Source organism: Actinomadura sp. SCN-SB (genome assembly GCF_043906805.1).
Classification (GTDB): Bacteria; Actinomycetota; Actinomycetes; order Streptosporangiales; family Streptosporangiaceae; genus Spirillospora.
On sequence record NZ_JBIMPP010000003.1, the window covers coordinates 56,232 to 168,001 of the forward strand.

General features: G+C 71.1%; 107 protein-coding genes (2 of these 107 cut by a window edge). 62 read left to right on the plus strand and 45 right to left on the minus strand.

Going from position 1 to position 111,770, the window contains the following annotated elements:
- Both ACGWYJ_RS02780 and ACGWYJ_RS02785 read right to left on the minus strand, forming a co-directional pair.
- Positions 1–641 carry the beginning of an amidohydrolase family protein gene (locus tag ACGWYJ_RS02780; RefSeq protein WP_395103900.1) on the minus strand. The gene continues 787 nt to the left of window position 1, outside the view, so 641 of the gene's 1,428 nt are visible here — the first part of the coding sequence; it begins with the start codon at positions 639–641; the stop codon falls past the left edge of the window.
- Positions 638–1,882, minus strand: coding sequence for a CoA transferase (locus tag ACGWYJ_RS02785; RefSeq protein WP_395103902.1), 1,245 nt, complete (start codon positions 1,880–1,882; stop codon positions 638–640). The genes ACGWYJ_RS02780 and ACGWYJ_RS02785 overlap by 4 nt, the downstream gene beginning before the upstream one ends.
- Positions 1,883–1,939: 57 nt before the next feature.
- Between ACGWYJ_RS02785 and ACGWYJ_RS02790 the strand changes: the two genes are divergently transcribed.
- Entirely contained in the window at positions 1,940–2,980 is a 1,041-nt protein-coding gene (locus ACGWYJ_RS02790; protein ID WP_395103903.1) for an enoyl-CoA hydratase/isomerase family protein, read from the plus strand.
- A 90-nt stretch (positions 2,981–3,070) separates the two neighbouring features.
- On the opposite strand, the gene ACGWYJ_RS02795 is transcribed toward ACGWYJ_RS02790, so the two are convergent.
- Positions 3,071–3,274 carry a cold-shock protein gene (locus ACGWYJ_RS02795; protein ID WP_009715709.1) on the minus strand — a complete coding sequence of 68 codons (204 nt, stop codon included), beginning with the start codon at positions 3,272–3,274 and terminating at the stop codon, positions 3,071–3,073.
- A gap of 276 nt (positions 3,275–3,550) precedes the next feature.
- Between ACGWYJ_RS02795 and ACGWYJ_RS02800 the strand changes: the two genes are divergently transcribed.
- The gene (locus tag ACGWYJ_RS02800; protein ID WP_395103904.1) at positions 3,551–3,778 is read left to right on the plus strand and encodes a hypothetical protein; all 228 of its coding nucleotides are present in this window, start codon (positions 3,551–3,553) and stop codon (positions 3,776–3,778) included.
- 54 nt (positions 3,779–3,832) lie between these two features.
- Here the strand turns inward: ACGWYJ_RS02800 and ACGWYJ_RS02805 are convergent, their stop codons facing one another.
- From ACGWYJ_RS02805 to ACGWYJ_RS02840, 8 genes are all read right to left on the minus strand, one after another.
- The gene (locus tag ACGWYJ_RS02805) at positions 3,833–4,444 is read right to left on the minus strand and encodes a GAF domain-containing protein (protein ID WP_395103905.1); all 612 of its coding nucleotides are present in this window, start codon (positions 4,442–4,444) and stop codon (positions 3,833–3,835) included.
- A 299-nt stretch (positions 4,445–4,743) separates the two neighbouring features.
- Entirely contained in the window at positions 4,744–5,373 is a 630-nt protein-coding gene (locus ACGWYJ_RS02810) for a GyrI-like domain-containing protein (protein ID WP_395103906.1), read from the minus strand.
- A complete protein-coding gene (locus ACGWYJ_RS02815) occupies positions 5,360–5,941 on the minus strand; it encodes a PadR family transcriptional regulator (protein WP_395103907.1) in 582 nt (193 codons plus the stop codon). The genes ACGWYJ_RS02810 and ACGWYJ_RS02815 overlap by 14 nt, the downstream gene beginning before the upstream one ends.
- A 62-nt stretch (positions 5,942–6,003) precedes the next feature.
- A complete protein-coding gene (locus ACGWYJ_RS02820) occupies positions 6,004–7,482 on the minus strand; it encodes an alpha-N-arabinofuranosidase (RefSeq protein WP_395103908.1) in 1,479 nt (492 codons plus the stop codon).
- Between the two features lie 98 nt (positions 7,483–7,580).
- Positions 7,581–9,113 (minus strand): sugar ABC transporter ATP-binding protein, encoded by a 1,533-nt coding sequence (locus ACGWYJ_RS02825; RefSeq protein WP_395103909.1) that lies wholly within the window; start codon positions 9,111–9,113, stop codon positions 7,581–7,583.
- The gene (locus ACGWYJ_RS02830) at positions 9,110–10,159 is read right to left on the minus strand and encodes an ABC transporter permease (protein ID WP_395103910.1); all 1,050 of its coding nucleotides are present in this window, start codon (positions 10,157–10,159) and stop codon (positions 9,110–9,112) included. Before ACGWYJ_RS02830 ends, ACGWYJ_RS02825 begins: the two co-directional genes overlap by 4 nt.
- Positions 10,160–10,230: 71 nt before the next feature.
- Positions 10,231–11,388, minus strand: a complete 1,158-nt coding sequence (locus ACGWYJ_RS02835; RefSeq protein WP_395103911.1) for a sugar ABC transporter substrate-binding protein — start codon at positions 11,386–11,388, stop codon at positions 10,231–10,233.
- A gap of 317 nt (positions 11,389–11,705) precedes the next feature.
- Positions 11,706–12,944 carry a cytochrome P450 gene (locus ACGWYJ_RS02840; protein ID WP_395103912.1) on the minus strand — a complete coding sequence of 413 codons (1,239 nt, stop codon included), beginning with the start codon at positions 12,942–12,944 and terminating at the stop codon, positions 11,706–11,708.
- A gap of 105 nt (positions 12,945–13,049) precedes the next feature.
- On the opposite strand from ACGWYJ_RS02840, the gene ACGWYJ_RS02845 reads away from it, so the two are divergent.
- Positions 13,050–13,241 (plus strand): ferredoxin, encoded by a 192-nt coding sequence (locus ACGWYJ_RS02845; RefSeq protein ID WP_395103913.1) that lies wholly within the window; start codon positions 13,050–13,052, stop codon positions 13,239–13,241.
- Positions 13,242–13,341: 100 nt separating this feature from the next.
- Here the strand turns inward: ACGWYJ_RS02845 and ACGWYJ_RS02850 are convergent, their stop codons facing one another.
- Positions 13,342–14,082, minus strand: a complete 741-nt coding sequence (locus tag ACGWYJ_RS02850; protein ID WP_395103914.1) for a FadR/GntR family transcriptional regulator — start codon at positions 14,080–14,082, stop codon at positions 13,342–13,344.
- Between the two features lie 251 nt (positions 14,083–14,333).
- Here ACGWYJ_RS02850 and ACGWYJ_RS02855 point away from each other — a divergent pair, with 251 nt between their 5' ends.
- A complete protein-coding gene (locus tag ACGWYJ_RS02855) occupies positions 14,334–15,101 on the plus strand; it encodes an enoyl-CoA hydratase/isomerase family protein (RefSeq protein WP_395103916.1) in 768 nt (255 codons plus the stop codon).
- 24 nt (positions 15,102–15,125) lie between these two features.
- On the opposite strand, the gene ACGWYJ_RS02860 is transcribed toward ACGWYJ_RS02855, so the two are convergent.
- The 3 genes from ACGWYJ_RS02860 to ACGWYJ_RS02870 are packed head-to-tail and all read right to left on the minus strand — an operon-like array spanning position 15,126 to position 17,916.
- Entirely contained in the window at positions 15,126–15,890 is a 765-nt protein-coding gene (locus tag ACGWYJ_RS02860) for a crotonase/enoyl-CoA hydratase family protein (protein ID WP_395103917.1), read from the minus strand.
- A 55-nt stretch (positions 15,891–15,945) separates the two neighbouring features.
- The gene (locus ACGWYJ_RS02865) at positions 15,946–16,710 is read right to left on the minus strand and encodes an SDR family NAD(P)-dependent oxidoreductase (RefSeq protein WP_395103918.1); all 765 of its coding nucleotides are present in this window, start codon (positions 16,708–16,710) and stop codon (positions 15,946–15,948) included.
- 24 nt (positions 16,711–16,734) lie between these two features.
- A complete protein-coding gene (locus ACGWYJ_RS02870) occupies positions 16,735–17,916 on the minus strand; it encodes a thiolase family protein (protein ID WP_395103919.1) in 1,182 nt (393 codons plus the stop codon).
- Positions 17,917–18,049: 133 nt separating this feature from the next.
- On the opposite strand from ACGWYJ_RS02870, the gene ACGWYJ_RS02875 reads away from it, so the two are divergent.
- The 8 genes from ACGWYJ_RS02875 (at position 18,050) to ACGWYJ_RS02910 (ending at position 27,780) form a co-directional block, all read left to right on the plus strand.
- A complete protein-coding gene (locus ACGWYJ_RS02875; protein ID WP_395103920.1) occupies positions 18,050–19,219 on the plus strand; it encodes an acyl-CoA dehydrogenase family protein in 1,170 nt (389 codons plus the stop codon).
- Between the two features lie 77 nt (positions 19,220–19,296).
- The gene (locus tag ACGWYJ_RS02880; protein ID WP_395103922.1) at positions 19,297–20,067 is read left to right on the plus strand and encodes an SDR family NAD(P)-dependent oxidoreductase; all 771 of its coding nucleotides are present in this window, start codon (positions 19,297–19,299) and stop codon (positions 20,065–20,067) included.
- 58 nt (positions 20,068–20,125) lie between these two features.
- A complete protein-coding gene (locus ACGWYJ_RS02885; protein WP_395103923.1) occupies positions 20,126–21,166 on the plus strand; it encodes an LLM class flavin-dependent oxidoreductase in 1,041 nt (346 codons plus the stop codon).
- A gap of 82 nt (positions 21,167–21,248) precedes the next feature.
- Complete coding sequence (locus ACGWYJ_RS02890) at positions 21,249–22,892, plus strand: ATP-dependent acyl-CoA ligase (protein ID WP_395103924.1); 1,644 nt, start codon at positions 21,249–21,251, stop codon at positions 22,890–22,892.
- Positions 22,893–22,904: 12 nt separating this feature from the next.
- Positions 22,905–24,071: an acyl-CoA dehydrogenase family protein gene (locus ACGWYJ_RS02895; RefSeq protein ID WP_395103925.1), complete on the plus strand. Its 1,167-nt coding sequence runs from the start codon at positions 22,905–22,907 to the stop codon at positions 24,069–24,071.
- Entirely contained in the window at positions 24,071–24,961 is an 891-nt protein-coding gene (locus ACGWYJ_RS02900; protein ID WP_395103926.1) for an HpcH/HpaI aldolase/citrate lyase family protein, read from the plus strand. The genes ACGWYJ_RS02895 and ACGWYJ_RS02900 overlap by 1 nt, the downstream gene beginning before the upstream one ends.
- Before the next feature lie 174 nt (positions 24,962–25,135).
- A complete protein-coding gene (locus ACGWYJ_RS02905) occupies positions 25,136–26,608 on the plus strand; it encodes an aldehyde dehydrogenase family protein (protein ID WP_395103927.1) in 1,473 nt (490 codons plus the stop codon).
- The gene (locus ACGWYJ_RS02910; protein ID WP_395103928.1) at positions 26,605–27,780 is read left to right on the plus strand and encodes a CaiB/BaiF CoA transferase family protein; all 1,176 of its coding nucleotides are present in this window, start codon (positions 26,605–26,607) and stop codon (positions 27,778–27,780) included. Before ACGWYJ_RS02905 ends, ACGWYJ_RS02910 begins: the two co-directional genes overlap by 4 nt.
- Before the next feature lie 55 nt (positions 27,781–27,835).
- Here ACGWYJ_RS02910 and ACGWYJ_RS02915 read toward each other — a convergent pair whose 3' ends face one another.
- A complete protein-coding gene (locus tag ACGWYJ_RS02915) occupies positions 27,836–28,609 on the minus strand; it encodes an SDR family NAD(P)-dependent oxidoreductase (RefSeq protein WP_395103929.1) in 774 nt (257 codons plus the stop codon).
- Positions 28,610–28,705: 96 nt separating this feature from the next.
- On the opposite strand from ACGWYJ_RS02915, the gene ACGWYJ_RS02920 reads away from it, so the two are divergent.
- The 14 genes from ACGWYJ_RS02920 to ACGWYJ_RS02985 all read left to right on the plus strand — a co-directional run bounded on the left by ACGWYJ_RS02920 (position 28,706) and on the right by ACGWYJ_RS02985 (position 40,443).
- Positions 28,706–29,860, plus strand: coding sequence for an acyl-CoA dehydrogenase family protein (locus tag ACGWYJ_RS02920; protein ID WP_395103930.1), 1,155 nt, complete (start codon positions 28,706–28,708; stop codon positions 29,858–29,860).
- Positions 29,857–30,645 carry an amidohydrolase family protein gene (locus tag ACGWYJ_RS02925; protein ID WP_395103931.1) on the plus strand — a complete coding sequence of 263 codons (789 nt, stop codon included), beginning with the start codon at positions 29,857–29,859 and terminating at the stop codon, positions 30,643–30,645. The genes ACGWYJ_RS02920 and ACGWYJ_RS02925 overlap by 4 nt, the downstream gene beginning before the upstream one ends.
- A gap of 1 nt (position 30,646) precedes the next feature.
- Positions 30,647–31,864, plus strand: coding sequence for an NAD(P)/FAD-dependent oxidoreductase (locus tag ACGWYJ_RS02930; RefSeq protein WP_395103932.1), 1,218 nt, complete (start codon positions 30,647–30,649; stop codon positions 31,862–31,864).
- Between the two features lie 136 nt (positions 31,865–32,000).
- Positions 32,001–32,840, plus strand: a complete 840-nt coding sequence (locus ACGWYJ_RS02935; protein ID WP_395103933.1) for a mycofactocin-coupled SDR family oxidoreductase — start codon at positions 32,001–32,003, stop codon at positions 32,838–32,840.
- Between the two features lie 35 nt (positions 32,841–32,875).
- The gene (locus tag ACGWYJ_RS02940) at positions 32,876–33,283 is read left to right on the plus strand and encodes a nuclear transport factor 2 family protein (protein ID WP_395103935.1); all 408 of its coding nucleotides are present in this window, start codon (positions 32,876–32,878) and stop codon (positions 33,281–33,283) included.
- 16 nt (positions 33,284–33,299) lie between these two features.
- Positions 33,300–34,850: an AMP-binding protein gene (locus ACGWYJ_RS02945; protein ID WP_395103936.1), complete on the plus strand. Its 1,551-nt coding sequence runs from the start codon at positions 33,300–33,302 to the stop codon at positions 34,848–34,850.
- A complete protein-coding gene (locus ACGWYJ_RS02950) occupies positions 34,847–35,296 on the plus strand; it encodes a hypothetical protein (RefSeq protein WP_395103937.1) in 450 nt (149 codons plus the stop codon). Before ACGWYJ_RS02945 ends, ACGWYJ_RS02950 begins: the two co-directional genes overlap by 4 nt.
- Positions 35,293–35,736, plus strand: a complete 444-nt coding sequence (locus tag ACGWYJ_RS02955; protein ID WP_395103938.1) for a MaoC family dehydratase — start codon at positions 35,293–35,295, stop codon at positions 35,734–35,736. The genes ACGWYJ_RS02950 and ACGWYJ_RS02955 overlap by 4 nt, the downstream gene beginning before the upstream one ends.
- A 33-nt stretch (positions 35,737–35,769) precedes the next feature.
- The gene (locus tag ACGWYJ_RS02960) at positions 35,770–36,195 is read left to right on the plus strand and encodes an acyl-CoA thioesterase (protein ID WP_395103939.1); all 426 of its coding nucleotides are present in this window, start codon (positions 35,770–35,772) and stop codon (positions 36,193–36,195) included.
- Between the two features lie 16 nt (positions 36,196–36,211).
- Entirely contained in the window at positions 36,212–37,411 is a 1,200-nt protein-coding gene (locus tag ACGWYJ_RS02965; RefSeq protein ID WP_395103940.1) for a cytochrome P450, read from the plus strand.
- Positions 37,408–37,779: a nuclear transport factor 2 family protein gene (locus ACGWYJ_RS02970; RefSeq protein WP_395103941.1), complete on the plus strand. Its 372-nt coding sequence runs from the start codon at positions 37,408–37,410 to the stop codon at positions 37,777–37,779. The genes ACGWYJ_RS02965 and ACGWYJ_RS02970 overlap by 4 nt, the downstream gene beginning before the upstream one ends.
- 100 nt (positions 37,780–37,879) lie before the next feature.
- Positions 37,880–38,608 carry a FadR/GntR family transcriptional regulator gene (locus tag ACGWYJ_RS02975; RefSeq protein WP_395103942.1) on the plus strand — a complete coding sequence of 243 codons (729 nt, stop codon included), beginning with the start codon at positions 37,880–37,882 and terminating at the stop codon, positions 38,606–38,608.
- A gap of 732 nt (positions 38,609–39,340) precedes the next feature.
- Positions 39,341–39,934, plus strand: a complete 594-nt coding sequence (locus ACGWYJ_RS02980) for a hypothetical protein (RefSeq protein WP_395103943.1) — start codon at positions 39,341–39,343, stop codon at positions 39,932–39,934.
- Positions 39,935–40,032: 98 nt separating this feature from the next.
- Entirely contained in the window at positions 40,033–40,443 is a 411-nt protein-coding gene (locus ACGWYJ_RS02985) for a hypothetical protein (RefSeq protein ID WP_395103944.1), read from the plus strand.
- A gap of 49 nt (positions 40,444–40,492) precedes the next feature.
- Here ACGWYJ_RS02985 and ACGWYJ_RS02990 read toward each other — a convergent pair whose 3' ends face one another.
- Positions 40,493–41,794 carry a hypothetical protein gene (locus ACGWYJ_RS02990; RefSeq protein ID WP_395103945.1) on the minus strand — a complete coding sequence of 434 codons (1,302 nt, stop codon included), beginning with the start codon at positions 41,792–41,794 and terminating at the stop codon, positions 40,493–40,495.
- 432 nt (positions 41,795–42,226) lie between these two features.
- On the opposite strand from ACGWYJ_RS02990, the gene ACGWYJ_RS02995 reads away from it, so the two are divergent.
- The 5 genes from ACGWYJ_RS02995 (at position 42,227) to ACGWYJ_RS03015 (ending at position 49,425) form a co-directional block, all read left to right on the plus strand.
- Positions 42,227–42,385 carry a hypothetical protein gene (locus ACGWYJ_RS02995; RefSeq protein ID WP_395103946.1) on the plus strand — a complete coding sequence of 53 codons (159 nt, stop codon included), beginning with the start codon at positions 42,227–42,229 and terminating at the stop codon, positions 42,383–42,385.
- A gap of 816 nt (positions 42,386–43,201) precedes the next feature.
- A complete protein-coding gene (locus ACGWYJ_RS03000; protein ID WP_395103947.1) occupies positions 43,202–44,848 on the plus strand; it encodes a heparinase II/III family protein in 1,647 nt (548 codons plus the stop codon).
- Between the two features lie 613 nt (positions 44,849–45,461).
- Positions 45,462–45,971 carry a GNAT family N-acetyltransferase gene (locus ACGWYJ_RS03005; RefSeq protein ID WP_395103948.1) on the plus strand — a complete coding sequence of 170 codons (510 nt, stop codon included), beginning with the start codon at positions 45,462–45,464 and terminating at the stop codon, positions 45,969–45,971.
- A gap of 320 nt (positions 45,972–46,291) precedes the next feature.
- The gene (locus ACGWYJ_RS03010) at positions 46,292–46,627 is read left to right on the plus strand and encodes a CU044_2847 family protein (protein WP_395103949.1); all 336 of its coding nucleotides are present in this window, start codon (positions 46,292–46,294) and stop codon (positions 46,625–46,627) included.
- Entirely contained in the window at positions 46,624–49,425 is a 2,802-nt protein-coding gene (locus ACGWYJ_RS03015; protein ID WP_395103950.1) for a trypsin-like peptidase domain-containing protein, read from the plus strand. The genes ACGWYJ_RS03010 and ACGWYJ_RS03015 overlap by 4 nt, the downstream gene beginning before the upstream one ends.
- Before the next feature lie 31 nt (positions 49,426–49,456).
- On the opposite strand, the gene ACGWYJ_RS03020 is transcribed toward ACGWYJ_RS03015, so the two are convergent.
- The 5 genes from ACGWYJ_RS03020 to ACGWYJ_RS03040 form a co-directional block, all read right to left on the minus strand.
- Positions 49,457–50,677 (minus strand): hypothetical protein, encoded by a 1,221-nt coding sequence (locus ACGWYJ_RS03020; RefSeq protein WP_395103952.1) that lies wholly within the window; start codon positions 50,675–50,677, stop codon positions 49,457–49,459.
- A 292-nt stretch (positions 50,678–50,969) separates the two neighbouring features.
- On the minus strand, positions 50,970–53,939 hold the full coding sequence (locus ACGWYJ_RS03025; RefSeq protein ID WP_395103953.1) for a P-loop NTPase fold protein: 2,970 nt from the start codon (positions 53,937–53,939) through the stop codon (positions 50,970–50,972).
- Positions 53,940–54,323: 384 nt separating this feature from the next.
- Positions 54,324–54,533, minus strand: a complete 210-nt coding sequence (locus ACGWYJ_RS03030; protein ID WP_395103954.1) for a transposase — start codon at positions 54,531–54,533, stop codon at positions 54,324–54,326.
- Between the two features lie 79 nt (positions 54,534–54,612).
- Positions 54,613–55,854, minus strand: coding sequence for an RNA polymerase sigma factor (locus tag ACGWYJ_RS03035; protein WP_395103956.1), 1,242 nt, complete (start codon positions 55,852–55,854; stop codon positions 54,613–54,615).
- Between the two features lie 8 nt (positions 55,855–55,862).
- Positions 55,863–56,201, minus strand: a complete 339-nt coding sequence (locus ACGWYJ_RS03040; RefSeq protein ID WP_395103958.1) for a YciI family protein — start codon at positions 56,199–56,201, stop codon at positions 55,863–55,865.
- 275 nt (positions 56,202–56,476) lie between these two features.
- On the opposite strand from ACGWYJ_RS03040, the gene ACGWYJ_RS03045 reads away from it, so the two are divergent.
- From ACGWYJ_RS03045 to ACGWYJ_RS03055, 3 genes are read left to right on the plus strand one after another with little or no spacing between them, the layout of a single operon-like run.
- Complete coding sequence (locus ACGWYJ_RS03045) at positions 56,477–56,827, plus strand: PadR family transcriptional regulator (protein WP_395103959.1); 351 nt, start codon at positions 56,477–56,479, stop codon at positions 56,825–56,827.
- Complete coding sequence (locus tag ACGWYJ_RS03050) at positions 56,827–57,651, plus strand: ATP-binding cassette domain-containing protein (protein ID WP_395103960.1); 825 nt, start codon at positions 56,827–56,829, stop codon at positions 57,649–57,651. Before ACGWYJ_RS03045 ends, ACGWYJ_RS03050 begins: the two co-directional genes overlap by 1 nt.
- Positions 57,648–58,358 (plus strand): hypothetical protein, encoded by a 711-nt coding sequence (locus tag ACGWYJ_RS03055; protein WP_395103962.1) that lies wholly within the window; start codon positions 57,648–57,650, stop codon positions 58,356–58,358. Before ACGWYJ_RS03050 ends, ACGWYJ_RS03055 begins: the two co-directional genes overlap by 4 nt.
- 23 nt (positions 58,359–58,381) lie before the next feature.
- Here ACGWYJ_RS03055 and ACGWYJ_RS03060 read toward each other — a convergent pair whose 3' ends face one another.
- Positions 58,382–58,852: an RpiB/LacA/LacB family sugar-phosphate isomerase gene (locus ACGWYJ_RS03060; protein ID WP_395103963.1), complete on the minus strand. Its 471-nt coding sequence runs from the start codon at positions 58,850–58,852 to the stop codon at positions 58,382–58,384.
- A gap of 188 nt (positions 58,853–59,040) precedes the next feature.
- On the opposite strand from ACGWYJ_RS03060, the gene ACGWYJ_RS03065 reads away from it, so the two are divergent.
- Complete coding sequence (locus ACGWYJ_RS03065; protein WP_395103964.1) at positions 59,041–59,826, plus strand: FadR/GntR family transcriptional regulator; 786 nt, start codon at positions 59,041–59,043, stop codon at positions 59,824–59,826.
- A gap of 21 nt (positions 59,827–59,847) precedes the next feature.
- Here ACGWYJ_RS03065 and ACGWYJ_RS03070 read toward each other — a convergent pair whose 3' ends face one another.
- The 13 genes from ACGWYJ_RS03070 to ACGWYJ_RS03130 form a co-directional block, all read right to left on the minus strand.
- Positions 59,848–61,398, minus strand: a complete 1,551-nt coding sequence (locus ACGWYJ_RS03070) for an ethanolamine ammonia-lyase reactivating factor EutA (RefSeq protein WP_395103965.1) — start codon at positions 61,396–61,398, stop codon at positions 59,848–59,850.
- A complete protein-coding gene (locus tag ACGWYJ_RS03075) occupies positions 61,395–62,513 on the minus strand; it encodes a hypothetical protein (protein WP_395103966.1) in 1,119 nt (372 codons plus the stop codon). The genes ACGWYJ_RS03070 and ACGWYJ_RS03075 overlap by 4 nt, the downstream gene beginning before the upstream one ends.
- A 55-nt stretch (positions 62,514–62,568) precedes the next feature.
- Positions 62,569–63,354: a phosphoglyceromutase gene (locus ACGWYJ_RS03080; protein WP_395103967.1), complete on the minus strand. Its 786-nt coding sequence runs from the start codon at positions 63,352–63,354 to the stop codon at positions 62,569–62,571.
- Complete coding sequence (locus ACGWYJ_RS03085) at positions 63,354–64,361, minus strand: ABC transporter substrate-binding protein (protein WP_395103968.1); 1,008 nt, start codon at positions 64,359–64,361, stop codon at positions 63,354–63,356. Before ACGWYJ_RS03085 ends, ACGWYJ_RS03080 begins: the two co-directional genes overlap by 1 nt.
- Positions 64,358–65,380, minus strand: coding sequence for an amidohydrolase family protein (locus tag ACGWYJ_RS03090; RefSeq protein WP_395103969.1), 1,023 nt, complete (start codon positions 65,378–65,380; stop codon positions 64,358–64,360). Before ACGWYJ_RS03090 ends, ACGWYJ_RS03085 begins: the two co-directional genes overlap by 4 nt.
- Before the next feature lie 12 nt (positions 65,381–65,392).
- Positions 65,393–66,082 (minus strand): 4-carboxy-4-hydroxy-2-oxoadipate aldolase/oxaloacetate decarboxylase, encoded by a 690-nt coding sequence (locus ACGWYJ_RS03095; RefSeq protein WP_395103970.1) that lies wholly within the window; start codon positions 66,080–66,082, stop codon positions 65,393–65,395.
- Positions 66,079–67,197 carry a zinc-binding dehydrogenase gene (locus tag ACGWYJ_RS03100; protein ID WP_395103971.1) on the minus strand — a complete coding sequence of 373 codons (1,119 nt, stop codon included), beginning with the start codon at positions 67,195–67,197 and terminating at the stop codon, positions 66,079–66,081. The genes ACGWYJ_RS03095 and ACGWYJ_RS03100 overlap by 4 nt, the downstream gene beginning before the upstream one ends.
- A gap of 48 nt (positions 67,198–67,245) precedes the next feature.
- Positions 67,246–68,094: an alpha/beta fold hydrolase gene (locus tag ACGWYJ_RS03105; protein WP_395103972.1), complete on the minus strand. Its 849-nt coding sequence runs from the start codon at positions 68,092–68,094 to the stop codon at positions 67,246–67,248.
- Positions 68,095–68,133: 39 nt separating this feature from the next.
- Positions 68,134–68,979 (minus strand): 3-methyl-2-oxobutanoate hydroxymethyltransferase, encoded by an 846-nt coding sequence (locus tag ACGWYJ_RS03110; RefSeq protein ID WP_395103973.1) that lies wholly within the window; start codon positions 68,977–68,979, stop codon positions 68,134–68,136.
- A 28-nt stretch (positions 68,980–69,007) separates the two neighbouring features.
- The gene (locus ACGWYJ_RS03115; RefSeq protein ID WP_395103975.1) at positions 69,008–69,511 is read right to left on the minus strand and encodes a hypothetical protein; all 504 of its coding nucleotides are present in this window, start codon (positions 69,509–69,511) and stop codon (positions 69,008–69,010) included.
- 1 nt (position 69,512) lies between these two features.
- Complete coding sequence (locus ACGWYJ_RS03120) at positions 69,513–70,799, minus strand: Rieske 2Fe-2S domain-containing protein (RefSeq protein WP_395103976.1); 1,287 nt, start codon at positions 70,797–70,799, stop codon at positions 69,513–69,515.
- 64 nt (positions 70,800–70,863) lie between these two features.
- Complete coding sequence (locus tag ACGWYJ_RS03125; protein ID WP_395104079.1) at positions 70,864–71,178, minus strand: 2Fe-2S iron-sulfur cluster-binding protein; 315 nt, start codon at positions 71,176–71,178, stop codon at positions 70,864–70,866.
- Positions 71,179–71,258: 80 nt separating this feature from the next.
- A complete protein-coding gene (locus ACGWYJ_RS03130) occupies positions 71,259–72,554 on the minus strand; it encodes an NAD(P)/FAD-dependent oxidoreductase (protein ID WP_395103977.1) in 1,296 nt (431 codons plus the stop codon).
- A 200-nt stretch (positions 72,555–72,754) separates the two neighbouring features.
- Between ACGWYJ_RS03130 and ACGWYJ_RS03135 the strand changes: the two genes are divergently transcribed.
- Positions 72,755–73,687: a hypothetical protein gene (locus tag ACGWYJ_RS03135; RefSeq protein WP_395103978.1), complete on the plus strand. Its 933-nt coding sequence runs from the start codon at positions 72,755–72,757 to the stop codon at positions 73,685–73,687.
- 37 nt (positions 73,688–73,724) lie between these two features.
- Here ACGWYJ_RS03135 and ACGWYJ_RS03140 read toward each other — a convergent pair whose 3' ends face one another.
- From ACGWYJ_RS03140 to ACGWYJ_RS03155, 4 genes are all read right to left on the minus strand, one after another.
- A complete protein-coding gene (locus tag ACGWYJ_RS03140) occupies positions 73,725–74,624 on the minus strand; it encodes an AAA family ATPase (RefSeq protein ID WP_395103979.1) in 900 nt (299 codons plus the stop codon).
- Complete coding sequence (locus ACGWYJ_RS03145) at positions 74,621–75,688, minus strand: cupin domain-containing protein (protein WP_395103980.1); 1,068 nt, start codon at positions 75,686–75,688, stop codon at positions 74,621–74,623. The genes ACGWYJ_RS03140 and ACGWYJ_RS03145 overlap by 4 nt, the downstream gene beginning before the upstream one ends.
- Before the next feature lie 67 nt (positions 75,689–75,755).
- Positions 75,756–76,913: an MFS transporter gene (locus ACGWYJ_RS03150; RefSeq protein WP_395103981.1), complete on the minus strand. Its 1,158-nt coding sequence runs from the start codon at positions 76,911–76,913 to the stop codon at positions 75,756–75,758.
- Between the two features lie 34 nt (positions 76,914–76,947).
- Positions 76,948–77,955 carry a cupin domain-containing protein gene (locus ACGWYJ_RS03155; protein WP_395103982.1) on the minus strand — a complete coding sequence of 336 codons (1,008 nt, stop codon included), beginning with the start codon at positions 77,953–77,955 and terminating at the stop codon, positions 76,948–76,950.
- 85 nt (positions 77,956–78,040) lie between these two features.
- On the opposite strand from ACGWYJ_RS03155, the gene ACGWYJ_RS03160 reads away from it, so the two are divergent.
- Positions 78,041–78,808 (plus strand): FadR/GntR family transcriptional regulator, encoded by a 768-nt coding sequence (locus ACGWYJ_RS03160; RefSeq protein ID WP_395103983.1) that lies wholly within the window; start codon positions 78,041–78,043, stop codon positions 78,806–78,808.
- Positions 78,801–79,517 carry a FadR/GntR family transcriptional regulator gene (locus ACGWYJ_RS03165; protein ID WP_395103984.1) on the plus strand — a complete coding sequence of 239 codons (717 nt, stop codon included), beginning with the start codon at positions 78,801–78,803 and terminating at the stop codon, positions 79,515–79,517. Before ACGWYJ_RS03160 ends, ACGWYJ_RS03165 begins: the two co-directional genes overlap by 8 nt.
- 6 nt (positions 79,518–79,523) lie before the next feature.
- Here ACGWYJ_RS03165 and ACGWYJ_RS03170 read toward each other — a convergent pair whose 3' ends face one another.
- From ACGWYJ_RS03170 to ACGWYJ_RS03180, 3 genes are read right to left on the minus strand one after another with little or no spacing between them, the layout of a single operon-like run.
- The gene (locus ACGWYJ_RS03170) at positions 79,524–81,029 is read right to left on the minus strand and encodes an aldehyde dehydrogenase family protein (protein ID WP_395103985.1); all 1,506 of its coding nucleotides are present in this window, start codon (positions 81,027–81,029) and stop codon (positions 79,524–79,526) included.
- 45 nt (positions 81,030–81,074) lie between these two features.
- Positions 81,075–82,904, minus strand: coding sequence for a thiamine pyrophosphate-binding protein (locus ACGWYJ_RS03175; RefSeq protein WP_395103986.1), 1,830 nt, complete (start codon positions 82,902–82,904; stop codon positions 81,075–81,077).
- Positions 82,905–82,938: 34 nt separating this feature from the next.
- Complete coding sequence (locus ACGWYJ_RS03180) at positions 82,939–84,045, minus strand: ABC transporter substrate-binding protein (RefSeq protein ID WP_395103987.1); 1,107 nt, start codon at positions 84,043–84,045, stop codon at positions 82,939–82,941.
- Between the two features lie 161 nt (positions 84,046–84,206).
- Between ACGWYJ_RS03180 and ACGWYJ_RS03185 the strand changes: the two genes are divergently transcribed.
- Positions 84,207–85,316: an ABC transporter substrate-binding protein gene (locus tag ACGWYJ_RS03185; protein WP_395103989.1), complete on the plus strand. Its 1,110-nt coding sequence runs from the start codon at positions 84,207–84,209 to the stop codon at positions 85,314–85,316.
- A 27-nt stretch (positions 85,317–85,343) separates the two neighbouring features.
- Here the strand turns inward: ACGWYJ_RS03185 and ACGWYJ_RS03190 are convergent, their stop codons facing one another.
- Positions 85,344–86,132 carry an IclR family transcriptional regulator gene (locus tag ACGWYJ_RS03190; protein WP_395103990.1) on the minus strand — a complete coding sequence of 263 codons (789 nt, stop codon included), beginning with the start codon at positions 86,130–86,132 and terminating at the stop codon, positions 85,344–85,346.
- Between the two features lie 179 nt (positions 86,133–86,311).
- On the opposite strand from ACGWYJ_RS03190, the gene ACGWYJ_RS03195 reads away from it, so the two are divergent.
- From ACGWYJ_RS03195 to ACGWYJ_RS03300, 22 genes are all read left to right on the plus strand, one after another.
- On the plus strand, positions 86,312–86,914 hold the full coding sequence (locus tag ACGWYJ_RS03195; RefSeq protein ID WP_395103991.1) for an isochorismatase family protein: 603 nt from the start codon (positions 86,312–86,314) through the stop codon (positions 86,912–86,914).
- Between the two features lie 8 nt (positions 86,915–86,922).
- Entirely contained in the window at positions 86,923–88,146 is a 1,224-nt protein-coding gene (locus ACGWYJ_RS03200; RefSeq protein WP_395103992.1) for an MFS transporter, read from the plus strand.
- On the plus strand, positions 88,133–88,849 hold the full coding sequence (locus ACGWYJ_RS03205) for an isochorismatase family protein (protein ID WP_395103993.1): 717 nt from the start codon (positions 88,133–88,135) through the stop codon (positions 88,847–88,849). The genes ACGWYJ_RS03200 and ACGWYJ_RS03205 overlap by 14 nt, the downstream gene beginning before the upstream one ends.
- 89 nt (positions 88,850–88,938) lie before the next feature.
- Positions 88,939–90,477, plus strand: a complete 1,539-nt coding sequence (locus tag ACGWYJ_RS03210) for a tripartite tricarboxylate transporter permease (protein WP_395103994.1) — start codon at positions 88,939–88,941, stop codon at positions 90,475–90,477.
- On the plus strand, positions 90,477–91,013 hold the full coding sequence (locus tag ACGWYJ_RS03215) for a tripartite tricarboxylate transporter TctB family protein (protein ID WP_395103996.1): 537 nt from the start codon (positions 90,477–90,479) through the stop codon (positions 91,011–91,013). Before ACGWYJ_RS03210 ends, ACGWYJ_RS03215 begins: the two co-directional genes overlap by 1 nt.
- The gene (locus tag ACGWYJ_RS03220; RefSeq protein WP_395103997.1) at positions 91,013–92,053 is read left to right on the plus strand and encodes a Bug family tripartite tricarboxylate transporter substrate binding protein; all 1,041 of its coding nucleotides are present in this window, start codon (positions 91,013–91,015) and stop codon (positions 92,051–92,053) included. Before ACGWYJ_RS03215 ends, ACGWYJ_RS03220 begins: the two co-directional genes overlap by 1 nt.
- Before the next feature lie 2 nt (positions 92,054–92,055).
- Complete coding sequence (locus tag ACGWYJ_RS03225) at positions 92,056–93,060, plus strand: tripartite tricarboxylate transporter substrate-binding protein (protein ID WP_395103998.1); 1,005 nt, start codon at positions 92,056–92,058, stop codon at positions 93,058–93,060.
- Between the two features lie 41 nt (positions 93,061–93,101).
- Positions 93,102–94,130, plus strand: a complete 1,029-nt coding sequence (locus ACGWYJ_RS03230) for a tripartite tricarboxylate transporter substrate binding protein (RefSeq protein WP_395103999.1) — start codon at positions 93,102–93,104, stop codon at positions 94,128–94,130.
- A gap of 13 nt (positions 94,131–94,143) precedes the next feature.
- Positions 94,144–95,115, plus strand: a complete 972-nt coding sequence (locus ACGWYJ_RS03235; protein WP_395104000.1) for a cupin domain-containing protein — start codon at positions 94,144–94,146, stop codon at positions 95,113–95,115.
- 100 nt (positions 95,116–95,215) lie between these two features.
- Positions 95,216–95,863 carry a cysteine hydrolase family protein gene (locus ACGWYJ_RS03240; protein WP_395104001.1) on the plus strand — a complete coding sequence of 216 codons (648 nt, stop codon included), beginning with the start codon at positions 95,216–95,218 and terminating at the stop codon, positions 95,861–95,863.
- Positions 95,860–96,666 carry an SDR family NAD(P)-dependent oxidoreductase gene (locus tag ACGWYJ_RS03245; protein ID WP_395104002.1) on the plus strand — a complete coding sequence of 269 codons (807 nt, stop codon included), beginning with the start codon at positions 95,860–95,862 and terminating at the stop codon, positions 96,664–96,666. The genes ACGWYJ_RS03240 and ACGWYJ_RS03245 overlap by 4 nt, the downstream gene beginning before the upstream one ends.
- A 128-nt stretch (positions 96,667–96,794) precedes the next feature.
- Positions 96,795–97,943, plus strand: a complete 1,149-nt coding sequence (locus ACGWYJ_RS03250) for an ABC transporter substrate-binding protein (protein WP_395104003.1) — start codon at positions 96,795–96,797, stop codon at positions 97,941–97,943.
- A complete protein-coding gene (locus ACGWYJ_RS03255) occupies positions 97,943–98,833 on the plus strand; it encodes an amidohydrolase family protein (protein ID WP_395104004.1) in 891 nt (296 codons plus the stop codon). The genes ACGWYJ_RS03250 and ACGWYJ_RS03255 overlap by 1 nt, the downstream gene beginning before the upstream one ends.
- A complete protein-coding gene (locus tag ACGWYJ_RS03260; protein ID WP_395104005.1) occupies positions 98,826–99,989 on the plus strand; it encodes a CaiB/BaiF CoA transferase family protein in 1,164 nt (387 codons plus the stop codon). The genes ACGWYJ_RS03255 and ACGWYJ_RS03260 overlap by 8 nt, the downstream gene beginning before the upstream one ends.
- Positions 99,986–101,446 (plus strand): hypothetical protein, encoded by a 1,461-nt coding sequence (locus ACGWYJ_RS03265; protein ID WP_395104006.1) that lies wholly within the window; start codon positions 99,986–99,988, stop codon positions 101,444–101,446. Before ACGWYJ_RS03260 ends, ACGWYJ_RS03265 begins: the two co-directional genes overlap by 4 nt.
- A 13-nt stretch (positions 101,447–101,459) precedes the next feature.
- A complete protein-coding gene (locus ACGWYJ_RS03270) occupies positions 101,460–101,945 on the plus strand; it encodes an acetyl-CoA carboxylase biotin carboxyl carrier protein (RefSeq protein WP_395104007.1) in 486 nt (161 codons plus the stop codon).
- The gene (locus ACGWYJ_RS03275; protein ID WP_395104008.1) at positions 101,942–103,345 is read left to right on the plus strand and encodes an acetyl/propionyl/methylcrotonyl-CoA carboxylase subunit alpha; all 1,404 of its coding nucleotides are present in this window, start codon (positions 101,942–101,944) and stop codon (positions 103,343–103,345) included. Before ACGWYJ_RS03270 ends, ACGWYJ_RS03275 begins: the two co-directional genes overlap by 4 nt.
- Positions 103,346–103,385: 40 nt before the next feature.
- On the plus strand, positions 103,386–104,495 hold the full coding sequence (locus tag ACGWYJ_RS03280; RefSeq protein ID WP_395104009.1) for an ABC transporter substrate-binding protein: 1,110 nt from the start codon (positions 103,386–103,388) through the stop codon (positions 104,493–104,495).
- On the plus strand, positions 104,492–105,595 hold the full coding sequence (locus ACGWYJ_RS03285; RefSeq protein WP_395104010.1) for an ABC transporter substrate-binding protein: 1,104 nt from the start codon (positions 104,492–104,494) through the stop codon (positions 105,593–105,595). The genes ACGWYJ_RS03280 and ACGWYJ_RS03285 overlap by 4 nt, the downstream gene beginning before the upstream one ends.
- A gap of 63 nt (positions 105,596–105,658) precedes the next feature.
- Positions 105,659–107,713 (plus strand): hydantoinase/oxoprolinase family protein, encoded by a 2,055-nt coding sequence (locus tag ACGWYJ_RS03290; protein ID WP_395104011.1) that lies wholly within the window; start codon positions 105,659–105,661, stop codon positions 107,711–107,713.
- Positions 107,710–109,455 carry a hydantoinase B/oxoprolinase family protein gene (locus ACGWYJ_RS03295; protein WP_395104013.1) on the plus strand — a complete coding sequence of 582 codons (1,746 nt, stop codon included), beginning with the start codon at positions 107,710–107,712 and terminating at the stop codon, positions 109,453–109,455. The genes ACGWYJ_RS03290 and ACGWYJ_RS03295 overlap by 4 nt, the downstream gene beginning before the upstream one ends.
- A 43-nt stretch (positions 109,456–109,498) precedes the next feature.
- Positions 109,499–110,254, plus strand: coding sequence for an SDR family NAD(P)-dependent oxidoreductase (locus ACGWYJ_RS03300; RefSeq protein WP_395104014.1), 756 nt, complete (start codon positions 109,499–109,501; stop codon positions 110,252–110,254).
- Here the strand turns inward: ACGWYJ_RS03300 and ACGWYJ_RS03305 are convergent.
- A complete protein-coding gene (locus ACGWYJ_RS03305; protein WP_395104015.1) occupies positions 110,233–110,967 on the minus strand; it encodes a hypothetical protein in 735 nt (244 codons plus the stop codon). The two genes, ACGWYJ_RS03300 and ACGWYJ_RS03305, sit on opposite strands and share 22 nt — an antisense overlap.
- A 239-nt stretch (positions 110,968–111,206) precedes the next feature.
- On the opposite strand from ACGWYJ_RS03305, the gene ACGWYJ_RS03310 reads away from it, so the two are divergent.
- Positions 111,207–111,770 carry the 5' portion of an ABC transporter substrate-binding protein gene (locus ACGWYJ_RS03310; RefSeq protein WP_395104016.1) on the plus strand. The gene runs 558 nt beyond the window's last position, so only the first 564 of its 1,122 coding nucleotides appear in the window; it begins with the start codon at positions 111,207–111,209; its stop codon lies off the right edge, out of view.

Genomic DNA, 111,770 nt, shown 5'->3' on the forward strand with positions numbered 1-111,770 from the left:
GCGGCGGGGTCGAGGTCGGGGGTCGCGTCGGTGACGGCGGTGATGCCGAACCCGGTCAGTTCCCTCGCCACCTCGTCGAGCGGCAGCGGACGGGACGGCGGCAGGCGGGTGCGCAGCCAGTCGTCGGCCCGCCACAGCCGTCCGGTGGGGTCGCCGCGCGGATCGCGTTCGATGCCAGGGTGGGTGGCCGTGGCGAGCCCGGCGGCCGCCACGGCGCGGCTGTTGAGCATCCACAGGGCGCCGCTGCGGTGCTGGACGCGGACGGGGCGGTGCGGCTGGAGCCGGTCGAGGTCGGCGGCGCCCAGGTCACCGGCGACGCTCTCGACATAGCCGGTGCCGCGGATCCAGCCGTGCTCGTCGGGCGCCGCGTCCCTTAACGCGGCCGCCAGCCCGGCGTGGTCGGTGACCTGCGGCGGCCCGCAGGGAACGGACCGGCGGCGGGCCGCGAGGGCGTGCAGGTGCAGGTGATGGTCGCACAGCCCGGGGAGCAGGGCGCCGCCCCGGCACTCCACGACCTGCTCGCCGGGCCGGCGCGGCAGGCGGTGGCCGATCTCGGTGACCCCGTCTCCGGTGACGCGGACGTCGGCGCGCCCGGCGCCGTCGAGTTCGGCGTCGCGCAGCAGCAGGCCCGCCTCCTTCACGGGACCGGGATCCCCAGCTCGCGCAGCACCTCATCGGTGTTCTCGCCCATCGCCGCCGCATGTCCGGCGGCCCGGCGGGCGGCCGGGACGGCGACGGGCACCGGTGGCCCGTCCGGGGTGACGACGGCCCAGCCGTCCCCGTCCCGGACGGCGGCGGGCGACGGGACGGCCGGATCACCGCCACCGAGGGTGGCGGCCACGACATCGGCCATCGCCACGTCCCACAGCACGCCGCCCCCGCCCGGCGGAGCGGTGGAGGCCAGCACGGCGGCGGCGAGCCCGGTCAGCGGGTCGGCCAGCGCGTCCCCGCAGAACAGCGGCGTCCCGTCCTCCTCGCGGCAGACCAGACCGGCACCGGCCGCGACGTCGTCGCCGAAGCCGATCCCGTCGTCGCCGCGCCCGTAGGCGGTGATCGACACCCAGGTGGCGCCGGAGGCGACGGCCGCCTCCGCGTCCAGGCCGAACCCGGCGAGCGCTCGCGGACGGGACGCCTCGATGACGATGTCGGCCGCGTCCACCAGGGCGGACAGCGCCCGCCGCCCGGCCGGGGCAGCGGGATCGAGGACGACCGACCGGTGCCCCGCGTGCAGCAGCCGGTAGAAGCCGGGATCGCCGTACCGCGCACCGTCCGGGCGGGACGGGGTCTCCACCTTCACCACCCGTGCCCCGGCCAGCCCCAGCAGGTGCGCGCACAGCGGCCCGGCCCACAACGCGCTGAAATCGACCACCAGCGCCCCGTCCAGCGGGCGTGGCTCCAGTGGTTCGGGAAGTGCCATGGGACGCCGCCGTACCACCGGACCGGCCGCCACCCCCAGCAGGCGTGCGCGTTCGGTGAGGTCGGCCCCGGTGTGCTCGCGGAGCCACCCGCCGAGGACCGGCCACGGGTCGTCCCCGACCTCCGTCTCGGCCAGCGCGCCCAGCAGCGCGGGATCGTCGGGACGCGCGCACGTGACCGCCGCCCACCCGTCCGCCGTGGGCAGCAGCCTGCACGCCCCGCCCGCCGACACGTCGCCGCGCCGCCGCAGGCCCAGCAGGGCGGCGCGCTCGGACAGCAGCCGGGGCCCGTCCACCTGCACCGCACGTCCCGTCCGGCGGGTGTGGTCGAAGAAGCGCCCGGCCAGCGCCCGCGCGGTGGCGGCGCCGCTCCCCGGCGGCACCAGCGGCGGACCGTCCGGGCGCCCGGTCAACGCCATCACGCCGGAAGCCGCCCACGCCTCCGCGTCCGCCTGCGGTGTCGGCATGGGCCGAAGATACACTTCCCGGCATCCGCCCCCTGGGCCCGTAATGCGAGGTGAGCGATGGAGGGACCGCCGCGCCTCTCCCTGAAGGAGCTCGCCGACGGCGCCGCCGACGCAGGGTTGCTGGACGGCGACGGGACCGTGGACACCCCGCTGATGGCCGTCGCTCTGGACGACGGCGACACCGCCACCCTGCGTTCAGCGGTACGGCGGGCACGTGCCAGCGAACGCCTGCTGATCGGTCTGCTACCCGGCGGCGACCCGGCCACCGAGCTTGTACGGGCACTCGACCTCACCCTCGCCCCTCCAGGAACCGACGCGGGGCGGGAAGCCGTCACCGTGGACGACCCCGAAGCGGCACTCGCTGGACTGCACCAGGCGGTGACGCGCAACCCGCTGGCGTCACTGGTGCTGCGCGACGTCCTTCGCACCACCGAGACGATGCCCGTCCCCGCCGCACTGGACGTCGAGTCCTACGCCTACTCCACCCTGCTCGGCGGCCCCGAGTTCGCACGCTGGCTCGGCGAACGCGCACCGCGTCCCCTGCCGCCCATGGTCAAGGACCCGGTGCTGGTCGCCCGCGACGACCCCGGAACCCTGCGCATCACCCTCAACCGGCCCGAGCGCCGCAACGCCTACGGACGCCAACTCCGCGACGCACTGGTCGACGCCCTACGGATCGCGCTCCTCGACCAAGGCATCGACCAGGTCGTCCTGGACGCCACTGGCCCCGCGTTCTGCTCCGGCGGCGACCTCGACGAGTTCGGCACCGCACCCGACCTGGTCACCGCCCATCTCGTCCGGACGCGCGGAGGCGCCGGGCGGCTGCTCCACCGGCTCGCCGAACGCACACAGGCCCATCTGCACGGCCCATGCGTCGGCGCCGGCATCGAGCTCCCCGCGTTCGCCGGCACGGTCACCGCCCGCCCCGGCAGCACGTTCCGCCTCCCGGAGGTGTCCATGGGCCTGATCCCGGGCGCGGGCGGAACGGTCAGCATCCCCCGCCGCATCGGCCGCTGGCGAACCTTGCACCTCGCCCTGACCGGAGCCCCGATCGACGTCCCCACCGCCCGCTCCTGGGGCCTGATCGACCACTCATGACCTGGCGATAGCCGGGTCCGCGACGTTCGGGCAACGCGAACGGCGGGCGCCCCCGAAGGGGACGCCCGCCGTGCGGACCGATGCCAGGGATCAGGCGGGGACGATGTTCTCCGCCTGCGGGCCCTTCTGGCCCTGGGTGACGTCGAACGTCACCTTCTGGCCCTCCTGGAGCTCACGGAAGCCCTGGGTCGCGATGTTGCTGTAGTGGGCGAAGACGTCGGCGCCGCCGCCGTCCTGCTCGATGAAGCCGAAGCCCTTTTCCGAGTTGAACCATTTCACCGTGCCGGTGGCCATGGTCGCCTCCTCTGCTCGTACTCGGCCGCGCACCTTGCGCCGCCGAGGACGCCGCGATGGCCCATCCGGAAGATCCAGAACAACAAAAATGCGCCTGAGGTCAGATCCAACAGGCGCACGAACATGTCTATGGGAACCGCAACTCCTCGCAGCCTACCACTGTATTCAGGATGCCGATGGAAATTCTCGGTATCGCCGGGGCCGCGTGCCGGTGAATTCCGTGTCACATGCCGGGCGGAGGCTGCCGCATCACCTGATGGGGCGCATACTTCGGTCATGAGACCCTCCGGACCAGCCAGGCGGCGACACCTTCCCACCAGCCCCTTCAAGCCTCCGCCCACCGCCCCGCCCCTCAAGGAGTTCGCGCTCGAAGACCGGGTCACTCACGACAAATACGGGCTCGGACGCGTCGTGGAAGTCGAGCCCGGAGGCGCCCTCCTGGTCGACTTCGGCACGCAGAACGTCAGGATTCCCGCGCCGTACGCGAAGCTCTTCAAGCTCTGAGGCCGCGCCCACCATGTGCTGAATGTCTCAGCCGATGGAGGAAAATCCGCGGCGTCACCTCCGCCGGGGCCGCGGAGGGGCGCTGACGACCGGTGCGTCGTCGGTGGCGCGGCCGGGCGGGGCGTTCGCGCGACGTTCCTCGGCGAGCTCGACCAGCCGGGCCGACATGCCGGCGAACAGGAACATCTGGTGGGCGGCCGACGGGCTGAACGGCTGCGTGCCCGGCCTCCCGAGGACGGCGAGCACACCCCGTGTCGCCTCGCCCGTCTCCAGCGGCAGGATCAGGATCGGACCGGCCGGCAGGGCGCTGAGCGTCTGGTCGGCGACGATCCGCGCGGACAGGGCCCGGTGCGAGCTGAACGCCCGTCCGAGCATCGACCGGCCGCGCCGGACCGTCAGGCCGAGTATCCGGTCGCTGTCCGCGCCGACGGCCACCTCGACCCGCAAGGTCACGCCGTTCTCGTCGGGCAGCGCGATGAACGCCAGCGGCACGCGCGCCATGGCCTGAGCGTGCCGTGCCACGAGCGTCAGCACGCCGTGCAGGTCCGTCCCGTCCAAGACGGCCCTCATCAGCTCGAACGACGCGTCCAGCCGCCGTCCCTTCTCCGGGTCCCGGGACGCGCCCGGCGGCCCCCACACGCTCGATGGCCGGTCATCGCCGGTCATGTCACCCCTCCTTCTCCAGCCGGAACCGAGCCCGTTCACCCACGTCCCGGGAGATCAATTCGCGGTCGATCGGGCGCTGGGATGAGCGGGCGCTCGGGTGGAGTGGTGTAGCGGCGTCATGGCGCCGGACCCGTCTGGCCCCTGAAGGACCGGATATCGATAAACCAGGGGAACACGGACTCGGCCGCCGCATCGAGAAGCCCCTGATCCCTCGTGAGTCTACGTCTTCGGCCGCCCGGCGACCGCTGGCGGCTTTTCTCCTGCCGATGCTGAGCACGCCGCGTCTCGCCGGGCGGACGTCACACTGGCCGGTTCACCCTCTCGACGGGTTGCCGGAGGACGGTCCTGAGCTTTTCGGGTGCGGTCCGGCGGGGGTCGCCGAGGTAGATCTCGTGGTGGTGTCCGCGCATCCGCAGGTCGTTGGCGGCGAGGTACTCGTGATGGAGCCTGGCGAGGACGGGCCCCTCATCGTCGTACGGTCCTCTGTGCAGGAGCTGGGCGCTCAGGCCCTCGTGCAGGGTCTCGTGGCGGACGTCGGCGATCGTGGAGAGGCCCTTCTTCTCCAGCGCCGCCCGTTTCGCCTCGTCGATGAGGTCCGTGGTGATCCAGTCCGGCTGGCTGATGAGCATGCGCCATTGCCAGGCGTCCTTGTCACGGGTGGTGAAGACCTCCGGGCGCTCGGACCACCACAGCCCTTCGAGCGGCCCGACGACGAAGTCCCGGCCGAGGGTGCGTTTGCTGGTGAACTTGATCGTGTACGCGACGGCGTAGAGCGCCTGGACGGCGCGAGCGTAGTCGGCGCCGGTGTTGGGATCGCCACGGCCGTCCACGGCGATGAACCGCTGTGCGGGCACGTCGACCAGCGTCCAGTCGCCGTTCTTCGGCGCGTAGCACTGCTTGAGTTCCCGTTTGACGTCATACCGGGTCATGGCCATCGCCTTCCTGGTGGGACTGGTCGCCGAGTTCCTCCAGTTCCGCCCGGTAGGCGGCCAGCCATTGCCGTTCGGCGGCCAGTTGGCCCAGCGAGTGGTCGAAGATGGCGCGGACGTAACCGGGGATCCCGGGTTGGGCGTCGCGGACGGCGTTGATGGCGGCGATCCTCTCCGTGAGAGCCGCGGCCCGCCGGTCGAGCGCCGCCCGGAACCGGTCGGGCGCGAGGATCGGCTGGTTGGCCAGGCCGACCAGGAGGGGCGGGAACACCGGTCGGAGTTCGGCGACCACCGCCTCGGTCGCCCGCGCACACGCCCGCCGCCCCTCGGCCGTGGCCCGGTACACCCGGCGAGCCTTCCCCCGCGCCGGCCGCGGCCCGTGGACCTCGGTGATCAGGCCGCGGTCGCGAAGCCGCGCCAGCAGGTAGTAGATCGAGCTGAAGCCGATCTCGGTCCACTCGCGCATACCGCGCGCGCTGATGACCTCGTCCAGTTCATAGCCGTGTCTCGGCTTCTCGATGAGCAGACCGAGCAACGTCAGCTCGGCGGGCGTCAGGTCGGCCGTCATGCCTTTACTCTAGTACTAGAGTAAAGCCGCGCGTGCAGGAACGTGCCGCCTGGTCGAACCGGTCAAGCGAGGTGGATGACGTTCCAGGACACCGGCGGGAGGACGACACGGACGTGATCGCCGTCCACCACGACGTCCGGGTTGGGGCGAGGGGTCACCCGGTCGGGATCGGCGGCGGTGTTGCGGGCGTACGGGTCGGAGTCGGCGAGGGTGGTGGCCTCAGCGGCGCTCGTCTGCACGGTGATCGTGAGGTCGAGTGGGTCGGTGGTCGAGCGGTTGACGGCGAACACGGTCGTCCGGCCGGTCTCGGGATCGCGAGCCGCCACCGCGTCCAGGACGGGCACCGGGCCGTACTTGGCGGTCTCCCGCCGCGGCGACTCCGGCTGGACGTCCAGGACGTCGCCGGCGGCGTGCCGCGCCGCCTGCGCGAACGGGTGGAACGTCGGCTGCCGCCGCGCGGGGCCGACGGGTTCGGTGCGGATCGGCGCGATGACGTTGACCAACTGGGCCTGGCAGGCGGCGGCGACCCGGTCGGTGTGCCGCAGCAGCGCGATGAGCAGCCCGCCGACGACCACCGCGTCGGCGAGGTGGTAGTCGTCCTCCAGCAGCGGCGGCGCGACCGGCCACCCGTCCGGTGTCGCGTCCGCCCAGCGCGACTGGTACCAGACGTTCCATTCGTCGAACGACACCTGGATCCTCTTGCGCGCGCCGAGCCGCGCGCCGACCTCGTCCGCCTTGGCGACGACGGTGTCGATGAAGTGGTCCATGTCGACGGCCGAGGCCAGGAAGCTGTCCAGGTCGCCGTCCTGTTCCTCGTAGTACGCGTGGCAGGAGATGTGGTCGACCAGGTCGTAGGTCTCCTCGAGCACGACCTCCTCCCACGCGCCGAACGTGGGCATCGTCGACGAGGAGGAGCCGCACGCCACCAGCTCCAGATCCGGGTCCAGCATCCGCATGGCACGGGCGGTCTCGGCCGCCAGCCGCCCGTACTCCCGGGCGGTCTTGTGCCCGATCTGCCACGGCCCGTCCATCTCGTTGCCCAGGCACCAGATGCGTACGTCGTAGGGCTCGGGAACGGGACGCCGCGACGCCCAGTGCGTACCGGGCGGAAGGTTGCAGTACTCCAGCAGGTCGAGCGCCTCGGCGACGCCGCGTGTGCCCAGGTTGACGGCCATCATCGGCTCCACACCGGCTTTGCGCGCCCAGGCCATGAACTCGTCCACGCCGAACAGGTTCGGCTCCGTGCTGTGCCAGGCCGGGTCGGGCCTGGCCGGACGTTCCGCGACGGGACCGATGCCGTCCTCCCACCGGTACGCCGAGACGAAGTTGCCGCCCGGATACCGCACGGTCGTGACGCCGAGCTCACGGGTCAGCGCCAGCACGTCACCGCGGAACCCGTCCTCGTCGGCACTGGGATGCTCCGGCTCATAGATCCCGGTGTAGACGCAGCGCCCCAAATGCTCGACGAAGGATCCGAACGTCCGTCGCCGCACAGGCCCCACCCGTAACGCCGGGTCAATGACGATCCGTCCTTCGATCACCGCTCCTCCTCCGTGTGGGAGACCACCCAGGAAGAATGTCAGCGATCAACCACCCTGCGGAACCCCGGCCTCTGCCCGGAGGGCATGGTCGCCAGGCGTCAGGTCGAGGGCGTTGGGTCGGTTGCGAAGCAGTGCTTCAGGAGGGTCGCTTCGGTGGTGTCACCGTCGAGTTCGGCGACGATCCGGCCGTTTCGGAGCACGAGGATGCGGTCGCAGACCTCGATGAGTTCCGGGAACTCGGACGAGATGAACATGACCGCCTTGCCTTCGGCGGCCAGCTCCCGCATGAGCTCGTAGATCTCCTGTTTCCCGTCCACGTCGACGCCATGGGTCGGCTCATCGAACAGGAAGATCTCGGCGCCGTGCTGGAGCCACTTGGCGAGGACGACCTTCTGCTGGTTGCCGCCGGACAGTGATCGCACGGGCTGTTCGACCGAGGCGGTGGCGATGTGGAGGCGCTCGACCATGTGCTGTGCCGCGACGCGTTCCGACCGGCGAGAGGGCAGGGCGAGCCGTGGGGTACGGCGGTGGTTGCGCAGCGTCGCCAGCGTGACGTTGCTCCGCACTCCGAAATCAAGGATGTTGCCCTGATGGCGGCGGTCCTCGGGCAGTAGCACGATGCCGCGCCGGAGCGCGCTGCGGAGCCGTCCGGGCCGCACGGCACGCCCCCGTACGGATACGGTGCCGGCACTGGGGCGGTCCACCCCGAAGATGACCCTGGCGAGTTCGGTGCGTCCGGCGCCGGCGAGGCCGGCAAGGCCGACGACCTCACCGGCGCGGATGGACAGGCTGACGTCCGTCAGCACGGGCGATCGGCTGACGTTCCTGACCTGGAGGATGTCCTCGCCGGCAGGGGCGGGCCGGGAGGGACGGCGGGCGGGCGGCGCCTTCGCCGCGGGTCCGCTGATGGCCGCGATGAGCCGTTGGCGGTCGAGGGCGGCGGTGGCGACGTCGCCCACGACGGTGCCGTCCCGCATGACGACCACGCGCTCGGTGAGGTCGAGGATCTCGTCGAGGCGGTGGGAGACGAAGACGGTCCCGACGCCGTCGTCGCGCAGGGCGCGGACCACCCGGAACAGGTGCCCGATCTCGGCGTTGCTCAGCGAGGCCGTGGGCTCGTCCAGCACCACCAGGCGCGCTCGCGCGGCGAGGCCGCGGGCGAGCATCACGAGGCGCTGTTCGGCGAGCGACAGCGAGCGCGTCGGCCGCCGCGGGTCGACGGCGACGCCGAGCCGGGCCAGGACGTTCGCGGCGTCCCGGTACGTCCTGGGCCAGTGCACCAGGGTCCGGCCTCGCGCCGGGAAACCGAGTCCGAGCAGCACGTTCTCCGCGACGGACAGATCGGGGACCAGCGCGAGTTCCTGGTGTACGAAGGCCAGTCCGTGCCGGGCGGCATCGGCCGGCGAGCCGAGGTGGGCCTGCCGCCCGTCGATGTGGATCGTGCCCGCGTCGGGGCGTACCAGGCCGGCGAGCACCTTGATGAGGGTGCTCTTGCCGGCTCCGTTCTTGCCGACCAGACCGGTGATCTCGCCTGCCCGCAGGTCGAGGTCCACGTGCCGGATCGCCTGAACACCCGGGTACGACTTGCGCAGCCCGCGCAGCGACGCGAGCGCCGTGGCCGACCCGGTCATGCCCGGTCCTGCCCGAGGCGGCTGAGCAGCATGGCGACGATCAGGATCGCGCCCTGCACGACGTTGATGTACGCCGTGGACAACTGGAGCATCTGCAGGCCCGTCTGGATGATCTGCAGGAACACCGTCGCGATCACGGTGCCCGGCACGTTGAACTGGCCGGGGCGCAGCGACGTGGAACCGAGGAACGCGGCGGCGTACGCGGGCAGCAGGTACGTGATGCCGGCCTGCGGCGCGGAGGAACCGGCCTGCGCGGTGACCAGGATGCCGGCGACGGCGGCGGCGACGGCGACGAGCACGAAGCCGAGGACGCGCCACCGGCGAACCGCGATCCCGGAGAAGTACGCGGCGTCCGGATTGCCGCCGATCGCATGGAAGAAGCGGCCGATCTCCGTGTGTTCCAGCAGAAGCCAGACGAGGATCGCCACCCCGGCGGCGATCCACACCTGGACGTTGATGCCCCAGAAGGGAGCCGACTGGCCAAGGGTCAGGTACGTGTCGGCGACCCCTTCGTAGATGGTCTTCTGGTCGGTGAAGGCGAATTCGACGCCGACCAGCACCGTTCCCATGGCCAGGGTGGTGACGAAGGACGAGGCGCCGAAGTACGCCACGATGACCCCGTTGAGCAGGCCGACGATGACGGCGAGGCCGAGCCCGGCCGCGAGCGCGAGCTGCCAGGGCACGTGGTGCAGTGCCATCAGCGCGACCGCCGAGGCACCGCCGAGCCCGAGCATCGAGCCGATCGACAGGTCGAAGTCGCCGAGGACCAGGAGGATCGTCAGCCCCACCGCCAGGATCATCGGAGCCGATGACTGGAGCAGCACCGACCGCATGTTGTCGGCGGTGAGGAACGTGTCGGGGCTCGCCAGCCCGAAGGCCAGCAGCGCCAGCCCGACCGCGACGACCAGACCCCATCTGCCCAGGATGTGCCCCAGGGAGGTCCGGCGCCTCGCGGTGCGGCGCGCCACGGCATCGTCGCCGTCGGGAATCGCCGGGCCGCCCGCCGGGGGCGGCTGCGCGTGTTGCGCCGTGACTGCTTCGTCCATCTGCTCTCACTTCGGGGAGGCGGGCGGCCGGGGTGGCCCGGCCGCCCGCTGCGGCCACGGAAGGGCGGGCCTCAGCTGCCCGCGCCGAACTCGTGCTTCCACTTGGCGGTGAAGAACCTCACGAAGTCCACCGGCGGCGTGACGAGCTGCCCGGCCGGAGGCAGGTTGTTCTTGGTGACGAGGGTCGGACGCCAGAAGTCGAGGCCCTCGCCGTACACGGGCCGCACGTCCTTCGACATCGGGGTCTTGCGGGCCTTCAGCTCGGCGATCTGGTCGATCGCCGCCCAGCTCGACCATTCGAGTGAGTCCTCCACCGCGGCGTCGACCTGCCCCTTGCGGATCAGATCGAGGGTGGGCCGGTTCGCGTAGAAGGTCACCAGCAGCGGGCGGTCCGGGTACGACATGCCCGGGAACCGCGCTCGGACGGCCTGTGCCGCCCCCATCACCGCGGTCTCGAAGGTGATCCACACCGCCGAGGCGTTCGGGTGCTGGTTGAGCTGGGCGGCGATCTGCTGTTGTGTGCCCTGCACCAGGTTGGTGGCGTCGGCGTCCTGCTCGGAGAGGATCTTGACGCCGGCGGCCTTGAGGGCGGCGACCCGCTCGATGCCCCAGCTGGCCGGGAAGCCCTGCACGATCGTCCCGCCGCCACGGCCTTGCGTCTGGGCCGCGACGTACTTCGCGAGGGTCGCGCCCATCTCGCCTTCCGGCGGCGCGTAGCCCGCGGTGTAGAGGTCGGTCTTGTCCAGGCTTCCGCCGCTGTAGACGGTCGGGATGCCCTTGTCGCGGGCGCGCCGCAGCGCGTCCGCGATGATGGTCTGCGGGATCCCGTCGTCGAGCAGCACGTCGATGTTCTGGTTGAGGAGGGTGTTCCCGCAGGCGGCCATCTTCGCCGGATCGCCCTGGCCGTCGCAGGGGATGACGGTCCAGCCCAGTACCTTGGCAGCCGCGACCGCGGAGTCGTACATGCGCTGGTCGGCGGGCGACTGGGCGACGTACCGCAGGTAGCCGATGGTGAGCTTGGGCACTGTGGTCCGGGGTCCCGCCTTCTTGGACGCGGCCACCGCCAGGGCTTCGATCTCGCTCTTGCTCAGTGACGGCCCGGCGGGCTCGGTGGGCTCGGCCGCGGTCGCGCCGGGCGCCGACGTCGTCGTCGCCGAGCTGCCACATGCCACGAGCGTCATCACGGCCGCCGTGCCGAGCACGGCGGCTTTCAACCAGGTTGGCCTCATCGCGGTACGTCTCCTTGTTCGGTGCGGATCTGGCGGCGCAGGGGGAAGGCGAGGACCGGTGACAGGTCTCGGGGAGCTCAGAGAACGGACGGTGCTCGGTGCGCGGGTTTCGCGGATCGCATCGCCGTAGGGGTGCTCGCAGGGCCTTCCGCGCTCTGGATCGCGCAGGCCGATCGAGGAGTAACTATGATTATAGTTATAATGCTGATCACGTCAATGGATGGCGTGATGTCGTTCCGGTAGAGGCCGGACCGGAGGAGGAGTGCCCGGCCGGGGCACCGGCGGACCGCGGTGCCCGAGGGCCGGCACGGGGCGGCTCAGGCGTCCGCGGGAAGCCGGCGCGGTCCCGGCGTGAAGCGCGCGGGGATGGACTGGAACCCGACATTGGTGCCCTGCTGCGGATAGCGCCGCAGCGCCTGCAGATCGACGGAGTAGTCCGGCATCCGCTCAAGGATCTGGCTGATCAGCGCGTACGACATGGCGCGTCCGAGGTGCGACCCCGCGCACCGGTGCACCCCGACCCCGAACGACGTGTGCCGGTTCGGCCAGCGCTCGATGTCGATCTCGTCGGCGTTCTCGAAGGCGGACTCGTCGCGGTTGGCCGAGGCCCATGCCAGCAGGACCCGGTCGCCCGTCCGCATGGGGCAGCCGTGGAAGTCGACGTCCTTGACGACGGTGCGGGCCAGGGCCTGCGTCGGCGCGAAGTAGCGGAGGAACTCCTCCAGGGCGCGTTCGAGCTTCTCCGGGTGCTCGATCAGGGTCCGGCGCACGTCCTGATGCCGGTACAGCCACACCAGTGTCTGGCCGACCAGCGAGGCCGTCGTTCCCGTACCGCCCGCGACCAGCAGTTCCGTGATGGCGAACACCTCTTCGTCGGTGATCGGCCGGCCGTCGATCTCCTGCTGGACGAGGTAGGAGATGACGTCGTCGGCGGGTTCCCGGCGGCGGGCGGCGATGGTCTGCCACATCCGCTCCGAGAGTTCCGGCATCTCCACCTCGACGGCGTGCTGGAACGCCGGCGTTCCGGGCACGCCGGACAGTGTGGTGCGGTGCAGGTGGGCGTACCGCCTCCAGTCCTCGGTGTCCAGGCCGAGCCAGTCGACGGTCACGATCGCCGGTACGCCGATGACGTCGACGAAGTCGCATTCGCCGCTCTCGATGACCTGGTCGATGAACCAGGTCGTGTAGTGGTCGATCATCCCCTGCATGCGCTTGACGGCGGCCGGCGCGGTGATCCGGTTGACGATCTTGCGGAACGGGCGGAACTCCGGTGGGTCCAGCTCGATGGGGATGTGCCGGTGCATCGGCGTCTTGGGGATCACGACGGAGAGTCCCTCGCCGCCGTGCGGCAGGCGCCGCGATGAGAAGGTCTCGTCGTCACGCGCGGCGTCGAAGACGCTCGCGTAGTCCGAGAGCACCCAGTAGCCCCCGTGCGCCTCGGTCCAGGCGACCGGCGTCGACTCGCGGATCCTCCGGTACGAGCCGACGGTGTCGTCCGCATGGGTCTGCGAGTTGTGATCGAAGGCGATGACGGGGCACCGTCGTTGCGACGACATGGACGGCTCCTCCAGGGGGTGGAATGATCGAAATCAGTCTGATAATCGTTATACTAGATTTTCCGGTTGTCAAGGAGTGGCGCCATGCGGTCGAGTGGAGGAATCATGAAGGTCAGGGTGGATCCGGAGATCTGTCAGGGGCACGGCGTCTGCCACATGACGGCGCCCGACCTGTTCCTGCTCAGGGACGAGGACGGTCAGGCCTACGTCGAGAGCGAGGAGATTTCCCCGGGGCAGCAGGAGCTGGCCCGGTTGGCCGCGGACAGTTGCCCGGAACGAGCGATCACGGCCGACTGAGCGCGGGCCGGCGCGGCGGCGTGCGAGCCGGTCCCGGCGGGCGGGTCATCGGTCCCCGGCGCCTGCCATCGCACGCCCTCGCGTTCCCGGCCTCGCGCGTTCAGGCGAACATGCGATCCCACGGGACGACCTGGTCGAGGACCTCGGGGAACCTGTGCTCGGCGTAGCGCACGTACTCGCCGATGTGATCGCGCATACGCGACTCGGACTCGACCGGATCGCCCGCCCTGATGGCGTCGAGCACCTGCTGGTGCGCGGTGAGAACGGCCGCGCGCTGCGGGCCCGGGTAGTCGACGCCGACCAGCGTCCCGTCCATGATGTCCAGCAGCGAGTCGGCCAGGTAGCCGAACAGCGGGTTGCCCGACGACCAGGCGATGATGTCGTGGAACCGCTTGTTCGCCTCCAGGAACAGGTGCTGGTCGTCGAGGTGGTCGCGCATCTGCGTGATGGTGTCGTCCAGACCGGCGAGTGACGCCTCGTCGATGCGCGTGGCGGCCAGCCCGCTGACCATCGGCTCGATCGCGGAGCGCACCTCCGCGATCGTGCGGAACGGCGCCTGTTTCAGCTGCATCAGCAGCACGACCGTTCCCGCCAGGTGAGAGGCGTCGGGATCGAGCAGGATCGGACCGCCGCCCGGCCCCGGCTTCAGCGTGATCGCGCCCTGGAACTCCAGCAGGCGCAGCGCCTCGCGCAGCGTGCCGCGCCCGGTCCGGTACTTCTCCAGCATGACGCGCTCGGGCGGAAGCAGGTCGCCCGGGCGCAGATCCCCGCGCACGATGTCCCGGACGATCCGCTGCGCGATCAACATCGCCGCCTTGGGCGGCCGGTGCGAGTCGTTCACCGGACGCCCCGCGATCGGCCCGAACCTGGAGCCGGCATCACTCCTCCTCCTTCTCGCCGCCGGCGGCGGCGTCCTCCGCGTGTGCGCGCGGTTGACCGACGAGAAATTCATATGCAAGATTAGCATTGATTTACGCACGATCCGCCAGCGGGCGCGCATCGGCCTCCCGGGTGCCGGGCGGTGCGCCTGCGCGTGCTCCGTCCCGCCACCGCGCGCGAGCACGCACTCAGCAGCACGAGGAGACGGCCCCTATGCCCGACGCAGTGATCGTCGAATCACGCGGACCAGCGGTCTGGATCAGGCTGAACCGCCCCGAGCGGCGCAACGCCTACGACGCCGAGATGGCCGCCGCGATCACCGCGGCCGTCGAGTCGGCGGACACGGCCCGCGCGGTGGTCATCACCGGGTCCGGCGGCGGCTTCTGCGCCGGTGGCTCGCTGCGGTCGCTCAGCACCCCCACGATGGCGCAGATGCGCGAGCTGTACCGGGCGTCCCTCCGCCTGTTCGACGCGATCCGGCAGTGCCCGCGCCCGGTCATCGCCGCCGTGGGAGGGCCGGCCGCCGGCGGCGGCAACGAACTGGTGGTCGCCTGCGACCTGGCGGTGGCCGGCCGGTCGGCGACCTTCGGGCAGACCGGCCCGAGGATCGGCAGCGCTCCGGTCACCGGCGCCACGAACGTCATGGGCGTGCAGATCGGCGAGAAGCGGGCCAAGGAGATGGCCATGCTGTGCCGCCGCTACACCGCGGAGGACGCCCTGCGCATGGGCCTGGTCAACGCCGTCGTCGACGACGGCGAGGTGGAGGCGGAGGCGCAGCGGTGGGCCGAGGAGATCGCGCTGCTCAGCCCCCGCTACCTTGAGATCACCAAGGTGAGCTCGAACATCTGGTGGGACGCCGCGCGGACGTCGTTCACCAACGGCCTCGGCATGCTCGTCCAGGCGGTCGGCAGCGCGGACATGGTCGAAGGAGCCTCGGCCTTCCTCGCCAAGCGCCCACCGGTCTTCCCCGACCCGCAGTGACGGCCGGACCGTCCCGCGGCCGGCTCAGACGCCGCGCCAGACCGGGCGCCGCTGCTCCGCGAACGCCGAGGCGCCCTCCCGCGCGTCCGCGGAGGACCGTACCGGCTCGGTGATCTCGCGCTGCCGCGCGAACTGCTCCGCCGTGGGCCAGTCCCGCGCCGACGTGATCACCTGCTTGGTGGCCCGCACGGCGAGCGGCCCGTTCGCGGCGATCTCGCGGGCGAGAGCGAGCGCCGCGTCGAGCGCGGTGCCGGCCGGTACGGTCTCGGCCACCAGACCGGCCGCGTGCGCGTCGGCCGCCGGCACGTGCGCGCCGGTCAGCGCCCACCGCATCGCGAGGTGGTAGGGCACGCGCTGGGACAGCCGCATCAGCCCGCCGCCCGCGGCCACGAGCCCGCGGCGCACCTCCGGCAGGCCGAACGTGGCGTTCTCGGCCGCCACGATCAGGTCGCAGGCGAGCACGATCTCGAACCCGCCGGCCAGCGCGTAACCCTCGACGGCGGCGATCAGCGGCTTGGCGGGCGGCCGTTCGACGATGCCGGCGAAGCCGCGATCGCCGATGGAGGGTCTCTCACCGGCGAGGAACGCCTTGAGGTCCATGCCCGCGCAGAACGTGCCGCCGGCACCGGTGAGCACTCCGGCGACCAGGTCGGCGGAGTCGTCGAGCACATCCATGGCGTCCGCGATCGCCTGCGCGGTCGCGGTGTCGATGGCGTTGCGGACGTCCAGGCGATCGATGGTGACGATCAGGACGCCGTCCGTGCGGTCGAGCCGGACAGTGGCGGACATGGCACCTCACATGGTCGGGCAAGGCCGGTACAGGCCGGTTGAAGGGCGGGTGAGGTCAGCGGGGCTGCATGCGCAGCGCGCCGTCGAGACGGATCGTCTCTCCGTTGAGGTACGGGTTGCCGATGACGTGCTCGGCGAGCCGGGCGAACTCGTCGGGCCGGCCGAGCCGGGCCGGGTTGGGCACCTGGGCGCCCAGCCGGTCCTTGACCTCGTCGGAGAACCGGCTGAGGATCGGGGTGTCGAAGACGCCGGGCGCGATGGTGACGACCCGGATGCCCCGGGCGGCCAGGTCGCGGGCGGCGACCAGCGTCATGCCCACGATGCCGGCCTTGGCCGACGCGTACGGGATCTGCCCGATCTGGCCCTCGTACGCGGCGACGGAGGAGGTCAGCACGCACACGCCGCGCTCCTCCCCGACCGGGTCGGCCGCGGCCATCCGGGCGGCGGTCAGCCGCAGCACGTTAAACGTGCCGATGAGGTTGACCCGGACGATCGTCTCGTAGAGCTCCAGGTCGCCGGGTGACCCGTCCTTGCCGACGACCCGGACGGTGCCGCCGCGGCCGGCGCAGTGCACCAGCGCGCGCACGGGCCCGCGTTCCTCGGCGGCGTCGAGGGCGCTTCCCACCGCCGCGGGGTCGGTGACGTCGCCGGGGACGAACCGCGCCAGGGGGCCGAGTCCGGCGGCCACCTCGGCGCCGGCCGACGTGGGCAGGTCGAGGATGACGACGGGCACGCCGCGCGCGATCAGCCGCCGCGTCGTCGCCAGTGCCAGGCCGGACGCGCCGCCGGTCACGAGGGCGCTGCCGCCGGTGAGGTCCATGACTCGCTCCTTGGGGGACGGGCGCTAGCGCCGCAGGGATTCGAAGATGGTGGCGTTGGCCATGCCGCCCGCCTCGCACATGGTCTGCAGGCCGTACCGGCCGCCGACGTGTTCGAGGTGGGCGAGCAGGGTGACGGCGAGGCGAACGCCCGACGCGCCGAGCGGATGGCCCAGCGCGATGGCGCCGCCCACCGGGTTGAGGCGGTCGTCGGGCACCGGGAATTCGGCCTGCCAGGCCAGCGGCACCGGTGCGAACGCCTCGTTCACCTCCACCGCCGCCAGGTCCGCGAGGCCCAGCCCGGACCGTGCGAGCACCTTCGCGGTCGCCGGGATCGGGCCGGTCAGCATGAGGACCGGGTCGTCCCCGACCACGGCGGAGGCGACCACGCGGGCGCGCGGCCGCAGGCCCAGCGCGCGGGCGTGCGGCGCGCTCATGACGAGCATGGCGGCCGCGCCATCGGTGATCTGGGAGGAGTTGCCCGCGGTGATCTTCCAGTCGAGGTCGGGGTAGTGGCTCGTCCAGGGCTCCCTGGCGAACGCGGGAGCCAGCGCGGACAGGAGGGCCGGTGTGCTGCCCTCGCGGATCGTCTCGTCGGTGCGGACGGTCGCCCCGCCCGCCCGTACCGCGACCAGCTCGTCGTCGAACCGGCCCGCCGCGCGCGCCCGCGCGGCGCGCGCGTGCGACCGTGCCGAGTACTCGTCGAGCCGGGCGCGCGAGAGGTTCCACCGCCGCGCGACGAGTTCGGCGGCGACGCCCTGCGGGGGCAGGAGCGGGAAGCGCTCGGCGACCCCCTGCCCGTACGGGTCCTGGCCCATCCGCGCCGATCCCATCGGCACCCGGCTCATCGACTCGACGCCGGCGGCGATGACGACGTCGTAGGCGCCGGCGAGCACGCCCTGCACGGCGAAGTCGATGGCCTGCTGGCCCGAGCCGCACTTCCGCTCGATCGTCGCCGACGGCACCGTCACGGGGAACCCGGCCGCGAGCAGGGCCTGCCGGCCGGGCGTCGCCGACTGCTCACCCGCCTGGCCCACGCATCCCACCAGGACGTCCTCGACGGTGCCGGGGTCGATCCCGGTCCGCTCGACCAGTGCTCGCAGGACCTGCGCGAGCAGGTCGGCGGGATGCGCCTCGGCCAGCGCCCCGCCCTTCCTGCCACGTCCCATCGGGGACCGGACGGCGTCCACGATCACCGCTTCCGGCACGGCTGCCCCTCTCTATCTATATGTATGATTATCATGTAACCTGATACTGGACAACGGCGAGCGGCGCCCTTGACCGTCGAATCTATGTTCACCAATATCATAGTTAGTCGAACCGGAGGGATCTCTGCCAGTGATGAGTCGAGCGGGCGTCTCCGGCGCCTCGGAGCAGAAGGCCGTCCGCGAACTCGCGGCGTCGGTGGCGCGGGAGCGCTACGCGCCGCGCGCCGCCGAGTGGGACGCCGAGCGAACCTCCTTCCCGCGCGAGGAGCGGCGCTTCCTCGGATCGCTCGGCTTCCTGGGCATCTCCCTTCCGGAGGAGTACGGCGGATCCGGACGGCCGCTCGCCGATTCCCTGATCGTCATCGAGGAACTCGCCAAGCACTGCCGCCCGGCGGCGTTCCAGGTCTTCGAGGCGAACACCGGCCCCGCCCAGGTGGTCAACCTGCTGGGCTCGGACGATCAGAAGCGGGCACTGCTGCCCAAGGTCGTCTCCGGCGAGTCGACGATCGCCGTGGCGATCTCCGAACCCGACGCCGGATCCGCGGCGACCGACATGACCACGCGCGCCGTGTACGCGGACGGCGCCTACACCCTGCGCGGCCGGAAGCGGTGGATCTCGAACGGCGGTGAGGCCGATCACTACCTCGTCTACTGCCGCCTGTCCGACGCGCCGGGGGCCAAGGGCCTGGGCGCGCTCCTGGTCGAGGCGGACCGCGCGGGCGTGAGCTTCGGCGAGCCGGAGCGGCTCATGGGTTTCCGCGGCATCCCGTCCGCGGATGTGATCTTCGATGACGTGGTCGTCCCGGAGCGGAACCTGCTGATCGGCGCGGGCGGCTTCCGCTCCCTGTTCACCGCCTTCTCGATCGAGCGCCTGGGCAACACCACGATGAGCGTCGCCATCGGCCAGGCGGCGCTGGACCGCACACTGGACTATGTCCAGCACCGCACGCAGTTCGGCAAGCCGCTGATCGAGTTCCAGAGCATCCAGCTGACGGTCGCGGACATGATGCTCCAGGTCGAGGCCGCGAGGCTGCTGCTACAGCGGGCCGCGGAGAACGCCGGGCACGGGCTGCCGAATCCGCTGGAGGTCTCACTGGCCAAGTGCACCGCGAACGAGATGGCCAAACGTGTCACGGACCTGGCCATGCAGTTGCACGGCGCCAACGGATACACCGAGGAGTACGGCATCGAGCGGCTGCACCGTGACGCGCACGGCTGGGCGCTCGCCGGCGGAACTCCGACGATGCAGCGCATCCGGATCGTCTCCGAACTGCTCGGACGCAACTTCGACCAGCGACGCTGACGGGCCGGGCCTCGGGACGCCTCCGGCCGGAATCGACGGCTTGGCCCGTCCACCGACAACTTGGAAGGGAACGCGCAGTGAATCGACTCGAGGGACGCGTCGCGACGGTCATCGGCGGCGGTTCGGGCATGGGAAGGGCCATCTGCCACCGGCTCGCCGCCGAAGGCGCGCACGTGTACGTCGCCGACCTGTCCGGCGCGGCGGCCGAGACCGTCACGGGAGAGGTCGCCGACGCCGGCGGGTCGGCGCGCGCCGTGCAACTCGACGCCACCGACACGGAGGCGCTGGGCGACCTCTACCGGCGGGTCGACGCGGAACACGGCCGCCTGCACATCGTGCACAACCAGGTCGGCATGCCGGGCGCGGCGGGGCTGGACATCAGCGCCGAAGAGTGGCAGCGCAACATCGACGTCAACATGAAGAGCCAGTTCTACAGCGCGACACTCGCCTGGGACCTGCTCAAGAAGGCGGAGGGCAAGGCGTCGGTCACCATGACCGCCTCGACCTCGGCGCTCGTCGGCTCGCCGTTCAGCCCGATCTACTCCCTGACCAAGAGCGCGCTCGTCGGGCTGACCCGCGCGCTCGCCCTGGTCGGCGGCCCCGACGGCATCCGCGTCAACTGCGTGGCGCCCGGCACCGTGCAGACGCCGATGCTCGCGCGGTTCTTCGGGCGTGAGCCGGGCGCCGACGTCGGGGAACTCGTCGAGCGGTTCGTCAGCGGCATCCCGCTGGGCCGAGCCTCGCAGCCCACCGAGATCGCGTCGGTGATCGCGTTCCTGGCCAGCGACGACGCCAGTTTCGTCACCGGGGTGACGCTGCCGGTCGACGGCGGCCTCACCGCCAAGTGAGGCGGCCGGCCGCGCCCCCACCCCAACGCCGACGACTCGCCGAACCGGAGGTCTGGTCATGGTCCAGGTAGGTCTACTGCTCAGCGACGTGCCGACGTCGGTGTCCCCGGCGCGGCAGTTCCGCGACGTGCTGCGCATCGCCGAGGCCGCCCAGGCGAACGGGTTCACCTACATCGCCATCGGCCAGCACTTCCTCTACGGCGACCTGCGCTGGCTGCAGCCGGTGCCGCTGCTGGCCCGGCTCGCCGCCGAGGTCGGCCCGGAGATCCGGCTCGCCACCCAGATCATGGTCGCGCCGCTGTACCACCCGGTCCTGCTCGCCGAGGAGATCGCCACGCTCGACGTGGTCACCGAGGGCCGGCTGGTGTTCGGCGCCGGCCTCGGATACCGGCCCGAGGAGTTCGGCTACCTCGGCGTTCCGTTCGCCGAACGGGCGGCCCGCATGGACGAGTGCCTCGACCTGCTCGTCAAGCTGTGGACGCAAGACGAGGTGACCCACCACGGCCGGTTCTGGCGGTTGGACGGCGTCCGGCCGCACCTGGAACCGGTGCAGCGGCCCCACCCGCCGATCTGGATCGGCGCCCACAGCCTGGCCGGGGCCCGGCGGGCCGGCCGGTTCGGCGACGGTTACGCCTGCCCGCCGGAAACGCCGCTGGACGAGGTCGCCCAGCGGTTCGCGGTGGTCCGCGACGGCTTCGCCGCGCGGGGCAAGGCGTTCGGGCCGCAGCCGCTGCGGCGCAACGTGCTGGTCGCCGACACCACCGAGCAGGCCGTCATCGAGTACGCCCGGGTGGCCCAGGGGCGCTACCTGTCCTACGCCCAGCGCGGGCTCGACGTGATGGACGAGAGCGAGCTGGTCGAGGACTTCGCCGCCGCGGTCGCCGGGCACGCGGTCGTCGGCACCCCCGACGAGGTCACGGCCCGGCTGGTGGACATCGTCACCTCACTGCCGGTCGATCCGCTGCTGCTGCGTCCGCAGTGGCCGTCGATGGACGCCGACGAGGCGATCGCGGCCATCGACCGCCTCGGCCGCGACGTCGTCCCGGCGATCCGGGCCGTCACACCGCGCACCGACCTGCCGGACGGCATCGAGGCGTAGCGGTCATGGACGTCGACCCGGCAATGCCCTGGACACCGGCCGCACCGGCCGGCTCGGCCCTCACGGTAGGGGACTGCACACGATGACGCGGTACTACACGGATCTGGTTCCCGACTTTCCGGACCCGACGACCTGGAACGTCGCGCACGTCCTGCGGCACCATGCGCGCGTGCGGCCGGACCGGGTCTTCCTGATCACACCGGAGGAGGAACGCCGCTGGACGTACGGTGAGACGCTGGCCATCGCCGAGCGGGTCGCGGGCGGTCTCACGGCGGCCGGCGGCGTCGCCGGCGACCGGGTGCTGGTCATGGCGGCGAACAGCTCGCGGTTCGTGTTCACCTGGCTCGGCTGCGGCCTGGCCGGGCTGGTCGAGGCACCGGTCAACACCGCGTACGAGGGCGAGTTCCTGCGGCACCAGGTCGCGTTGGCCGGCCCGCGCTTCGCCGTCGTCGACGACGTGTACGCCGAGCGCTTCCTGGCGATGGGCGCCGCGGCCGACGTGATCGAGCACTTCTTCGTGATCGACACCGGCCATGCCGACGTGGCGCTGCGCGCTCTGCGGGCCGCGGGCCGGCGCGCCGACGGCTGGGACGTGCTTAGCGCGGCCGAGCCGGTCTCGCCGCCCGAGCCCGCCGCGAACACGCTGGCCTCGATCTTCTTCACCTCCGGTACGACCGGGCCGTCCAAGGGCGTGGCCATGCCGCACGCCCAGATGTACTTCTTCGGCCAGGAGGTGGTCTCCCTCACCCGCCTCACCGCCGCGGACACCTACCTCACGGTCACCCCGCTCTTCCACGGAAACGCCCAGTTCATGGCCGCCTACCCGGCCCTGATCGCCGGTGCCGGGCTGGTCGTCCGGCCGAAGTTCAGCGCCAGCCGCTGGATCGACCAGGTGCGCGCGGACGGCGTGACGGTGACCAACTTCATCGGCGTGATGATGGACTTCGTCTGGAAGCAGCCGCCGCGCGACGACGACGCCGACAACCCGCTGCGGGCGGTGTTCGCCGCGCCGACCGCCTCCTCGGTGCTGGCGGCGTTCAAGCGCCGGTTCGCCATCGAGGCGTTCGTCGAGGTGTTCGGGCTGACCGAGACCAGCGCGCCGATCCTGTCCCCGTACGGGGTGAACCGGCCGGCCGGCGCCGCCGGGTTGCAGGTCGCGGACTGGTTCGACATCCGCCTGGTGGACCCGGACACCGACGAGGAGGTGCCGGTCGGCGAGATCGGCGAACTGGTCGTACGCCCGAAGCGCCCGTGGACCTGCAGCCTCGGCTACTACGGCATGCCGGACAAGACCGTCGAGGCGTGGCGCAACCTGTGGTTTCACACCGGTGACGCGCTGCGCCGCGACGAGGAGGGCTGGTACTACTTCGTCGACCGTTACAAGGACGCGCTGCGCCGCCGCGGCGAGAACATCAGCTCCTACGAGGTGGAGCAGGCCATCCTGGGGCACCCGGCGGTGCTGGAGGTGTCGGTGCTCGGTGTCAAGGCCGAGATCGAGGCCGGTGAGGACGAGGTGCTCGCCGTCGTGGTGGCCGCCGAGCCGGTCGATGCGCGGGAGCTGTGGCGGTTCTGCGAGGGCCGGATCCCGGCGTTCGCCATCCCGCGCTTCATCCGCTTCGTCGACGCCCTGCCCAAGACGCCGTCGGAGAAGGTCCGCAAATCCGTGCTCCGCGACGAGGGGGTCACCCCGGACACCTGCGACCGCACCTCCGCGCCGGTGGAATGAAGCGGGCCCCTCATGGACTACACACCCGACCCGCTGCACGAGGACATCCGCGCCGCCGTACGCGAGATGTGCCGCGCGTTCCCCGACGCGTACTGGCGGGACCACGACCAGAGCGGCGAGTTCCCGTGGGAGTTCCATGACGCCGTCGTGCGCGGCGGCTGGCTGGGGCTGACCATCCCCAAGGCGTACGGGGGCGGCGGTCTCGGCGTCACTGAGGCCGCGCTCGTCGAGCAGGAGATCGCCGCGTCCGGCGCCGGGATGGGCGGTTGCAGTGCCGTGCACATCGGCGTCTTCGGCTTCGAGTCGATGATCCGGCACGGTGGCGAGCGGCTGAAGCGCCGGTTCCTGCCGCGCGCGGCCCTGGGGGAGCTGCACGTGTCGTTCGCCGTCACCGAGCCGGACGCGGGCACCGACACCACCGGCATCTCCACCTTCGCCCGCAAGGTGGACGGCGGCTGGCTGGTGTCCGGGAAGAAGGTGTGGATCACCAAGGCGCAGGAGGCGGAACGCATGTTCCTGCTGGCCCGGACCACGCCGCGCGAGGCCGTGTCCCGCCGGACCGAGGGGATGACGCTGTTCTTCGCGCCGGTGGACCGCGACCGGATCGAGATCCGCCCGATCCCGAAGATGGGCCGGAACGCCGTCGACACGAATGAGCTGTTCATCGACGACCTGTTCGTCGCCGACGAGGACGTGATCGGTGAGGTGGGCGGCGGCTTCACCGCCATCCTCGCCGGGCTCAACGCCGAGCGGGTGATCTCGGGCAACGCGGCGCTCGGCATCGGGCGGGCCGCGCTGGCCAAGGCCACCGAGTACGCGCGGCAGCGCGTCGTGTTCGGCCGCCCCATCGGCCGGAACCAGGGGATCGCCTTCCAGCTCGCCGAGGCCCGCATCCGGCTGGACGCCGCCGAGGCCGTGCTGCGGAAGGCGGCCTGGCTCATCGACCACCGGCGGCCGCACGCCGCCGAGGCCAACGAGGGCAAGTGGCTGGCGGCCGAGGCCGGGTTCCTGGCCGCCGACGTCGCCGTCTCGGTGCACGGCGGATACGGCTACGCCCGCGAGTACGACGTCGAGCGCTACTTCCGCGAGGCGCGGCTCATGCGCATCGCGCCGATCAGCCAGGAAATGGTCCTGAACTACGTGTCCGAGCACGTGCTCGGCCTGCCACGGAGCCACTGATGCCACGACCGTACCGCTCGATCCTGTTCGTCCCCGGGCACAAGCCGGACTGGGCGGACAAGGCGCTGAGGTCCGGTGCCGACGCGATCATCCTCGACCTGGAGGACGCCGTGCCGGACGACCTGAAGGACGAGGCGCGCGCCGCGGTCGCCGCCTCGATCGCCCGGCTGCGGGCGGCCGACCCGGACGTCGGTCTCGGCGTGCGGGTGAACGGCCTGGCCACCCGGCAGACCGGCGCGGACCTGGAGGCCGTGGTGGTGCCCGGCCTGGACGTGGTCTTCGCGCCCAAGATCGAACAGGCCACCGACGTGCTGCGCTACGACGCGCTGCTGGACCACTTCGAGCTCCGCGGCGGCGTCGGCGGGCTGCGCTACATCGTGCCGGTCGAGACGATACGGGCGATCCACAACGTCCGTGAGATCGCGCACGCGTCACCGCGGGTCGGCGCGCTGATCGGCCCGACCGCCGAGCACGCCGACATCGCCCGCGAGGTCGGATTCGAGTGGACGCCCGAGGGCCACGAGACGCTCTACCTGCGCAGCCGGGTGCTGCTGGCCTGCCGTGAGGCGGGCCTGCACCCGCTCACCGGGCTGTGGGAACGGGTCGACGACCTCGACGGGCTGCGCGAGTTCGCCGTCGCCGGCCGCCGCCTCGGGTTCCGCGGCATGATCGCCATACATCCCGCGCACATCGCGACGCTCAACGAGGTGTTCTCGCCGGCCGCGGAGGAGATCGCCTTCTACCAGGGCATGGTCGAGGCGTACGAGGCGGCCGCCCGCGCCGGCGACGGCGCGCTGCGCTACCGAGGGCTGCATGTCGACCGGGCGCACTATGACAAGGCGGTCGAGTGGCTCGCGGTCGCCCGCGCCGTGAACGGGGGAGCGGATTGACGCGCGGGCCGTACTTCAAGGACTTCGAGCCGGGGGCAAGGCGACCATTCGCCCGGTTCGGACACCGGGGCTGCGACCAGGACGACGTCCTGATCCGCCTGTGCACACGCGCCGGCCTGGAGTCGACCGGGCCGGTCCAGACGGACACCACCGGAGAGAGCGACGGATGACCGCATGAACACCGACTACGAGGCCCTGCGCCACTGGATCCCGGAGACCCGGCGGCTCACCATCGGCGGCCGGCCGGTCGATCCGGAGGGCGAGCGCTGGGACGTCCACAACCCGGCGACCGAAGAAGTGATCGCGAACGTCGGCGGTGCCTCGCCGGCCCAGGTCGACGCCGCGGTCGCCGCGGCGCGCGAGGCGTTCCCCGCCTGGGCCGCGCTGTCCGGCGAGGAGCGGTCCCGGCACCTCCACCGGCTCGCCGACGTGCTCGAGGCGCACGGCGAGCAGTTGCTGCCCTCGATCGTCAACGAGGTCGGCACCCCCGTCTCGCTGGCCGCGTACCTGCAGGTCAAGATGGCGGTGCAGCAGCACCTGAGATGGGCCGCCGAGGCGGCCAAGGTGGACCGCACCGAACACCTCGGTCCCTGGGACGAGCCGGTGCCGACCATGTCGGACGTGGTCCACGAGCCGGTCGGAGTGGTCGCCGCGATCACCGGCTACAACTACCCGCTGAACCTGGCGATCTTCAAGTTCGGGGCCGCGCTGGCGGCCGGCTGCACGGTCGTGCTGCTGTCGTCGCCGCGTACGCCGCTGACCACGCTGTTCCTCGGTGAGCTGCTGCGGGAGGCGGAGCTGCCGCCGGGCGTCATGAACGTCATCATCGGCCAGGCCGACGTCGGCGTCCGGCTGTCCTCCCACCCCGGTGTCGACCGGGTGTCGTTCACCGGCTCCGACGCCGTCGGCGCGCGGATCATGGAGCAGGCGGCGCGCAATCTCGCCGGCGTCACCCTCGAACTCGGCGGCAAGTCGCCGAGCATCGTGCTGCCCGGCGTGGACATCACGAAGATCGCCGTGGAGATGCATCTGCGCTGGTCCCGCAACGCCGGCCAGGGCTGTGCGGCGCTGGCCCGGCTGCTGGTGCACGACTCGCTGTACGAGGAGTTCCTGGCGGCGAGCGCCGAGGCGTTCGACCAGATGGTCGTCGGTGACCCCTGGGACCCGGCGACCAACATCGGGCCGATGATCCGCCCCGACCACCGGGAGCGGGTGCGCGGCTTCATCGACGACTCGATCGCCGAGGGCGGCCGCAAGCTGCTGGAGGTGACGCGGCCCCTGCCGGAGCGCGGCTGGTTCGTCAACCCGGTGCTGCTGGGCGGCCTGCCGCACGACGCGCGTGCCGTGCAGGAGGAGATCTTCGGCCCGGTGGCCGTCGTGGTGCCGTTCAAGGACACCGATGAGGCGATCCGCCTCGCCAATGACACCGCGTATGGGCTCGCCGCCAACGTCTGGTGCGACGATCCCGTCGAGGCGCGGCGGGTCGCCGAGCGGATCCGGGCCGGCACGGTGTGGATCAACGGCGGCGGCAGCATGCGGCCGGACGCGCCGTTCGGCGGCTACGGACGTTCCGGTGTCGGCCGCGAGCTGGGCGAGTGGGGGATGCGCGAATACCTCGAAGTGAAGCACATCCAATGGCGGGTGTGATCGGTGTGAACCAGGAGAGCGCGCCGCTGCGCGGTATCCGCGTCCTTGAGCTCGGCACCATGTACGCGGCGCCGACCTGCGGCCGGATGCTGCGCGACTTCGGCGCCGACGTGATCAAGGTGGAGGATCCGCCCGTCGGCGACTTCGCGCGCCAGTGGACGCCGATGAAGGAGGGGCTGTCGCTCGGCTTCAGCCGGCTCAACGCCGGGAAGCGCTCGATCGGCATCGACCTGCGGACGGCCGAGGGGCGCGATCTGATCCGCCGGCTCGCCGCGACCGTCGACGTGGTGATCGAGTCGTTCCGGCCGGGCCGGCTGGAGGCATGGGGCCTGGGCTATGACGTGTTGAGCGCGGAGAACCCCGGGCTGGTGCTGACCCGGCTGTCCGGCTTCGGGCAGACCGGTCCGTACCGGGAGCGCCCCGGCTTCGGGACGGTCGCCGAGACGGCGAGCGGCTTCGCCTTCACCAACGGCTGGCCGGAGTCCCCGCCGACCTCGCCGCCGTTCGGGTTCGCCGACTCGATCGCCGGGATCTCCGCCGCGATGGGCACCGCCATGGCGCTGTTCCGCCGGGAGCGCACCGGCGCGGGGGACGTCGTCGACGTGGCGCTGTACGAGCCGCTGATGTTCATCCTCGGCGACATGATCCTGAACTACACCGCCACCGGGCATGTGCAGCAGCGTGTCGGCAACGGCACCGGGTCGGCCTCGCCGCGCGGCATCTACCGGGCGGCGGACGGCGGCTGGCTGGCCATCGCGGCCTCCAACCAGACCATCGCGGTGCGGCTGTTCACCGCGATGGGCGTGCCGGAGATCCTCGACGATCCGCGCTTCGCGACCAACGAGGCGCGGCTGGCCAACGACGATGTGGTGCAGGCGAAGGTCCGCGACTGGGTGGCGTCCCGGCCGCGGGAGGAGATCCTGCGGGTCCTGGAGGAGCACGAGGTGGTCGCCTCGGCGGTGAACGACGCCGGCGACATCGCCGCCGACCCCCACTTCCTGGAACGGACGCTGGTCGAGATCACCGGCAACGAGGTGCTCGGCCGGGTGCTCATGCCCGGGCCGGTACTGCACCTGTCGCGGTGGGACGGCCCGCGCTACGAGGGCGTCCCGGGCGTGGGGGAGCACACCGACGAGGTGCTCGCCGAGCTTCTGGCGGAGACCCGTCCGTGACCCGGCGTCCGCGGCCGGCCGCCGGGCGCGGACGGCCGCGGACGGCCGCGGACGCTCAGGGCTGGCCGCCGTCCACGGTCAGCACCGCGCCGGTGGTGTAGGAGGCCGAGTCGCCCGCCAGGTACAGCGCGGCGCCGACGATCTCCTCCGGCTCGCCGCCGCGGCGCAGCGCGAACCGCCGGGCGCGCTCGTCGAAGGCGGCCCGGTCCCAGGATCGGCTGACATCGGTGAAGAAGGTGCCGGCCATGATCGCGTTGACCCGGACCGCGGGCCCGAAGGTGTGCGCGAACCCGACGGTCAGCGCGTTCAGGCCGGCCTTGGCCGCCGCGTACGGCAGCAGCCCCGGCCGGGGCCGGTCCGCGGCCCGGCTGGAGATGTTGATGACGCATCCGCCGTCGCCCGCGGCCATCCGGCTGCCCACCAGCGCGGTCAGCCGGAACGCGCCCTTCAGATTGACCGCGATGACCTTGTCGAAGAGCTCCTCGCCGACCTCGGCGACATCGTCGTACAGCGGCGACATGCCGGCGTTGTTGATCAGAACGTCGATGTGCCCGAAGCGGTCGTAGGCGGCGTCGACCAGGCCGTCCAGCTCGTCCCAGTGGCCGACGTGCACGCCGTACGGCAGGGCGGCCACACCGGTCGCGGCGCTGATCTCCTCCGCGTAGCGGGCGCACGCGTCGCCGTCCCGGCTGGCGATCACGACGTCGGCGCCGGCGCGGGCGAACCCGGCCACCATGGCCCGGCCGAGCCCCCGGCTGCCGCCGGTGACGAGCACGACGCGGCCCGCGAACGGCAGGTCGGGCGGGGCGGGGCGTGCGTTGTCCGGCATGCGGAGCTCCTTCCACGGTGTACCGAACGGTCTCTGGTGTTCGGAAAATTCCTTGTTATAGTATGCATGAATTATCGATCGTGAGGAGTGGGTGCGATGGTCGCCGATCAGCCGGTGCTCTACGAGCTGCCGGACCACTACCGGAGTCTGCGGGCGGAGGCGCGCGCCCTCGCCGACTCCGTCCGTGACCTGGCGGCGGAGGCGGACGAGGCCGATCGGGTGCACCCGGAGATGCGCGCGGCGCTCGCGGCGAGCGGCCTGGCGGGCGTACTGGTCCCGGCGGCCTACGGCGGGCGGCACGCGGAGGTCGACTCCCTCGCCGCCACGGTGGTGCGCGAGGCGCTCGCCGCGGTCAGCGCACACCTCGACTCGCTGTTCGCCATGCAGGGCATCGGGACGTTCGCGCTCGCCCGCGCGGGCACGGACGCGGTCCGGGACCGCTGGCTGCCCGCCGTCGCACGGATGGACGCCATCGCGGCACTGGCCCTGACCGAGCCGCAGGTGGGCTCCGACCTCAAGGCGTTGACCACGACCGTCGAGGAGCGCGCCGGCCGGCTCCGGCTGACCGGTCACAAGTCGTTCATCACCAATGCCGGCGACGCCGACACCTACGCCGTGCTGGCCAAGGAGGGCGACGGCCACTCGCTGGTCCTGGTCCCCGCGGACACGCCTGGCCTGACCACGAGCAACCCGCACCAGATCATCGCGCCGCACGTGCTGGGCGACGTCGTCCTCGACGGTGCCGAGGTGCCCGCCGACCACCGCATCGGCGGGCCCGGTGAGGGGTTCGCGCTGGTGCTGGCCACGCTCGCGACGTTCCGGGTCTCGGTCGCCGGGGCCGCGGTCGGAATGGCCGAGGCCGCCCTGATGGAGGCCGTCCGGCACAGCGCCGGCCGCGAGCAGTTCGGAATGCCGCTGGCCCGCCTGGGGTCGGTCCCCGAGCACCTGGCCACCGCGTGGACGGAGATCGAGATGGCCCGTTCGCTGACCTACCGGGCCGCCGCGGCCGCGGCCCGCGACCCGCTCGCCAATCTGTGGCTGTCGTCCATGGCCAAGGTCGGGGCCACCGAGGCGGCCGGCCGGGTGGTCGACCGGGCGGTGCAGGTCGCCGGCCGGTTCGGGCTGACCCGCGGCACGCTTCTCGAACGGTTCTACCGCGAGGCGCGGCCGATGCGGATCTACGAGGGCTCCACCGAGGTCATCTACGACTCGCTGGCCCGCCGGCTGACCAGGACGGCCACCGCGTCATGATCATTGACACGCACTGCCACGTCTGGCCCGACCACATCGCGCCGCGCGTGCTGGCGAGCCGCCCCGCCGGCCTGGACGCCCGCTTCGACGGAACCGTCTCCGGGCTGGCCCGCACCATGGACGCGGCGGGCATCGACCGCGCGATGACCCTGGGCATCGCCGGGGTCGCCAAGAACGTCGAGCGCACCAACGAGTTCATCGGCTCGCTGGACCGGCGGCGGTTCATTCCGTTCGGCACCGTCCATCCGGGGCTGCCGATCGATCGGAACCTGCGGTCCCTGGCCGACAACGGGATCCGCGGGGTCAAGCTGCACCCGCTGTTCCAGGACCTGTCGCTCGCCGATCCGGCGGTGGTCGAGCTGGCGCGCGCGCTGGCCGAGGCCGATGTCACGGTGATCACGCATGCGGGCGCGGGCGGCGACGACCGGGCCAACGACCGCGGCGCGCCGCGGCACCTGCGCGCGCTGCTCGACGCCGTGCCGGGGTTGCGGCTGATCGCCTGCCACTACGGCGGGTACCACCGGCTGGACGAGGCCGAGGACCTGGTGGTCGGCTCCCGCGCGGTGCTCGAGACCTCGTGGCCGCCCCGCCTGGCCGACCTGGACGCCGGCCGGATGCGGGCGATCGTCCGCGCGCACGGCGCCGACCGGATGGTGTTCGGTTCGGACTGGCCGATGGCGGATCCGGCCGCCGAGATCGCCGCCGTCCGGTCCTGGGGCCTGTCCCCGGACGAGGAGGCGGCGATCCTCGGCGGCACTCTCGCCGCGCTGCTGGACCTGGCCTGACATGCCGCGGGACGTTGCGGGACGAGCCGTGATCGTGGGCGCGTCCCTGGCCGGCGCGCGGACCGCCCAGGCACTGCGCCGCGGCGGATGGACCGGCCCCATCACGGTGATCGGCGCGGAGCCGCACCCGCCCTACGACCGACCGCCGCTGTCGAAGGGACTCCTGCTCGGGCGTGTCGACCCGGCCCGGCTCGTGCTGCTCTCAGGGGAGCAGTGCGCCGGGCTCGGCGTCGAGCTGCGCCTGGGCCTGCCCGCGGTCGGCCTCGACCCGGTCGCGCGGCACGTCGCGCTGGGGGACGGCACGCGGGTCGGCTACGACGCGCTCGTCGTCGCGACCGGATCCGCCCCGCGCGCCCTGCCGGAGACGGCCGCCGACGGGCCGCGGACCGGCGTGCACGTCCTGCGGACGCTCGACGACGCGCTGGCGCTGCGCGAATCGCTGTCCGCGGGGGCACGCGTCGTCGTGGTCGGCGGCGGCTTCATCGGCGCGGAGATCGCCTCCTCGTGCCGCGCCCTGGGCCTGGACGTCTCGATCGTCGAGGCGGACCGGGTGCTGATGGGGCGCGCTCTCGGCGCCCGGCTCGGCGCGGCGGCCGCCGTACGGCACGCCGCCCACGGGGTACGCGTGCTGCTCGGCCGCCGGGTCGCCCGGCTGCACGGCCATGACCGCCTGACGGCGGTCGAACTCGACGACGGCACCGAGCTGCCCGCCGACGTCGCGGTCGTCGGCATCGGGTCGCGACCGGCCACGGACTGGCTCGAGGGCGCCGGCCTGACGCTGGACGACGGCGTGGTCTGCGACGAGACGCTGGCCGCCGTCGGCGTCGAGGGCGTGTACGCCGTCGGGGACGTCGCGCGCTGGCGGACCCGCCGGTACGGGACGACCCTGCGCACCGAGCACTGGACCGGGGCGGGGGATCAGGCCGCCGCCGTCGGGGCGACCCTGTGCGGCACGCCCACCGAGTACGACCCGGTGCCGTACGTGTGGTCCGACCAGTTCGGCGCCAAGCTGCAGATCTTCGGGCGGGTGCGCCCGGACGACGAGGTCGTCGTGCTCGACGGGGACCCCGAAGGCGATCGGTTCGTCGCGGTGGCGGGAGGTGACGGCCGCCTGCAGGGCGTCGTCGCGCTCAACGCCGTGAAGGAGGCGATCCGGCTGCGCCGGTCGCTGTCCGAGGGCGCGCCGTGGCCTTCGGTCATCGATGATCTTCGCAGTTGAGGCGCCGCCGAAAGTCCGCGGGCAATCTTCCGGAAACAGTTGACCAGCCATGTCCCGACCGTTATAACGATGCTTATCCTTATCAGAGATTAGCCGATCGAGCGCCGATCGCTCGCCGCCCCACGAGGAGACAGCAATGACGGGTCGCATGGCAGGCAAGGTCGCCTTCATCACCGGGGCGGCGCGCGGGCAGGGACGCAGCCACGCGGTGCGCCTCGCCGAGGAGGGCGCGGACATCATCGCCGTGGACATCTGCGCGAACATCGACACGGTCACGCCGTACTACCCGCTCGCCACCGAGGAGGAGCTGGCCGAGACGGTCGCCCAGGTCGAGGCGCTCGGCCGGCGCATCGTGGCCCGCAAGGCCGACGTACGGGACCTGGACGGCCTGCAGAAGGCGTTCGACGAGGGCCTGGCCGAGCTCGGCCGGATCGACACCGTCGTCGCCAACGCGGGCATCGCGACCTACGGCAAGGCATGGGAGCTGACCGCCGAGCAGTGGCGCGACATGATCGACGTCAACCTGACCGGCGTCTTCCACACCGCCCGTGTCGCGATCCCGGCGATGATCGAGGCCGGCCGGGGCGGCTCGATCGTGTTCACCAGCTCGATCGGCGGGCTGAAGGGCATCCAGCACGTCGCGCACTACGTCACGGCCAAGCACGGCATCGTCGGGCTGATGCGCACCCTGGCCAACGAGCTGGGCCCGTACAGCATCCGCGTCAACACCGTGCACCCCACCAACGTGGACACGATCATGATCCAGAACCCCGGCACGTACGCGATGTTCTCGCCGGGCGACCCGGAGCCCAGCCAGGAGAAGGCGATGCCCGGGTTCCTGTCGCTCAACACCCTGCCCGTGCCGTGGGTGGAGTGCGCCGACATCAGCAACGCGGTGCTGTTCCTGGCCAGTGACGAGGGCCGCTACATCACAGGCGTCACCCTCCCGGTGGACGCCGGCGCGTACGTCAAGTGATCCGCCCGCCCGAACCGATCGAATCGAGGAGCGTCATGTCCGCACGAGGCGACATCGAGAACACCTTCCATCGCTGGGCGCTCGCCTACGACGAGAGGGACATGGACACCATGGCCGACTGCTTCGCCGAGGACGCGGTGCTCACCATGACCATCGCCGACGGCGACCTGATCGGGCCGTTCGACGGCCGGGAGGCCATCATGGGCCTGATGCGCGACTCGCTGGCCTCGCAGACCGACCAGCGCCGGCACCTCACGACCAACATCATCATCCACGAGGAGGACGCCACCTCGGCCACGACCGAGTCCTACCTCACCCTCCTCTCGGTCGAGAACGGCGCCATCCGCGTGCTGTCCAGCGGCAAGTACCAGGACCGGCTGGTCAACGAGGACGGCGTATGGCGGCTGTCCAAGCGGCACATCGCCCTCGACCTGCCCTACTGACGAGCGAGGCCGGGCCATGAACCAGGGCTTGATCCCCGCCAAGTGGGCGGCGCTGACACCGTCGGCCCAGGCGATCTACGACGTTCCCAACGACCGCCGGATCAACTGGCGCGACCTCGATGAGCGGATCCGCCGGGTCGCCAACGGGCTGCGCGGTCTCGGCCTGGAGACCGGCGACCGCGTCGCGGTCCTCAGCCGCAACAGCATCGAGTACCAGGAGCTGTACTTCGCCGCCGGCCGCGCCGGCCTGGTGCTCCAGCCGCTGAACTGGCGGCTGGCCGTGGCCGAGCTGTCCCGGCTGCTCCAGGACGCCCGCCCCAAGGTGGTCGTCGTCGCACCGGAGTGGCGCGAGACCGCCGCGGAGTTGCAGGCGCTCGTCGACGTCCCGCACTGGCTGCAGTACGGCGAGGGCGACGGCTCGTACGAGGACCTCGTCGCGGCGGCCTCGGACGCCGAGCCGATCTGGTCCGACAAGATCGGCGATGACGATCCGTTCTTCATCCTGTACACCGGCGGCACCACCGGGGAGTCCAAGGGGGCGCTGCACTCGCACCGCAGCGCCGCCATGGGCATGCTCAACCAGACCGTCGCCGAACGCATCGTGCCCAGCGACGTGTACATGCTGACCGGGCAGATGTACCACATCCCGATCGTGCTCGCGATGAACTACATGAAGCACGGTTGCCCGCTCGTGCTGGTCAACTTCGAGGCCAAGCAGGCGCTGGAGATCATCGAGGCGGAGCGCGTGTCGGCGTTCCTCGGCATCACCACGATGCTGAACTGGATGATGGCCGTCCCCGGGTTCGCGAACTACGACCTGTCCAGCCTGCGCAACATCCAGTACGGCGGCGGGCCCATGCCGTCCGCGATCGTGCGCGCCGCGCTCGAGTCCTTCCCGTGCACGCTCATCCAGGGGTACGGGCAGACCGAGGGCACCACGATGACCTTCCTGTCCCAGGAAGACCACGCGGACGCGGTCGCCGGCCGGAACGAGCACCGGCTGCGCTCCTGCGGCCGAGAGGGGTTCGTCACCACGGTCCGGGTGGTCGACCCCGAGGGACGCGAGGTGCCCAAGGACGGCCGGACCACCGGGCAGATCATCGTCCGCTCCGAGGCGAACATGATCGGCTACTACAACCGGCCCGACCTCACCGCCAAGACGCTGCGCGACGGCTGGATGTGGACCGGCGACCTCGCGACCTGGGACGAGGAGAACTACGTCTTCATCGTCGACCGCGCCAAGGACATGATCATCTCCGGTGGGGAGAACATCTACAGCGTCCAGGTCGAGGAGGCCATCGCCAAGCACCCGGCGGTGCTGGAGTGCGCGGTGATCGGCGTGCCCGACGACGAGTGGGGCGAGGCCGTCAAGGCCGTCGTCGTGCTCAAGCCCGGCACCACCGCCACCGAGGAGGAGATCATCGCCACCGCGCGCGAGAACCTCGCCTCGTACCAGAAGCCGCGTTCGGTGGACTTCGTGACCGGCCTGCCGAAGGCGCCGACCGGCAAGATCCTCAAGCGGGAGCTGCGGGCCCCGTACTGGGCCGGACAGGACCGGCAGGTGTGACGGCGGTGACGTTCAGCGAGCGGGACCTCGCCTCGATGGTGGGCCGCCGGTTCCCCGGCGGCACCTACGCCATCACGCCGTGGCGGGCCTGGCTCACCAACGATGTCGTGCTCGCCCCCCAAGGGGGCGAGCACGCCCACCCGGTGTTCGTGTTCATCGCCGCCACCAGTGCCATGGGCGTCTCGTGGGACGAGCTGTTCGCCTGGTTCGGCGCGACCGCCGCCGACGGTCCGCTGTTCGGCGACTGCGACATCGAGATCGCCCGGCCGCTGCTGGTCGGCGGCGAGTACCGCGTCGAGGGCCTCGTCTACGCGGCCGAGCGCAAACAAGGCCGCCGGGCCGGGGTCTTCGACCTGGTCCGGTACCGGCTCGAGCTGCATGACGGGGCCGACGGCCCGGCGGCGGTCTGCCGCAACTCCATCGTCTTCCCGAGGAGGACCCGATGACCGTGCGCGTCGGCGACGAACTGCCGCCCCGCGACATCCGCTCGGTCGACGCCGAGAAGATGAAGACGATGGCCGCCCTGCTGTCCGACGGCAACCCGATCCACTGGGACGTCGACGCGGTCCGCGCGACCGGGCTCGGCGACCGGCCGATCAACCAGGGCCCCACCAACATGGCGTACGTCCTGGACATGCTGTCGTCATGGGCGGGCGGCCACGACCGGCTGCGCCGGATCCGGTTGCGGTTCACCGGCAACGTCTTCGCCGGCGACCACGTGCGCGCCTCCGGGACGGTGACGGACGTAGGGGACGAGGACGGCGTGACCGTCGCCGAGTGCGAGGTGCGGCTGGACGTCGTCGGCGGCGAGACGGTGCTGTCCGGCACGGCCTCGGTGACCTGCGAGCCCGCCGGCCCGGACGAGACCGCCCCGCCGATCGGGTGACCACCCGGCCATCTCACTCTTGGAGGCACCCGCATGCCCGAGCCCGCCGACCGGATCACGTTCCGGCTCTCCTACGGTGACTGCGACGCCCTGGGGATCGCCTACTTCGCGATGTTCTATCCGTGGATGGAACGCACCTACAGCGGCTGGCTGTACAGCCTGGGCATCCACTCCGCAGACCTCATCGGCCGGTTCGGCGTCTACACGGTCGGCATGCGGTCGTCGTGCCGGTACATCAGGCAGTGCCAGGTCTTCGACGAGCTGACCTGCCAGGCCGTCCTCGACCATCTCGGCACCACCTCCTACACCGTCGGTTTCGACTTCGTGCGTGAGGGAGAACTCGTCGCGCACGGCGAGATCGCCTTCGCGGTACGAAGCCCCGACGGGACCAAGGCACCCATTCCGGACGGCATCCTCGACGCGCTGCGCAGCCTGCCGACATCCACGTTCGGCTCCTAGCGGAAGGAACAGGCCGATGGCGGTCACCGACATCATGTCCCCCGAATGCCAGACCGACCCGGGCCCCGTGTGGGAGGCGCTGCGCGAGACCGCGCCGCTGTCCTTCCACGAAGGACTCGACGCCTATGTGATCAGCCGGTACGACGATGTCGAGAAGGCGTTCAAGAACCCGGTGTTCACCTCCGACAACTACAGCTGGCAGCTGGAGCCCGTGCACGGCCGCACCATCCTGCAGATGGACGGGCGCGAGCACTCGGTCCACCGCGGCCTGGTCACCCCGGCCTTCCGCGGCAGCGAGCTGACCACCAAGTTCGCCCCGGTGATCCTGCGCAACGCCCGCGAGCTGGTCGACGGGTTCCGGCACGCCGGCGAGGTCGATCTCGTCGACGCCTTCACCACGCGCTTCCCGATCAACGTGATCGTGGACATGCTCGGCCTGCCGAAGAGCGACCACGCCCTGTTCCACCGCTGGTACACCTCGATCATGGCGTTCCTCGGCAACCTCGCCCAGGACCAGGGCGTCATCGACCGGGGCCTGCGGACCAAGGAGGAACTACAGGCGTACATGCTGCCGCGCATCGCCGAGCGCCGCGCCGACCCGCGCGACGACCTGCTGTCCACGCTGTGCACCGCGGAGATCGACGGCGAGCGGATGACCGAGCTGGAGATCAAGGCGTTCGTCAGCCTGCTGCTCGTCGCCGGTGGTGAGACCACCGACAAGGCGCTGGCGAGCATGATGGTGAACCTGGTGAACCACCCGGAGCAGATGGCCAGGGTTCGCGCGGACCGCACGCTGATCGCCAACGCCTTCGCCGAGACGCTGCGGTACTCGCCGCCCGTCCAGATGATCATGCGGCAGCCGGCCGAGGACGTCGAGGTGTCCGGCGGGACCATCCCCGCCGGCGCGACCGTCATCTGCCTGATCGCCGCCGCGAACCGCGACCCGCGCCACTACGCCGAGCCGGACCGGTTCGACATCACCCGTCCCGACCTGGACTTCGGCAAGGCGTTCACCGCGGCCGCCAACCACACCGGATTCGCCTTCGGCCGGCACTTCTGCGTCGGCGCCATGCTCGCCAAGACCGAGGTGGAGATTGCGACCAACGAACTGCTCGACGCGATGGACGACATCGAGCTGCTCGAACCGGCGCCGCTGAGCGGGCTCTTCACCCGGGCGCCGACGTCACTGCGGCTGCGGTTCCGGCCCACGTCGTGAGCGCGGGCGACGACGTCGTCGCCCGATACTTCGCGGCCGTGAACGACGAAGACTGGACCGCGCTGCGGAACTTGTTCACCGCGGACGCGGTCCTGTCGGCGACCGGCGCGCGCACCCGCCATGGAAGGGAGGACGTCCTCGCCTACTACCCGCGGGTGCTCGCCCGCTACGCCGAACACCTCGACCGTCCGACACGTCGCCTGGACTTCGCGTCCACCACGGTCGTGGAAATAGCCTTCGCCGGACGGACGGTCGAGGGCCGGCCGGTCGCCTTCGACGCGATCGACGTGTTCGACCTCCGGGACGGCCTGATCGCCCGCCTGGCCAGCTGGTACGACACCGCGGCCGTGGCAGCCCGGCTGGCCTGACCCACCCCGCGCGGCCCGCGACCTTTCGGTGACCGAACACCCGCCCCTTGTCTGTGCACCATAATGATGTTTGTCATTGATTCGGCAGAGGGGGATCTGGGTGGCGCAATCGCAGATCAAGCGCGGGCTGAAGATAGGCGAGGCCGTCGCACAGGACATCGTGCGCAAGATCGGCGCGGAAGGACTCCCGGTCGGCACGCCGCTGCCTTCGGAAGCGCAGATGCTGGAGGAGTACGGAGTCGGCCGCGGCTCGCTGCGCGAGGCGCTCCGGATTCTCGAGGTCCACGGCCTGATCTCCATCAAGCCGGGCCCGGGCGGCGGCCCCGTCGTGGCGGGCGTCAGCCCGGCCGCGTTCGGGCGAATGGCGGGCATGTACTTCCAGGCCGGCCAGATGACCTTTCGTGAACTCGTGGAGGCGCGGCTGGTGATGGAGCCGGTCATGGCGCGGCTGGCCGCCGAGTGCCGGGATCCGGAGGCCCTGTCCCGGCTCGCCGCGATCGCCGAGGGCACGCCGCTGGACGACGACAACGATTACCTCAGCCACAGCGGCGACTTCCATCGCCTTGTCGCGTCCATGTCGGGCAACGGGATGCTCAACCTGTTCAGCGCCTCACTCGGAACGATCTTTCACGAACGGGTCAGCGGTCTGTTCTTCCCCAAGACCCGGCGGGCCAGGGTCCGCAAGGCCCATGTGGCGGTCGCGGAGGCCATCGCCAACGGCGACGCCGCCCGCGCCGAGAGCCTCATGCGCGAGCACATGGAGGAATACGCCAACTATGTCAAGCGACGCCAGCCGGCCTTGATGAACGAGATCGTAGGCTGGCACTGACCAGCGCCGCCTCCCGTCGCCGCTGGATCTCCTCGGCGGCCGCCGCGGGACCGGACGGTGTCGGGGGACGCCATGAACGGCGCGACGGTGTCGCCGACCACCGCCACGTGCTGCGCGAGTCCGACGTCTCGGACGGCGCGGAAGCCGCGTACCACACGTGTGATCTCGGCCCGATCCTCTCCCAACATCAACGCGAAGGCGACCGTGTCCGCGAGGTCGGCCGCCAGTGCCTGCGCCTTCGACCGCGTACGGCCATCACCACCGGCGTGCGCAAGCCGGGGCCGTCGATATCTCGTCCACGGTCTCGCGTACCTGGGCCAGCCGTTCGCTCGGCGGCGGGGCGGCAAGCACCGACAGCGAGTGCGCTCCTCAGGCGGTGCTCCACGGCGGGCGTAGCGGGGAGGCATACACCCAAGTGGTGGCCCGCGACGGCCAGCGTGGGAGCAGGCGCCGGCTGCCATTGCGGGACGCCGGGCATCAGCAGCGTGGAGTAGCCGCTGTCGGCGATACGGCGCACCTTGTCCCGCCACGTCGGCAGGTCGTCGTGAGCGGAGCAACGACCCCGAATCGGAATGGCGGGGGCAGCCAGGGACCATGGAAATCGCTCGCGAAGGCCCAGGCTCTCGACCGGACATGGATGCGTCTCCTGCGGAGCGGGGAACCTTGTGGCTTTTCCCTGGTACTTCCGATGAAGATTGCGGGAGGAGAGGCCGTATCACCCGGGAGGCGAGAATGCTGTTCAGGCGGGAGGTCCTTGAGGGGATCGCGGCCGGGCGGATCGACCGGGTGTTCCGGGTGTGGGCCAAACCCCCGGTCCGTGCGGGGAGTACGCGGCGCACCTGGGCGGGGGTCATCGTCATCGACTCGGTCACGGCCGTCACGCCCGAGGAGATCACCGAGGAGGACGCCGTCCAATCGGGCTTCAAAGACCGCGCGGCCCTGCTCACCGCCCTGTCCAAAAGCACCAAGCAGGGCGGCTACCACCGCGTCATGCTCCACCTCGGCGGTCCAGACCCCCGAACGGAGCTCGCCCGCAAATCCGACCTGACCGACCAGCAACTGGCCGACATCAAAGCCGACCTGGACGCCATCGACGCCCGCAGCCGCCGCGCCCCCTGGACCCGCGCGGTCCTCCGCCTCATCGAGGAAAACCCCGGCCTGCGCGCCCTGGACCTGGCCGAACGCATGGACCGCGACAAACTCCCCTTCAAGGCCGACGTCCGCCGCCTGAAGGCCCTCGGACTCACCGAAAGCCTGGAGACCGGCTACCACCTCTCCCCACGCGGCAAAGCCCTCATGGCCTACCTACGCTCCCTGCCCGAATGATCGCCCCTGGTACACCGCCCATACCAAAGCAGCAGACCGGATGAGCGACCGCCCGCAGGGTAGTCCGGCCGCAGATCCCCGTGGTAACGATGATGACCATGAGCGAGACGCCCATCCCCTACGCCGGCGGCCACGACGGTCCCAAGCGGGTTCTGCGGCTCCACACCCGCCGCGGGGTGGTCGCCAAGGCCGGCGTCACCATCGGCATCGACGGCTCTCACTACCACCAGCCTTGGGGGACGGCGGTTTTCGAGATCCCCGCGGACAGGCCAGTGCACGTCGCCGTGTCCCAGGGAAACGGTCAGATCGGTGTCGCCGCCACGGTCCTCACCCCTGACCAACCGGCTGAGCTGGAGTACCGCGGCCCTGCCGCCCTGTACCTGGCAGGATCCATCGGACCTCCCGGCACTGTGAAACAGCGGGGCTGCCTGCTCCAACTCGCGATCGTCCTTCTCGTGCCGCTCATCGCGCTAGTGCTCGTACTCGTGCTCGTGCTCGGACTCCTGTAGCGACGACCACCGTCGAGGCTGAGCCTTCGGTCAGGCGCGGCGGCCTCGATCAAATTCCGTGGAAGCCGCCAATGTCGCCCGTGTAGCTGGTCGGCCAGCTACCCACGGGTCCTTGTGCGCGGTACGTCGGGGGACTCGTCGTGCGCGGCTTCGGCAGGGGATCGGGCCGTCCGGAACGCTGCGCCGCCGAACGAATGGCGGTACGCAACTCCCACCACCAGTTGTCGCTTCCGGCATCGTCGTCCGGCCTTGAGTTGCAGAAACGGGCCAGCAGCGTCCCGTGCGGGTCGGCCGCGTCATACCGTTCCCACTGCTCGGTGGCGAACAGAAAAGCGGCCTTCCGCGAGTCATCGAAGGCGGAAGGAATGTAACCGGCGTCCACAGCGGCAGCGCGCATCTCCTCACGGAACAGGGCGCCCCTGCACACATCGTCACGCGCCACCGGATCCTCCAGCCGCCGCAGAGCCTGCTGGCACGCTTCGGTGAACTCCGGCGGCGCCTGAAGTCCAAGCCCGCGCTCCAGCGAAGCCACGACCCCATGCGGCCCCAGACAACGCACGACATGCGCAACCTGATCAGGCCGTTCCCTCAATAGGACGAGCAGTACAGCAGGTGCTTCGCAATACCATGGCGGCCCGCCCTCAGGCGGCGCCGGCAGCACAGGCAGGTGCGGATTCGCCTTGACCATCCGGTTGAGCAGGGTCGGGGCGCCATCTCTCCACAGCGGATACGGCCAGCGCTCATCACCCGGCCCGCTCTTGCCGCTGGAAATGCCTGCGGAGAACTGCTCGCTCAGGGCGCTCAAAAGCCTCGGGTCGTCCGTGCGCGCGAGGAGGCCCGACAGCGTTCCGAACCCATCGCCCTCGGGCGGGTCCGATTCCTCTTCAAGCATCGCGGCATGGATGAGCCAACCGGCCAGCGCATCGTGCGTCCCCGTGGACGGCGACGGCAACGGCGGTGCGGGAGCGAGCAAGAACGCCTCCACTCGCATGCGCGGCTCCTGCCCGGCACTCTCGACCGGCTCGAAAAGGAAGACGTTGACCGGAGGCGGCGTGGGCCGATAGCGCCCAACTCCTGGGAGGTTCCAACTGTGCGAGCGACCCGTCGCCTCCAAGTGGAGCTCGCCCAGCAGTTCCCGCAACGCGAACGGGTTCTCAGCGGCGAGCCGCGCCGTCCGCAAAGCGATCCTGGACGCACGACTACCTTCGGGCGCCGCCCACAGGGTACGGGCGAGCGCCTGAAACGCCCGAGGTCGGCGGGACATCAGCGAAGGTCCGAATCCACGAGCCAGCCGGTACCTCACCCAGACAGCCTGCATACAGGCCACCACGAAAAACTTCGCCGCTTCCACCGGAGCTCCGCTTCACTGATCACTGGTCACCGCAGGACATATACCCAGGCATCGCCACCGCCGCTATCAATGAGGTGCCTGATGGGCTGACGTCGAGCCGGTCACTACATATCTGCAGCGCGTGCTTGGCGTACCGGTATGCGGCTGCTGAAAGTGGAAGGGTTCGCCGGACCCGTCTCGGTGCAGGCCCTGGCGACTCCTGTACACCGCACAGCAGCTCGGCTGGCAAGATCAATTGCTTGACAAGGGCCGCCAGTTGATGACGCGGCGGCCAGGGGGAGGACGGCGGCGAACAGGTGCCCGTGGGCGCCGGCCGGAGTCGATGCCACGGCGGGAGATACGCGGGACGAGGCCGCGCCGACGCAGCCATTGCCGGGGCCGCCCGATCGACCGGATCGGGCCTAGTCAGTGATTCCTCCCTTCTACGCCCGGATGGAAGTGGCGCTGGCGATCGCGACGCTCGTCGAGCACGCGTGCTCGGCTCGTCCAGCACTGCCTGCGGTGAACAGGCGGGGCGCGGTGGAGCGGCTCACGCCGAACTCGCTGGTCAGCCCGTACACGATCGCCGTAGAACACCAGCCGATCGCCTAGCCAGGCCGTCCCGCCACCCTGCGGACGGGACGTGAACCGCCGGGCCAACGGGACGGCCAGCTCCTATAGCTCATCGGTAACCAGCCGACGGACAAGCTCTGATAACACCACAGTTCGGCATCACCCTGGCTGACCACTCAATCCACGTGGGACACGCTCTAGGGAAGCCAGATCGGCAGTGCGAACTGGTGGAGGGTGAAGCGCCTGTCCGGGGAAGACGGGGACCGCGAATCCGCCACCGGCAGCGGTCGCGTCCGGTGCGGGACGTGGGCCCGGAGGCCGTACTGCTGCGCTGGGCGAGCAGTGTGAGGACCTGGCCTGCGTTGATAGTGGGTCGATGGCGTCGCCGAGGCACCGCCTGGTCGGTGCTTCGCGGGTTACGGGCTCTTGCGTGAAGCTTTACCAGTGGGCGGCGTAGGCCAGTGCTGGCGTCGTCTTTGGGCTGGGGTAGGTGAACTCCAGCGGACTTGGGTGACTTGAGCCGTTGATCCGGTCAGCTTTTCTCCGTTGATCGACTTTCGCTGGCGGATACGGGCGGGACCTCAGGGAAGGTCTACCGGCGTGTACCCACGATCTCGGTGGGGTGGCTTCACCGCCCTCGCGGGCCTGTTGCTGGTCTCCGTTCCGTCCGCGAGCACCCCCGCGACGCCACGCTTGACGTCCGGCAGCTTGCCGGCGACCTCCGCGGCCAAGGCGGGGCCGCGGGGGCGGGCCGTTGGGGCGCGGTGCCTCGGCTACAAGGGCCTGGATCGGCTCAATCCCGCGGCCCAGGTCAGGGAGGGGAGGTTTCGCGCGGTCGGCCTTCCGCCGGCACGGGTGGCCGGTGGCGCACACGGCACGGACGTGGACTGGGCCGCCGATCCGTACCGCAACACGTCCTGGCGGCTGTGGCTGCATTCGCTGGCGTGGCTCGGCGGTCCGATCAAGGAGTACGAGCGGTCCGGCGACCGGGCCGCGCTCGACCAGGCCATCGGGATCACCCGGGACTGGCTGGCCGATCACGGGTCGGAACGCGACATGGATACGGGCGAGCGCAAGGCCGCTGAGGAGGCGGCCAAGTTCCGGCTGGCCACGCTGTCGTGCCTGCGCGGCCATGTCACCGGCCGCTGGCTGGACACGGCGATCGGCGAGCACGCCGAGTGGGTCTCCAGGCACTGGTCGGGGCCCTGGAACCACGGAACCGACGAGTCGGTGATCGTACTGTCGGCGGCCTGCCGGATCGGCCGCGAAGACCTGGCGAGGACCGCGTACCGGCGACTGCTGAGCACCGCCCTGCACCCGCCTGGTGCCGCCCGGCCCGGCATCGACGCGGAGGGAGCCGACAACGAGCAGTCCACCCACTACTCGATCTACAACCGGAGCCGGTGGCGGCTGGTGATCACGGTGATGCGCGACTGCCACCGCCCCGTTCCCGGCGAGCTGCGCCGCAGGCTGAAGCGCATGGACGAGTTCATCGCGTTCCAGTCCACCCCGGCCGGTGGCATGCTCCAGATCGGCGAATCCAAGGCGGCCAAGGTCTCCGATATCGCGCGTAAGGGCAACGGACCGCTGCGGTACGCGGCGACCAAAGGCAGGGAGGGGGCCAAGCCGAGCACCCGGGCCCGCGTGTACCAGGCGGGGTACGTGGTGGGGCGGTCGGGCTGGGGCGACGGTGGCCGTCCCTACGAGCGGGAGATGGCCTATACCGCCCGCTTCGGCCCCGGACGCTTCGCCCACGGCCAGGAAGATCACATGGCCCTGACCTTCTTCGCCCAGGGACGCGACATCCTCGTACCGAGCGGGCATGTCGGCTACAGCAACCCGGCGTGGCGGACGTGGCTGAAGTCCCCGAACGCGCACAACACGGTGGTGGTGCGGGACGCGCCGTTCCGCGACGGCACGGACACCGAGCTGACCGGGCACCGCTTCGCACAGGGCGGCGACTTCTTCCGCTTCACCGATACGGCGTTCAGCGGGACGAGGAGGACGCGGTCGGTGCTGGCCGCGTCCGACCCTGACGCCTTGCTGGTACTGGACCACGTGCGCTCGAACACGTCCCGCCCGGTCGAGCAACTGTGGCACCTGCCGCCCGATTTCGCCGCCACCACCGCCAACGGCGGACGCGACGCCGTTGCGGCGGCGGGCTCCACCCAGGTGCATTTCCTGCGCCTGCAAATCCCGCAGGATCCAGGGCGTACGAAACACGGGCAGGCGTTCGTCGTCAGAGGCAAGGACCCGCGGGGACAGGGCTGGGTGGCCCCCAGGCTCCGCACCATGATCCCCGCACCTGTGGTCGTCCTGCCCGCGAGGGGCGGGGACGTGCGCATGCTCACCCTCATCGCACCCGTCGACGGGCGGCAACGTCCGGCGGCCAAGGTCACCCAGCGCCGATCGGACGGGTCCCACCGGGTCGAGGCGACGATCTCCGGACGGCGGCTGGTCGCCGTGGTCGCCCAAGACGGCACGCTGCGCCGCCTTTCGTGATTCGTGCGGGTACGGCACTCCGACTGGGGCGCTGACCAGCTTGTCCTTGCCCGCCGTCCCCGCTCGGCGGCAACGCGAGCGTCCAGCGAGCTGGTTATGCCCCTGCCTCGGGCTGGCCCGGCTTGACTGGGTGCCGTGACAACGCAGGCCACCCCCTGGAACCTGCTGCCTTCCACTCCACCGCCTGCAACGACCGAAGCCACGCTGGCATGGCGGCATACGCCGTGTGGTCTGTTGTGGCATCGCGTACGGCCACACGCTGCCCCTCTCTGTCAGACTGCTGTGAGACATGGGACAGATGAGTCCTTCTAGTAACAAGCAGGGCGAGACAGGGCGAACGACGCAGTGACGATGACCCTCGCCGACCAGACCGCCATGACGACGCGGCAGGATGGTCGGGTGACCGACGAGCAGCGCAGCGACCAGGCCGGTCAGCGGCCCGGAGTGTCCCGGCGGCGATCCGACGTCCGTTACCGGCCACCGTAATCGCCGCCATCAACGAAGGACTCCGGCCAACTCTGAGACAGACCCCGGACGGTGGTGGAGACCACCACCGGGAGAGCGGGGTGGCGCCGGCGGCCGGCGGGGCGATCGCTGCCGCTAGTGTAGGCCCGTGACCAGAGACTTCACCGTGTTCGCCGCTTCTCCCAGTGATGGAGACGTCGTGGGCGAGATCCATGTGGAGTCTTGGAAGGCCGCCTACGCCGGGTTCTTCGAGCCGGAGTTCTTCGCCGAGGCTCTCAGGCGGCGCCGCCACAAGTGGCACGACGTGATCGCGGCGTCCGAGAACACGGTCTTGCTGGCCGCACTGGACGGACGTCCGCTCGCCTTCTCTTATCTGGGCCCCTCACCGGTGCGGCAGGGCTCGGCGGAGTTGTTCGGTTTCTACGGCCATCCCGACGGCTGGGGGAGCGGCATCGCGAAGGTGCTGATGGCCGCGTCCCTGAACAAGGCTCGGGAGGGCGGCTTCCAGCACGTTCATCTCTGGACGCTGCGCGACACGGTCCAGTCACGGCGCTTCTACACCAAGTGCGGTTTCACCGAGTCGGGGACGACCCGCGCTTACGATTTGGGCGACGGCAACCCACTTCAGCAGGTCGAGTACGAATTGATGCTCTCCTAACGGAGACGGCCGGGCCTCTGTCAGGGCAGCGAGTGGCCCAGCAAGCCCTGCTCCCTAGACCCAGTAGGTGCTGGTGTCCCGCAAACAGCCTTCCGCCACACCCGCGCGTGTACGCCATATGCGGTCCGGATCCGGACGTCAGGCACCATGCGTGCGCCTGGCTTCCATCCCTTGCGCCATTCCTTCCCGGTCCTTGTTGCGCAGAAAGACACCCGCTCGCAGTGCCTTTCCTCGCCAGTCTGTCCGTACGAAGCGAGTCGTCCGGAGGCCGGTGATCGCTCATACTGGAGCGGGCGCAGGGTGACGGGGCGGAGGCCGTGATGGGCGAAATCAAACGGGGCGTGGACGGGGCGCTGGTGCCGGTCGAGGTGGACGGGCAGACGGTGTATCTGTCCGCCGAGGAGATCGGCGGGCCCGGAGACGAAGAAGAGGAGATCGGCTGGCGTCCGCCGTCCCTGGATCAGGCGCTCGACGGCTTGATGGGCGTGGCGCGGACGGTGGGGTCCCGATTGCAGGACAGCGACGCCACGAGGGTGGCGGTCGAGTTCGGCTGCGAGTTCGTTCTGGAGTCGGGGTCGTTCATCGCGGTGCTGGGCAAGGCGTCCGGAAAGTCGGCGTTCAAGGTCACGTTGGAGTGGTCCAAGACGGAGACGTGAGCGCATGGGAGGCCCTCCTGCGGCGGGCGACGGTCATGGTGACGGCCGGCGGTGCGGAGGGGACCGGTTTCGTGGTCGCGCCCGGGCTGGTCGCGACCTGCGCTCATGTGCTCGCGCGGTGGCAGGAACCACCGCCGGACAGGGTGCACGGCCGGGTGGTCGCGCTGGACCACGAGGTCGAGCTTCGTCTCGAGGGGGTCCACTGGGTTCGGAGCACCGGGCTGGATCTGGCGTTGCTGCGGATCGTCGGCGACCCGCTGCCGCCGGTCCTCACCTCCACCGAACTCCGGACACACGATGTGTTATGGACCTTCGGGCATCCCGCCGGTCAGTTCCGGGGAGGCCAGCACGCCAGCTTCGCGTACCAGGGCGGATCGCGGCGCAGCACCGACGAGGTTCTCGAACTGCCCCGCGTCTACGGGATGGCGGTCGGCCCCGGTTACAGCGGGAGCCCTGTCGTCAACCTCCGTACCGGAGCCGTCTGCGGCATGCTCTCCACCTCGGACAAGAAGGGCGGCGCCCATCTCGTCCCCATCAGCGAGATCCTGGCCCGATGCGAAGGGGCCGCGCCCCGCCGGGACTGGCTGTCCGAGCTCACGGACGAGCAGCTCGCGGCCGGCGGCTGGAGGTTCCCCGGTCCGAGACTCGCCGCGTACCTGTCCGCCGTCGTGGCGCGTTCGGACGAGCATCCCTATCCCGGCGTCCTGCCGGGCGTCCGGCCGCCACCGCTCTCCCGGGTGTACGTGCGGCAGAACGCGCGGACGGTGACCATGCTCGATACCGACGCCCAGACCCCGGCGATCGAGATCTTCGAGGGTGATCGCGACGTCCTGCTCATCGGCGGTCCCGGAGCGGGGAAGTCGAGCCTGCTCCGCGTCGGCGCCTCCCGCCTCGCGCACGCATGGCTCGCCCGCCGGGAGACGGACGAGGACGGCCCGGGCCAGGGCATCGGCGTGCCGGTCCGCGTGCATGCCTCCGACATCGTCCACGCCCCTTCTCTGGACGCCCAGATGCTTTCGGCCGTCCAGGCTGATCTGGGCCCGCGGCTGCGCGAGTCGCCGCCGAGCGGATTCTTCAGCCGTCCGCCCATGCCCGGTGAGCGCTGGCTCGTGCTCGTCGACGGCCTTGACGAGGTTCTCGATCCGCACCGGCAACAGGACGTCATCGCCACGTTGCGGCACCACGGCACGGGTCCGTACCGGTTCGTCGTGGCCAGCCGCCCGTCGCCGGGAGCCGATCTGCGTGTCGCGGGCACGGTCGACACCTATGAACTGCTCCCGTTCAGCATCGATCAGCTTCACGACCTCGCACGCGACTGGTGCTCGGTCTCGGGCCTGCCCGAGCCGGAGCAGGCGGCCCGGGAGTTCGTCGCGAGAACCGAGGGCGGGCGGCTCTCCACGCTCGTGCGCAGCCCCCTGCTGGCCACGATGCTGTGCCAGTTGTACATCGCCGATCCACGCCGCCCGTTGCCCACCGGCCGTTTCGGCCTGTACGAGACCTTCGTCGACCTGCTTCGCGAACGCCAGTACACCGGCGACGCCGCGGGCGTGATCGCGCAGGCGCGCGAGGCACTGGAGCCGTACGGTACGGACCCCGGCGGCATCGCCGACCTCCCCCGGCGGATCTTCGAGGTCTTGCCCAGGCTGGCCCGCATGCGCTGGACCGACCGCGACGACCGGCCGCTCGCCGAGATCGCCGCCGACTGGCTCGGCGACCTCCGGCCTCCGGCGATGCGCGCGCCGGTCTGGGCGGAGCTCGTACGGGGCGGTCTGCGCCGCACCGGCCTGCTGACCGAACGCGGGGACGACCTGGTGTTCCTGCACCAGACGCTCACCGAGTTCCTGGCGGCCAAGGGCGTCGCCGACGACCGGGAGCGCAGCAAGCGCGAGTTCGAGCGGGCCTACGGCCGTCGCGGCACCAAGGTCCCGGACGAGTACCTGCTGCTCTCCTTCGACCTGTTCATGATCGCGGCCTGGCTCGCCCATCCGGAACGGGCCCCCGGCGTCGGCAGATTCCTGCACCGCCTGGCCAAGGGCCGCGAGCCGGGCCATCTCACCCTGATCAGCATGCTCATCGCGGACGGCGTACCGCTGCCGGAGGCGACGCTGCGCCTGGCGACGGCGCGGCTCACGCAGATCGTGACGGAATCCCCGTATCCGACGGCCACCAGCGTCCATGCGGGCCGGGCTCTGGGGGAACTGGGCGACCCGCTCGGCGCGGAGTACCTCTACCGGTCCGCGGACGAGTTCGATGACGTCGATGCCGCGCGGGCTCTGGCGAGCCTCGGCGACCCACGCGGCCTGGAACTTCTCAGAAGGTTCGTTCAGAGCGCCCCCGCCAAGGATCTGCCGCTCGACGCCGCACGTGCCCTCGCCGAATTCGGTGACCCGGTGGGCACGGAGGTGCTCGTCAAGGTGGCCACCGATCCGGACGGCTTCGGCCCGGGCAGGATCAGGGCCGCCGAGATCCTCCACGATGGCGGGGACCCGCGTGGCCTGGAACTGCTCACCGAGCTGGCCGCCGACCCCGCCCACGACGACGACTGGGGCTTCGAGGCACGTGTGCTCGCACGCCTTCGTCTGCCCCGCCACGCCGAGATCCTGACCGCGCTGGCCGACGGGCCGGACCACTGGATGCAGTACTACGCGGCAAGGCAGCTTGCCTCCCTGAGCAACCCCTACGGCTTGGAGGTCCTGGCCAGGCTTGCCGACACCGCGCCCAGCCGCGCGGCCCGCCGTAACGCCAAGAACGCCCTCGAAGTACTCCGCGAGGACCCCAACGCCTTCGGCGACCCCTGAACACGACCCTTGTTCGGCGACTGTTCAGACCTCAGCGCCGTACACGCTCAACACCGGCACCGGGGACGCCGGACGGGTCCGGTTCGGTACGGGCGGTATGGCGTGGCGGCAGTGAACGGATCAGAAGAGCGATGATCAGCAGTGAGGACAGCGCCCACCATTGGTGGGCGTTGGGCCATCTGAGCAAGTGAAGGTACGCGGCGCCCGCCCACAGTCCGGCGGCGGTGATGGCGGGCCAGGTCCAGCGTGTGGAACGGGCGATGAGGAACGGCATCGGCCACAGGAGGTACTGGGGTCCGAACCTGTAGGTGAAGATGAGGAAGGCCAGGATCAGCGCGAGCGTGAGATCGTCGGGCTCGGCCCTGCGCCACAGCCAGCCGATGACGAGGATCCCGGCGAGCAGCACCGGAGTGCCCACGGTGCCGAGAACGGGCGAGACCTGTTGGTGGCCCGCCGTCGCCACCGCCGTCCAGCCCCAGTCGCCGACCACGGGTCGTGCCGACAGCGTCCCCATCACCGTGGCCGGGAGCCGGTGCCATGACGTGTCCAGCAGCACCGGGCTGCTGAGCAGGGACGCGGCGGGAACGGCCGCCGTCCAGGCGAGCGCTGTGAGCCGTGGACGCAGGGCCGGCAGGGTGAGCAGCATGCCGGGGACGATCAGGGCCGTCCAGCTCGTCGAGGTGACCGCCAGCCCCGCCAGGATCCCCGCCGCGTGCGCGCGGCCGTTCCTGGCGACCAGCAACGCCGCCACGGCGAACAGCAGTGACAGAGGGCCGAACTGGCCGTGGATCGCGCTGACCATCAGTCCCAGCGGTGCGCACGCGTATTGGAACGCGCGCAGCCGGTGCTGTTCGCTGGCGAGCTTGCCGACCAGCGGGATGAGGGCGAGGTCGGCCAGTACCGGGACGATCCGGCCGCTGACGTTCCATGACAGCCCCAGCAGTTCCCCCGCTTCCTTCTGGGCGGCCAGCACGTAGGCCATGAACGGCAGGAAATGCCATCTGTTGTCACCCAGGGCCACGGCCGGATCACGGCCACCGAGTACGGCGTCGGCGGCGTTGGGGAAGTCCACGGCCAGGTCGTAGGGCTGCACCGGATCTCCGGAGGAGATCAGCATGATCGGTAGCCGGAGCGCCGCGCCGACGCCCAACGCCACCGGCAGGGACGGAGCCCACCCGCGCCACCCGGCCACCAGAGCCGCCGCCAACCCGGCCGCCAGCAACAGGAGCACCGGCAGCGTTTGCTGGATCATCGCCCGCCCACCCTCACGCTGATGGCCGGGCGCCGGGCCGTCCAGGCTGGACGGTCGTCATCGGCGGGTCCATCCAAGCTTCATCCGATCCTCACTGTCGGTGCGTGCGGGCGACCTCGTTCTGAGACGGCGAACGCCGTCCGGTCAGGTGCCCGGCCGGAGGGGGCGTGGCCAGCGTAATGGTGACCACGGTGACCGAGAAACCGATGGGGCGGCCGTTGCGGGCGGCGAGGCCCAGGACGCCGACGATGGCCGAGGCGCCGACCCCGAGTAGCGGGTGTTCGGGGAGGGGTCACAAGAAGCGCTGGGCCTCTTCGGCGATCTCCTCGCCATGGGCGAGGAACTCTTGCAGTCGTGCGGCATCGTCCTCCGGAAGGAACGGTGCCTCGATGGAGATCGCGTCCGGGACCCCCATGCGCACCGCCTTCTCCAGCCGTGCCAGGAGCGTCGCGCCCTCGCTGTCGATCTCCGCGAGCGCCCGTACGTGCTGTGGCCAGCGCAGGTGCAGGGCGGCGAGTTTGGCCAGTTTCCCCGCGGATGGGACGAGAACGCCCCGCGCCGTCTGTTCGTAGTGCGCGACGAACGTCAGGAACCGGAACAGATTGACGTAGCGCTTCACCGCACGGGCGTTGGGCCGGTCCAGTAGCGGCAGCGACGTTCGCAACGCCTCGTATGCCACGTCCGCGCCGTACAGCTCGGCGAAGACCCGGTTGAACGCGCGCATCGTCACGGGTTCCAGGGTCTCCCCGGTGCTCCCCAGGACTTTCGACTGTGCCTGCCGGGCCGCCTCCTGGAGCGTCGGCAGCGCCGGTCTGCTCTCGCGTATCTCGGACGCCAGCCGGTCGACGAGGTGACCGTCCTCGATCGGCTCGGCGAGCGGGTCCTCCGGGGTCTCCTCAAGGGAACGGTTCTGCGCGCCGAGGAGGTCGCGCAGGTAGCCGGGCATCCGGTCGGCGGGTGTGGTCGGTAGCCAGACCGGGAGCTGGACGACCTTTTCGAGGAAACGCCAGCCGAGGCGTTCGTCGGCCGGCGGCCGACCCGCCGGGTCGGCGTAGGCGGACGCCAGGTGGGCGGCGACCACCTGAGGTTCCATCGCCACGACGAACACGCAATGCGGGAACTCTCCGGCCATGAACAGGTTGAGCGCCTCGACCACTTTCGTGACCTGCGTGGGTGTGCAGCGGTCGAGGTCGTCGACGAAGACCACCAAGGGCCGCTGCTCGGTGGCGACCAGGTCGAGCACCCGCGGCACGTCCGCCTGAACGAGGTGCAAGAAGCCCGTCCGCGCCGCGTATCCGGGGTCGCGCGGGGCCGCTGACAGGGGTTCGGTGAGGGTTGATTCGGGTTGTTTGAGCAGGCGCTCGAACGTGCCCCCGGCCGCGCTGCGCAGGAACAGCCACCAGCGGACGGCGGCGCCCACGGCCAGAGCCGCGGCACCGCCCGAGAAGACCGCGGCCGACGCGCGCCGCAGCACCTCGGCGACCTGCGGCCAGATCCAGCCCGCGGCGAGCAGGCCCGCCGCTACGGCGGCCACCAGTACGAAGATCAGCACCAGCGGGAGAACGCGCTGCTGGAGCACGCGGTACGCGCGCCGGCGCACCTCCTCGGTGTCCACCCGGCGCAGGTTGAGCTCCAGCCAGAACCGTTCGCGGTCGGCGATGCCGAGCCGGCTGGTGACCTGCTTGATGATCTCCTGGGCGAGCCCGGCCCAGAGCTGCTCTCCGCTCTGATACATCCAGGGGTTGAACCAGATGGTCGGGCGCCATCCGTCATCGGCGTCCGGGACGGCCGTAGGCCGGGGGTCCGAACCGCCGGAGCGGGCACGGCGGAGGACGTCCCGGTTGCTCAGCCGGGCGCCGCCCCCACGGAGCCTGATCTTCGATCGCTCGCCCTTGTCGTCGGCGGGGTCGAGGTCCTCGCGGACCATCCGCATCAGGGAGGTCTTGCCCGCGCCCCACGGACCGGCGATCCCGATCGTCAGCGGAGGGACCGTGGTCGGGGATCGGATGATCGCGGCGATGGACGCCGCGTAGGGCTGTTTGCCGAGACGGTCGACCAGCGTCCAGAAGTCCCGGCTCACGGTCGGATCCGGCCGTACCGTGGCGCGCTTCCCGGCCGCCAGGCGCAGACGGGCGAGGACGACCTGCTGGATGCCCGGTTCCTCGGTGACCATCCGCTGCTGGGCGAAGGCGTGGACGACGGGGTCCGTGATACCGAACCCGTTGCCCTGGACCCGGATGAGGCCGGAGAGCCGCAGTTCGGTGAGCGCGGCGACGGCACGGGCGGGCGCGGCGTCCAGCAGCAGACCGGCGGTCTCGGCGGTGAGCGGCTCATCCGGCCCGAGCATCGGCGCGCGTCTGAACAGGGCCTGGGCGTTCGGACCCAACCTCGCGTAGCGGGCGGGCAGATCCTCGTTGTCCTGGTATCCGGCGGCCAGCGTTTCGGCCACTCCTGAAGAGGACATCTCCAGAAGCCGGCGACGCAGGTCGCGCGCGGTCGGCCGGATGGCCGGCTCTTTCTGGGTCGCCTCCCGGAGAAGTGTGCGCAGGTCGCCTGGTACGCCTTCCAGATCCGGCTCCGTATGCATGATCTGGTAGAACAACGCGGTGACATTGTCGCCGGAGAAGGACACGCGGCCCCGCGCGGCGAAGGCGACGGTGAGCCCCCACGCGTAGACGTCCGAAGCCGGGGTCGCCGGCTCGCCGTTGAGCAGTTCAGGCGCGAGATACACCGGTGTGCCGATCGGCCCCTTGGCCATCGTCGAGCGTTCGAGGTCGGCATAGCTGGAGAGCCCGAAGTCGACCACGCGCGGGCCGTCCGCGCCGAGAAGCACGTTCGAGGGCTTGAAGTCGCGGTGGACGATCCCCGCCTCGTGGATCCCGATCAGTGCCGTCGCGGTGCCGATCGCCAGGTTCACCAGTTCGTCGCCGCGCAACGGGCCGTCGGCGCGGACGCGATGGTCCAGGGACGGCCCGTCGATGAACTCGGTGACGACGAAGGGCTGCTCTCCGGTGACATCGGCGTCCAGGACCCGGGCCGTGCAGTACGGGGGGACCGAACGGCACGCCTGGATTTCCCTCGCCAGCCGCCGCCGGTTCTCCATGTCCGGATAGGGCTCGTCGAGGACCTTGATCGCGACCCTGTGCCCGGCGGGATCCTCCCCTAGATAGACCGTCCCCTGCCCGCCGCTACCGACACGCCCGGTCACCTTGTAACGGCCGAGCTCCGCTGGATCACCGAAAACGAGTTCGTGAACGGTCATGGTCCGGGCCACCCGATGGGACCGCGTGGAGGGTCATCAAGCTCCCTTTAACGTAAGCGCAACACGTACATTCGGTAACTCGTCGATAATCTCACGGGCGGTGCGGCCCTTAGCCCGTTCCTGCTCTACTGGCTCGATGCGGTCGAGCCCGCCGCTGGTCTGTCCTTCATGTCGGCGACGCCCTCGGCCGGGATAACACGCATGGGATTGACGACCGCGGGGCCTGGGCGTTCGCAACCGGCGGCTTGACTCTGCTAAGAATCCAGACTTCGTCCATGCGAGACACGGTGTTCTCAACCGCGATGACGCTCCTGGTGCCGCAGCATTAAAGAGGCCCGGCAGGCGCATGGGACGGCCGCTGGCCGGACGCCGCTGCGGTGGCGTTCAGGTGGAATGGCGGCGAGCGGCGGTGGGAAGGACCTCCACCAGGTCCGCCATGGTCAGCCCGGCCGCTGCGAGTACCACTTCCAGCTCCGCGATGGTGGCGTAGTAGCCGCGGAGGACGCCGTGCTGGCGGGCGCGCAGGATCGGCCGCCCGTCAAGCCGGATCAGCTCCACGTCCCAACCCCTGGGACCGACCCACCGTCTTCCCACACCAGTTAAGGCTATGACCTGGGAAAACGTGGTTCGTCCAAGGTGTGGGAGCCGATGGCGCGGGCGCGGGACGCGTGGGCTACTTCCAGGCGAGGCGTTGGTGTAGCAGGTTTTGCTGCGCGGGGTTGGTGGTGAGGGCCAGGGCGCGCTGGTCGGCGGCGCGGGCGGTGTCGGGCTGGTCGAGGGCGCGGAGCAGTTCGGCGCGGGTGGCGTGGAAGAGGGGGTAGCGCTCCAGCACCTTGCGGTCGGCCGGTGGAAGGTCGTCCAGGTCGGCCAGGGCGTTGCGGGGGCCGCCGCGTTCACCGGGGTGGTGACGCAGGGCGATGGCGCGATGCAGCCGGTGCACCGGGGACGGGGCCAGGGCCAGCAGCATGTCGTAGAGGACGACGATCTGGGGCCAGTCGGTGTCGGTCCAGGTGGGGGCTTCGGCGTGGCAGGCGACGATGGCGGCCTGGAGTTGGTAGGGGCCGGGACGGCGGTGGGCGGCGGCGCGTTCGAGGAGACGGGTCGCCTCGGCGATGGCCGCGTGGTCCCAGCGGGCGCGGTCCTGGTCGGGCAGCGGGACCAGGTTGCCGGCCGGGTCGAAGCGAGCGGGAGTGCGCGCCTGGTGCAGGCGGATGAGGGCGAGGAGGCCGAGCGCCTCGGGCTGCTTGGGCATCAGCCAGGCCAGTTGGGAGGCGAGCCATTCGGCGTCGCCGGCGAGGCCGGGGGCGTGCGAGCGGTCGCCGGTGCTGGTCAGGTAGCCCTCGTTGAACAGCAGGTAGATGACCGCGAGGACCTGGCCGAGCCGGTCGGGCAGGTCGGCGCCGGCCGGGACGCGGTACGGGATGCCCGCGTCGGTGATCTTGCGTTTGGCGCGGGTGATGCGCTGGCTCACGGTGGCCTCGGGCACCAGGAACGCCGCGGCGATCTGGGCGGTGGTCAGCCCGCACACGGTCCGCAGGGTCAGCGCGATCTGCGCGGTGCGCGGCAGCGCCGGATGGCAGCAGGTGAAGATGAGTTTCAGCCAGTCGTCGGGTTCGGCCGGTACCGGGCCGGTGAGCTGGGCGAGCTTGTCGCGGTAGGTGGCCTGGCGGCGGAGCAGGTCGATACCGCGGCGGCGGGCGGTCGTCAGCAGCCAGGCGTCGGGATGCTCGGGGATCCCGTCGACGGGCCAGCGGCGCAGGGCGGTCTCGACGGCGTCTTGGACGAGGTCCTCCGCGGCGGCGAAGTCGCCCAGCACCCGGACCAGGCACGCCGTCAGCCGGCCCGCGTGCTCGCGCACCACGCGGGCCAGCTCGGCGTCCACCCGCTCCCGCGGGCGATCGTGCGGCGGGGTCATCGGCTCGGTCAGGTGATCGGGCGGATCTCGACGATCGGGCAGGCCGGCCAGGACCGGGCGATCGCGATCGCCTCGTCCAGGTCGGCGACCTCGATCTCGGCGTAGCCGGATACGACCTCCTTGCCCTCCACGAACGGCCCGTCGGTGACGATGGCGTCCCCGCCGGTCAGCCGTACCGTGGTGGCGGTCTCGGCGGGCCGCAGGTGGGCGTGGTGGGTGATCCGGGCGGCGTGGTCGGCGAACCAGCGGCCGACGGCCTCGAACGCCTCCTGCCGTTGCGCCTCGCTCATCGCCTCCAGTTCGCGCCGGAACTCCTCGGTCTCGACGAACATCAGCACGTACTTCATGCTGCCTTCCTTTCCTGAATGATCGGGCGGTGGCCGGTCGAGGCACGGGACAGTGGCGCCAAGGCTCCTGTACGCCGGTGACGTCGATCGTGCCCTTCTCCTCAAAGACGAATGGGACGAGCCCCGATCCGACATCGCGTCGCACCCACTTCGTGAAGTCGGCGGCTGCGTCGACGGGCGGCCTGTTCGCTGGACCGGCCTCCGCCTCGTAGCGTGCGGCGTTCTAGTGAGAACGGGTTGATACCGAGCGTCGGTAGTCAGTTAGACTACTTAGCATGCCACGGAACATTTCGCAGCAGTGGCTCCATGGATTCCTGGACCTGTGCCTGCTGTGCCTGCTCGCCGATCGTCGGGACTACGGGAGGGGGCTGGTGGAGCGGCTCGCCGAGGTGGGCTTCGACGAGGTTCCCGGAGGAACCCTGTATCCAGCTCTCCTGCGGCTGGAGAAGCAAGGGCTTGTGCGGACGGAGAAGGAGGTCTCGCCATCGGGCCCTCCGCGGAAATACTACGAACTCACCGACCTCGGCCGGGCCACGATGCACGAGCGGCGCGGTGCCTGGATACAGTTCCGCGCTGCGATGAGCGCCGTGGTCGAGGCCCCGGCTGCGCGGTCAGGGAGAGAGTGATGGCCGACGACTGGGGGATGCTGCTTTTCCGGCACCTGATAGACGCCGGGATCGAGGAGGCCGAGGCCGGCGAGCTGACCGATGACGCACTGGCCGAGGCGGCGGCCGCCGGGGTCGAGCCCGGTTCGATGTACGGCCCGGCACTGACCTATGCGGGCGCTCTGGCCCGGACTGTGCGGCAGGCCACGAGGCATGCGGCGCCACCGCCGCGTCGGCGGGACGCGATCGTTCTCCGTCTGCGGAACGTGACCAAGCGCTATCGGCGACGCCAGGTCTTGCGTGAAGTGAATCTGGATCTGCGCGCGGGAGAGGTCGCCGCGGTCATCGGAGCCAACGGCTCGGGCAAATCAACGCTGCTCAACATATGCGCGGGGCTGACTCGCGCCTCGTCCGGGACGGTGCAGCGTACCGAACGGATCGGGTACGCGCCGCAGCACGAGGGGGTCGCGCCCCTGCTGACCCCGGCGGAGCACTTCAGGCTCTTCGGCGCCGCCTGCCGGATGAACCGCAAGGAGGCCGTCTCCGTCGGTTCCCATCTGGCCGCCCAGCTCGGGTGGCGTCCTCGGAGGAATGTGGTCGCCTCTCATCTCTCGGGTGGGACCCGGCAGAAACTCAACGTGGTTCTCAGCGAGTTGAACGGTCCTGACCTCATCTTGCTCGACGAGCCCTATCAAGGCTTCGACCAGGACTCCTACGTCGATTTCTGGGATCAGGTCTTCCGGTGGCGCAACGGAGGCGCCGGCGTGCTGGTCGTCAGCCATATGCTCCACGACCTCGACCGCGTCGACCATGTTCTGGAACTACAGCCGGTGGGCGAATCATGATGCTTCTGACCGTTGCCTCCATCAGCCTGCAGGAGATGATCCGCCGCCGTGTGGCTCTGCTGTTCGTCTTCCTTCTGCCGCTGGTGTTCTACGTGGTGCGCATCGACGTGCACTGGCAGGCGATCCGCTTCCTGTCCGTCGGTGTGGGCTGGGCGGTCGCGACGCTGGCCCTGTTCAGCCATGTCGGGGCGCGCCGCCTCGACCGGCGCCTCACCGTGATCGGAGCGTCGCCGACCGCCTTGTTCTTCGGCAGGCAGGCGGCGCTCGCGGCCGTCGGGGTGTTCGTCGCCGGGGTCTACTTCGGGCTCGTCGCCGTGACGCAGGAGGATCTGCCGCACCTCGCCGGAGTGGCCTTGCTGCTGGTGACGACCGTGCTGATCGGCGCGCCGCTGGGCGCCCTCGTCAGCCTCGTCATCTCCCGGGAGCTCGAAGGCGCCCTCGCGCTGCTCTCCATCATGGCCCTGCAACTCCTGGTCGACCCCGCGGGCGCGGCGGCCAGGCTGCTGCCGCTGTGGTCGACCCGAGAACTGACCGCGTACGCGATTCAGGGGCACGGTTCCGGCAGCCTGAGCAGCGGCACGATCCATTTCGCGCTGATGATGGCGGCGTGCGTGCTCATCGGCTGGGGCGCCGGCGTTCTGCGGCTCAGGGCCGTCCGTGTCAGCCCGGTGCCCGTGCAGGAATCGCCCCATGCCGCCTTGAAATGACGCGACGCCGGCCTGTGGCCGGGTCAGGGGAGGGGTTCGCCTCGTTCGAGGGCGGTGATCTGGGCGAGGCGGTGTTGGTGGCGGCCGCCCTTGAACGGGGTGGTCAGCCAGAGGTCGAGGAGTCGCGCGGCCGTTTCGTGGTCGAGCACCTTGGCGCCCATCACGATCACGTTGGCGTCGTTGTTGCCGCGGGAGATCTCCGTGGTGAACCGGTCATGGCACAGCCCGGCCCGGATGCCGGGGATCTTGTTGCAGGCGATCACCTCGCCCATGCCGCTGCCGCCCAGCACGATCCCGCGGTCGGCGCGGCCGTCGGTGACCCGCGCGCAGACGTCCGCGCAGAGCGGCGGGTAGTCGACCACCTCCCCGTCGCCGTCGTGCGCCCCGCGGTCGTCGACCTCGTGGCCCTGGGCGGTGAGCAGGGGTATCAGGTGGGCCTTCAACGCGAGCCCGTTGTGATCTGCGGCGATGGCGATCCGCATGGTCTGCCCCATATTGGAACGATAGCAAACCATCAGACCAATGTGACCGGTGTCGCAGGCGGTTCTGCGCTGGTCCATGGCCTGGCCCCATTACGATTCTTGTAGAGGGGCCCGGTCGCGCTTCGGTTGAAGTACCGTCGCATTGGTCAGACCATTATGGGACGTCCGGGCACCGGACCCGAATCGTGGAGGATGCCGGTATGGCACCAGGACCGCCGGAGTCGTCTGGCGGCAAGAGCACCGAGGACCTGTTCAGCCCGGTCAGCGTCGGCCGCATCTCCGAGGTCATCGTCGAGCAGATGCGGTTGCTGATCAGGGAGGGCAAGCTCGTCCCCGGCGACCGGCTGCCCAGCGAGCGCAGCCTGTGCGAGCGGTTCGGGGTGAGCCGTGTCACCGTCCGCGAGGCGCTGCGCGTCCTGGAGGCCAGCGGGCTGGTGGAGATCCGCGTCGGCGCCCGCGGCGGCGCCTTCGTCACCAGTCCGTCCAGCGAGCGGGTGGGGGAGGGGCTCGCCGAGCTCCTGGCCCTGGCGCCGATGACCGGGAGCGACGTCACCGAGGCCCGCATGGTCTTCGAGCTGGGCATCCTGCCGCTGGTGGTGGAGCGCGCCACCGAGGAGGACATCGCGGATCTCCGGGCGCTCGTCGAGCAGGGCATGGACGCGCTGGAGGACGGCTCGTACACCATGGACATGTCCGCGGCGTTCCACGTGCGGGTCGCCTCGTCCACCCACAACCCGGCCATCGAGATGCTGGTGCAGAGCTTCCACGGCCCCTTGCTGATGTCGCTTCAGCAGGCGCAGGTCGCCGCTCCCCTGATGGGCGCGCGCGGCGCGCACGAGCACTACGAGCTGGTCGCGGCGATCGAGCAGCGCGACCTCGAACGGGCCCGTGCCATCATGACCCGCCACCTGCGGCGGACCGCCGACCGGCTCGCGGAGGCGAGCGCGGAGGGATCGGACGCGGCCCCGCCGGAGGGCTCCGCCTGAAGCCGGCTCACGCGCCGAGGCTCACGCGCCGAAGACCAGCGACTTGATCGTGACCGGTACCGTGCCGGACGGGTGCCGGACGCGGCCGATGTCGATGTAGTCGAAGTCCCGCAGGCTGAGGCCGTCGATGACCAGGAGGTCGGTGCCGACGGCCAGTTCCTCGCGGAGCAGCCGGCCGAGCGTCATGGCGACATCCCCGTCGAGCATGACGTAGACCGGCCTGCCCTGCGCGATCCGGTCCGCCAGGCCGTCCCGGATGCCGGTCGCGAAGGGCAGGAGCCGGTCGTAGCTCGGCGGCCCGTCCCATGACATGGCCAGGACGACGTCCGCGCCGGACAGGTCGGCGTCCAGGGCGACGAGGCGGCGGCGGATCGCGTCCGCCACCGCCGCCGGGTCGACCGTCTCGCCGGGCCGGTGGTCCGGCCGCACGACCTGGAGGTTGCGCCGTGGCAGGAGCGCGCCGGGGTCGGTGACGCAGCCGGTGTTCCCGCTGAGCTGAACGCTGTACTCGGACGCGCCGAGCGCGGTGGCGCGGATGCACTCGCCCGGCGGCAGCAGCGGGAAGGGCAGGGCCCCGGAGTCGACCCGCCGGCGCAGCGCCCGCCCGAGCCCCCGGCCGAGATCGCCGAACCCCCGGTCCTCCCTGCCGTAGACGTACTCGGCGACGCCGCCGGAGAACATGACGCCCTCGATCGGCCCCGTCTCCTCCAGCGGCTCGGTGAGGTACAGCTCGGCCACGTCGTCGGGGAGCGGGCGGGCGGTGAGGGCCGCGACGAGCGCGTCCGCCATCGTCTCGGTCACCGACTCCAGGTCCTCGGGACGGGCGAGGTCACCGGGCTCCCACGCGTACCCGGCACGGGCCGCGTGCCGGCGCCCGGCCGGGTCGAGACGGACGACGCGGTCCCGCTCGTCCACGACCAGCAGCCGCCCGCCGACGGCCAGCGCGGAGGTCGTCACGGGCCTGCCGTGCTCCAGCACCGCCAGCTTGGTCGTCCCGCCGCCGATGTCGATGTTCAGGACGCGCCGCCCGGTGTCGTGGGAGACCCGCGCCGACCCCGAGCCGTAGGCGGCGAGCATGGCCTCCATGTTGTGGCCCGCGGTCGCGGTGACCAGCTCGCCCCCGCGCTCGGCGAGGACGGTCGCGATGGCCTCGGCGTTGCGGCGGCGCAGCGCCTCCCCGGTGAGGATCACCACCCCGGTGTCGATGTCGGCCGGGCGTATGTTCGCGGCGCCGTACGCCCTGTCGATGATCGCCCCCAGCTCCTCCGCGTCGATGCGCTCGGCGCTCGCGTACGGGGTGAGCGCGACCGGCGAGCGGTAGAGCGTCTCCCGGCGGACGACGATGTAGCGGGTGGTCAGGCTCTCGCCGATCCGCCGCAGCCGCAGGCGTGAGAACAGCACCTGCGTGCCCGACGATCCGATGTCGATGCCGACGCTGTGCAGCGTGACGTTGTCCTGCTGCCAGATCGGGTTGTCCTCGAGCGGGTCCAGCGCGTCGTCGTCGTGCTCGTGATCGTGGTCCGGGACGTACGTCGAGTGGACGGCAGCATCGTGCGAAGGGGGCGGGGTCACGGCTTGGGCGGCAGCGTTTCGAGCTCGGCGGTGTACGCCTCGTCCATCCGCGGTTCGAGCCCGTGCTCGGCGAGCGCCTTGCGGAAGGTGTCCCGCACGAACGGCGACTCGTCCGCGTAGTCGATCTGGTCGCCGCCGATGCGCCTGCTGATCCATGCCTTGGGCACGCCCTGGGCGTTGCGGATCGCGACCCCCTCGTGCTTGAACGCCAGGTAGCGGGCGGGCTCGGGGCCGGTGTTGAAGTGCTGGTGGAACCACATGTTCGGCGGGACGATCAGCGTCCCGGGGCCCCATTCGTAGCGCCGCGGTTCCTCGCCCTCGGGCCACATCAGGCTGTAGCCCGTGCCCGTCAGGATGATGACGTGAGCTCCGGGGCCGTGCCGGTGGCCCTTCTTGTAGGTGGCCACGGGGAATTGGGAGATGTGGCTGTTCATCGATCCCTTGGCCATCGAGAAGCGGATGTGCCCGCCGCCCGCGCCGCGTTCCTTCGCCTCCACCAGCGGCAGGTTGGCCGCGTCCGCGACGAAGTTGGTGTCCAGCAGCAGCCCCTTCTGCTCGCCCTTGGGGGAGAAGTAGTCGGGCTCCCCATCGAACCGGCCAGGGAAGTCCCGGGCCGTGCCGAACACGAAGTCGACGTCGTCGTAGAGGTTGAGGACGGGCGGCAGGTTGGTCGAGGCGACGAACCGGGCGGCCTTCAGGCCCGAGCCGTTGAAGTGCTGGTGGTGGGTGTTGAGCGGGATGGCGAACAGCGAGCCGGCCTGCCATTCGAAGGAGACCTCGGCGCCGGCGTCGTTCCAGACGCGGGTGGAGCCCTGGCCTTCCAGGATCAGGATCATCTCCTCGAACAGCTGCCGCTGGGGCGCCAGGCTCCCTCCCGCCGGGATCTCGCAGACGTAGCAGTCGTTGGAGGTACGGGTGGCCTCGTGGTTGATGAACACGCCGCGCCCGCCGCGCCGCTCCCATGGCTTGAGCTCGACCGTGCGCAGGTCGGGGACGTAGTGGGCGGCGATGATGTCCAGCCCCTCCGCCGCCACCCAGCGGGTGTAGGGGGAGTCCTTCTCGGTTCTGAACTTCGCCGCCAGTTCGTCCTGGACGAGCGCGTTACCGTCGGCCATACCCTCCCCTTTGATCAGACTATTGGTAGGACCATAATGCCCTTCTGTGGCGCTGTCAACGGTCGGCGGCCCCGCCCGGCCACCGTCCGCGGCCCTGGTCGGCCACCGCCCGCGCGCCCTCGGCGGCGGCCTTCGGGTCGAGGTAGCGCCCGCCGCGCCGCACCGGCCGCAGGTCCGCGCCCAGGTCGTAGCGCAGCGGGATGCCCGTCGGGATGTTCAGCCCCATGACCTCGTCGGGGCGCAGGCGGTCGAGGTGCGCGACCAGGGCCCGCAGGGAGTTGCTGTGCGCCACGACGAGCACCGTGCGCCCGGCGCGCAGATCGGGCACGATCGCGTCGTACCAGTAGGGCAGGAGCCTGGCCATGACGTCCGCCAGCGACTCGGCACGCGGCAGGAGGCCACGGGCCAGCCCCGCGTAGCGCGGGTCGCCCGCGACCTCCCACTCGTCGTCCGGTGAGATCGGCGGTGGCCGCCCGTCGTACGAACGGCGCCAGCGCCGGAACCGGTCCTCCCCGTACTCGCGCAGGATCGCCGCCTTCTCCTTGCCCTGGAGCGCGCCGTAGTGCCGCTCGTTGAGCCGCCAGTGCCGGGAGACCGGGATCCAGACCCGCCCCGCCGCCTCCAGAGCGATGCTCGCGGTGCGCACCGCGCGCGTGAGCAGCGAGGTGTGGACCACGTCCGGCGGCAGCTCCGCCTCACGGAGCAGCAGGCCGGCGCGGCGTGCCTCGTCCTCCCCGTACGGCGTGAGATCGACGTCGACCCACCCGGTGAACAGGTTCTTGGAGTTCCATTCGCTCTCGCCGTGGCGGAGGAGGAGCAGCGGTCCCGGGTCCGAGGCCATCAGATCACCGCCGACTCCAGCGACTCGGGAGCGAAGAGCTCCTCGGGCGTCCAGAGCCGTTGGGACAGTCCCTGCTCGTGGTGGTAGCGCAGGAAGGTGGACAGCGTCTCGCGGTCGCGCTCCAGCCCGTACGACCAGAAGTCGGCGCCCAGCAGCTCCCGCGCCTCCTCCAACTGCGGAATCAGCCACGGAAGCATGAACCGCAGCGCGGAGGTGTCGTAGACGCGCGCGTACGCCTCGTCCTTCGCCGCCAGCAGCGCCTTGTAGAGCGACTGGGCGACCCACGGATGGCGCTCGTAGACGTCCCGCCGGATCACCACCACATGCATGATCGGGAAGATGCCCGTCGCCGCGTAGTACTCCTTCTCGGCGGCGACGACGTCGGGGAACACCCGCCGCACGCGCGGATCGCCCGCGACGAACGGCCCCGGGACACGCGGCGTGCACAGGGCGTCGATCTCGCCCTCGGCCAGCATGGACGCGAGCGTCCTGTCCTCGGGGATGGCGCTGATCCGCACCGAGTCCGGTAGCCGGACGCCGGCCTTCTCGATCCGGCCGGGCGTCTCCTGCCCGCCCGTGCGGTACTCGACGGAGTCGAACGGCACGCCGTGCCGGTCGCCGAGGATGCCGCGCATCCACACGCAGGCCGTGAGCTGGTACTCGGGGGTGCCGACCACCTTGCCACGAAGGTCCTCCGGGGCGGCGATGCCCGCGTCGGCGTGGCAGTAGAGCGACCCGTGCCGGAACATGCGGGACGGGAACACCGGCAGCGCCACGAAGGGCGACCCGTCCGGGCCTCCCCTGTCCAGCGAGAGCACATAGGACGACAGCGACAGCTCCGCCACCTCGAACTCCTGGTGCCGCATCATGCGGAAGAAGGTCTCCTCCACCGGCAGCCGCAGGTAGGTGAGCTCGATGCCGTCGGGACGGATCGTCCCCTCGCTCAGCGCCCGGGTCCGGTCGTAGTCACCGCACGCGAAAGTGAGACGCAGCGGGGCCACGGTCACCTGCCTTCCTCGGTCAGCCGCGCGTTCAGGCGGGGGTAGACGCGCCGGGCGTTGCCCTCGAAGATCCTGTGGCGGTCCTCGCCGGAGAGGCCGGCCGCGTCGAGGTAGCGCTTGGTGTCGTCCCAGCCGCTGCCCGTCTCGGGGTTCTCGCCGCGTACCGCGCCCAGCATCTCGGACGCGAACAGCAGGCCGTCGGCCCCCACCACCCGGCACAGCAGGTCGATGCCGGGCTGGTGGTAGACGCAGGTGTCGAAGAAGACATTGGTCCCCACCAGCGTCGCCGGGTCCGGCCGGCCCATCCGGACGGCGAGGCCCCGGTAGCGCCCCCAGTGGTAGGGCACCGCCCCGCCGCCGTGCGGGATGACGAGGCGCAGGGTGGGGAAGCGGTCGAACAGATCGTCCTGGACAAGCTGCATGAACGCCGAGGTGTCGGCGTTGAGGTAGTGCGCGCCGAGGGTGTGGAAGGCGGGGTTGCAGGACGTCGAGACGTGGATCATCGCGGGGACGTCCAGCTCCACCATCGCCTCGTACAGCGGGAACCAGTACGGATCGGTGAGGGGCGGCGACGTCCAGTGGCCGCCGGACGGGTCGGGGTTGAGGTTGCACCCGACGAAGCCGAGCTCCTCCACGCACCGGCGCAGCTCGGCCACCGAGTCGGCCAGGGACCCGCCGGGGGTCTGGGGGAGCTGGCAGACCCCCGCGAAGTGCCGCGGGAACAGCTCGGTCACCCGGTGGACGAGGTCGTTGTTCACGCGCGCCCACACCCGCGCCGTGTCCGGGTCGGGCACGTGGTGCTCCATCGCCGAGGCCCGCGGCGAGAAGATCATCAGATCGCCGCCGCGCTCGCGCAGGACCTTCAGCTGGTTGTTCTCCACGCTCTCGCGGATCGCGTCGTCGGCGATGGCAGGCGGCTCGGGGGCGGGGCGGGAGGCGTCCTCCAGGCGCGCGAGCTGCGCCTCACGGAAGGCCCTGTGCTCGACCGGGCTGGTGGTGTAGTGGCCGTGGCAATCAATGATCATCTGTGCTCGTCTTCACTCGTCCGGTGTTCGGTCGACGTAGGTGAGCCCCTTGCCCTCCAGGCGCTCACGCATGGCATTGACGTCGAGGCCGAGTTCACCACGGGCGTAGCGTTCGCGCAGCGCCGCCTCCTTCCTTTCCCGCGTCCGGGCGGCCTCGGCGACCTCCGCGGCCCGGAGGCGCGGCACGACCACGACTCCGTCGTCGTCGGCGACGACCACGTCTCCGGGCTCGATGTGCTGCCCCGCGCACACCAGGCCGAGGTTGACGTCGCCGAGGGTCTCCTTCACCGTTCCGAACGCGCAGACGTACCGCGACCACACCGGGAACCCCATCCGCTGGAGCTCGGCGACGTCGCGGCAGCCCGCGTCGATGACCGCGCCCCGCACGCCGCGCGCGGCGACCGATGTGGCCAGCAGCTCGCCGAAGTAGCCGGCCTCCGAGGGGGACGTGGGCGCGACCACCAGGACATCGCCCTCCTGGCACAGCTCCACCGCGACATGGATCATCCAGTTGTCGCCCGGCGGCACGCTCACCGTCACCGCGGTGCCCGCGATGTGCGCGCCCGGGTAGACGGGACGCAGGGCGGGGGAGAGCAGCCCGGTACGTCCCTGCGCCTCATGGACGGTGGCCACGCCGTACCGGCCGAGCTCGTCGACCGCCTCCCTGCCGGCGCGCGGCGGGTTGCGCACGACGACGCTCATGCCGTGTCCGACCAGGGCAGAAGCGACACGTGGATCACGTCGTCGGCCCCCTCGCCGCCCACCGTCCGGATGGCCAGGTCGGCGTCGCGCAGCCCGAAGGCGTGCGTGCTCAGCTTCTCCAGGGGGAACCGGCCGGACGCGAGCTGTTCGAGGGCGAGCTCGCAGGAGCGGTAGCTGTGCCCGCGGGCGCTCTTGACGCTGATCGACTTCTCCGTGACCTTCTTCAGCGGGAAGTCGGGGAAGGCGGCCAGCTCGCCCTGCACGACGATCGTCCCCTCGCGCCGCTTGAGCGCGTCGATGCCGAGCAGGATCGGGGCGGTCCCGGCGCCGGAGGTGCAGTCCAGCACGACATCGACGCCGCGCCCGCCGGTGATCTCCAGAACACGCCGCAGGGGGTCCTCGCGGGTGATGTCGATGACGTGGTCGGCGCCCAGCTCCCTGGCCAGCGCGAGCCGCGCCGCGTCCCGCGCGGTCCCGGTGACGATCACGAGGGAGGCGCCCGCCTGCTTGCACGCGACGACCTGGGAGAGCCCCTGCTGTCCGGGGCCCTGGACGAGAACGGTCGAGGCGTACCCGACCCCGGCGGTGAACAGCGCCCACTCGATGCCGTTCGACAGCGGCGTCACCAGCCCCGCCAGCTCCGCCGACACCCCGTCCGGGACGCGGTGCGTCACCGAGTTCCAGGGCAGGTACAGGTATTGCGAGAAGCCGCCCCACAGGTTGTAGGGGTTGTTCGCGGAGGTGTAGCCGTAGCGCAGCGCGTCGGCGTTGGTGCGCCAGTCGGTCGCCTCGCAGTGCCGGTACTCGCCCGCGTGGCACCACTCGCAGCGGTAGCAGCCGACGTAGTGCTCGACGAAGACGCGGTCCCCCTCGACCAGGCCCTTGCGCTCGGTGAACGCCCGTCCCGCCTTGGCGATGACGCCGACGTTCTCATGGCCCATGATCACCGGATCGGTGAACGGGGGCCGGGCGTACATCTTGACGTCCGTCCCGCAGATCCCGGCCACCTCGACCCTGAGCAGCGCGCCGTCGTCGGGGATGTCCGGCATCGGGAACTCGCGCAGCTCGGTCGTGCCCGGCCCGGTCCTGACCGCGGCCAGCACCTGCTCCGCCATGCCTTCTCCTTCCTCTGTGTGGGCTCGTCCGGTCTGGGCCGGCCCGGCCTAGGCCCGGTCCAGGAAGCGCAGCACCTGGGCGGGGGCGGTCGATTCGGTCTGCTCGGCCACCGGGACGTCCCAGTACTCCGCTCGGGGAAGGCATTCCTGGAGGTAGCGAGCGGCCGAGGGCGCGTGCGAGTCGTCCTCTCCCGGGACGATGAGGGCGGGGACGTCCAGCCGCAGCAGGTCCTCGGGTTCCGCTCCGGGTACGGTGTCGCGGTCGTACAGCAGCCGCGCGATGCCCTTGACCAGGATGCGGTAGCGGCCCGGGTCCTGCCGGGCGTACTCGTCGGCGAACGCGGCGTCGTTGCGCAGCGCGGGAGCCCAGGGGCCGACCCGGGGATCCTTGGAGAACCCCTGGTCGGAGTTCTTGACCAGGGCCAGCACTCCCTCCAGGCCGTGCTCGTCCACGTAGGCCAGATGCCGGTCGAACCGGTCGTGCTGCTTCATGCGGTACTTCACGCCGCCCGCGGGCGAGAACAGCACCATGCTCAGGGTCCGCTCGGGACGGGCGACCGCGAACGCGGCGACCGTGGAGCAGCCCGCGCAGCCGCCCATCAGATGCGCCCGTTCGATACCGAGATGATCGAGCAGCCCGGCCCCCTGCGCCGCGTAGCGGTCCCAGCCGAGCCGCTCCAGCCGCCCGCCGGACTCGCCCGCCTCCCGCCGGTCGAAGACGATGCAGGTGTACCGCTCGCTGAGGTGGTCGAGCAGCCGCAGGCGCCGGTAGATCCCCAGCGTCCGCCAGTTCTCCCGATGGGCGTCGAACCCGCCGGGGGAGAACATCAGCAGCGGGGGCCCGGAGCCGATCACCTCGTACCTGGTCGGTATCCCGTCGGCATGGGCGATGGGCATGAACGTGCTCTCCTTGGCAGTCGGTCGGCTTGCGGGTGGTCAGCTTCCGGGCGGGACGGGGACGCCGCCCGCGATCTGGCGGGCGGCCCGCACGTCCTCGGCGTACGAGCTCAGCGCGTCCAGCGTGATCCGCGCGACGTTGGCGTAGGTGTCGGGAGGATCGTCGATGGCGGACGCGGCGTAGCCGATGGCGGCGTGCGCCATCCGCATCCGGCCGTCCAGCCACGGGCCGCCGCCGAAGCCGCCGACGACGGGGATGGACACGGCCTTCGCCACCGCCGCCCCCACCACCGGCCCGGAATTGGTGAAGTTGAGCAGCGCGGCGCCCGCCTCCTCCAGCCGCTCGGCCTCGGCGATCAGCGCGTCCTTCATCTCCACCGGCACCTGGTCCGCCCTGGACGGGACGGAGCTGTACTCGACCCCGTACCGCAGGGCCGTCTGCGGTGTGATCCCGAACTGCGCGAACACCGGGATCCCCGCCCGGGTGATCGCCCTGACGGAGTCGAGGAAGTCCGGGGCCGCGTCGAGCTTGACCATGTCGACCCCGGCCTCCTTGACGAACCGGATGGCCGCCCGCACGGCGCTGTCCGTGCCCTCCTGCAGGGGACCGAAGGGGAAGTCCGCGCTGAGCAGCGCCCGGCTCACCCCGCGCCGCACCGCGCGCGTCACCAGGATCATCTGGTCCATGGTGACCTCGAACGGGTTCGGGTCGCCCCACAGGTTCACGCCGACGGTGTCGCCGACCGAGACCAGGTCCACGCCGGCCCGGTCGGCGATCCGGGCGATCTGGTAGTCCCAGGCCACCACGCCGACGATCTTCCGGCCGCCGTCCTTCATCTCCTGGAGCGCGCGGAGCGTCACCTTTCCCGCGGTTCCGCCCGGCATCGCGGGCCTCCTCTCTCAGACCCGAATCTCAGACCCGCAGCGCGGTGAGCAGTTCGTACACGTCGCTCTCGTCCGCGGACAGCAGCAGCACCCGGGCGTGCGGGCGGAGCGCGGCGACGGCGTCGTCGGCCTCGAAGCCCTCGCCGAGCACGATGCCCGCGGTCATGATGGCGCGGGCGCCGCACTCGCGGCCGATCGCCGCCGCGTGGGCCCTCCCGGTGTCGTCGGTCGCGAGGACCACCACCACGTCGGTGTCGGTCAGCAGGTCCACCAACGCCGCGGGCGCGCCGTCGAGCTCGCGCAGCGCGACCGCTCCCGCGCCGTTGACCGGCCCGTGGTCCTCGCAGGTGAAGAACCTGGCCTTGGCCCAGGGGCCGGCGGCGACACGGCGGGCGACGGACGCCGCCCGCTGGTCCAAGGCGATGATCCGCGCGTTCCTGGCGGGGGCGATGTCGCCGTCGATGCGGTAGCGCGCCTCGTCGGCGGAGGCCGCCCACGCCGACTCGCTGGAGTAGGCCGACAGCGACGCCATCTCAGACCGACGCCTGGGGGGTGCCGGGCGTCGCCTTGACCGCGTCGCGGCAGGCGTCCAGGAACGACTCGGCCTGCGGCAGCACGACCGCCGCCGAGCGCACCCGGTGGTGCGCCGGGTCCACGCCGGGTGGCGTCACGCCTTCGTCCCGCAGCGCGATCGCGGCCTTGCGCAGCTTCTGCCGGGCCTTGATGATCCCGCTGTCGGCCGGCACGAGCCGCTCCTTGGTCCGATCCACGATCGGGCCCATGCTCTCCTGGACCGAGGCGTCCTGCAGGGCGATGCCGGCCACGCCGGAGTAGGTCTCGCCGCGCTTCTGCGCCTCGCGGTCGATCAGGTAGTCGTTGTCCATGTTGGCGACGGGACGGTAGGTCCCGGGGATGTTCTTGCTGTGCACGCCGTGCCCGTCGATCATCGCCTGCCGCTCGGCGTCGGTCAGCGCGCGGACGGGGTGGTAGTCGAAGGAGTAGGTCCAGCAGTTCTCGTCGTCGATCGGCACCCAGAAGTGGCCGTGCACCGGGTGGTCGCCGCGGGGCGGCACCATCGTGAACGCCGGCATCACCCAGGGCGTGATGCGCCAGTAGTACTTGCCGTCCTCGGCGTTGCGGCGGGCCCCGACGAACAGGCCGCCCTCGCTGTCGGCGACCTCGAAGAACGGCTTGGTGTCGTTCAGGTTGTACTCGTTGCCCTTGGCGCCCTTGAACAGGGGATCGTTCTTCAGGCCGCCGGAGTGCAGGAACGTGACGTGGCTGGAGTCGATGCCGCCCTCGAACGCCTGCAGCCAGTTGCACTGCTGCCACCGCTTGGAGGTGTAGGTCTGCTCCGGGGGGACGTGCAGGAACTCGAACTCCGGCAGGTCCGGCCGCCGGGCCGGGTCGCCCATGTGGGTCCACAGCACGTCGCCGACCTTGACCAGGGGGTAGGAGGTCAGCTTCACGTTCTCGCAGAAGCTGCTGTTGTCGGCCTCGGACGGCACCTCCACGCACTGGCCGGTGACGTCGTACTTCCAGCCGTGGTAGGGGCAGCGAAGGCCCGACTCCTCGTTGCGGCCGAACCACAGGGACGCGCCGCGATGGGCGCAGAACTCGTCGATCAGGCCGTACCGCCCCTCGCTGTCGCGGAAGGCGACCATCCGCTCCGACAGGAGCTTCACCCGCACCGGCGGGCAGTCGTTCTCTGGGAGCTCCTCGGCGAGCAGTGCCGGAATCCAGTACTGCCGGAACAGCTCGCCCATCGGCGTCCCGGGGCCGGTCTGGGTCAAGAGGTCGTTGATGTCCCGCCTCAGCACCGCCTTGTTCCCTTCTTCGTGGCTGCTCGGGTCGTGGCCGGCCGGAGGGTCGTGGCCGGCCGGATCATGGCTGGTCGGCTGGGATCTCCACCGTCAGGCCGTCGAGATCCTCGGTGATGCGGATCTGACAGGAGAGCCGGCTGGTGGGGCGCCGGTCCGAGACGCCCATGTCGAGCAGGTCCTCCTCCATGTCGCCTGGGCCGCCCACGAGCGGGGCGAACCGTTCGGCGACCCATACGTGGCAGGTCGCGCACGAGCGGTTCCCGCCGCACTCGGCGACGATCCCCGGGATGCCGTTCTTGACGGCGGTGGCCATGACCGTGTCGCCGACCGTCGCGTCGACGGTGTGCGCGCGGCCGGTGCTGTCGATGTAGGTCACCTTGGACAAGTCGCCGATGTCCTCTCGCGGTGGCGCTACGGCCGTATGACGTTCCTCGGTTCGGACGTTTGGTATGTCCATTAGACCAGACCTCTCTCCGTGGCACAAGGTGAGGTCTCGATGACCGACTTCAGCGGCGCCTCGGGGTCGGCGGCGCGGCCGGGAGGGATGGTCGCGCCCTCACCGAGGGCCTTGCGCACGGCCATGTAGTCGGCGGGCCGGTTGACGGCGTCCACGGCCAGCAGGCGGTTCCGGCGGTAGTACAGGACGGAGAACCGTTCGCTGTCCGGCTCGCCCCGCACCACGTGCTCGTCGTAGCCGGTCGACAGGCCGGCGATCTGCAGCCTGAGGTCACCCTGGTAGGACCAGAACCAGGGCACCGGCGTGGTCCCCTCCACCCGGCCCAGCAGGGTCGCCGCCGCCACCTGCGCCTGGGCCACGGCGTTCTGGACCGACTCCAGCCGCACCCGCCCTTGCCCGGTCACCGGGTGCGGCTGCGCGGTGCAGTCGCCTGCGGCGACGACCGAGGGCTCGCTGGTGCGGGCCCGCGCGTCCACGACGATGCCCCCGTCGCACGCCAGCCCCAGCTGTTCGGCGAGCTCGGTGCGCGGGACGACGCCGACCGCGATCAGGACGAGGTCGGCGGGCAGCTCCGTCCCGTCGGCCAGCGCGACCGCGGTCACCGTGCCCTTGTCGCCGAGGAACGCCGACACCTGCGACGACAGCCGCACGTCGATGCCGCGGCGCCGGTGCGCCCGCAGGTAGAACTCCGAGACCACGGGCCCGACGGCCCGTGCCATCAGCCGGTCCGCGGCCTCGATCACCGTGACCGACCCGCCGAGACGGCGGGCCGCCGCGGCCACCTCCAGGCCGATGAACCCGCCGCCGATGACGACGGTCCGCGCGGCGGAGCGGAGCCGGGCCTGAAGGGTCACCGCGTCGTCGCGGTCGCGCAGGAAGCAGATCCCGTCGAGGTCGGCGCCGGGGACGGGCAGCCGCCGGACGCTCGCGCCCACGGTCAGCGCCAGCCGGTCGAAGGGCAGCTCGCGTCCTGCGGCGGTCTCCGCGACCCCCGAGCCCGGCGGGCCGGTGGGCGACAGCGTCAGCCGGCTCACCCGCTCCCCGCACACCAGGTCGATCCCGGAGTCGGCGTAGAACGCGGGCGTGCGGAGGGGGAGCGAGTCGAGTCCGGCCTCTCCGGCGAGGAACTCCTTGGACAAGGGCGGCCGCTGATAGGGCGGGTGCGGCTCCTCCCCGATGAGGACGATCGGCGCGGTGTCCCCGAGCCGCCGCAGCGACACGGCCAGCTGAAGCCCGGCCTGGCTGCCGCCCACGATCAGAGTGCCGCCGCTGCCCTTCTTCGTGGCGCCTGACATGCAGTACCTCGCTCGACTGGAATAAATGTAGGACCATTATGCCTTAATCTGGGAGGAGTGGGGCCCGATGATCCGATCCGGTCGCCGGTGGCGGCCTCGCGGGGGCGCTGATCTCGGCTTATGGTCATATGTTTTGAATGTGTTACCTTTCTCTCATGTCTCGTGGTGATCGTGGTGAGAACCTCCCGACCCTCAGGGCGGTGACCCGGACCCAGGGCGCCAACGCCGCGCTCAAGGACGGCTCCGTGCGGCCGGAGGGATTCGTCTTCGACTTCGAAGAGGTCCCCGTCCTGGTGAAGGCGTTCCGCCGGATGGTGCGGAACCTGGAGTTCGACGTCAGCGAGATGGCGTTCACCACCTACCTGTGCGCCAAAGCGCACGGCGTGCGGTTCTCGGCGCTGCCGGTGTTCCTGGTCCGCGGCTTCCACCACGGCGCGATCGTGCACAACACGACGCTGGGCATCCGGCACCCGAAGGACCTCGAAGGTCGGCGGGTGGGGGTGAACCGCGGGTACACGGTGACCACCGGGGTGTGGGCGCGCGGCATCCTCGCCGACGAGTACGGCGTCGACCTGGACGCGATCACCTGGGTGCTGTCCGGTGACGAGCACGTCGCCGACTACCGGCCGCCGGCCAACGTCGTACCGCTGGAGCCGGGACGCACCCTGGAGGAACAGGTCGCCACCGGTGAGCTCGCCGCCGCGATCGGGGTGAGCGTCGACCACCCGGACGTGGCGCCACTGATCCCCGACCCCGACGCCGCCGCCTTCGCGGCGTTCCAGGACTCCGGCCTGTACCCGATCAACCATCTCGTCGTGGTCAGGGACGAGCTGCTCGAAGCCCGGCCCGAGCTCGCCGGGCAGGTGTTCGACGCGTTCGAGCGGGCCAAGGACCGGTACGTGGACCGGCTGCGAGCCGGCGCGCTCGACCGGCCGGGGCCGGACGACCGGCGCCTCCTGAGGGTGCTGGAGGCGACCGGCGCGGATCCGCTGCCGTACGGCGTCGAACCGAACCGGGCGATGATCGACAAGCTGATCGGGCACGCGGTCCGCCAGCACATCCTCGACGAGCCGATGCCGCTGGAGACCGTGTTCCCGTACCCGGTGGGCCGAGGCCGGCCGGCCGGCGCGTAAGGCGCCGACCGCCGGAGGCGGCCCCCCGCCGGCTCCTTCAGGAGCCGGCGAGCGGGCCATCGGCCGCGGCGCCGACCGCGGCCGACAGATCGTCGGGGGTGAGCCGCTCGGGGTCCTCGGCGAGGTCCGGGCGCCGCGCCAGGGCCGACAGGATCGCCTTGCGCACCCGGCGCCCGTCGAATCCGGCGCACTGGGCGGCGAGCTTGCGATGCAGCTCGGTGTCGTCGGCCAGCGGACGCAGCCCGGGCCACTGGACGGCGAGCTCGGTCAGCGATCCGCGGACGATCCCGGCGATCACCTCTTCGTCGGGCAGCGCCGTCTCCAGCACCAGGTCGGCACGGGACAGGAACGCCTCGTCCAGTGCGGGCATGAAGTTGGTGGTGGCCAGCATCAACAGGTTGGGCGACGAAGCGCGCAGCTCGTCGAGGCCGGACAGCACGGCGTCGGTCGCACGGTGCACATCGACGGGGTTGGTCTCGAACGCCGCCGCGCTGCGGCGTACCGCGAGGGACTCGATCTCGTCGATCAGCACGATCGTGTGCGGCCGCCGCTGGGCCAGCTCGGGCAGGGTCTCGGTGAACAGCTCCCGCACGGCCCGCTGGCTCTCCCCGAGCATCTCGCTGGGGAACGCGTGCGGGTCGACCTCGACGAACGTCGTCGCGCCACGCTTGGCCAGGGCCAGCGCCACCACCTGGGCGAGCCCCTGGCACAGCGTGGTCTTCCCGGTGCCCGGCGGCCCGGCGAGCACCACCAGGCCGTGCGGCGCGCCGGACAGCTGTCGCAGCCGCAGGCCGTGGCGCAACACCAGGATCGCTTGGCCCAGCAGCCGTTCCTTCAGCGCCGGAGCGGTGATGATCGAGTCCCACGGCCCGTCATGGTGGTCGGCCGGCAGCGCGTGGACACCCGTGATCCCCGGGGGCAGGCGCACCGCGCTCATGGCCAGGTCGGCCGGACGACCTCCGGCCAGTCGACCGTCGTCGGGTCGCCGGCCTGGGCGTCGCGGATGTGGTCCGGCGGCTCCTCGAACAGCACCAGCGGGTCGGTGAGCACCCGCATCGTCTCCAGCAGGCTGTCGAACATGTGGATCCGGACCACCTTGGCCGTATGGTCGGGGTCGTCGTTCAGGTGCTGGTGCCACAGGAAGTGGTCGACGATGATCAGGTCGCCCTTCTTCCACGGATGCTTCTCGCCGCCCTCGGGCTCGGTGCCGAGGTAGCTGTGCCCGTTGCCCTCGACGACGTACAGCCACGCCTCGCCCGGGTGGCGGTGCATGGACTGCGCACGGCCCGGGGCGATCTCGAACATCGCCATCGTGATCCCCGACGCCTGGTAGCCGATCGCCCGGTCGAGCAGGAACGTCGTGCGCGTGCCCCGCGGTGTGGGCAGCAGTTCGAGGTCGTCCCAGCTGGTGTGCAGCCGGCCGGTCCGGCGGGCGTCCTGCTCGCGGGCCAGCCGGCGGACCCGGCGGGCGTACGGGTCGTCGCCGGTCATCGTCTCGGTGTACGGCGGGCGCCCGGGCAGGTCGGCGACGTCGGCGTCGCCGGCGTCCTCCAGCACCGACATGCCCATCGTGTCCAGCATCGGCTCGCTGGAGAAGGTCAGGTACCGCGCGGTGGTCTCGCCCTCGTTGCCGGAGCGGTGCCAGGACCAGGCCGGCAGGTGCAGCGAGTCACCCGGGCCCCACTCGATCCGCTCGCCGTCGATCTCGGTCCAGCCCCAGCCGCCGACGACGAACACCATCGCGTCCCAGCTGTGCCGGTGGACGGTGGTCGTGGTGCCCGGATCGAACTCGTGCACCATGGCGTCCATCGTCCGGGTCGGCCGGTCGCCGTCGACGCCGACGTACACCCCGATCCGGTGGCCGCGCTCGCTGGGGTGGAGCGTGACGTCGTCGGCCGTGACGACCGTACGCCGATTCGCCCGCCAGCTCTCCAGGAACTCCGCGCGCCGCTTCTTCTGCACGTGGTAGTGGGTCACCTTGGTCGTTGTCCGGCTGGCCACCAGCACCTCCTAAAGGAATGACCATTAGGCCAATAATGTCAGGTCGACGCCCGCCCCACAAGCGCCATCACCGCCCGCCCAGGTGGCGGCGCAGCCGCGGCGTGTAGCCGGCCGGCGTGGCCGCCAGGACCCCGGTCAGCATCAGGGCCGGCACGAGCGGCACGACGGCGAGCAGTCCCGCCACGCCGAGCGGGACCAGGAACAGCGAGGCCGCGCGGAACGTTCCGGCCGCCGCGATCGCCTCGCCCCGTTCTTCCGGATGGACGGCGTCGGACGCCACCGCCGGCCCGACGGTCTGCAGCACGCCCGCGCCGATCCCGGAGGCGGCGAGCGCCGCGCCCGCGGCGAGGGCGGTCGCCGCGAGGGGCGCGAACGCCGCGATGCTCAGACCGGTGGCCAGCACCCCGAGCCCGAACGACCGGGACAGCCACCGCTCGGGCACCCTCCCGGCCAGCCCGGTGCCGGCGAGGGACGCCGCGTTGGCCACCGACACCAGCCCGCCGACCATCGAGGGACCCTGCCCGGCATGGGTGAGCACCACCGGGATGTAGGAACTCAGCAGTCCGCGCCAGGCGCCCGCCGTGACGCCGGCCCAGCAGCCGGCGTCGACACCGGGACGGGTCCAGATCAGGCCCGGCCGGCGGTCCTCCAGTTGCTCGAACACCGGAAGCCTGGTCAGCCGGGCGGCGGGCCACATGACCACCGTGGCGATCAGCGCCGCGCACAGCAGGGCGCGGCCGGGCGACGCCTCGGTGAGGAACCCGGCCAGCACCGGCCCGCCGAGCAGCCCCGCCGTCGAGGAGAGGTTGAGCGCGGTGAGGCCGCGGACCGACGACTTCGACATCCGCACCGCGTGGGTCTGGCTACCGGTCCAGAAGAACGCGCGGGCGATGCCCTGCAGCAACTGCGCGAGGCCGAAACAGATCGGCAGTGCCGACACGGCGGCCAGCCCACTGGAGACGGCCAGCAGCGCGGCCGCGAGGACGATGAAGTCCCGGTCCGGGAGCAGGCGCATCGCCGGGCCCATCACCAGGCGCGTGCACAGTTGCGCCACCGCGGACAGCGCCGTGTAGACACCGATCTCGGTCCCGCTGTACCCGGCTTGCAGGGCGAGCAGCGGCATCGCCACCGAGGCCATCCCCAGTGACAGGGAGAAACCCGACGTGCACAGCCAGGTGGGCAACGAGTCCCGGGGCAGTCGCCGGTCGTCAGGCCCCGGGGTCACCGCCCCGCCATGCGGTCAGCCATCATCGCCCGGCTCAGGAGCGCGCCGCGTCGAACTCGGGCGCGTTCTCCAGGTAGGCGACGGTGTCGTAGCCAAGGTGGCGGAACAGCCGGTTCTGGGCGCTGAGCAGCATGACCTCGCTTCCGTCGTCGGCGACGTGCTGGTGGACGGTGTTCTGCGGGACGTAGATCGTGTCGCCCGCGGTGAACCTGTGCACGGTCGGTTCCTTGGCGATCCGCGCGTAGTACTTGTCGGCGATCTCCGCCTCGACCTCCCAGTGGTAGCTGGTGCCCGAGCCGGACTGCACGTAGAGCACCTCGTCGGCCATGTGCCATGCCTTGCCGGACCGGCTGCCCGCGGGGATGCGCTGCTGGTAGATGTCGACGCTGAAGCACCGGACGTCGTCGCGGGCCGGTGACAGGATGCTGCGGATGATGCCGTCCTGGGTGGTCTCCCAGGTGGTGTCGGCGGGCTTGACGACCTTCTTGCGGTCCATCACGCCGGGCGTCCAGATCCGCGACCAGTCCTCCCTCGGCCCGAACCGGTGCTCGTCCTTGACCGGGCCGCTGCGGCCCTGCTGGATGAGGCCGAAGTACATCCACATGCTCTTGGCCTTGAAGACCAGCGCCGTGGCGGTCTCGTCGCCGTCGTTGAAGTGCCGGTGGACCGAGTCGGTGTGCACGATGACCAGGTCGTCCTTCTCCCAGTCGTAGCGCTGCCCGTCGTGGATCTCGTAGCCCTTGCCGCGCAGGATGTAGAAGGCGGCCTCGTTCTGGTGGCCGTGCCCGTGGTTGGACTTGCCGGGCGGGATCTCGACGAAGTGCACCTGCAACGTCTGTGTCAGGAACGGGTCGTCACCCGGGCCGACGCGCCACCAGGTGCGGGAGTCCTTCGAGTCGCCGGAGTGGCCGACCTTGGCGTCGTCGACGACCACCTCGTCGTTGCGGACCCGGGGAGCCTTGAGCTGCGCCTCGCGGAACTCCGACAGTCCGTACTTCTCCGAGGTGATGCCGCGCAGAAAGGTCCGACCGCTCTTCGCCATGATTTAGACTCCCGAGGTTGGAGAACTGTCGTACGGAAAGAATATACTAATGACTGACCATAAGACCATAGTGAGGGAGCGTGCGATGGCATCGGAACCCGACGACGGGGGACGGGCCGTCGCGGGATTGTTCAAGCCGCTCCACGTCGTCCGCGCCTCGCATGACGTGGTCAGGCAGATCAAGGAGGCCATTCACGCCGGCCGCCTGCGTCCGGGCGACAGCCTGCCGCCGGAGCGGGAGCTCACCCAGCGGTTCGGGATCAGTCGCGTCACGGTCCGCGACGCGCTCCGCACCCTGGAGGCCACCGGGCTGATCGAGATCCGGGTCGGGGCCCGCGGTGGCGCCTTCGTCCGGGTGCCCGGACCCGAGCACGTCGGTGACGGCTTCACCAACATGATGCTGCTGTCGGACCTGTCGCCGGAGGAGGTGACCGAGGCCCGGATGATCATCGAGCTCGGCGCCGTCCCGCTGGCCTGCCGGCGCCGTACCGACGACGACCTGGCCGCGCTCGACGAGATCTGCGACCGGTCGGTCACAGCGGTCGAGGAGGGCCGTCACGATGTCGCGCTCTCCGCCGAGTTCCACATCCGGCTGGCGTCCTGCGCGCACAACGACGCGATCGAACTGCTCGTCAACTCGTTCCAGGAGCCGCTGCTGATGTCGTTGAGCCGGGCCATGGACGTCGCTCCGGAGATGGGGGCGAGGGGCGTGCGGGAGCACCGTGCCCTGGTGGAGGCGATCCGGCGCCAGGACGTCGCGGCCGCTGAGCGGCTGATGAGCGCGCACCTCGGCCGGACGGCGGCCAGGCTCGGCGGCGCCCGGACCTCCGGCGAGGCGGTCGGGAGTGACTGACGCCGGCGACCACCTCACCCCCGTGAACTCCGGCCGGGTGAGCCAGCAGATCGTCGACCAGATCGTCGCGCTGCTGCGATCCGGCCGGCTCGCGCCGCACGACCGGCTGCCCTCGGAACGGCAGCTCGCCAAGGACTTCGGGGTCAGCCGGGTCACCGTCCGGGACGCGCTGCGGATCCTGGAGGCACAGGGCCTCATGTCGGTCAAGGTGGGGGCCGGCGGCGGCGCGTTCGTCACCGCGCCGTCCGACCAGATGGTGGGGGAGCGGCTGAACGACCTGCTCACGCTGGCGCCGATCGACCCCGAGGACGTCGCCGAGGCCCGCCTGGTGATGGAGCTGGGCATCCTCGACCTGGTGCTGGCACGGGCGACCGAGCAGGACCTTGAGGCGCTGCGGGCGGTGTGCGAACGGGCCGAGCGGTCGCTCGCCGACGGCGAGTACGACCGGAGCACCGCCGAGCAGTTCCACGCGCGGCTGGCCGAGGCGGCCCACAACGGCGCGGTGGCCAGGATGGCCGGATCGTTCCGGGGACCGCTGCGCATGGCGGCGCTGCGCGCCCGCGAACCCGCGGCGGACGCGCACCAGCGCACCGTCGAGGACCACCGCGAACTGGTCGAGGCGATCGAGCGCCGGGATCGGGTGACGGCCCGGGCGGTGATGAGCCGGCACCTCACCCGGGGCACGGCGGTGGAGATCCCGGAGCCCTGAGCCCGTTCACTGCCGCAGGTTGACCACGACGCTTTTCAGCCGGGTGTAGCTGAGCAGTTCTTCGAGCGAGCTCTCGGTCCCGAGCCCGCTGTGCTTGTAGCCACCGAACGGGGTGCCGAGCGGCTTGCGGCCCGTGCCGTTGACCCAGACGGTGCCGGCTTGGAGGCGCCGCGCGGTCCGGTGCGCCCGATGCAGGTCGTCGGTCCAGATGTTGGCGGTCAGCCCGTAGTCGACGGCGTTCGCCAGCTCGACCATCTCGTCCTCGTCCTGCCAGTCCAGAACGGCCATCACCGGGCCGAAGATCTCCTCGGTGGCGATCGTCATGTCCCGCGTGACGTCGGCGAACACCGTCGGCTGGAGGTAGTGGCCGCGGTCCAGCCCGGCCGGCCGCCCGCCTCCGGCGACCAGCCGGGCCCCCTGCTCGACGCCGAGCGCGACGTAGCGCGTCACCCGCTCGTAGTGCTCGCGGAACGCCAGCGGCCCGAGGTCGGTGGCCTCGTCGTGCGGGTCCCCGACCGTCAGCGCGTTCACCTGCTCGACCAGCTCGGCGAGGAACGTCTCCCGGATGGACCGGTGCACCAGGACGCGGGAGTTGGACTGGCAGGACTGGCCCATCGAGCGGCGCAGGTTCATCCCGGCGACCGCGCCCGCGGCGGCCCGCCGCGGATCCGCGTCCGGGAAGACGATCATCGGGTTCTTGCCGCCCAGCTCCAGCGTGACGTGCTTGATGTGGTCGGCCGCGCCGCGCAGGACGGCCCGGCCGGTCGGCACGCTGCCGGTGAAGGCGATCCGCTCGACCTGCGGGTGCTCGACGAGCGCCGCGCCGACCCGGCCCGGGCCGGTGACCACGTTGAGCACTCCGGGCGGGAGCAGCCCGGTGGCCAGCTCGGCGAACCGGAGGGCGGACAGCGAGGTGTGCTCGGCCGGTTTGAGGACCACCGCGTTGCCGGCCATCAGAGGCGCCGCGCACTTCCCCGCCGCGAACTTGAACGGATGGTTGAACGGCACGATCCGGCCGACGACGCCGTACGGTTCGCGCTGGCTCATCGCGAGCTGCGCCGGCGTGGACGGCAACGTGGCACCCTTGGCCTCGCCGCCGAGACCCGCGAAGTACCGGATCTCGTTCGCCGCGGAGCGTATGTCGCCGCGGCTGCCGTTGATCGGCAGCCCCGCGTCGGCCGTGTCCAGAGCGGCGAGCTCCTCGGCCGCGGCGTCGATCCTCTCGGCGAGGGCGCGCAGGGCCGCGGCGCGTTCCGGCCAGGGACGGTCGCCCCACTCCGGTGCGGCCGTGGCCGCGGCGGCGACCGCCCGGTCCACGTCGGCCTGAGCGGCGACGGGCACCGTGCCGATGGGCTCCTCCGTGGCCGGGTCCAGGCTGACCATCGTCGAGCCGTCGGCGGCGTCGCACCACTGTCCGCCGATGTACATCTGCCGTGGTCGGGTGGGGCGTTCAGTGGCGGCGGTCATCGAGATCGCGGCGTGCGGGCCGCGGCCGCCGGCCGCGGCCCGCACGCCGCTTCCCCCTTTCTGGGACGTTGCGGACGTTGCGGGAAAGGGTCAACGCCTGGTTCTCGGTCGCGGCGCGGTGTGCACGTCGACCAGCGCCACCTGGCCTTCGTCGACGGCCCGCAGCGCGTCGCCGAGTACGGCGGGAAGGGCGGCCGGATCGGTCACGGGCCCGGCCGCCCAAGCCCCGTAGGACCTGGCCATCCCGGCCAGGTCGACCGCGGGCCCGTCGATCCGCATGCCGATCCAGGAGTTGTCCACCGGACGGCCGCGGTGCCGGGCGACCGCGTACTGGTGCTCCTCGTCGTTGTGGAACGAGCGGTTGTTGTTGACCACGATCAACAGCGGAACGCGGTAGTGGACGGCGGTCCACAGCGCGCCGGGCGCCATCAGCAGGTCGCCGTCGCCGATGATCGCCACCGGCAGCCGGCCGTCGTCGCGGGCGGCGAGCGCACCCCCCACCATCGCGCCGGGGCCGTAGCCGACACCGCCGCCGCCGCTGTGCCCGAGGAAGCTGCCGCCGCCGGGGAACTGCCAGATCCCTTCCGGCCAGCTGCGCGTGTTCCGCAGGGTGAGCAGCCACGGCCGGTCCCGGACGACGTCCCACACCGCGGCGGCCAGATACGCCGGGGCGATCGGAGCCTGACCGCGGACGCCCTCGACCGCGGCCCGCTGTCGCGCGCGCAGTTCACGGTGCCGGGCCGCCAGGCTGTCGCGGCGCCGCTCGCGAACCCGCCGGCGATCCGGCGGCTCGGCCAAGACCAGGTCGGCCACGGCGTCGCGGAGCTGCCGGAGTGCGGTCAACGGCTCGGCCAGCAGCGGCACGTCGATCGGCACCGGCGCCTGCCCGGCGTGCGACCAGCTGCTCGGTGCCAGCGGATCGAGGGTGATCGCGACCAGCTCGCGGTCGGCGGACGCGGTACCCGCGGCGCCCGGCTCCCGGGACGAGCCGACCGGCCTCACCGCGCGCAGGTCGGCGAGGTCCACGGCCAGCACGGCGTCCGCGGTGTCCAGCACGGCCGGGTCGCCGCTGAGGTTGTGCGGGTGCGCGGTCGGGAAGCAGACGGTGTTGGGCGCGTCCTGGCACGCGGCGGCGAGCAGCTCGGCGAGCTCGACGAGCGGTGCGGTGGCCTCGGCGCGCAGGCCGACCCGGCCGGCGACGATCAGCGGCGCGTCGGCCTCGACCAGCCGCCGGGCCGCGGCCAGCACCTGGTCCGGGTCCGCGCCCGGGCCGGGCTGCGGCAGGTACCGGCGGAGGTCCGGCAGGTCGAGACCTTCCGGCGGCGCGGGCTGCTCCTGCAGATCGGCGTCCAAGGTGACGTACACCGGCCCGGTGGGGGCGGTCCCGGCCAGCTGGTGCCCGCGGGCCACCCCGTCGAGCAGCGCCTGCGGATCGGCGGGCTCGTCGTCCCACTTCACGTAGTCGCGGACCAGCTGGGCCTGGTTCGCCGCCGAGTGCAGCCAGTCGATCGGGCGGCGCGCGGTGGTGGTCAGCGGGCCACCGCCGCCGAGCAGGAGCAGCGGTGCCCGGTCGCACCAGGCGTCGTACACGGCCATGCTGGCGTGCATCAGGCCGACCAGGTCATGGACCGCCGCGACGGCCACCCCGCCGGTGGCCTTCGCATAGCCGTGCGCCAGCGAGACGGCTATCTCCTCGTGCAGGCAGAGCAGCAATTGCGGATCGCGGTTGCCGCCGTGGTTCACCACCGAGTCGTGCAGGCCGCGGAAGCTGGAGCCCGGGTTCAGCGGCAGGTACTTGCAGCCGAGGGAGCGGAGCAGGTCGACGAGGTGGTCGGACACGTAACCGGCGGTCCGGTCCGCGGCCGGCCCGACCGGTACCTCGACGGGATTGCGGTCGGTGCCGGCCTCGGTGACGCTCATCGGATCCCTCCGGCCGTGGCGGCGGTGGCGCGGTTCACTTGCCCACCTTCTTGCCCTTGCGGGCGATCGCCTCGTACTCCTTGATGGCCCCGTCCTCCTCTTTCAGATACTTCTCGATGTCCATGATCCGAACGTCGGCGTTCCCGGTGTCCAGCAGGTCCTTCCGGCTGGGATCGATGTTGCTGTCGCGGAGGACCGGCTGGCCGTCGCTCAGCAGCCACTCGGCGAACAGCTGGGCGCCGGCCGGGTTGGCCGCGTTGCGCACGAGCCCGACACCGTTCGGCCGGGCGAACAGCGGCTCCACCGGCTTCGGGTCCTTCCAGGCCACCGGGGCGCCGTCGGCCGCGACCTCGGAGATCCCGTAGCTGTAGTCGCTGGTGACCAGGGCGTACTCGCCGGCGACCAGGAGCTGGCGCATCGTGGTGTGGCCGCTGGTGAACGCCGCTCCGTCGGCGATCTTGTTGAAGTAGTCCTGGACCTGGGCGGGCGTCATCCCGCCGTCGGTGGTCAGGTGGCCGCGCAGCGCCCAGTACCAGTCATAGTCCTCGATCTCCATCGCCATCTTGCCGTCCCACTTGGGGTCGGCGAGATCGGCGTAGGTGGTGGGCTGCTGGCCGGGCTTCACCAGGTCGGTGTTCCAGGCGACCGTGAAGATGTTGAACCGGGAGACGGTCCAGGTCGGCCGCTTCGACCCTTCGACCAGGTTCGCGGTGACCGGCGCGTCCAAGGGGGCGAAGGCGTTGCCGTCGGCCATCGCGACCATCTCCGGTCCGTTGGTCTCGACGACATCGGCACCGGCGAAGCCCGCCTTGACCTCTTCCAGGACGCGGTTACGGACGTTCTCGCTACCCGCGCGGTAGAGCGTGACGCGGACACCGGTGGCCTTGGTGAACGCGTCGAGCAGTTTCCGGGCGACGTCCTCATTGAGCGAGGTGTACCACTTGAGCTGCTTCTCCTTCTTCGCTAGTTCCACCAGTTTGGCGCGGCGCGCCTGGCCGTCCAGGCCCTTGACCGCCGCGGCGACCGGCGCGTAGCGGTCGCCGCCGGAGGTCGCCTGCCCGCCGGATCCCTGCTGGGCCGTCGGGGACCCGCCGCAGGCGGCGCAGAGGACGAGAACGGTTGCGATCATCAGAGCACGCATCGGGGCGCTCCTTCGCTGAGGGCTGGTTGAACACGGTACGGAGGCCGCCGGGCCCGGCCACAGCGAGGCGTCTCGAATAGTGGGCGGGTTCCGGAGGGATACGGCGGGTTCGGGGCGACCATGGTCGCGATCTCGATCACAGTGATGAGGAGCGTGATCCGATGGTGCAGTTCGCAGTGAAGGCCCCGGTCGCACGAACCGGCGTCGCCCTGGTGGTGGCCCTCTCCCTGGCGGCATGTGGTGGCTCCCCGACACAGAAGGGCGCGGGGTCCGGCGAGGACCGGGACCCGTACGCCGCGGTGCTCGGCCAGCTGAAGGGCCTGGAGGGGAACGCGCGCACGCAGAAGCTGCTGGAACTGGCCCGTAAGGAGGACAAGCTCAACGTCTACACCTCCAACACCGACCTCGCGGACCAGGCCAAGAAGTTCACCGAGAAGTACGGCATCCAGGTGAGCGTCTACCGGGCCAAGGCGAACCAGGTCCTGCAGCGCCTGCTCCAGGAGACCAAGGCCAGGCGGTCGTCGGCGGACCTCTACGACAGCAACGCGGAGGAACTCGCCACCGCGAACACGGAGGGCCTCCTGCGTCCGTACGAAGGCCCGGCCGACGACGGGCTGGTTCCCGCCGCCAAGCAGAAGGGCTGGGTCGGAAGCCGGCTGAACATGTTCACGGTGTCCTGGAACACCAAGGTGGTGAAGGAGCCGCCGAAGTCCTTCGAGGATCTGGCGGACAAGCGGTTCGCCGGGGTCACGATCATGGAGAGCCGGGCGTTCGAGTGGTACATGGCGTTGTCCCAGTACTTCGTCGGCAAGGGCAAGACCCAGGCACAGGTCGACGACCTGTTCCGCAGGATCGCCGCCAACTCGACCTCCGTCGAGGGCAACACCACACACGCCCAGTTCCTCGGCTCGGGCGAGCACGGCCTGTCGACGAGCGTCTACAACCACCTCGTCGACCAGCTGATCGAGACCGGGGCGCCGCTGTCCCGTACGCCGGTGGTGGAGCCGCTGGTCATCCGTCCCAACGGGGTGGCCCTGCTGCGCAACGCCAAGAACCCGGCCAGCGCGCTGCTCTTCATGGAATGGGTGCTCGGCGACGGTCAGCAGCTGATGATCGGCGAGCACCGCATCCCGGCGCGGGCGGACCTGCAGAAGGGCGCGCTCGACGGGGTGGAGACCGTGACGGTCGACATCGACAAGCTGGTCGCCGAAGGCGAGCAGTGGGAAGCGCGCTACGAGGACATCCTGCGCAGTGCGCGATCGGCCAAATAGGCCCCCGCCTCCGGATCGACCTCCGCGTCAGGCGCTGAGCCCGGCCATGTCGGTGGTGTCCTTCCCGACCGGATGCCACCCCAGCCGGCGCTGGATCTCGGTGGCGGTGGCCAGCAGCGGGCGCTCCACGGACCGGAACCGGCGCCGGTCGGGGAGGGTGCCCGCCGAGACGGAGATCGCCGCGACGATCTGCCCGGTCCGGTTCCAGATCCCGGTGGCCACCGACGAGACGCCCAGGAAGTGCTCGTCGTGCTCCCAGGCCAGGCCACGGTCGCGCACCGTGTCGAGTTCGGCCAGGAGCCGTTCCGGCTCGACCAGCGTGTGCGGTGTGAACCGGGCCGGCGGTCCGGCCGTGTACCGCTCGACGACGGCACGCGGCGCGTAGGCGAGCAGCACCTTGCCGGCGGCGATGGCGTGCAGCGGGCCGCGCTGGCCGACCCGTCCCGGCACGTTGGACCGGCGGTGATCCACCTTCTCCAGGCAGAGCAGGTCGTCGCCGTCGCGGACCGACAGGAGCGCCGGCAGCCCGACCTCGGCGGAGAGCCGTTCGAGCGGTGTCGCCGCGACGTCGTGCAGGCGCCGGCGCAGCGGGGCGAACGAGCCGAGCTCGAACAGCCGCAGCCCGAGCAGGTACTGGCCGTACTCGTTCGATTCGAGGACACCGGCCATGCGCAGGGTGACGAGCATCCGGTGCGTGGTGGCCCGCGGAACCCCCAGCAGGCGGGCGGCCTCGCCGGCTCCCAGCAGGGGTCGCTCGGCGAACAGATCGAGCAGCTCGAAGGCTTTCAGCACGGTGGTTGACGGGGGTGTCGCCATGGGCCACTTGCCTCCTTGCGGGGGTCTTTCCTGTGCGGGCTGCACGGATTGACACCTTTGGGCTATGACCATATGGTCTTACCATTGTGCCGTAGAGCTTGGCAAGCATGCCCTCTCCACCCCCCGCATGGTTCCCGGCAGAGGGAGCGGTCGACGGCGTCGACGTTAAGGAGCCACAGATGACAGAGCGTCTCGACCCGGCCAAGGTGGCGCTGGTCGTGTTCGACATGCTGGAGTGCTACCGGCCACGGATCGAGCAGGCCGGCGCGCTGAAACCGATCCGCGACCTCATCGGGCACTGCCGGCGGCACCGCGTACCCATCTGTTACGCGCGAGCCGACCACCGTCCTGACGGCGCCGACGCCAACCGCACCCTCACCGACACCGACGAGGGCTTCACCCCGTGGGGGCCCGAAGGTCAGCGGTTCGGGTTCGCGCACCCGCCCGAGTCGATGGCCGTGCTCGCCGAGTTCGCGCCACAGCCCGGTGACTACGACGTGCCCAAGCATCGGTGGAGCGCGTTCCACCAGACGCACCTCGACCTGAGCCTGCGCAGCCGCGGCGTCGACACCATCGCGCTGGTCGGCGGCTCCACCCACGTGGGCATCGCCAGCACGGCGTTCGCGGCGCGCGACCTCGACTACCAGGTGATCGTGGTCTCCGACGGGCTGACCGGCCACGAGCGGCAACGGCACTTCTTCATCGAGCACGTGTTCCCGCGGATGTGCCGTGTGCGAACCGTCGACCAGGTGGTCGCGGCGCTCGATGCCGGCGCCGCCTGAGGCCGCCCATGGCGATCCCCGCACCGCTGCGGAGCGGCAGATTCGACCTGTACTGGACGGGCGTCGTGCTGACCGAGATCGGCACCCGCGGCACGTTCATGGCGAATCTCTTTCACATGTACCAGCTGACCGGCTCGACCCTGCAGACCGGCCTGATCGGGCTGTTCCAGGCGGTCGCGCTGATCGTCCTGTCGCCGCTCGGCGGCGCCTGGGCGGACCGGGTCGACCGGCGCCGCATCGTGCAGTTGATGCAGTGCTTCTCGCTCCTGGTCAGCCTCGGCCTGGCGGTCCTCACGCTGACCGGGACGATCCGGCCGGCGCTGATCCTGGTCGCGGTGCTGCTGAACACCGCCGCCGAGACCTTCGACCGGCCGGCGCGCCAGGCGATCATCCCGGCGCTGGTCCCCGAGAAGGACCTGGTCAAGGCGTTCGCGCTGATCAACCCGTCCCGGGAGGTCGCGATCCTGGTCGGCCCGGCGCTGGCCGGGCTGCTGATCGCCGGGTTCGGGCCCGCCGGGATGTACCTCGCCGACGTCGCCACCTTCCTGGTGCTGGTCGTCATCATGCAGGTCCTCAGGGTCCCCGCGCTCCCCGGGGAGACCCGTCAGGTCAGTGTTCTCACCAACATCCGGGAGGGATTCGCATGGCTGCGGCAGCGATCACTGATCCTCCAGCTGATCGGGCTCGACCTGGTCTGCACGCTGTTCGGTGCCTACCGCGCGGTGCTGCCGGCGCTGGCGACCGACGTGCTGCACGTCGGAGCGTCCGGCTTCGGCCTGCTGGCCGCCGCGCCCGCGGTCGGGGCGCTGATCGGATCGGCGCTGGTGTTCCCGCTGATCGACAAGGTGCGGTCGGGCGTGCTGGTCCTCGGCTCGACCGCGGCGTACGGGCTGATGGCGATCGGGCTCGGGCAGGCGCCGATACTGCTCCTGGCCTTGGCCGCCGCGGTCGGCCTCGGCCTGTGCGACGCGCTGCACACCACCATCCGTCACGCCGCGGTCCAGATCGAGACACCGGACGCGATGCGCGGCCGGGTCACCTCGACCTACCAGATCGCCTCCCGGGGCGGTCCGGCGCTCGGCGACCTGAACATCGGCGGCGTCGCCGGCCTGCTGGGGCCCGCGGCCGCGCTCAGCCTCGGCGGCATCGTGCCGATCGCGGTCGCCTCGCTGGTGGCGGTCAAGGGCCGGCTGGTCCGTGGCTACCGGGTACCGGCGCATGAGTCCGCCTGAGGCACCGCGAACGCACTGCTGGGACGACCTGATCGGCCCGCGGGAGCGGCTCGTCGCGAGCAGGTACGGCGGCGACCGTACACCGGGAGGCAGACCGGCGCTGCTCCTCATCGACTGCTACCGCAAGGTGTTCGGCGACCGCCGGCAGCCGGTCGAGGAGGCGATCGACAGGTTCCCGGCGACCTGCGGTACGGCGGCCTGGGACGCCCTCGGACCGCTCGAAACCGTGCTCGCCGCCGCCCGTGACGCGGGCGTGCCGGTGCTGCACACGACCGGCGAATCCCGGCCGCAGGGCCGGGTCGGCGCGACCACCCAGCGCCGCCGGCGGCCGGGTGAGGACGAGGCGGCCGGCTACGCGTTCGTCGAGCCGCTCACTCCGCTGCCGACCGAGTCGGTGGTCGTCAAGAGCCGGGCGAGCGCGTTCTTCGGGACGCCGCTGGCCACCTGGCTGCGGCAACTGGACATCGACACGCTGGTGGTCGCCGGAGAGAGCACCAGCGGCTGCGTGCGCGCGAGCGTCGTCGACGCCTACTCGCTCGGCTTCCGGGTCCTCGTGGTCGAGGAGGCCGTCTTCGACCGCAGCGAGCTCTCCCACAAGGTCAACCTCTTCGACATGCATCTCAAGTACGCCGCCGTCACCCATCTCGACACGGTCGTCGAGTACCTCAAGGGCGTGGGCGCGCGGTCCGAAGGCTGCTCATGAAGTGAGACAGGTGCCTCTACGACGAGCGTGAACCTGTCGTACGGTCGCCCGACATCGGGGGTGTCAGGCCATCCGACAAGAAGGTGCCGATGCTCGAGGCGTTCTTTTCCAGCTTCCTTCAAGTGCTCGAACCGGCGACGTTCCTGCTGGCGTTGCTCGGCATCGCGATCGGCTTCATGGTCGGCATCCTGCCTGGCCTGGGCGGTGCGGTCACCCTCGCTCTGATGCTGCCGTTCATCTACGACATGGAGCCGGTGCAGGCGTTCGCGTTCCTGCTCGGCATGTGGGTGGTGACCGCGACCACGGGCGACATCACCTCGGTGCTGCTCGGCGTGCCGGGCGAGGCCACCTCGGCCGCGGCGGTCCTCGACGGCTACCCGCTGACCAAACGGGGGGAGGCCGGCCGGGCGCTCGGCGCGGTGCTGTTCAGCTCCGCGATCGGCGCGCTGCTCGGCGCCGTCTTCCTCGCCCTCTCCGTGCCGATCGTGCGGCCGCTGGTGCTCGCCCTCGGACCGCCGCACTTCTTCATGCTGACCCTGCTCGGGCTGACCTTCGTCGTGACGCTGTCGGGACGCGACACGCTCAAGGGCTTCCTGATGGCGTCCCTCGGGATGCTGGTCGCGCTGGTCGGCATCGACCCGCAGGCCGGCGTGCCGCGCTACACCTTCGACCAGCTCTACCTGTGGGATGGCATCGACCTGGTGCCGCTGGTGGTCGGGCTGTTCGCCGGCGCCGAGGTGCTGCAGCTGATGCTCAGCAAGACCTCGATCGCCCATCGCCGCCCGACGGGCAGGCTGGCCGGGGTCGGCGCCGGCGTACGTGACACGCTGCGTCACTGGTCGGTCGTGGTGCGGTCCAGCGCGATCGGCGTCGGGATCGGGCTCATCCCCGGGATGGGCGGCACCGTCTCCCAGTTCATCGCCTACGGCGTCGCCCAGCAGACGTCCAAGAAGCCCGAGCGGTTCGGCAAGGGCGCGATCGAGGGCGTGATCGCCGCCGGCGCCAACAACAACGCCAAGGACGCCGGGTCGCTGATCCCGACCGTCGCGTTCGGCCTGCCCGGCGGTGTCGGGACCGCCGTGCTGCTGGGCGCGTTCCTGATCACCGGGCTGAACCCCGGGCCGGAGATGCTGACCACGCACGTGGACGTGACCTTCTCGATGGTCTGGATCCTGGTGCTGTCGAACCTGATCGCGGTCGCCGTCTCGTTCCTGCTGCTCCGGCATCTGGTCAAGCTGACGTTCATCCCGGGGACCTGGCTGGTGCCGTTCCTGCTCGTGTTGCTCGGCATCGGCGCGTTCACCGCCAACAACAGCTTCAACGACATCCTCGTGATGCTCGCGGCCGCGGTGTTCGGCGTGATCGCCATCCACTGGGGCTGGCCGCGGGTGCCGTTCCTGCTCGCCGTGGTCCTGGGCGGGCTGGCCGAACGGTACCTGTTCCTGTCCCACTCCCTGGAGGGCTGGTCCTGGCTGAACGACCCCGCGGTCATCGCGATCGGGGGATGCCTGGTCCTGGTGTTGCTGTGGCCCCGGATCCGTGCCCGGCGCCGGCGCCGCGGCGGCGCGGGCGTGGACACGGCCGCCGACTCGTCCGCCCCCGAGAAAGACATCGTGAGAGGTGGCTGATGCCTTCGACCGACGACATCGCGCCCGCCCGGATCCGGGCCGGCGACGTGGTGATGACCGTGATCCTGCTCGGCGTCTTCTCCGGTGCCTTCCTGCTCGCGCTGGACTGGCCGTTCCGGGCGGCGTTCTTCCCGAGGCTGCTGTCCATCGCGGGCATCTGCTTCTCGGTTCTGAAGCTGATCGAGTTCGCCGTCCTGCTGTGGCGGCCCGCTCGGTCCGGGCCGGTGGAGCCGCCCGCCGCCCGGCCCGTGCCCGCCGACGACGAGGAACAGGACGACCAGAGCCTGGAGTACGTCTTCGGCAGCGCCGGTGCCCGGGCCTGGGCCGCGGCCGTGGCGTGGGTGGCCGCGTTCTTCGTCGGCCTGTGGCTGGTCGGGATCTATGTCATCGTCCCCGTCTTCACCCTCGCCTACCTGCGCACGGCCGGTAAGGCGAGCTGGCCCGCCGCCGCGCTGTACGCGGCGGTGGCGGGCGGCGTGCTGTGGCTCGCCTTCACCCGTCTTCTCGCTGTGCCGATGCCGGCTGGAGTCCTCTGATGAAAACCACCATGCCCACACTGCTCGCCGCGACCGCCGTGACCGTGTCGCTGCTCGGCGCCTGCGATGCCTCGGGAACGACGACCACGACCGGTGGCGCACAAGGCTGCGCGGCTTTCGAGGGGGAGACGATCTCGCTGGTCGTGCCGTTCAGTCCCGGCGGCGGCTACGACTCCTACGCCCGCATGATCGCGCCGGAGCTGGCCTCGCGGCTCAAGGCCAAGGTGATCGTGGAGAACCGGGACGGCGCCGGCGGCCTGCTGGCGATCAACTCGCTGGTGACCGCCAAACCGGACGGCAAACGCCTGGCGATCATGAACGCGGTCGGCGTGGGCGGCGCCGCGGTCGCGGAGTCGTCGAGCGTCCGGTTCGGTCTGGACAAACTCTCCTACATCGGCCGGGTGGGCGCCTCGTACCACATCTTCTCCACCTCGGCGAAGAGCCGTTTCAAGAGCTTCGACGACGTGATCGCCGCCGATCGCTTCCGGTACGGGTCGACCGGTCCCGGCGCCGCCGACTTCGTCAACGGCCAGTTGCTCAAGGCGATCTTCCGGCTCCGGGCGGACATCGTCACCGGCTTCGAGGGGTCGGAGGAGAACGAGCTGGCGGTCACCTCCGGGAAGGTCGACGGGATGACCGGCGACTTCGACAGCCGGCTCCCGGCGATCCGCAACGGCGACCATCGGCCGCTGCTGCTGCTCGGCCCCGAGCGGGACCCGCAACTGCCCGGCACGCCCGCGCTCATGGAACTGCAGATGACCCCGCAGCAGCGCGCACTGGCGCAGGCGCAGGTCGACCTGCTGTCGCTCGGCCGACCCATCGTGGGTCCGCCGGGAATCCCGGCGGACCGCCTGAGCTGCCTGCGCACCACGTTGCAGAGCCTCCTGCAGGACAGCGCCTTCGCCGACAAGGCGGCCAAGTCAGGGCGTCCGATCAACTTCATGTCCGGCGCGGACGTCGACCGGCTGGTGCGGCAGGTGCTCTCCGCGCCGCCGGAATTCCGATCGATCATGAAGAACGCCTACGCGGGAGAGAGATGATCATGAGACGGGCAGCGGCCCTCACCGCCGTCGTCATCCTGCTGAGCGGCTGTGGCGGCCAGTCCACCACGGGCGGCGGCCAGGACGAGCTGAAGGGCAAGAGGATCGACTTCGTGGTGCCCTACGAGCCCGGCGGCGGGTACGACGTCTACGTCCGGTTGCTGGCGCCGGCGATGGAGAAGTGCACCGGCGCCACCGTCGTGGTCCGCAACGAGCCGGGCGCCGGCGGCCTGGTGGCGACCAGCAAGACCTTCGTGGCCAAGCCGACCGAGCTGCGGCTGCAGATCGTCAACACCGTCGGCGCGGTCAGCAGCCAGATCGCCCGGGACGAGGGCGCCCGGTACCGGCTGGAGCGGTTCAGCTGGCTGGGCCGGGTCTCGACCGAGCCGAACGTCCTGGTGGTGGCCGCCAACAGCAGGTTCCGGACCTTCGACGACATCCTCAAGAGCAAGGCCCCGATACGGTTCGTCGCGACCGGCCCCGGCAGCAACGAGTACATCAACTCCGTGATCCTGCCCAAGGTGTACGGCTTCCCGGGCACCGTGATCACTGGTTTCGCCGGGTCCGGCGAGGCGCGCGCCGCCGTCCTCTCCGGGAAGGCGGACGCGCACATCCTGCCCCTTGACAGCCAGCTCGCGGCGCTTCGGTCCGGCTCCGTGCGGCCGCTGCTGGTCATCGGCCCGAAGGCGGGCGACCCGGTCGGCGACACGCCGACGACCGCGGACTATCCGCCCGCGAACCCCGCGCAGAAACCGATCATCGACGCGCTCGTCGCGCTGGCCGCGACCGGCCGCGGGGTCGTCGGGCCGCCGGGCATGGACGCCGGCCGGCTGACCAGGCTGCGGGCGGCGCTGGACTGCGCGCTGAAGGACCCCGGCGTCGCCCAGGCCGCCGCCCGCCAGAAGCGGTCGATCGTGCCGCTCTCCGGCCCCGAGACGGCACGGATCGTGGGCGCGGTGCTCTCGTCGCCCGAGGCGTTCCAGCGTCTGGTCCGCGAGGGGGCGTGACCGGTCCCGAACCGGGCCGAACGCACAAGCGAAAGGCACTCATGAGGAAACTGCTACGTGCGGTCGCCGTGCCGGCCGCCCTCCTGCTGGCCGGCCTCACCGCCGCCTGCGGCGAGGGGCAGGTCACCGGCGGTGGCGGCGGCACGCCCTTCAAGGGAAAGACCATCCGCTTCGTCGTGTCCTACGGGCCCGGCGGCGGCTACGACATGATCGCGCGCGCCATGGCGAAACACCTGGAGAAGCGGCTCGGCGCCACCGTGGTGGTCGAGAACCTGGACGGCGCCGGCGGGCTGCTCGCCGCGAACAAGGTCTTCTCGGCGAAGCCGGACGGGCTGACCATCGGCATCTTCAGCGGCCAGGGCATGGCGGGCGCCGTGCTCGGCAAGGCCAAGGGCGCGACCTTCGAGCTCCCGAGGTTCGGATTCGTCGCGCGGGTGGCGGCCGACCCGCGCGTCCTCAACGTCCGCGCGAAGGGAACCCACACCTCGATCGACGCGATGCGCGCCGCGCGCGGGGTGCGGTTCGCCAGCTCCGGGCCCGGTGGGTCGGAGCACATCGACGCGACCGTGCTGTTCCCGGTGCTCGGCATCGACGGCAGGATCATCACCGGCTACAAGGGATCGGCCGAGACCGAGCTGGCGGTGACCTCCGGTGACTGCGACGCGACCAGCGGCACGCTGAGCACCAGGCTGCCACCGATCAAGAGCGGCGAGCAGCGCGCCGTGCTGGTGATCGGCGCCAAGCGGGTGCCGGAGCTTCCCAACGTTCCGGCCCTCTCCGAGATCAGGCTCGACCCGGCGAACGCGACGCTGGCCAAGGCGCACATCACCATGCAGGAGATGGGCCGGCTGGTACTGGCGCCTCCCGGCGTACCGGAGGACCGGCTCGCGGCGTTGCGGCGGGCCTTCGCCGCGGTCAGCAAGGACCCGGCGTTCCTGAACTCGATGAAGCAGGCCGGTCAGCCGATCGAGTTCGTCGACGGCGCGCAGGCCAAGAAGGTCGCCGAGTCGGTGCTGCGCGCCCCGCCGGCGTACCGGGCTCTGCTGGAGAAGTCGTACCGGGGACAGTGAACGGGGGCCGACGATGAGGACTCGAACCGAGACCCGCTCGCACTACGAGGTGCAACGGGACCGGCGCAAGGCCATGGCCGACGACTGGCGGTCCCACCGGCAGACCGTGATCCGCTCCGGCGATGTCGAACACCGACAGGCCGGACCGGGCGTGACCGCCGGTCACTACATCGGCGCCGCGGCCGGACGGCCGACCAAGCTGGTCGACTGCACGGAGTACCGGCTGGAGCCGGGTGCCGTGAGCACCGCCCGCCGGGAGTCCTGGGACACCGTCTACCTGGTGGTGTCGGGCACCGGGTGGACCGAGATCGACGGCCGCCGGGTGTCCTGGCGGCCGTGGGACGCCGTCCACGTGCCGCATTGGGCGGCGTTCCGGCACGGCACCGGCGACCCGCGCGGAGCGGTGCTGCTGTCGTGCAGCTCGCGGCCGGTCTTCGAGTCGCTGGGCGCGGCCTGGACGCTGCCCGCCGACCAGCCCGATCCCACCGAGGCCACCGGCGGGCGCCGGGGGCGGCTGCACACCGACTACGACGAGATCGAGCTGCGTCCCAATCCCAAGGGAACGCGCAGCAAGTTCCTCGTGGACCCCTCGATCGGCTCGCGCACGTCGGGCCTGACGATGGTCATGGTCCAGCTCGGGCCGGGGCTGTTCCAGGCCAAGCACCGCCATCCGGGCGAGGCGCTGCTCTATGTCGTCGAGGGCCGCGGGCACAGCTACTTCGGCGAGCGGGCCACCGGAGGCCGGGAGGAGACCTGGGAGGCCGGTGACCTGCTGGTCGTCGACCACTTCCTCTGGCACCAGCACTTCAACGACGACGCGGAGCGACCGGCGCGGCTGGTCCGGATGCACCTGATGGAGACCATGCTCACGACGATGCAGGCGTTGCTCGACCCGCTGGTCCTGCTGGAGGAGCCGCCGGAGGAGCTGGCCAAGGCTCCGGACGCGACGATTCCGGACTGGCCGGAGGACCGGCGGCCGGACTGAGACGCGCGGGGGCCGCCGGAACACGACGACCGAGACGGGCACCTCGCGCCCCCGAGGCCGAGCAGAAAGGCATAATGGTCATACCAACTAGGGAGGGTGGATGACCGACATCGCCGGGCGGCAGGGCGGGGGAGGGCTCGGGGTCCTCGTGGTGGACATGGTGCGCGCGCTCGCCGACGCAACGGTGCCCGGCCATGAGCCGGACGGGCCGCCGGCCGCCGAGCGGTGCCGCCTGCTGCTCGACGCGGCCCGGGCGGCCGGGCTGCCGATCTGGTTCACCCGGGGCGGGAAGCGGTGGCACACGAGCACGGCGAGCCCGCTGTCCACCGTCGAGCGGGGTGGATGGTTGCGGCGCAACGGATGGAAGCAGGATCCGCCGGAGGCCGCGCAGCTCGCGATGGAGATCGCACCACGCCTGGCCCCCCGGCCGGGCGAGGTCGTGCTCACCAAGAGCAAGCCGAGCGCGTTCTTCGGTACGCCGCTGATCAGCCAGCTGCTGTCGGCGCGGGTGTCCGAGCTGATCGTGGTCGGGATGATGACCTCCGGATGCGTCCGCGCGACCGTGACCGACGCGTTCTCCTACGACCTGGACGTGACCGTCCCGGTGGACTGCGTGGCCGACCGCGACGCCGCCGCGCACGAGGCCAATCTGCGGGACATCGGACGCAAGTACGCCACCTTGCTCGACGCGGGTGCATTCACTGAATTGATCGGCCGGCTTGAGGGGGGCGCGGTGGTGGGACGGTGACGGAGTCGATCGTCTGGGACGGGGTGGCGCTCCCCGGGCTGGCCGGCAAGGTCGCGCTGGTCACCGGCGGCACCGGCGCCATCGGGTGGCGGGTGGTCACGGCGCTGGCCGCCGCCGGGATGCGGGTCGGCGTGATGGGCCGCTCTCCCGATCTGGTGCACCGCAGGACGTGCGAGGCGCCGCGGGCGCTCCGTGAGCGGCTGTACGCGGTGCCCGGTGACGTGTCCGATCCGGCCGAGGCCACCGACTGTGTCGAGACGCTGGTCGAACGGTGCGGACGGCTGGACGTGCTGGTGCACGCCGCCGCGGTCGGTGACAGCGGCGTGCCGCTGGCCGACCTGACCGCCGCGGAGATCGACCGGGTGCACGCGGTCAACGTACGCGGCACGATGCTGATGGCCCAGGCGGCGGCCGCGCCGATGCGCGGCCAGGGGAGCGGCTCGATGGTGCTGCTGGCGTCGGTGGCGGCCGGCCGGGCGGGGGCGCGCGGGCTGGTGTACGGCGCGACCAAGGCGGCGGTGGTCCGGATGGCCAGGCAGCTCGCCGTCGAGCTGGGCCCGGACGGCATCCGGGTGAACTCGGTGAGCCCGGGACAGACGCCGACGGTGCTGCGGGGCGTCGACGAACCACCCGGCGGGCCGCCCGTGGCCGCCCGGGGCGGCGGCGAGGCGGCCATCCCGCTGCGGCGCCGTGGCCGGCTCGACGACTACGCCGGGCCGGTGCTGTTCCTCGCCTCCGATCTGGCGGCCTACGTCACGGGGATCGACCTGCTCGTGGACGGCGGGGTGGCGATACGCCGGTAGCGCGCGCCCATCTCAGATGGGAAGACACGGGGGTTGACCAAAGGCCATAGGTCATACCATTCTGCCTTAAAAATCCATCCGGCCCGCGAACCGACAGCAGTCAGCCGCAACCAGCCGAAGGACCCCCCATGAAGCACAGATCCCGAAGCCGCGTCGGTCTCGCCCTGGCCGCCGTCGTCATGCTCACCCTGACGGGCTGCGGCGGCTCGCCGACGGCGCAGTCCGGCGGCCAGAACACGGCCAAGCCCGGCAGGTCCGAGGGCCTGGAGAAGGTGCTGGCCCAGGTCAAGGGGCTGACGGGCGCGGAGCGGCGCGCCAAGCTCGTCGAGCTGGCCAAGGCCGAGGACAAGACCAGCGGCAGGCCGTTCAACCAGTACACCACGATGAACCTCGACAACTCGCAGCCGATCGCCGCCGCCTTCGAGAAGAAGTACGGCATCAAGCAGGAGCTGTACCGCGCGACCGGCACGACGGTGGTGCAACGGGTCATCCAGGAGACGAAGGCCAAGTTCCGGAACGGGGCCGACGTGGTGTCGATGAACGGCACCGAGATCGAGATGCTGGACCGGGCGGGCGTCCTCGCCCCTATCGAGGTGGGGGTCGCCAAGGACCTGGCCTACGTCCAGCCCAACTGGGTGTCGAACTACCTCAACGTCTTCATCGGCGGGTGGAACACCGAGCAGGTGACCGACCCCCCGAAGACGTGGGAGGACCTGCTCGGGGGCAGGTTCAAGGGCAAGCTGTCGTTCGAGGTCGGTGACTTCGACTGGTTCGCCACCCTGGTGCAGGAGTACTTCGTCAAGCAGAAGGGGATGACCGAGCAGGCGGCGGTCGACCTGATCCGTCAGGCCGCCAAGGGCGCGTACGGCGTCGACGGCCACACCGTGCAGAACGAGCTGCTGGCCAGCGGCGAGTTCGGCATCGCCCCGTCCCTCTACCTGCACAACACGCTGCAGCGCATCGACGAGGGCGCGCCGATCGCCTGGGACAAGCCCGCGCCGGTGCAGCCGCTGATCGTGCGCGCGAACGGGATCGGCATCAACGTCGCCACCGACCGGCCCGCCACCGCCCTGCTGTTCGTCGAGTACATGGTCGAGGACGCGCAGGCACAGATCGCGAGCTTCCATCGCACCCCGGCGAACCGGAACGCGCCGGGCGGTATCCCGGCGCAGTACAAGATCATCAACGCCGATCTCGATGATCTCCTGGACAGCGAGAAGAAGTGGAAGGCGCTGTACGAGGACGTGACCCGCGACGCCACGATCAAGGGCAAGTGATGGGGCGGCGGCTCGAAGGCATCGACGTTCACGTCCACATCCACGACGAGCGGGCCCGCAGGCTGCGCGGCGAGGAGGCACAGCGCCTGTTCGAGGAACGCGCCCGGTACTTCAAACGGGAGGCGACCGGCCTGCCGGTCGCCGAGCAGGCCGAGCAGTACCGGGCCCGGCGGATGATGGCGGTGCTGATGAACGGCACCGACGAGACGATCACCGGCATCCCGCCGATCCCCAACGACTTCGTCGCCGAGACGGTCGCCGAGCATCCCGACGTCTTCCTCGGTTTCGGCATCGTCGACCCGTGGCAGGGCGAGCTGGCCCGCAGGGAGATCCGCCGGATCGCCGAACTCGGGTTGCACGGCGTCGGCGAGTTCAACCCGGCGCGGCAGCACTTCTATCCGAACGACCGGCGCTTCTACCCGCTGTGGGAGGAGGCCGAGCAGCTCGGCCTGCCGGTGCTGTTCCACAGCGGCTACGCCGCCGCCGGATCGGGCCGTCCGGGCGGGCGCGGGGTGAAGCTCAAGTACACCCAGCCGCTGCATCTCGACGACGTGGCGGCCGACTTCCCGGGCCTGAAGATCATCAGCGCCCACCCGTCGTGGCCGTGGACCGCCGAGAGCCTGGCGATCGCCCGGCACAAGGCCAACTTCTACATCGACCTGTCCGGCTGGGCGCCGAAGTACTTCCCGGCCGAACTGGTGCAGCAGATCAACAGCCTGCTCCAGGACAAGGCGCTGTTCGGCTCGGACGCGCCGTCGCTTCCCGTCGACCGCTGGCTGAAGGAGTTCGCCGACTTGGATCTGAAGGAGGAGGTCCGCCGCAAGGTGATGGTGGACAACGCGCGGCGGGTGTTCGGTCTCGACGAGCAGGGGAGGCCCGCGGGTGCCTGAGCCGCGACCTGCCCCCGCGTTCCCGCTGGACGACATCCGCGTCCTCGATCTCGGCCAGTACATCTCCGGCCCGTGCGCGGCGGTGCTGCTGGCCGAGATGGGCGCCGACGTGGTCAAGGTCGAGCCGCCCGAGAGGGGCGACCCGTTCCGGGCCTGGGAGTCCGGCGGGCTGAACGCCACCTTCGTCGCCTTCAACCGCGGCAAGCGGTCGGTGGTGCTCGATCTGAAGTCCGAAGCGGGCCGCGAGGGGCTGCTGGAGCTGGCCGCCGACGCCGATGTCCTGGTGGAGAACTTCCGGCCCGGGGTGATGGCGCGCCTCGGGCTCGGGCACGACGTCCTCCGTGACCGCAATCCGCGGCTGGTCCACTGCAGCATCACCGGCTTCGGCGGTGACGGCCCGTACGCCGGTCTGCCGGCGTACGACGGCGTCGCGCTCGGATACAGCGGGATGGCCGGGCTGCTGCTGGACCCCGGCGACCCCCGGATGCGCGGACCGGCCCTGGCCGACGCCATCACCGGGCACACCGCGGCGTTCGCGATAGTGGCCGCGCTGCACGAGCGCGGCCGCAGCGGGCGGGGCCGGCACCTGGATGTGAGCATGCTCGGCGCGCTCACCCACTTCCTGCACTCGGCCGTCGCCAAGAAGGTGGTCGAGGGCCGCGAAGAGGGGCCGTACACCCGGCCGCACGGGTCCGGGTGCCACGCGTTCCTGACCTCGGACGGCCGCGCCCTGCTCATCCACCTGTCGTCGCCCGCCAAGTTCTGGGAAGGACTGTGCGCCGCGGTCGGCCGGCCCGACCTGCCGGCCGACCCGCGGTTCGCCACCCGGCCGGACCGGCGCGCCCGCTACGACGACCTGCACGCCGAACTCGCGCCGATCTTCAAGACCAGGGACCGCGACACCTGGCTGGCGGTCCTGCGGGACCACCAGGTGCCGTGCGCGCCCGTGAACGGGATCGGCGAGGCGCTCGCCGACGAGCAACTGCGGCACCTGGGGATCATCGACACGGTCGACGAGCCGGGCGTCGGGCCGATGCCGCGGATCCGGCCTCCCGTGGCCTTCGACGGCGCGGTGCTCCCGCCGGTGCGCCGCGCGCCGTACCTCGGTGAGCACACCGGCGAGGTCCTCTCGCGGATCCCGGGGGCGGAGCGATGAGGCAGGTCAGGTTCGTCGACACCACGATCCGCGACGGCCAGGCCAGCCTGTGGGCCATGAACATGCGGACCCGGCACATGGCGCCGGTGATGCCGCTGCTGGACCAGGCCGGCTTCGACCAGATGGAGTTCCTCGCACCCGGCAGCCGCCTGAAGAAGTTCGTCCGGCACCTGCGGGAGAACCCGTGGGACTGGATCCACACCGGCGCCCGGCTGGCCCGCGACACACAGCTGCGCTGGCACGGGCACATCTCGGGGTCGACCATGAGCGGCAGGGTGCCGATCGAGGTGGGCACCCTCCTGTTCGCCAAGGCCGTCGAGCTCGGCATCCGCTACACCCGCACCGGCGACAACTGGAACGACTTCACCAGGGTCGCGCAGGACGTCAAGCGGCTCGACGACATCGGGATGACCTCGGTGGTCAACGTCATGTACTCGGTCTCGCCACGGCATACCGACGAGTACTTCGTGACCAAGGCCCGGGAGGCGGCGGCGCTCAAGCCGTGGCGGCTGTGCTTCAAGGACGTCGGCGGCCTGCTCACCCCGGAGCGCACCCGGGAGCTGCTGCCGAAGATGATGGCGGTGACCGGCGACATCGAGTGGGAGTTCCACGGGCACTGCAACAACGGCCTGGGACCGCTGAACGCGATCGAGGCGGTCAAGGCCGGAGTGGGGTACGTGCACACCGCGGTGCCGCCGCTGGCCAACGGCAGCTCGCAGCCGTCGATCCACAACGTGGCCGCCAACCTGCGGGCGCTCGGCCACGATCCGCTCGTCGACGAGGCGCCGCTGCGCGAGGTGACCGCGCGGCTCACCGAGATCGCCCATCGGGAGGACCTTCCCGTGGGCGTGCCGCACGAGTACGACGAGCGCCTCTACGCCCACCAGGTGCCCGGCGGCATGATCTCGAACCTCCGGCACCAGCTGGAGCGGGCCGGCGTCGGCGACCGGCTGGAGGAGACGCTGGAGGAGACGGGCCGGGTCCGGGCCGACTTCGGCTACCCGATCATGGTCACCCCGCTGTCGCAGTTCGTCGGCACCCAGGCGGCGATCAACGTGATCGTGGGCGAGCGCTACCGCCAGGTGACCGACGCGGCCATCGAGTACGCGCTGGGGTGGCACGGCGGGGCGGAGGCGACCGGGGCGATGGACCCGGACGTCCGGGACAGGATCCTCGACCGCCCGCGGGCCCGGGAGATCGCCCGCACGCGGCGGCCCGATCCCACGCTCAAGGAGCTGCGGGCCAGATACGGCCGGGGCATCTCCGACGAGGACCTGATCCTGCGGGCGATCGTCGGCGACGACGCGCTCGACGTGCTGCGCGACGCGCCACCCGACACCGCCGGCGACACGCCGCTGATCCGGCTGATCCGCGAGCTCGCCGAGCGGCCGCGGCCACGGCTGGTGACGGTCGCCAAGCCCGGGATGTCACTGACGATCCGCAAGTCCGGACGATGAGGAGCCCCGGCCGATGGACCTGACGCACGACGACGTCCGGCTGATCCTGGACCTGGTGGACGAGCACGAGGACATCGAGTTCCTTGAGCTGCGCCTCGGTGACCTGCACCTGGTCGCCGACCGCACCGGCACCGGCGGTCACTCGCCTCCCGCCGCCGTGCCGCGGGCCTCCGGGCCCGGACCGGTCGCGGTGGCCGAGCCGGATCCTTCCGCAGGCTCGGCCGCCGCGCCCGCGGGCGCGGCGGAGAACGTGGAGGTCGTGACGGCCCCCGTGGTCGGGGTGTTCTTCGCGGCCCCCGAACCGGGCGCGCCGCCGTACGTCGAGGTCGGCGGCCGGGTCGAGGCGGAGGACACGGTCGGGCTGATCGAGGTCATGAAGATGTTCAACGGCGTCCAGGCCGGAGTGCGCGGTGAGGTGGTGCGGATCCTGGTCGCCAACGAGGAGTTCGTCGAGTTCGGCCAGCCGCTGATGGAGATCAGGCCGGAGGCGGGCGAGTGAGCCTGCGCCGCCTCCTGGTCGCGAACCGCGGTGAGATCGCGGTCCGGGTGATCCGGGCCTGCCACGAGCTCGGCATCGAGACCGTGGCCGCGGTCTCCGAGGCCGACAGGGACGGCCTTCCGGCCCGGCTCGCCGACCGCGCGGTGTGCGTCGGACCGCCCCGAGCGGCGCACAGCTACCTGAACCAGAACGCCCTGCTGGCCGCCGCGATCGGCACCGGCTGCGACGCGGTACACCCCGGATACGGCTTCCTCTCCGAGAACGCCGCGTTCGCCGCGGCGTGCGAGGAGGCCGGGCTGACGTTCGTCGGCCCGCGCGGCGAGACCGTGCGGACGATGGGCGATAAGCTCGCCGCCCGGCGGCTCGCCGAGCGGCACGGCGTCCCCGTGGTTCCCGGGGGCGGCGTGCCGGGCGGGGCGGCCGACGCGGCGAAGGCCGCCGAACGGCTGGGCTACCCGGTGCTGCTCAAGGCGGCGGCCGGGGGTGGCGGACGCGGCATCCGGGTGGTGCGCGATCCCGGCGAGCTGGCCTCGGCGTTCGCCGGTGCGGTCGCCGAGGCGGAGGCGGCGTTCGGCGACGGGACGATGTACGTCGAGCGCTACGTCCCCCGAGGACGGCACCTGGAGGTCCAGGTCTTCGGCGACGGCACGGGCGGTGTCGTTCACCTCGGCGAGCGGGACTGCTCGGCGCAGCGCCGCCACCAGAAGATCATCGAGGAGGCCCCGGCGACGGGCGTTCCGGAAGCGATCCGCACGGGCGCGCGGTCGGCCGCGATGCGGCTCGCCGAGACCATCCGGTACCGGCAGGCCGGCACCGTCGAGTTCATCGTCGACCAGGATCGCGGCGAGTACTACTTCCTGGAGATGAACACCCGGATCCAGGTCGAGCATCCGGTCACCGAGGAGATCACGGGGATCGACCTGGTGCGGCTGCAACTGCGGCTGGCCGGTGGCGAGCCGCTCCCCGTCGAGCAACGCGACGTGGGCTTCACGGGGCATGCGATCGAGTGCCGGATCACCGCCGAGCGGCCCGCCGACGGCTTTCGCCCGTCCCCGGGGACGATCACCGCCTGGCGTCCGCCGTCCGGCACGGGCATCCGGCTCGACACGCACTGCGAGGCGGGGTACCGGGTGCCGCCCTACTACGACTCGATGCTGGCCAAACTGATCGTCCACGGCCGGGACCGCGCCGACGCGACGGCCCGCACGCGCGCCGCGCTGGCGGACTTCGTGATCGACGGTGTCGACACCAACCTCGCGTTCCTGCGGGCGGTCCTCGCCCACCCGGACTTCGCCGCCGACCAGATCACGACGCGCTGGGTGGACGACGCGATGAAGACGGGCCGGCTGACCGAGGTCTCGCCGGCGAAGACGTCCCCGTTGTCTCCACGGCACCAGTGATGCTGAGCCACGGATGCCGACCCCCTGTCGAGGAGAACCGATGAGAAAGCCCCTGTCCCTGCTCTGTATCTCCCTGCTCGCCGGCGTCCTCATGGCCTGTGGCGGTACCCCGACCTCCGGCCCCACCGGCGGCGGCACGGCCGATGAGAAGCTCGCCGCGGTGCTCGACCAGGTGAAGGGCCTGCAAGGCCGGCAGCGCGCCGACAAGCTCGCGCAACTCGCCAAGGACGCCGGCGGTACCGTCAGCATCTACACCGCGCTCACCAACAAGGTGGCGGGCGAGGTCCAGAAGCGGTTCCAGCAGCGCTACGGGCTGAAGCTGACGGTCTACCGGGCCTCGACCGAGGCCATCAGCCGGCGGCTGGTGCAGGAGGTCATGGCCCGCAAGCCGGGCGCCGACGTGGTGGAGAGCGGCGGCACGGAGCTGGTGGAGCTCGGCGACCAGGGCGTGCTCGCGGTCTACGACTCGCCGGAACGGCAGGCGCTGCACGACGCGGCCAAACCGTCCACCACCTGGACCGGCACAAGGTTCCAGGTCTACGAACCGGCCTGGAACACCGAGCAGGTGACCAGCCCTCCGAAGTCCTGGGAGGAGCTCGCCGACCCCAAGTGGAACGGCCGGCTGGCGATGGAGCCCAACAACTCCGACTGGTACATGACCCTGTCGGAGCACTGGCTGCAGCAGGGCAAGTCGCAGGCAGAGGTGGACAAGCTGTGGCGGGACATCGCCGAGGGCACCGTCATGGTCAGCGGTCACTCGACGATGCGCGAGCTGCTGGGCGTCGGTGAGTACGGCGCCGTGGCGGCGTTGCCGACGTACATGACCGAGGAGTCGATGGAGGCCGGTCTGCCGCTCGCCTGGAAGCCCACGGTGAGCCCGGCGATCGTCCGTGCCCAGGGCGCGGGCGTGGTGAAGAACTCGCCCAACCCCGCAGGCGCGCTGCTGCTGATGGACTGGCTGCTGGCCAAGGACGGCGGGCAGCAGATCTTCGTCGACGCCCACATCGACCCGGCCCGCGCGGACATGTCGAAACTCGACATGAGCACGGTCAAGGTGATCGACCTGAAGCGGTACGTCGCCGAGTCCAAGCGCTGGCAGGACGCGTTCGAGAAGGTCACCCGGCTCGGCACGGTGGCGGGTCGCAAGTGAGCCCGCGGCGGGCGCTGGCGGCCGGCATCGCGGCGGTGGTGGTCGCCGGGGCGACGGCGTGCGGCCGGCCGCCGACGAACTCGGCGCGGGGTGGCGGCGCGGCGTCCGGGTCCAGCGAGGCGTTCACGAAGGTGTACGACCAGCTCAACGGGCTGTCGGGGCGGCAGCGCACGGACCGGCTCGCCCAGCTGGCGAAGGCCGAGGGCAAGGTGGTGATCTACACCAGCAACAACACGTTGCCGAAGGTGCTGCCGGCGTTCGAGAAGGCGTACGGAATCACCACCGAGGTGTATCGCGCGCAGTCGCAGACGGTGGCCCAGCGCGCGCACTCGGAGGCCGCCGCGGGCCGGGTCGGCAGCGACATCGTCGACAACACCGCCGAGTACCAGCTGATCGAGCATGACCAGGGCGTGCTCACCGAGTACCGGGGGCCGGTGCGGGACACGCTTCCCGCGATCGCCAAGGGCGTGGGCTTCACCGCCAACCAGTACACGATCTTCGCCACCTCCTGGAACACCGACCGGGTGGCCGCGGCCGACCGGCCGTCGTCGTACGAGGACCTGGCCGACCCGCGCTGGAAGGGCAGGCTGCTCATCGACCCCCGGCACGACGCGATGTACTACGCCCTGCATGAGCACTTCGTCGGCCGGCAGGGCTGGTCCGAGGACAGGTTCCGCGACCTGTTCCGCGAGATCGGGAAGAACGCCGTGCACATGGAGGGCGGCACGGAGCGGGCGAACGCGGTGGCCTCGGGCGAGCACCTCGCCTCGCTCGGCTCGTTCGTGCACGAGGTGGAGGGCGCGGCGAAGAAGGGCGCGCCGATCGACTGGCGACCGGCGGTGCAGCCGATGTACGTCGAGCCGGTCGGCTCCGCGCTGACCGCCAACGCGCGGCATCCCGCGGCGGCCCTGCTGTTCTACGAGTGGGTGCTGACCGCCGGGCAGGCCGAGCTGGCGAAACTCGGCCGGGTCACCAACGCGGAGATGGCACGGGGCGGCCGGCTGGCCGGCATGCGGCTGCTGACCATCGACTACCGGCGCTACGTCGCGGAGCGGACGCGCTGGGAGCAGGAGTTCCACCGGCTGATCGGCTACCGGTAGCCGCCCGCGGGAGAGATGCGGACACGGCCAGGACTATGAGGAGGACGTTTGTCGCGTTATCGGGTGACCGTCGACACGGGCGGTACGTTCTCGGACTTCGTCGTGTTCGACGAGGAGACCGGCACGTACCGGATTCTCAAGGTGCCGTCCACGCCGGACGACCCGGGCCGGGCGGTGCTGAACGGGCTGGAGCTGCTGCGGGAGCAGGGCGTCCGGCCGGAGCAGATCGGGTTCTTCTCCCACGGTACGACGGTGGCGACCAACGCGTTGCTGGAGGAGCGCGGTGCCCGGGTGGGGCTCGCGGTGACGGCGGGCTTCCGCGGGATCTACGAGACCGCCGAGCAGAGCCGCCCGTACGGTCCCGCGGTGTTCGACCTCGGCTACAGCAAGCCCGCGCCGCTGGCGCCGCCCTCGCGCACGGTGGAGATCACCGAGCGGATCGGGGCCCAGGGCCAGGTGCGGGTGGAGCTCGACGAGCGGTCCGTGCGGGACGCGATCGCGGTGTTCGAGGCGGAGCGGGTCGAGTCGGTGGCGATCTGCCTGCTGTTCTCGTTCATGTGCCCCGACCACGAACAGCGGGTGGCGCGGGCCTTCCGCGAGGCGCATCCGGAGTGGTGGATCTCCACCTCCAGTGACCTGCTGCCGCAGATCCGCGAGTACTACCGGCTGAGCACGGTCGTGGTGAACGCCTATGTCTCGGCCGTTCTCGGCCGGTACGTCGAGCAGCTCGGCGACCGGCTGGACGAGCTCAAGGTGGCCCCGGCGAGCCGGTTCACGATGCAGTCCAACGGCGGCTCGGCGCCGTTCAAGAGCACCTCGGCGCGCGCGGTGGGGACGATCCTGTCCGGACCGGCCGGGGGCGTGACCGCGGGCAGCGCGCTGGCCGCCGCGGCCGGGATCGACGACATCGTCACCTTCGACATGGGCGGCACCAGCTGCGACGTCGCGTTGATCCAGAACGGCGAACCGCTGATCAGCGACCGCAACAAGATCGGCGGACGCGACATCGCGCTGCCGATGCTGGACATCAACACCGTCAGCGCGGGCGGCGGGACGGTGGCCACCGTCGACGCCCACGGCGCGCTGCACGTCGGGCCGCAGAGCGCCGGCGCGGTCCCCGGGCCGGCCTGCTACGGGCGCGGCGGCGACCAGGCCACGGTCACCGACGCGAACGTCGTCCTCGGCTACCTCAACCCCACCGAGATCCTCGGCGGGGCGATGAGCCTGAACCGCGACCTGGCCGAGACCGCGATCCGCGCCAAGGTGGCCGAACCGCTGGGCCTGGACCTGCTGCGCGCCGCCGCCGGGATCGTCGAGATCGTCAACGTGAAGATGGGCGAGGCGATCAAGGCGATCTCCACCGAGCGGGGCTTCGACCTGCGCGAGTTCACCCTGGTGCCGTTCGGCGGCGCGGGGCCTCTGCACGCCGGCCGGATCGCGGTCGACCTCGGCGTGCCGCGGCTGCTGATCCCGCCCGCGCCGGGTGCCACCTCCGCGCTCGGGCTGCTGATGTCGAACGTGAAGCACGACTACGTGCGCAGCCGGTTGACCGACATCGAGCGGCTGTCCGCGGACGAGGTCACCGACCTGTTCGAGCGGTTGCGGGGACCGGCCGTGGAGCAGCTCGCCCAGGAGGGGTTCGCGCCAGAGCGGATGCGGTTCCGGTACTTCCTCGACATGCGTTACGCCGGCCAGGGTTACGAGAATCCGGTGCCGGTGGACTCCGTCCCGCTCGCCGACGGCGACCTGGCCCGGTACCGCTCGCGCTTCGACGAGATCCACCGCAACTGCCACGGGCATGCCGCTCCCGGGCAGCCGGTCGAGGTCGTGAACTACCGGCTGGAGGCGACGGGCGTGGTGCCGAAGGTGGAGCTCGCCCGGCTGGAGGAGGCGGACGGCCCGGTCGAGGCGGCCCTGGCCGGCACCCGGCGCGCGTACTTCGCCGGCGCCGGCGGGATGGTCGACGTGCCGGTCTACGACAGGCACGGGCTGCGCGCCGGGCATCGCTTCGCCGGGCCGGCCCTGGTCGACCAGTACGACGCCACCACGGTCATCTGCCCCGAGCAGGTGGTCACCGTCGACCCGATCGGAAACCTCATCGTGGAGCTTGCCGGATGACCCGGAACACCGCACCCGCCGTCGACGCGATCACCGTCGAGGTGGTCAGCCAGAGCCTCGCCGGCATCGTCCAGGAGATGCAGAACTCCCTGTTCTGTACGGGGTATTCGACCATCATCCGTGAGTCCCGGGACGCCAGTTGCGCGATCCTCGACCCGGCCGGAAGGGTGCTGTCGCAGTTCACGGTGCTGCCGCTGCACCTCGGCGCGTTCCCGGCATGCGTCGAGGGCCTGCTGTCGTTCTACTCGGCCGACGAGCTGTCGGACGGCGACGCGTACCTGGTGAACCACCCTTACTGGGGTGGCAGCCCGCACGCGCCCGACATGGCGATCCTGTCGCCGATCGTGATCGACGGCGGCCTGTTCGGGTTCTCCGCGAGCATCGCGCACAAGAGCGACATCGGTGGCCTGGTGCCGGGCTCCAGCTCGGGCCAGGCACGGGAGATCTTCCACGAGGGCCTGATGGTGCCGCCGGTGCGCTTCTCCCATCGCGGCGAGCCGGTGCGCGAGGTGGAGACGATCCTGCGGGCGAACAGCCGGACACCGGACCTGGTGATCGGTGACCTCCAGGGCCAGGTGGGCGCGACCCGGCTCGGCGCGGAGCGGGTGCGCGACCTGTGCGCGAAGCACGGCACGTCGACGGTGGCGTCCGCCGCCGAGCGGCTCTACCTGCTGACCGAACGCCGGGCGCGGGCGGCGATCGCGACCTGGCCCGACGGTTCCTACGAGGGCTACGCGGCCCTGCACAGCGAGGGACTGGAGGGCGGCAGGCCGGTCGCCGTCCGGGTGACGGTCACCATCGACGGTGACCAGGCGACGTTCGGCTTCTCCGCGTCCGACGACCAGGTGGGCGGGCCGTACAACATCAGGCCGCCGCTGGTGCGGGCCGTGTGCAGCTACGCGCTGAAGTGCCTGGTCGATCCCGAGCTGCCGTCCAACCACGGGCTGACACTGGCGGTGGAGACGGTCACCCGCGACGGCTCGGTGCTGTCGCCGGTGATGCCCGCGCCGGTGAACACCTACATGCCGATCGCCAACGTGGTGGCCGAGGCGATCTTCGACGCGCTCGGCCCGGTGCTGCCGCGGGCGAGGATCGGCGAGAGCAGCCGCGGCGTGTCCGGCACCCTGTCGCACATCCTGCCGGGGGAGCCCTACCCGCGTGTGCAGTACGAACTGCCGGCGGGTGCCGTCGGCGCCCGCGCGGACGCCGACGGGGTGTCCGCGTCGAAGGCCCACGTCGCCAACGGCACGATCACGCCGGTGGAGATCCTGGAGTCGGAGTTCCCGGTGGAGCTGGTGCGGTTCGAGCTGGTGCCGGACTCCGGGGGAGCGGGCCGGTTCCGCGGCGGTCTGGCCTATGTGCGGGAGTACCGGATGCTCGGTGACGGCCAGTTCTCCAGTCGCGGCGGGCATCTGCTGACGCCCCCGGCGGGGCGCGAGGGAGGTCTTCCCGGCGGCGGCGGCGCGACCATCGTGAATCCGGGCCGTGCCGATGAGCGCCACGTGTCGGCGCAGGACGGGAACGTCCGGCTGCACGCGGGCGATGTGCTGCGCCGGGAGATGAGCGGAGCCGGTGGCTACGGCGATCCGCGCGAGCGCGAGGTCGAGCGGGTGCTGGACGACGTGCGCAACGGCTACGTCACGCCCGAGTCCGCGCGTTCGGCGTACGGCGTGGTGGTGGTCCGCGCCGGCCACACCTGGGACGTCGACGCCGAGGCCACCGCCGCCCTGCGCGCCGGCTGACACCGCCGTCCTGTTGATCATTGTTCGGAAAGGAACAGACCGCATGAGGTTCGAGGACAAGGTCGCGATCGTCACCGGTGGCGGACGCAACGTCGGTCAGGCCATCTCCCACCGGCTGGTCGGCGAGGGCGCACGGGTCGCGGTCGTCGACATGGACGCCGGCCGCGGCGCGTCGGTGGCCGCCGAGCTGACCGCGATCCGGCCGGGCGCCGGGCACTACGTGCAGTGCGACGTCTCGTCGGCGGCCGACGTCCAGCGGATGGTGGCCGAGGTGGTCGACACCTTCGGCGGCGTGGACATCCTGGTGAACGGCGTCGCGATCACCGACCGCGGGACGACCGTCCTCGATCTGGAGGAGGAGGTGTGGAGCAGGGTCCTGGCGGTGTCGCTGGACTCGGTCTTCCTGTGCGCGAAGTACGTCGGCAGGCGGCTGGTCGCCCAGGGCCGCGGTGGCGTGATCGTCAACATCGGCTCGACCTCCGGGCACCGCGGCCGCCGTAACGCGACGGCGTACTCGGCGGCCAAGGGCGCGATCATCACCCTGACCCGGTCGCTGGCGGTGCAGCTCGGCGAACACGGGATCCGCGTCAACGCGGTCACGCCGAACAAGGTCGGTTCTCCCGTCGGCGAGGATGTGGAGCCCACCGACCGCAAACGGGAGAACCTGCTCGGCCGTGGCGCCGTGCCGTCCGATATCGCTGATGCCGTCGCCTTCCTCTGCTCCGCCGAGGCGGGTTTCATCACCGCCGCCGACCTGGTCGTCGACGGCGGCTCGCTCTACGCCTCGACCGCCGGCTGACGCGCCGCCGCCAGGGGTGGCAGCTCGGCGAGCAGCCGTCCGAAGCCCTGGGTGCGCCGGCCGACGCGGAAGTGTCGCTGTGTGTGCCACACCCTGGCGGCGACGCTGTGCAGCACCGGTACGTCGAGGTCCTCCTCCAGCACCGAGATGATGTCCAGGACGCGCCACCCCGCGCCGAGCAGGTAGATCAGGTCGGCGTCCGGGTGGCGCAGGAAGGACGCCTTGGCGTGCGCGTACACCTCGTGTGAGGACAGCTTCTGGACCTGGTCGAACGCGACGTCGATGCCGTCCATCGCGAGCACCGTGACGCCCGCGTCGGTGAAGTACCGGGCGAACATCTCGTTGAGCTCGTCCGGGAAATAGGTGATGCCGACCATCCGCGACACGCCGAGGGCCCGGATGGCCTCGACCTGCGTCACGCCTGAGGTGACCACGGGAAGGCCATAGGTCCGCTCCCAGCGGTCGAGTATTCTCCGCTCGCCTTCGTAGCCGTGCACCATGAACGGCGGCGCACCCGCGGGAGCGACGAGATCGACGCCGATCTCGGCCAGTTCCCGGACATGGTTCTCGATGGTGCCGAGCACGTCGTGGAATTCACGGACGCTGCCTTCGGAGATGCCCACGGTCATCGGGATGACGCCGATCCCCTCGGGCAGCAGCCGAATGGTCTCCTCCAGGGATCCCGGCCGGTGCGTCGGCTTGATCAAGCCCATTGTTCCACGCCAGCTACTGAATGCCACGTCGGCTCCTCGCCTTGAAATCGTTATCTCATAGGATGCCAGGTAAGCGTCGCTCCCGGATCCCGGAATTGTCAACACCGGACCCTGGAAAAGTTTTCGATCCCCCGCTCGGAGCCCGATTAGGCCCACATTATGAGATGGGCCCGTTGACCTTGGTGAAAAGCGTCGATTGCATGGCCTCCATTACCATTCGAGGTGGAGGAGAGTAGCTTATGTCCGCACGCCTACGTGCGATCTCCCTGCTGGCCGTGGCGCTTCTCGCCGCGGCCTGCGGCAGTCCCACCGACACCCGCGCCCAGGGGCCCGACGCCGGTGCGCGGTCGGCCTACTCCGCCGTGCTGTCGGAGATCAAGGGCCTGGACGAGCGGGCGCGCTGGAACCGGCTGGTCCAGCTCGCGGAGCAGGAGTCCGGGACATTCCTGGTCTACGGCACTCTCGTGAACGACCAGTTCAAGCCGATCATGTCGGACTTCGTCCGGGCCACCGGCAGCAGCAAGATCAAGGCGAGCTTCTACCGCTCCGGCAGCGAGGAGATGCTGGAGCGGGTGCTCCAGGAGGCCAGAGCGGGCCGTCCGCGGTCCGACGCCGTCATCACCCTGGCGACCGACCTCAGAATCCTCGGCGACCAGCGCCTGTTGCAGCGCTTCGACTCACCGCTCTCCCAGAAACTGTCCAAGGACGTGGTGTTCCCCGACTGGGCCGGTGTCTACATCAATGCCTACACCCTCAGCTGGAACACCAAGCTGGTGAAGGCCGATCAGGTCCCGACGACCTGG

Excerpts from the sequence above, each read along its gene's own strand:
- ACGWYJ_RS02840 (WP_395103912.1), bottom strand. The coding sequence starts at position 12,944 with ATGTCGTCGCAACGACGGTGCCCCGTCATCGCCTTCGATCACAACTCG.
- ACGWYJ_RS02890 (WP_395103924.1), top strand. The coding sequence starts at position 21,249 with ATGACGCGGTACTACACGGATCTGGTTCCCGACTTTCCGGACCCGACG.
- ACGWYJ_RS03130 (WP_395103977.1), bottom strand. The coding sequence starts at position 72,554 with ATGTCAGGCGCCACGAAGAAGGGCAGCGGCGGCACTCTGATCGTGGGC.
- ACGWYJ_RS03230 (WP_395103999.1), top strand. The coding sequence starts at position 93,102 with ATGAGGAAACTGCTACGTGCGGTCGCCGTGCCGGCCGCCCTCCTGCTG.
- ACGWYJ_RS02955 (WP_395103938.1), top strand. The coding sequence starts at position 35,293 with ATGACCGTGCGCGTCGGCGACGAACTGCCGCCCCGCGACATCCGCTCG.
- ACGWYJ_RS03065 (WP_395103964.1), top strand. The coding sequence starts at position 59,041 with ATGGCACCAGGACCGCCGGAGTCGTCTGGCGGCAAGAGCACCGAGGAC.
- ACGWYJ_RS02830 (WP_395103910.1), bottom strand. The coding sequence starts at position 10,159 with ATGGACGAAGCAGTCACGGCGCAACACGCGCAGCCGCCCCCGGCGGGC.
- ACGWYJ_RS03180 (WP_395103987.1), bottom strand. The coding sequence starts at position 84,045 with ATGCGTGCTCTGATGATCGCAACCGTTCTCGTCCTCTGCGCCGCCTGC.
- ACGWYJ_RS03020 (WP_395103952.1), bottom strand. The coding sequence starts at position 50,677 with ATGATCCAGCAAACGCTGCCGGTGCTCCTGTTGCTGGCGGCCGGGTTG.
- ACGWYJ_RS03200 (WP_395103992.1), top strand. The coding sequence starts at position 86,923 with ATGGCGATCCCCGCACCGCTGCGGAGCGGCAGATTCGACCTGTACTGG.
- ACGWYJ_RS02925 (WP_395103931.1), top strand. The coding sequence starts at position 29,857 with ATGATCATTGACACGCACTGCCACGTCTGGCCCGACCACATCGCGCCG.
- ACGWYJ_RS02985 (WP_395103944.1), top strand. The coding sequence starts at position 40,033 with ATGAGCGAGACGCCCATCCCCTACGCCGGCGGCCACGACGGTCCCAAG.
- ACGWYJ_RS03110 (WP_395103973.1), bottom strand. The coding sequence starts at position 68,979 with ATGCCGGGCGGAACCGCGGGAAAGGTGACGCTCCGCGCGCTCCAGGAG.
- ACGWYJ_RS03175 (WP_395103986.1), bottom strand. The coding sequence starts at position 82,904 with ATGAGCGTCACCGAGGCCGGCACCGACCGCAATCCCGTCGAGGTACCG.
- ACGWYJ_RS02845 (WP_395103913.1), top strand. The coding sequence starts at position 13,050 with ATGAAGGTCAGGGTGGATCCGGAGATCTGTCAGGGGCACGGCGTCTGC.
- ACGWYJ_RS02920 (WP_395103930.1), top strand. The coding sequence starts at position 28,706 with ATGGTCGCCGATCAGCCGGTGCTCTACGAGCTGCCGGACCACTACCGG.
- ACGWYJ_RS03060 (WP_395103963.1), bottom strand. The coding sequence starts at position 58,852 with ATGGGGCAGACCATGCGGATCGCCATCGCCGCAGATCACAACGGGCTC.
- ACGWYJ_RS03115 (WP_395103975.1), bottom strand. The coding sequence starts at position 69,511 with ATGGCGTCGCTGTCGGCCTACTCCAGCGAGTCGGCGTGGGCGGCCTCC.
- ACGWYJ_RS02810 (WP_395103906.1), bottom strand. The coding sequence starts at position 5,373 with ATGACCCGGTATGACGTCAAACGGGAACTCAAGCAGTGCTACGCGCCG.
- ACGWYJ_RS03095 (WP_395103970.1), bottom strand. The coding sequence starts at position 66,082 with ATGAGCGTCGTCGTGCGCAACCCGCCGCGCGCCGGCAGGGAGGCGGTC.
- ACGWYJ_RS03265 (WP_395104006.1), top strand. The coding sequence starts at position 99,986 with ATGAGGCAGGTCAGGTTCGTCGACACCACGATCCGCGACGGCCAGGCC.
- ACGWYJ_RS03240 (WP_395104001.1), top strand. The coding sequence starts at position 95,216 with ATGACCGACATCGCCGGGCGGCAGGGCGGGGGAGGGCTCGGGGTCCTC.
- ACGWYJ_RS03220 (WP_395103997.1), top strand. The coding sequence starts at position 91,013 with ATGAAAACCACCATGCCCACACTGCTCGCCGCGACCGCCGTGACCGTG.
- ACGWYJ_RS03140 (WP_395103979.1), bottom strand. The coding sequence starts at position 74,624 with ATGAGCGCGGTGCGCCTGCCCCCGGGGATCACGGGTGTCCACGCGCTG.
- ACGWYJ_RS03235 (WP_395104000.1), top strand. The coding sequence starts at position 94,144 with ATGAGGACTCGAACCGAGACCCGCTCGCACTACGAGGTGCAACGGGAC.
- ACGWYJ_RS03105 (WP_395103972.1), bottom strand. The coding sequence starts at position 68,094 with ATGCCCATCGCCCATGCCGACGGGATACCGACCAGGTACGAGGTGATC.
- ACGWYJ_RS03210 (WP_395103994.1), top strand. The coding sequence starts at position 88,939 with ATGCTCGAGGCGTTCTTTTCCAGCTTCCTTCAAGTGCTCGAACCGGCG.
- ACGWYJ_RS03025 (WP_395103953.1), bottom strand. The coding sequence starts at position 53,939 with ATGACCGTTCACGAACTCGTTTTCGGTGATCCAGCGGAGCTCGGCCGT.
- ACGWYJ_RS02980 (WP_395103943.1), top strand. The coding sequence starts at position 39,341 with ATGCTGTTCAGGCGGGAGGTCCTTGAGGGGATCGCGGCCGGGCGGATC.
- ACGWYJ_RS02795 (WP_009715709.1), bottom strand. The coding sequence starts at position 3,274 with ATGGCCACCGGCACGGTGAAATGGTTCAACTCGGAAAAGGGCTTCGGC.
- ACGWYJ_RS03010 (WP_395103949.1), top strand. The coding sequence starts at position 46,292 with ATGGGCGAAATCAAACGGGGCGTGGACGGGGCGCTGGTGCCGGTCGAG.
- ACGWYJ_RS02960 (WP_395103939.1), top strand. The coding sequence starts at position 35,770 with ATGCCCGAGCCCGCCGACCGGATCACGTTCCGGCTCTCCTACGGTGAC.
- ACGWYJ_RS02790 (WP_395103903.1), top strand. The coding sequence starts at position 1,940 with ATGGAGGGACCGCCGCGCCTCTCCCTGAAGGAGCTCGCCGACGGCGCC.
- ACGWYJ_RS02995 (WP_395103946.1), top strand. The coding sequence starts at position 42,227 with ATGGAAGTGGCGCTGGCGATCGCGACGCTCGTCGAGCACGCGTGCTCG.
- ACGWYJ_RS03080 (WP_395103967.1), bottom strand. The coding sequence starts at position 63,354 with ATGGCCTCGGACCCGGGACCGCTGCTCCTCCTCCGCCACGGCGAGAGC.
- ACGWYJ_RS02940 (WP_395103935.1), top strand. The coding sequence starts at position 32,876 with ATGTCCGCACGAGGCGACATCGAGAACACCTTCCATCGCTGGGCGCTC.
- ACGWYJ_RS02855 (WP_395103916.1), top strand. The coding sequence starts at position 14,334 with ATGCCCGACGCAGTGATCGTCGAATCACGCGGACCAGCGGTCTGGATC.
- ACGWYJ_RS03295 (WP_395104013.1), top strand. The coding sequence starts at position 107,710 with ATGACCCGGAACACCGCACCCGCCGTCGACGCGATCACCGTCGAGGTG.
- ACGWYJ_RS03270 (WP_395104007.1), top strand. The coding sequence starts at position 101,460 with ATGGACCTGACGCACGACGACGTCCGGCTGATCCTGGACCTGGTGGAC.
- ACGWYJ_RS03040 (WP_395103958.1), bottom strand. The coding sequence starts at position 56,201 with ATGAAGTACGTGCTGATGTTCGTCGAGACCGAGGAGTTCCGGCGCGAA.
- ACGWYJ_RS03185 (WP_395103989.1), top strand. The coding sequence starts at position 84,207 with ATGGTGCAGTTCGCAGTGAAGGCCCCGGTCGCACGAACCGGCGTCGCC.
- ACGWYJ_RS02860 (WP_395103917.1), bottom strand. The coding sequence starts at position 15,890 with ATGTCCGCCACTGTCCGGCTCGACCGCACGGACGGCGTCCTGATCGTC.
- ACGWYJ_RS03195 (WP_395103991.1), top strand. The coding sequence starts at position 86,312 with ATGACAGAGCGTCTCGACCCGGCCAAGGTGGCGCTGGTCGTGTTCGAC.
- ACGWYJ_RS03055 (WP_395103962.1), top strand. The coding sequence starts at position 57,648 with ATGATGCTTCTGACCGTTGCCTCCATCAGCCTGCAGGAGATGATCCGC.
- ACGWYJ_RS03250 (WP_395104003.1), top strand. The coding sequence starts at position 96,795 with ATGAAGCACAGATCCCGAAGCCGCGTCGGTCTCGCCCTGGCCGCCGTC.
- ACGWYJ_RS03090 (WP_395103969.1), bottom strand. The coding sequence starts at position 65,380 with ATGATCATTGATTGCCACGGCCACTACACCACCAGCCCGGTCGAGCAC.
- ACGWYJ_RS03160 (WP_395103983.1), top strand. The coding sequence starts at position 78,041 with ATGGCATCGGAACCCGACGACGGGGGACGGGCCGTCGCGGGATTGTTC.
- ACGWYJ_RS03045 (WP_395103959.1), top strand. The coding sequence starts at position 56,477 with ATGCCACGGAACATTTCGCAGCAGTGGCTCCATGGATTCCTGGACCTG.
- ACGWYJ_RS02900 (WP_395103926.1), top strand. The coding sequence starts at position 24,071 with ATGCCACGACCGTACCGCTCGATCCTGTTCGTCCCCGGGCACAAGCCG.
- ACGWYJ_RS03050 (WP_395103960.1), top strand. The coding sequence starts at position 56,827 with ATGGCCGACGACTGGGGGATGCTGCTTTTCCGGCACCTGATAGACGCC.
- ACGWYJ_RS03100 (WP_395103971.1), bottom strand. The coding sequence starts at position 67,197 with ATGGCGGAGCAGGTGCTGGCCGCGGTCAGGACCGGGCCGGGCACGACC.
- ACGWYJ_RS02875 (WP_395103920.1), top strand. The coding sequence starts at position 18,050 with ATGAGTCGAGCGGGCGTCTCCGGCGCCTCGGAGCAGAAGGCCGTCCGC.
- ACGWYJ_RS02935 (WP_395103933.1), top strand. The coding sequence starts at position 32,001 with ATGACGGGTCGCATGGCAGGCAAGGTCGCCTTCATCACCGGGGCGGCG.
- ACGWYJ_RS03255 (WP_395104004.1), top strand. The coding sequence starts at position 97,943 with ATGGGGCGGCGGCTCGAAGGCATCGACGTTCACGTCCACATCCACGAC.
- ACGWYJ_RS03155 (WP_395103982.1), bottom strand. The coding sequence starts at position 77,955 with ATGGCGAAGAGCGGTCGGACCTTTCTGCGCGGCATCACCTCGGAGAAG.
- ACGWYJ_RS03280 (WP_395104009.1), top strand. The coding sequence starts at position 103,386 with ATGAGAAAGCCCCTGTCCCTGCTCTGTATCTCCCTGCTCGCCGGCGTC.
- ACGWYJ_RS02885 (WP_395103923.1), top strand. The coding sequence starts at position 20,126 with ATGGTCCAGGTAGGTCTACTGCTCAGCGACGTGCCGACGTCGGTGTCC.
- ACGWYJ_RS03035 (WP_395103956.1), bottom strand. The coding sequence starts at position 55,854 with ATGACCCCGCCGCACGATCGCCCGCGGGAGCGGGTGGACGCCGAGCTG.
- ACGWYJ_RS03205 (WP_395103993.1), top strand. The coding sequence starts at position 88,133 with ATGAGTCCGCCTGAGGCACCGCGAACGCACTGCTGGGACGACCTGATC.
- ACGWYJ_RS02905 (WP_395103927.1), top strand. The coding sequence starts at position 25,136 with ATGAACACCGACTACGAGGCCCTGCGCCACTGGATCCCGGAGACCCGG.
- ACGWYJ_RS02895 (WP_395103925.1), top strand. The coding sequence starts at position 22,905 with ATGGACTACACACCCGACCCGCTGCACGAGGACATCCGCGCCGCCGTA.
- ACGWYJ_RS03215 (WP_395103996.1), top strand. The coding sequence starts at position 90,477 with ATGCCTTCGACCGACGACATCGCGCCCGCCCGGATCCGGGCCGGCGAC.
- ACGWYJ_RS02915 (WP_395103929.1), bottom strand. The coding sequence starts at position 28,609 with ATGCCGGACAACGCACGCCCCGCCCCGCCCGACCTGCCGTTCGCGGGC.
- ACGWYJ_RS02865 (WP_395103918.1), bottom strand. The coding sequence starts at position 16,710 with ATGGACCTCACCGGCGGCAGCGCCCTCGTGACCGGCGGCGCGTCCGGC.
- ACGWYJ_RS02800 (WP_395103904.1), top strand. The coding sequence starts at position 3,551 with ATGAGACCCTCCGGACCAGCCAGGCGGCGACACCTTCCCACCAGCCCC.
- ACGWYJ_RS03190 (WP_395103990.1), bottom strand. The coding sequence starts at position 86,132 with ATGGCGACACCCCCGTCAACCACCGTGCTGAAAGCCTTCGAGCTGCTC.
- ACGWYJ_RS02825 (WP_395103909.1), bottom strand. The coding sequence starts at position 9,113 with ATGACCGGGTCGGCCACGGCGCTCGCGTCGCTGCGCGGGCTGCGCAAG.
- ACGWYJ_RS02785 (WP_395103902.1), bottom strand. The coding sequence starts at position 1,882 with ATGCCGACACCGCAGGCGGACGCGGAGGCGTGGGCGGCTTCCGGCGTG.
- ACGWYJ_RS02945 (WP_395103936.1), top strand. The coding sequence starts at position 33,300 with ATGAACCAGGGCTTGATCCCCGCCAAGTGGGCGGCGCTGACACCGTCG.
- ACGWYJ_RS03075 (WP_395103966.1), bottom strand. The coding sequence starts at position 62,513 with ATGGCCGACGGTAACGCGCTCGTCCAGGACGAACTGGCGGCGAAGTTC.
- ACGWYJ_RS02930 (WP_395103932.1), top strand. The coding sequence starts at position 30,647 with ATGCCGCGGGACGTTGCGGGACGAGCCGTGATCGTGGGCGCGTCCCTG.
- ACGWYJ_RS03305 (WP_395104015.1), bottom strand. The coding sequence starts at position 110,967 with ATGGGCTTGATCAAGCCGACGCACCGGCCGGGATCCCTGGAGGAGACC.
- ACGWYJ_RS03225 (WP_395103998.1), top strand. The coding sequence starts at position 92,056 with ATGAGACGGGCAGCGGCCCTCACCGCCGTCGTCATCCTGCTGAGCGGC.
- ACGWYJ_RS03300 (WP_395104014.1), top strand. The coding sequence starts at position 109,499 with ATGAGGTTCGAGGACAAGGTCGCGATCGTCACCGGTGGCGGACGCAAC.
- ACGWYJ_RS02835 (WP_395103911.1), bottom strand. The coding sequence starts at position 11,388 with ATGAGGCCAACCTGGTTGAAAGCCGCCGTGCTCGGCACGGCGGCCGTG.
- ACGWYJ_RS02805 (WP_395103905.1), bottom strand. The coding sequence starts at position 4,444 with ATGACCGGCGATGACCGGCCATCGAGCGTGTGGGGGCCGCCGGGCGCG.
- ACGWYJ_RS02965 (WP_395103940.1), top strand. The coding sequence starts at position 36,212 with ATGGCGGTCACCGACATCATGTCCCCCGAATGCCAGACCGACCCGGGC.
- ACGWYJ_RS02815 (WP_395103907.1), bottom strand. The coding sequence starts at position 5,941 with ATGACGGCCGACCTGACGCCCGCCGAGCTGACGTTGCTCGGTCTGCTC.